This is a genomic window from Streptococcus sp. UBA4344, assembly GCF_002393675.1.
GTDB lineage: Bacteria > Bacillota > Bacilli > Lactobacillales > Streptococcaceae > Streptococcus > Streptococcus vicugnae.
Genome location: NZ_DGTE01000020.1, coordinates 115,343 through 213,631, shown reverse-complemented (window position 1 = coordinate 213,631; position 98,289 = coordinate 115,343). Strand labels below are relative to the sequence as shown.

General features: G+C 35.6%; 92 protein-coding genes, 2 tRNA genes, 2 pseudogenes and 2 other annotated features (1 of these 98 running past the window's edge). Of the genes and pseudogenes, 9 read left to right on the top strand and 87 right to left on the bottom strand.

Features of this window, described 5'->3' with window-relative positions:
* From B4D49_RS04295 to B4D49_RS04110, 38 genes are all read right to left on the bottom strand, one after another.
* On the bottom strand, positions 1-1,592 hold a 1,592-nt coding region (locus B4D49_RS04295), incomplete at its 3' end, for a PTS fructose transporter subunit IIABC (protein WP_286783354.1).
* Positions 1,589-2,500 (bottom strand): 1-phosphofructokinase, encoded by a 912-nt coding sequence (gene pfkB, locus B4D49_RS04290; protein WP_039695104.1) that lies wholly within the window; start codon positions 2,498-2,500, stop codon positions 1,589-1,591. The genes pfkB and B4D49_RS04295, both read right to left, overlap by 4 nt.
* Entirely contained in the window at positions 2,497-3,249 is a 753-nt protein-coding gene (locus B4D49_RS04285) for a DeoR/GlpR family DNA-binding transcription regulator (protein WP_277997071.1), read from the bottom strand. The genes pfkB and B4D49_RS04285 overlap by 4 nt, the downstream gene beginning before the upstream one ends.
* A 165-nt stretch (positions 3,250-3,414) precedes the next feature.
* Positions 3,415-4,416 (bottom strand): NAD(P)/FAD-dependent oxidoreductase, encoded by a 1,002-nt coding sequence (locus B4D49_RS04280; protein WP_286783353.1) that lies wholly within the window; start codon positions 4,414-4,416, stop codon positions 3,415-3,417.
* Positions 4,417-4,929, bottom strand: coding sequence for a GrpB family protein (locus B4D49_RS04275; RefSeq protein ID WP_132869417.1), 513 nt, complete (start codon positions 4,927-4,929; stop codon positions 4,417-4,419).
* Positions 4,930-4,989: 60 nt separating this feature from the next.
* Positions 4,990-5,718, bottom strand: coding sequence for a tRNA (guanosine(37)-N1)-methyltransferase TrmD (gene trmD, locus B4D49_RS04270; RefSeq protein ID WP_132869419.1), 729 nt, complete (start codon positions 5,716-5,718; stop codon positions 4,990-4,992).
* Positions 5,708-6,226 carry a ribosome maturation factor RimM gene (gene rimM / locus B4D49_RS04265; RefSeq protein ID WP_132869418.1) on the bottom strand — a complete coding sequence of 173 codons (519 nt, stop codon included), beginning with the start codon at positions 6,224-6,226 and terminating at the stop codon, positions 5,708-5,710. The genes trmD and rimM overlap by 11 nt, the downstream gene beginning before the upstream one ends.
* Before the next feature lie 85 nt (positions 6,227-6,311).
* A tRNA-Glu gene (locus B4D49_RS04260) sits at positions 6,312-6,383 on the bottom strand.
* A 26-nt stretch (positions 6,384-6,409) separates the two neighbouring features.
* Positions 6,410-6,481: transfer RNA gene (locus tag B4D49_RS04255), tRNA-Gln, on the bottom strand.
* A gap of 260 nt (positions 6,482-6,741) precedes the next feature.
* A complete protein-coding gene (locus B4D49_RS04250; protein WP_003065320.1) occupies positions 6,742-6,990 on the bottom strand; it encodes a KH domain-containing protein in 249 nt (82 codons plus the stop codon).
* 17 nt (positions 6,991-7,007) lie between these two features.
* Positions 7,008-7,280 carry a 30S ribosomal protein S16 gene (gene rpsP, locus B4D49_RS04245; RefSeq protein WP_199542315.1) on the bottom strand — a complete coding sequence of 91 codons (273 nt, stop codon included), beginning with the start codon at positions 7,278-7,280 and terminating at the stop codon, positions 7,008-7,010.
* A 136-nt stretch (positions 7,281-7,416) separates the two neighbouring features.
* A complete protein-coding gene (locus B4D49_RS04240) occupies positions 7,417-8,166 on the bottom strand; it encodes a class I SAM-dependent methyltransferase (protein WP_286783352.1) in 750 nt (249 codons plus the stop codon).
* A 145-nt stretch (positions 8,167-8,311) separates the two neighbouring features.
* Entirely contained in the window at positions 8,312-9,436 is a 1,125-nt protein-coding gene (locus B4D49_RS04235; protein WP_286783351.1) for a tyrosine-type recombinase/integrase, read from the bottom strand.
* Between the two features lie 775 nt (positions 9,437-10,211).
* Complete coding sequence (locus B4D49_RS04230) at positions 10,212-10,901, bottom strand: cell surface protein (RefSeq protein WP_249927665.1); 690 nt, start codon at positions 10,899-10,901, stop codon at positions 10,212-10,214.
* A gap of 6 nt (positions 10,902-10,907) precedes the next feature.
* A complete protein-coding gene (locus B4D49_RS04225) occupies positions 10,908-11,075 on the bottom strand; it encodes a hypothetical protein (protein ID WP_246454250.1) in 168 nt (55 codons plus the stop codon).
* A gap of 18 nt (positions 11,076-11,093) precedes the next feature.
* Complete coding sequence (locus B4D49_RS04220) at positions 11,094-11,648, bottom strand: hypothetical protein (RefSeq protein ID WP_286783350.1); 555 nt, start codon at positions 11,646-11,648, stop codon at positions 11,094-11,096.
* A gap of 48 nt (positions 11,649-11,696) precedes the next feature.
* On the bottom strand, positions 11,697-12,122 hold the full coding sequence (locus B4D49_RS04215) for a CHAP domain-containing protein (protein ID WP_349678997.1): 426 nt from the start codon (positions 12,120-12,122) through the stop codon (positions 11,697-11,699).
* 417 nt (positions 12,123-12,539) lie between these two features.
* Positions 12,540-12,938, bottom strand: coding sequence for a hypothetical protein (locus tag B4D49_RS04210; protein WP_286783349.1), 399 nt, complete (start codon positions 12,936-12,938; stop codon positions 12,540-12,542).
* 187 nt (positions 12,939-13,125) lie between these two features.
* On the bottom strand, positions 13,126-13,785 hold the full coding sequence (locus B4D49_RS04205) for an MIP/aquaporin family protein (protein ID WP_199542324.1): 660 nt from the start codon (positions 13,783-13,785) through the stop codon (positions 13,126-13,128).
* A gap of 364 nt (positions 13,786-14,149) precedes the next feature.
* Positions 14,150-14,740 carry a TVP38/TMEM64 family protein gene (locus tag B4D49_RS04200; RefSeq protein WP_286783348.1) on the bottom strand — a complete coding sequence of 197 codons (591 nt, stop codon included), beginning with the start codon at positions 14,738-14,740 and terminating at the stop codon, positions 14,150-14,152.
* A gap of 86 nt (positions 14,741-14,826) precedes the next feature.
* The gene (locus B4D49_RS04195; RefSeq protein WP_286783357.1) at positions 14,827-16,056 is read right to left on the bottom strand and encodes an ABC transporter permease; all 1,230 of its coding nucleotides are present in this window, start codon (positions 16,054-16,056) and stop codon (positions 14,827-14,829) included.
* Positions 16,057-16,068: 12 nt separating this feature from the next.
* Positions 16,069-16,779, bottom strand: coding sequence for an ABC transporter ATP-binding protein (locus B4D49_RS04190; RefSeq protein ID WP_286783346.1), 711 nt, complete (start codon positions 16,777-16,779; stop codon positions 16,069-16,071).
* Between the two features lie 14 nt (positions 16,780-16,793).
* Positions 16,794-18,008: an efflux RND transporter periplasmic adaptor subunit gene (locus B4D49_RS04185; protein WP_286783344.1), complete on the bottom strand. Its 1,215-nt coding sequence runs from the start codon at positions 18,006-18,008 to the stop codon at positions 16,794-16,796.
* Positions 18,009-18,213: 205 nt separating this feature from the next.
* Positions 18,214-21,393 (bottom strand): carbamoyl-phosphate synthase large subunit, encoded by a 3,180-nt coding sequence (carB, locus tag B4D49_RS04180; protein WP_286783342.1) that lies wholly within the window; start codon positions 21,391-21,393, stop codon positions 18,214-18,216.
* A gap of 107 nt (positions 21,394-21,500) precedes the next feature.
* Positions 21,501-22,589, bottom strand: coding sequence for a carbamoyl phosphate synthase small subunit (locus B4D49_RS04175; RefSeq protein WP_286783340.1), 1,089 nt, complete (start codon positions 22,587-22,589; stop codon positions 21,501-21,503).
* Between the two features lie 72 nt (positions 22,590-22,661).
* Complete coding sequence (locus B4D49_RS04170; protein WP_199542335.1) at positions 22,662-23,588, bottom strand: aspartate carbamoyltransferase catalytic subunit; 927 nt, start codon at positions 23,586-23,588, stop codon at positions 22,662-22,664.
* 3 nt (positions 23,589-23,591) lie between these two features.
* Positions 23,592-24,824: a solute carrier family 23 protein gene (locus B4D49_RS04165; protein ID WP_199543585.1), complete on the bottom strand. Its 1,233-nt coding sequence runs from the start codon at positions 24,822-24,824 to the stop codon at positions 23,592-23,594.
* Positions 24,825-24,885: 61 nt separating this feature from the next.
* Positions 24,886-25,407, bottom strand: coding sequence for a bifunctional pyr operon transcriptional regulator/uracil phosphoribosyltransferase PyrR (pyrR, locus tag B4D49_RS04160; RefSeq protein ID WP_039696718.1), 522 nt, complete (start codon positions 25,405-25,407; stop codon positions 24,886-24,888).
* Between the two features lie 283 nt (positions 25,408-25,690).
* Positions 25,691-26,587: an RluA family pseudouridine synthase gene (locus tag B4D49_RS04155; protein ID WP_132869766.1), complete on the bottom strand. Its 897-nt coding sequence runs from the start codon at positions 26,585-26,587 to the stop codon at positions 25,691-25,693.
* A complete protein-coding gene (lspA, locus tag B4D49_RS04150) occupies positions 26,571-27,044 on the bottom strand; it encodes a signal peptidase II (RefSeq protein WP_132869765.1) in 474 nt (157 codons plus the stop codon). Before lspA ends, B4D49_RS04155 begins: the two co-directional genes overlap by 17 nt.
* On the bottom strand, positions 27,041-27,958 hold the full coding sequence (locus B4D49_RS04145) for a LysR family transcriptional regulator (protein ID WP_286783336.1): 918 nt from the start codon (positions 27,956-27,958) through the stop codon (positions 27,041-27,043). The genes lspA and B4D49_RS04145 overlap by 4 nt, the downstream gene beginning before the upstream one ends.
* Positions 27,959-28,106: 148 nt before the next feature.
* Complete coding sequence (gene rpmA / locus B4D49_RS04140) at positions 28,107-28,400, bottom strand: 50S ribosomal protein L27 (RefSeq protein ID WP_004232221.1); 294 nt, start codon at positions 28,398-28,400, stop codon at positions 28,107-28,109.
* Between the two features lie 21 nt (positions 28,401-28,421).
* On the bottom strand, positions 28,422-28,757 hold the full coding sequence (locus B4D49_RS04135; RefSeq protein ID WP_132869772.1) for a ribosomal-processing cysteine protease Prp: 336 nt from the start codon (positions 28,755-28,757) through the stop codon (positions 28,422-28,424).
* Positions 28,758-28,769: 12 nt separating this feature from the next.
* Positions 28,770-29,084, bottom strand: coding sequence for a 50S ribosomal protein L21 (gene rplU, locus B4D49_RS04130; RefSeq protein WP_004232223.1), 315 nt, complete (start codon positions 29,082-29,084; stop codon positions 28,770-28,772).
* Positions 29,085-29,119: 35 nt separating this feature from the next.
* Positions 29,120-29,195 (bottom strand) — a sequence feature (ribosomal protein L21 leader region).
* 71 nt (positions 29,196-29,266) lie between these two features.
* On the bottom strand, positions 29,267-29,824 hold the full coding sequence (locus tag B4D49_RS04125) for a GNAT family N-acetyltransferase (protein ID WP_132869771.1): 558 nt from the start codon (positions 29,822-29,824) through the stop codon (positions 29,267-29,269).
* A complete protein-coding gene (locus B4D49_RS04120) occupies positions 29,815-31,020 on the bottom strand; it encodes a CapA family protein (protein ID WP_132869770.1) in 1,206 nt (401 codons plus the stop codon). The genes B4D49_RS04125 and B4D49_RS04120 overlap by 10 nt, the downstream gene beginning before the upstream one ends.
* A 225-nt stretch (positions 31,021-31,245) precedes the next feature.
* Positions 31,246-32,460 (bottom strand): tRNA uracil 4-sulfurtransferase ThiI, encoded by a 1,215-nt coding sequence (gene thiI, locus B4D49_RS04115; RefSeq protein WP_132869052.1) that lies wholly within the window; start codon positions 32,458-32,460, stop codon positions 31,246-31,248.
* A 41-nt stretch (positions 32,461-32,501) separates the two neighbouring features.
* Complete coding sequence (locus B4D49_RS04110) at positions 32,502-33,647, bottom strand: cysteine desulfurase family protein (RefSeq protein WP_132869053.1); 1,146 nt, start codon at positions 33,645-33,647, stop codon at positions 32,502-32,504.
* Positions 33,648-33,843: 196 nt separating this feature from the next.
* On the opposite strand from B4D49_RS04110, the gene B4D49_RS04105 reads away from it, so the two are divergent.
* Positions 33,844-34,296, top strand: a complete 453-nt coding sequence (locus tag B4D49_RS04105) for a DUF6556 family protein (protein WP_286783331.1) — start codon at positions 33,844-33,846, stop codon at positions 34,294-34,296.
* Between the two features lie 66 nt (positions 34,297-34,362).
* The gene (locus B4D49_RS04100; protein WP_286783329.1) at positions 34,363-35,610 is read left to right on the top strand and encodes a bifunctional folylpolyglutamate synthase/dihydrofolate synthase; all 1,248 of its coding nucleotides are present in this window, start codon (positions 34,363-34,365) and stop codon (positions 35,608-35,610) included.
* A 30-nt stretch (positions 35,611-35,640) separates the two neighbouring features.
* Here B4D49_RS04100 and B4D49_RS04095 read toward each other — a convergent pair whose 3' ends face one another.
* The 8 genes from B4D49_RS04095 to B4D49_RS04060 form a co-directional block, all read right to left on the bottom strand.
* A complete protein-coding gene (locus B4D49_RS04095) occupies positions 35,641-36,558 on the bottom strand; it encodes an L-lactate dehydrogenase (protein WP_074481606.1) in 918 nt (305 codons plus the stop codon).
* Between the two features lie 92 nt (positions 36,559-36,650).
* A complete protein-coding gene (locus B4D49_RS04090) occupies positions 36,651-36,989 on the bottom strand; it encodes a YlbF/YmcA family competence regulator (protein WP_020916975.1) in 339 nt (112 codons plus the stop codon).
* An 11-nt stretch (positions 36,990-37,000) separates the two neighbouring features.
* Positions 37,001-38,107, bottom strand: coding sequence for a prephenate dehydrogenase (locus B4D49_RS04085; protein ID WP_286783325.1), 1,107 nt, complete (start codon positions 38,105-38,107; stop codon positions 37,001-37,003).
* A gap of 81 nt (positions 38,108-38,188) precedes the next feature.
* Positions 38,189-39,355, bottom strand: a complete 1,167-nt coding sequence (gene aroC / locus B4D49_RS04080; RefSeq protein WP_074481604.1) for a chorismate synthase — start codon at positions 39,353-39,355, stop codon at positions 38,189-38,191.
* 1 nt (position 39,356) lies between these two features.
* The gene (gene aroB / locus B4D49_RS04075) at positions 39,357-40,424 is read right to left on the bottom strand and encodes a 3-dehydroquinate synthase (RefSeq protein ID WP_286783323.1); all 1,068 of its coding nucleotides are present in this window, start codon (positions 40,422-40,424) and stop codon (positions 39,357-39,359) included.
* A gap of 19 nt (positions 40,425-40,443) precedes the next feature.
* Positions 40,444-41,313, bottom strand: a complete 870-nt coding sequence (locus B4D49_RS04070; RefSeq protein WP_132869058.1) for a shikimate dehydrogenase — start codon at positions 41,311-41,313, stop codon at positions 40,444-40,446.
* Positions 41,303-41,980, bottom strand: a complete 678-nt coding sequence (gene aroD, locus B4D49_RS04065; protein WP_199542342.1) for a type I 3-dehydroquinate dehydratase — start codon at positions 41,978-41,980, stop codon at positions 41,303-41,305. The genes B4D49_RS04070 and aroD overlap by 11 nt, the downstream gene beginning before the upstream one ends.
* Positions 41,977-43,140, bottom strand: a complete 1,164-nt coding sequence (locus B4D49_RS04060) for a class I SAM-dependent rRNA methyltransferase (protein ID WP_286783321.1) — start codon at positions 43,138-43,140, stop codon at positions 41,977-41,979. Before B4D49_RS04060 ends, aroD begins: the two co-directional genes overlap by 4 nt.
* Positions 43,141-43,459: 319 nt before the next feature.
* On the opposite strand from B4D49_RS04060, the gene B4D49_RS04055 reads away from it, so the two are divergent.
* Positions 43,460-45,589 carry an LTA synthase family protein gene (locus B4D49_RS04055; RefSeq protein WP_286783320.1) on the top strand — a complete coding sequence of 710 codons (2,130 nt, stop codon included), beginning with the start codon at positions 43,460-43,462 and terminating at the stop codon, positions 45,587-45,589.
* Positions 45,590-45,745: 156 nt separating this feature from the next.
* Here B4D49_RS04055 and rplT read toward each other — a convergent pair whose 3' ends face one another.
* From rplT to B4D49_RS04030, 5 genes are all read right to left on the bottom strand, one after another.
* Positions 45,746-46,105 (bottom strand): 50S ribosomal protein L20, encoded by a 360-nt coding sequence (rplT, locus tag B4D49_RS04050; protein ID WP_000124839.1) that lies wholly within the window; start codon positions 46,103-46,105, stop codon positions 45,746-45,748.
* A gap of 51 nt (positions 46,106-46,156) precedes the next feature.
* Entirely contained in the window at positions 46,157-46,357 is a 201-nt protein-coding gene (gene rpmI / locus B4D49_RS04045) for a 50S ribosomal protein L35 (RefSeq protein ID WP_003065422.1), read from the bottom strand.
* Positions 46,358-46,395: 38 nt separating this feature from the next.
* Positions 46,396-46,926: a translation initiation factor IF-3 gene (gene infC / locus B4D49_RS04040; protein WP_003065423.1), complete on the bottom strand. Its 531-nt coding sequence runs from the start codon at positions 46,924-46,926 to the stop codon at positions 46,396-46,398.
* Positions 46,927-46,939: 13 nt separating this feature from the next.
* Positions 46,940-47,067, bottom strand: a sequence feature (ribosomal protein L20 leader region).
* A gap of 23 nt (positions 47,068-47,090) precedes the next feature.
* Positions 47,091-47,771, bottom strand: coding sequence for a (d)CMP kinase (gene cmk / locus B4D49_RS04035; RefSeq protein WP_074481598.1), 681 nt, complete (start codon positions 47,769-47,771; stop codon positions 47,091-47,093).
* 14 nt (positions 47,772-47,785) lie between these two features.
* Positions 47,786-48,268, bottom strand: a complete 483-nt coding sequence (locus B4D49_RS04030) for an SAG1386/EF1546 family surface-associated protein (RefSeq protein ID WP_132869640.1) — start codon at positions 48,266-48,268, stop codon at positions 47,786-47,788.
* A 44-nt stretch (positions 48,269-48,312) separates the two neighbouring features.
* On the opposite strand from B4D49_RS04030, the gene B4D49_RS04025 reads away from it, so the two are divergent.
* Positions 48,313-48,507, top strand: coding sequence for a ferredoxin (locus tag B4D49_RS04025; protein ID WP_132869639.1), 195 nt, complete (start codon positions 48,313-48,315; stop codon positions 48,505-48,507).
* Here B4D49_RS04025 and B4D49_RS04020 read toward each other — a convergent pair.
* The 26 genes and pseudogenes from B4D49_RS04020 to dnaG all read right to left on the bottom strand — a co-directional run bounded on the left by B4D49_RS04020 (position 48,497) and on the right by dnaG (position 79,999).
* Positions 48,497-48,988, bottom strand: a complete 492-nt coding sequence (locus tag B4D49_RS04020) for an EbsA family protein (RefSeq protein WP_199542354.1) — start codon at positions 48,986-48,988, stop codon at positions 48,497-48,499. The genes B4D49_RS04025 and B4D49_RS04020 overlap by 11 nt on opposite strands.
* 52 nt (positions 48,989-49,040) lie before the next feature.
* Positions 49,041-50,258: a peptidase T gene (pepT, locus tag B4D49_RS04015; protein WP_132869468.1), complete on the bottom strand. Its 1,218-nt coding sequence runs from the start codon at positions 50,256-50,258 to the stop codon at positions 49,041-49,043.
* Positions 50,259-50,363: 105 nt separating this feature from the next.
* Positions 50,364-50,939 carry a DUF6287 domain-containing protein gene (locus B4D49_RS04010; RefSeq protein WP_165941986.1) on the bottom strand — a complete coding sequence of 192 codons (576 nt, stop codon included), beginning with the start codon at positions 50,937-50,939 and terminating at the stop codon, positions 50,364-50,366.
* A 16-nt stretch (positions 50,940-50,955) separates the two neighbouring features.
* On the bottom strand, positions 50,956-54,135 hold the full coding sequence (locus B4D49_RS04005) for a GBS Bsp-like repeat-containing protein (protein WP_286783244.1): 3,180 nt from the start codon (positions 54,133-54,135) through the stop codon (positions 50,956-50,958).
* Between the two features lie 229 nt (positions 54,136-54,364).
* Positions 54,365-54,822: pseudogene (gene tnpA / locus B4D49_RS04000) on the bottom strand (IS200/IS605 family transposase).
* Between the two features lie 189 nt (positions 54,823-55,011).
* On the bottom strand, positions 55,012-56,352 hold the full coding sequence (locus B4D49_RS03995) for a GBS Bsp-like repeat-containing protein (RefSeq protein ID WP_199542357.1): 1,341 nt from the start codon (positions 56,350-56,352) through the stop codon (positions 55,012-55,014).
* Between the two features lie 73 nt (positions 56,353-56,425).
* Complete coding sequence (locus B4D49_RS03990; RefSeq protein WP_199542359.1) at positions 56,426-57,352, bottom strand: glycosyltransferase family 2 protein; 927 nt, start codon at positions 57,350-57,352, stop codon at positions 56,426-56,428.
* A 122-nt stretch (positions 57,353-57,474) separates the two neighbouring features.
* Positions 57,475-58,737 carry a glycosyltransferase family 4 protein gene (locus B4D49_RS03985; RefSeq protein WP_286783243.1) on the bottom strand — a complete coding sequence of 421 codons (1,263 nt, stop codon included), beginning with the start codon at positions 58,735-58,737 and terminating at the stop codon, positions 57,475-57,477.
* 2 nt (positions 58,738-58,739) lie between these two features.
* Positions 58,740-60,776 (bottom strand): rhamnan synthesis F family protein, encoded by a 2,037-nt coding sequence (locus B4D49_RS03980; protein ID WP_286783242.1) that lies wholly within the window; start codon positions 60,774-60,776, stop codon positions 58,740-58,742.
* Between the two features lie 121 nt (positions 60,777-60,897).
* Positions 60,898-63,351, bottom strand: coding sequence for an LTA synthase family protein (locus B4D49_RS03975; RefSeq protein ID WP_286783240.1), 2,454 nt, complete (start codon positions 63,349-63,351; stop codon positions 60,898-60,900).
* Positions 63,352-63,369: 18 nt separating this feature from the next.
* Complete coding sequence (locus B4D49_RS03970) at positions 63,370-64,347, bottom strand: glycosyltransferase family 2 protein (protein WP_199542363.1); 978 nt, start codon at positions 64,345-64,347, stop codon at positions 63,370-63,372.
* A 14-nt stretch (positions 64,348-64,361) separates the two neighbouring features.
* Positions 64,362-65,324: a glycosyltransferase gene (locus B4D49_RS03965; RefSeq protein WP_286783238.1), complete on the bottom strand. Its 963-nt coding sequence runs from the start codon at positions 65,322-65,324 to the stop codon at positions 64,362-64,364.
* 12 nt (positions 65,325-65,336) lie between these two features.
* Positions 65,337-66,653: a DUF2142 domain-containing protein gene (locus tag B4D49_RS03960; RefSeq protein WP_286783237.1), complete on the bottom strand. Its 1,317-nt coding sequence runs from the start codon at positions 66,651-66,653 to the stop codon at positions 65,337-65,339.
* The gene (locus B4D49_RS03955) at positions 66,650-67,918 is read right to left on the bottom strand and encodes a lipopolysaccharide biosynthesis protein (protein ID WP_286783235.1); all 1,269 of its coding nucleotides are present in this window, start codon (positions 67,916-67,918) and stop codon (positions 66,650-66,652) included. The genes B4D49_RS03960 and B4D49_RS03955 overlap by 4 nt, the downstream gene beginning before the upstream one ends.
* The gene (locus tag B4D49_RS03950; RefSeq protein ID WP_004232324.1) at positions 67,911-68,246 is read right to left on the bottom strand and encodes a DUF2304 domain-containing protein; all 336 of its coding nucleotides are present in this window, start codon (positions 68,244-68,246) and stop codon (positions 67,911-67,913) included. Before B4D49_RS03950 ends, B4D49_RS03955 begins: the two co-directional genes overlap by 8 nt.
* 1 nt (position 68,247) lies before the next feature.
* Positions 68,248-68,943: a glycosyltransferase family 2 protein gene (locus B4D49_RS03945; protein WP_199542370.1), complete on the bottom strand. Its 696-nt coding sequence runs from the start codon at positions 68,941-68,943 to the stop codon at positions 68,248-68,250.
* Between the two features lie 11 nt (positions 68,944-68,954).
* On the bottom strand, positions 68,955-69,749 hold the full coding sequence (locus B4D49_RS03940; protein WP_199542372.1) for a glycosyltransferase family A protein: 795 nt from the start codon (positions 69,747-69,749) through the stop codon (positions 68,955-68,957).
* Positions 69,746-71,443, bottom strand: coding sequence for a rhamnan synthesis F family protein (locus B4D49_RS03935; protein WP_286783231.1), 1,698 nt, complete (start codon positions 71,441-71,443; stop codon positions 69,746-69,748). Before B4D49_RS03935 ends, B4D49_RS03940 begins: the two co-directional genes overlap by 4 nt.
* Positions 71,440-72,456 (bottom strand): glycosyltransferase family 2 protein, encoded by a 1,017-nt coding sequence (locus tag B4D49_RS03930; RefSeq protein ID WP_286783227.1) that lies wholly within the window; start codon positions 72,454-72,456, stop codon positions 71,440-71,442. The genes B4D49_RS03935 and B4D49_RS03930 overlap by 4 nt, the downstream gene beginning before the upstream one ends.
* A 491-nt stretch (positions 72,457-72,947) precedes the next feature.
* Positions 72,948-73,692 (bottom strand): annotated as a pseudogene (locus tag B4D49_RS09630) (ABC transporter ATP-binding protein); the annotation flags it as partial.
* A complete protein-coding gene (locus B4D49_RS03920; protein WP_074626566.1) occupies positions 73,692-74,498 on the bottom strand; it encodes an ABC transporter permease in 807 nt (268 codons plus the stop codon). The pseudogene B4D49_RS09630 and the gene B4D49_RS03920, both read right to left, overlap by 1 nt.
* Positions 74,495-75,430 carry a glycosyltransferase family 2 protein gene (locus B4D49_RS03915; RefSeq protein WP_286783223.1) on the bottom strand — a complete coding sequence of 312 codons (936 nt, stop codon included), beginning with the start codon at positions 75,428-75,430 and terminating at the stop codon, positions 74,495-74,497. Before B4D49_RS03915 ends, B4D49_RS03920 begins: the two co-directional genes overlap by 4 nt.
* Positions 75,420-76,574, bottom strand: a complete 1,155-nt coding sequence (cps2T, locus tag B4D49_RS03910) for a beta 1-4 rhamnosyltransferase Cps2T (protein WP_286783222.1) — start codon at positions 76,572-76,574, stop codon at positions 75,420-75,422. Before cps2T ends, B4D49_RS03915 begins: the two co-directional genes overlap by 11 nt.
* Before the next feature lie 141 nt (positions 76,575-76,715).
* A complete protein-coding gene (locus B4D49_RS03905) occupies positions 76,716-77,051 on the bottom strand; it encodes a metal-sulfur cluster assembly factor (protein WP_132869512.1) in 336 nt (111 codons plus the stop codon).
* Between the two features lie 21 nt (positions 77,052-77,072).
* Entirely contained in the window at positions 77,073-78,182 is a 1,110-nt protein-coding gene (gene rpoD / locus B4D49_RS03900) for an RNA polymerase sigma factor RpoD (protein ID WP_024343868.1), read from the bottom strand.
* 8 nt (positions 78,183-78,190) lie between these two features.
* Positions 78,191-79,999: a DNA primase gene (dnaG, locus tag B4D49_RS03895; protein WP_286783356.1), complete on the bottom strand. Its 1,809-nt coding sequence runs from the start codon at positions 79,997-79,999 to the stop codon at positions 78,191-78,193.
* A 118-nt stretch (positions 80,000-80,117) separates the two neighbouring features.
* Here dnaG and mscL point away from each other — a divergent pair, with 118 nt between their 5' ends.
* Entirely contained in the window at positions 80,118-80,498 is a 381-nt protein-coding gene (mscL, locus tag B4D49_RS03890) for a large conductance mechanosensitive channel protein MscL (RefSeq protein WP_132870019.1), read from the top strand.
* Between the two features lie 65 nt (positions 80,499-80,563).
* Here mscL and rpsU read toward each other — a convergent pair whose 3' ends face one another.
* From rpsU to B4D49_RS03850, 8 genes are all read right to left on the bottom strand, one after another.
* Positions 80,564-80,740, bottom strand: coding sequence for a 30S ribosomal protein S21 (rpsU, locus tag B4D49_RS03885; RefSeq protein ID WP_000048058.1), 177 nt, complete (start codon positions 80,738-80,740; stop codon positions 80,564-80,566).
* Between the two features lie 175 nt (positions 80,741-80,915).
* A complete protein-coding gene (locus B4D49_RS03880) occupies positions 80,916-81,731 on the bottom strand; it encodes a transporter substrate-binding domain-containing protein (protein WP_286783218.1) in 816 nt (271 codons plus the stop codon).
* Positions 81,732-81,832: 101 nt separating this feature from the next.
* Entirely contained in the window at positions 81,833-82,945 is a 1,113-nt protein-coding gene (locus B4D49_RS03875; RefSeq protein ID WP_286783217.1) for an aminotransferase, read from the bottom strand.
* A gap of 84 nt (positions 82,946-83,029) precedes the next feature.
* The gene (locus B4D49_RS03870; protein WP_286783216.1) at positions 83,030-83,839 is read right to left on the bottom strand and encodes a transporter substrate-binding domain-containing protein; all 810 of its coding nucleotides are present in this window, start codon (positions 83,837-83,839) and stop codon (positions 83,030-83,032) included.
* Between the two features lie 11 nt (positions 83,840-83,850).
* The gene (locus tag B4D49_RS03865; RefSeq protein WP_277997070.1) at positions 83,851-84,669 is read right to left on the bottom strand and encodes an ABC transporter substrate-binding protein; all 819 of its coding nucleotides are present in this window, start codon (positions 84,667-84,669) and stop codon (positions 83,851-83,853) included.
* A gap of 160 nt (positions 84,670-84,829) precedes the next feature.
* Positions 84,830-87,094, bottom strand: a complete 2,265-nt coding sequence (glgP, locus tag B4D49_RS03860; protein WP_286783215.1) for a glycogen/starch/alpha-glucan family phosphorylase — start codon at positions 87,092-87,094, stop codon at positions 84,830-84,832.
* Positions 87,095-87,114: 20 nt separating this feature from the next.
* Positions 87,115-88,617 (bottom strand): 4-alpha-glucanotransferase, encoded by a 1,503-nt coding sequence (gene malQ / locus B4D49_RS03855; RefSeq protein WP_286783214.1) that lies wholly within the window; start codon positions 88,615-88,617, stop codon positions 87,115-87,117.
* A 163-nt stretch (positions 88,618-88,780) separates the two neighbouring features.
* Entirely contained in the window at positions 88,781-89,809 is a 1,029-nt protein-coding gene (locus B4D49_RS03850) for a LacI family DNA-binding transcriptional regulator (protein ID WP_286783213.1), read from the bottom strand.
* Between the two features lie 342 nt (positions 89,810-90,151).
* Here B4D49_RS03850 and B4D49_RS03845 point away from each other — a divergent pair, with 342 nt between their 5' ends.
* From B4D49_RS03845 to B4D49_RS03835, 3 genes are all read left to right on the top strand, one after another.
* Positions 90,152-91,411 carry an extracellular solute-binding protein gene (locus tag B4D49_RS03845; protein ID WP_286783212.1) on the top strand — a complete coding sequence of 420 codons (1,260 nt, stop codon included), beginning with the start codon at positions 90,152-90,154 and terminating at the stop codon, positions 91,409-91,411.
* 129 nt (positions 91,412-91,540) lie between these two features.
* Positions 91,541-92,908 carry a carbohydrate ABC transporter permease gene (locus B4D49_RS03840; RefSeq protein WP_157629157.1) on the top strand — a complete coding sequence of 456 codons (1,368 nt, stop codon included), beginning with the start codon at positions 91,541-91,543 and terminating at the stop codon, positions 92,906-92,908.
* A complete protein-coding gene (locus B4D49_RS03835) occupies positions 92,908-93,744 on the top strand; it encodes a sugar ABC transporter permease (RefSeq protein ID WP_132869275.1) in 837 nt (278 codons plus the stop codon). Before B4D49_RS03840 ends, B4D49_RS03835 begins: the two co-directional genes overlap by 1 nt.
* A 121-nt stretch (positions 93,745-93,865) precedes the next feature.
* Here B4D49_RS03835 and B4D49_RS03830 read toward each other — a convergent pair whose 3' ends face one another.
* A complete protein-coding gene (locus B4D49_RS03830; RefSeq protein ID WP_132869274.1) occupies positions 93,866-94,330 on the bottom strand; it encodes an 8-oxo-dGTP diphosphatase in 465 nt (154 codons plus the stop codon).
* 19 nt (positions 94,331-94,349) lie between these two features.
* Positions 94,350-96,341 (bottom strand): excinuclease ABC subunit UvrB, encoded by a 1,992-nt coding sequence (uvrB, locus tag B4D49_RS03825; RefSeq protein WP_199542397.1) that lies wholly within the window; start codon positions 96,339-96,341, stop codon positions 94,350-94,352.
* 189 nt (positions 96,342-96,530) lie between these two features.
* Between uvrB and B4D49_RS03820 the strand changes: the two genes are divergently transcribed.
* Positions 96,531-98,289 carry the 5' portion of an ABC transporter substrate-binding protein/permease gene (locus B4D49_RS03820; RefSeq protein WP_286783211.1) on the top strand. 446 nt of this gene lie beyond the right edge of the window, so 1,759 of the gene's 2,205 nt are visible here — the first part of the coding sequence; the start codon lies at positions 96,531-96,533; the stop codon falls past the right edge of the window.

Here is a 98,289-nt window from a genome sequence, read left to right as displayed (position 1 = left end):
GGAGGAACCATACCACCAGCCATAACTGATGCCATAGCAACTGAACCACCTGTTGCTACTGATGCAGCAAGTGTACCTGTACCAAAGACATACGCAGCTTTGTTAAATGGTCCACCCATATCGATAGCCATCATACCACCAAGAATAGCTCCAAGAAGAACTGCTGATGCACCTTGAAGACCTCCAAGGAAGTTATTCAAACCAGTGTTAATTGCTGCCATTGGAATATTGACAAACAACATTGCAAAACCAGTCAAGAATACACCAAGTAATGGGTAAAGCAAGATTGATTTAATTCCTTCAAGTGAACGTGGTAAACCAGAGCAAGCTTTTTTAACAAGGTTAACCAACCAACCAGCAAGGAAACCACCTACAAGAGCACCAAGGAAACCTGAAGGTGTTCCTTCTAGATTACCCCAAGCAAATCCTCCTGAAGCAATAGCACCAGCTACGAAACCAGCTACAAGACCTGGTTTTTCAGCAATTGAGTAAGCAATGTAACCAGCCAAGATTGGAAGCATGAAACCAAAAGCAGCATTACCAATTGTCTTGAAGTAAGCAGCTGCTTGGTGGTAAGTACCCAAGTTAGATAATTGATCTTTTGGCACACCCAAGATGTTATCAATCAAGAAAGCAAGAGCAATCATGATACCACCACCGATAACGAATGGCAACATTTGAGAAACACCACTCATCAAGTGTTTATAGAAAGCAGCACCAAGGCTAAGTTTTTCACCTGATTCTTTTGATTCAACCGCTGATTCTGCAGAAGCTTTGTAAGTTTCTGCTTTACCATCAAGGATGATGTTAATCAATTCTTCAGTTTTCTTGATACCGTCAGCAACTGGACGTGATACCAATTGCTTGCCATCAAAACGAGCCATTTCTACAGCTTTATCTGCAGCTACAATAACACCTTTGGCACGTGCAATTTCGTCTGCTGTCAATCGGTTACCAACACCAGATGCACCATTTGTTTCAACACGAACAGTGACACCCATTTCATCACCTTGTTTGATAAGAGCTTCTTCTGCCATGTAAGTGTGAGCAATACCAGTTGTACATGCTGTCACAGCAACAATAAGCGGTCTGTCATCAGAAACAGGAGCTGTTTTTGCGACTTCTTGAGCTTTATTATCTTCTTCAGCTGCGTTGAAAGTTGCAATGACTTCATCAGCTGTAGTCACTTGACGCAATTTATCAGCAAAACCATCTTTCAAAAGGTATTTTGACAATTCAGCAAGAGCAGCCAAGTGAGTATCGTTTGCTCCGTCTGGTGCTGCAATCATGAAGAAAAGGTAAGTTGGTTGACCATCCAAAGCTTCATAATCAACACCCGCTTGAGATTTTGCAAAAAGAACTGTAGCTTCTTTAACAGCAGCATTTTTGCTGTGAGGCATTGCAATACCATCACCTAGACCAGTTGATGTTTGAGCTTCACGATTCATGATACCTTGTTTGAAAGTATCAAAATCAGTTACAACTCCGTGTTCAACAAGGCTTGTAATCATTTCATCGATAACAGCTTCTTTTGAAGTTGCTTTCAAATCAAGAATCATGACATCTTTTCTGAGCAAGTCTTGAATTTTCATAGTTTTTCTACCTCTACTTTTTGATATGTTTCTTTAATAAATTCAGCTGTCGCTAAATCATCTGAGAACGTAGTTGCTGTTCCACATGCGACACCCCATTTAAGAGCTTCGATTGGATCGCCAGATTTGACATATTCACCAGTAAATCCAGCTACCATTGAGTCTCCAGCACCTACAGAGTTTTTAACAGTACCTTTGATAGGTTTTGCAAAGTAAGCCGCTTCTGGTGTAACTAATAATGCACCATCACCAGCCATTGAAATAATAACGTTTTTAGCACCTTTAGCGAGAATTTCACGGGCGTATTTTTCAATATCAGCAAGACCGTTTAATTCAACACCAAAAATATCAGCTAATTCATGATTATTTGGTTTCACCAAAAGTGGTTGATAGTTTAAGGCATCTAAAAGTGTTTGTCCTTCAAAATCACAAACAACTTCTGCACCGGCTTTTTTAGCAATCGGAATCAATGTGTTATAGACTTGGTTTCCAAGGCTACTTGGAGCTGAACCTGCAAAAACAACAGTATCTTCACTTGAAAGACCAGCAAGAATAGCTTCCAATTCTTCAAGTTTTTCTGTTGAGATGTGTGGACCTGCACCGTTGATTTCTGTTTCTTCACCCGCTTTAACTTTGACATTAATACGTGTGTCCTCAGAAACTTCAACAAATTTTGTTGCAATGCCTTCATCTACCAAGCCATCTTTCACAAAACGCCCTGTAAATCCACCGATAAATCCTGTGGCTGTATTTTCAATATCAAGACGTTTTAAAATACGGCTAACATTAATCCCTTTACCACCAGCGAATTTATCATCGCTAGTCATACGGTTAACACTTCCAAGTGCTAAACTATCCAAGCGAACAATAAAATCGATAGATGGATTAAGAGTTACTGTGTAAATCATACTTCAATTACCCTCGTATTTTCTTTTATTTTTTTCATCAGTGCTCTGCTAGATTGATTGGTAATAATTGTAGCATTCTCAACCTTATCGACCTTGGCAAAGGATACACGACCAATCTTCGATGAATCTGTAACGATGTATGTCTTTCTGGCATTTTCAATGACAGTCTTTTTGATAACAGCTTCTTCCATGTCAGGCGTTGTTAAGAATTCTTCATCAATCCCATTAATGCCCAAAAACGCTTTATCAAAGTTTAACTGTTTAATCTGCTCATAAGCCACAGCTCCAATACTGGCATCGGTTGATTTTTTTACATGACCACCAATAATAATGGTCTTAATATTTTTATCAACCAGTTTGGCTGCATGGTGAATTGAATTGGTTACAACAGTCAAATTGTCTTGATTCAAATAACCTAGCAACAATTCATTTGTTGTACCCGCATCTACAAAAATAACATCATCATTTGAAATCAAGGACGCTGCTTTTTCCGCAACTAGCATTTTTTCTTGAATGTTTTTGATAGATTTTTGTTGATTGGTAAATTCCTCTTGGAGAGAGTGCGGAAGTTCTGCTCCACCGTGTACTCGATGAAGTTTACGCTCACTTTCAAGTTCGTCTAAATCCCTGCGAACAGTGGATTCAGAGGTATCTAGTAAGCTAACTAAATCATCTAGCCGAACATATTTATCATGGGAAAGTTTCTCCATGATTAACTGCTTTCGTTTAGATTTTAGAATCCTCGCCACCTCCTTTTGAAATCGTTTACAGATAGAATTATACTATATTCCCAGTCAATGTCAAGCACTTTCTATCAAATTCTATCATTTTTCATTCTAACCGTCAATTTCCTGAAAATATTCTTGATAGTTACAAAAAAGCTCTGTAAGACAATTTCTTACAGAGCTTTTTTCTTATTCGTTAATCAAGGATGTTGAGTGAACCACACGATTATCACGATCAGGGAAAATGTAGTTGATAGCTTGATTAATGGCAGTTGGTGCTTCACCAAAACCAGTTGCAATCAAATCAACTTTACCTTCATAGTCAGCCGCATCACCAATAGCATAAACACCTGCTTGACTTGTTTCAAACAATGGTGAAACAGCAATACTTGAACGTTTGTAATCAACGTTCCAGTTTTTAAGATTTTTATTTGAAGTTGAGAAGCCAAAACTAACAATCAAAGCATCCAATGGCAATTCAATAGTTTCATCAGATTTCACTTTTTGAACAGTCAGACTCTTAACAAATTGTCCATCACCAGAAAGTTCAAGTGGCACATAAGGTGTTAAGATGTTAACATTTGACTCTTTCAAAACTTCAACGCTGTGTTCATGAGCACGGAAAGCATCACGACGGTGTACAATTGTAACACTTTTAGCTAAACCATCTAAATGATTAGCCCAGTCTACAGCAGAATCGCCACCACCACAGATAACCACATCCTTGCCAGCAAATTGGTCAAGCTTGTGAACATTATAGAAGAGATTATTATCAGCATAAGCTTCTTCACCTTCTAAACCAAGTGTACGTGGGGCGAAAGCTCCATTACCACATGCAATCACGATTGCACGTGAAAAATGTTGTCCTTTAGTTGTTTCAATAGTGAAAATATCACCATCTTTTTCAAAAGTTTTAACTTCTTCCTTAAGGCAAATAGACGTAGTATCTTTAAAACGATCTAATTGCTTGATAAGATTTTCAGTCAAATCAGCTGCCGTGATTCCCGGGAAACCAGCAACGTCATAAATCATTTTTTCCGGATAAAGAACCGCGGGTTGACCACCGAGTTCAGATAAACTTTCAATAATTTTCACTGAAACTCCACGTAAACCAGCATAAAATGCCGCAAACAACCCAACAGGTCCACCACCAATGATGGTAATATCATAGATTTCGCGATTTTCTGACATTTATTTTTCCAACTCCTTGTATATTTCTTCAATAATTGATGATTTATAGGCAATGTAGCTGTCAATATCTTTAGGAAATAGCTTTGCTGCTTTTTCTTTAACGTTACCATAAGCTAAAACAGCTTCAGGATGACTTCGCAAATAATCACGAAAAGCCAGATGACGCTTTAACTCAGGTGAATCTTCCGGACAAACATAGAGATGATGAACTTGAAGATGCTCTTTACCTGAATAAGCAAAAGCTTCCCTGCCTTCAATCCCTAGATTTCCTTCATGAATGTAGCCAATCGCTGCTAAAGCCTTGATAACCTCAGATAAATCCGTATCACAAGCAATCACCAAGTCAATATCAATAATTGGCTTAGCAGAAAGTTCTGGAACCGAGGTGCTACCTACGTGTTCTATTCTAAGAATTAAATTTCCAAGAGCTTCTTGCAACTCTTTTGCAATCTTCTCAAAATCATCTTTCCAACTCTCTTGATAGGAAAGAACAAGAACTTCCTTCGTTCGCATAAAACCTCCATAAAAATAAAGAGACATACAGCCTGCATGTCCTCTATTATATCACATATTCTATTCTTTCGCGTCTTTCTCTTTGAGAATCTTACAGAAAATAGCCTCTTCCTCTTTAGTGAAAGCATAATTTTCTAGTAAATCTGGTCGACGTTCCAAAGTCTTACGAAGACTTTGTTCAATACGCCATTTGCGAATATTTTCATGGTGGCCACTCATCAAGACATCTGGAACTTTCATTCCACGGAAATCATAAGGGCGTGTGTATTGAGGAAATTCTAGTAAACCTGATGAGAAAGAATCATCTTGGTGACTCGCTTCTTTTCCAAGAACCTTGGGAATCAAGCGAACAGTTGCATCGACAATCGTCATCGCTGCTAATTCTCCACCGGTCAATACAAAATCACCCAACGAAATTTCATCAGTCACCAAAGTCTTAATACGTTCATCATAACCTTCATAGTGACCACAGATAAAAATCAACTCTTCTTCTTGCGCCAATTCTTCAGCGTAGCTTTGATCAAAAGTACGTCCAGCTGGATCTAACAGAATAACGCGAGGTTTTTTGGCATCAATTTTATCAATTGTGTCAAAAATTGGCTGAGCACGAAGCAACATTCCTTGGCCACCACCATAAGGTTCATCATCAACATGACGAGCTTTTTCAGCATTATCACGGAAATTATGATAATTAATGTCAAGTAGACCTTTTTCTTTAGCTTTACCAACAATAGAATATTGCAGTGGTGCAAACATTTCTGGAAAGAGGGTTAAGATATCAATCTTCATCATCAAGTCCTTCCAACACATCTACATCAACACGGTTACCTGCAACATCAACGTTTAAAACAACTGGTGGAATGTATGGCAATAGCAAATCGCGTTTGCCGTTACGTTTAACCACCCATACGTCATTGGCACCAGGTTGTAAAATTTCTTTAACTTGCCCAATCAAGACATCATTTTCATAGACATCAAGTCCAATAATTTCATGATAATAAAACTCACCATCTTCGAGATCTGACAAGTTTTCCTCAGCAACTTTCAAGGTACAGCCTTTATATTTTTCAATATCATTAATATGATACATGCCTTTAAACTTGATAATATCGAAATTCTTTTGTTTACGATGGCTAGCAATTTCAACATCAAGCAAAAGACGGTCTTTATCATCAAAAACAGATAATTTTGAACCTTTTTTAAAACGTTCTTCAGTAAAATCAGTCACTGACAATACTCGCATTTCCCCTTGAAGGCCTTGAGTATTAACAATCTTTCCAACATTATAGTATTTCATTTTAACTCCACATAACTTAGTCTTTATCATTTTACCATAAAAATGGTAAAGAAAAAACCAGCTGCCTCTCTGCAACTGGTCAAGATAGTCCGTACGGGATTCGAACCCGTGTTACCGCCGTGAAAAGGCGGTGTCTTAACCCCTTGACCAACGGACCATATTAACAAAAACCTCTGCGGTTTACTGGGGTAGCTGGATTCGAACCAACGCATGAGGGAGTCAAAGTCCCTTGCCTTACCGCTTGGCTATACCCCATAAACAACATAGACTATTCTATCGCAATTTCAATTGCTTGTCAAGAGCTTTTTAAAAACTTTTTAAATTTTTTGAAGCTCACATAGTCATTGGCTGAAGTCAGAGCTTTTAAACATTCCCTAAATCAGCACAAAAAATATTCTATCATAAACACTATAGTTTGAAAAGCCCTTTTTTCGAATTTTTTTCAAAAAATTTTTCATTTTTGATAAAAAACTAAAATCCACTTATTTTAAAAAAAGAAAAAGAGTAGCTAGTTGCTACTCTTCTCCTTTTTCGTCAATAACGAGTCTTACTTTTTTACCTTGCGTTGGTACCGAATAGACAATCGATCTTATCGCTGTAATGGTACGACCTTTTTTACCGATAACACGACCGATGTCCTGTGCATCCAAATCAAGATGATATTCTAAAAACTCAGGTGTATCTTCAATTTTAATGGTAAGATTATCTGGTTGTGAAATCAAAGGTTTCACAATAGCGATAATAAGATTTTCAATGGTATCCATAGGCTTAGTCTACTCTATTATTTTGAGAATTTTGAATCGTGGAATTTTTTCATAACGCCTTCTTTTGAAAGGATGTTACGAACTGTATCTGAAGGTTGTGCACCTTTTGACAACCAGTCAAGAACACGATCTTCTTTCAATGTTACTTGGTTTTCTTCGATAAGTGGGTTGTAAGTACCAACTGTTTCGATGAAACGACCATCACGTGGAGCACGTGAATCAGCTACGTTGATACGGTAGAAAGGTTTTTTCTTAGAACCCATACGAGTTAAACGGATTTTTACTGCCATTAGTATAAAGTCTCTTTTCTATATTTTTTGTTTAGGTTAATAGCTCTGCTACTAACTCACTTAACTTATTATATCATAAAAAGATAAGGTGTCAAGAAAAAAACTTGACACCTTTTAAAATTTTTTTAATTACTATTTAAATCTCAATTACACCATAATGGAACTTCTGATTCGGTCGTACAAATTGCTTAAAGCCATATTTTTCAAAGACTTCATCTCTAAAGTGTGCTTTAATAATAATTTTCTTTCTTCCCACGCGCATAGCCTCTTTTAGAAATTCATTCGAAAAGCCTTTCTCATTAGCGTATTGACGTAGCCCATCTAAATTTTTAGATTCTGTGATTCTTTCCGAAAACATTGGATCACAATAAATCACATCAAAAGAATTATCTGGCATCTTTTTAAGATAGGCTAAGTTTTCAGAACACACTGTCTGAATTGAGCGCATAGCTTGATTTAAAGCATCATAGTCAGATTGATAACTTTTTAACCCTTCTGAAACAATGAAATGAATCAAAGGATTACTCTCTACTGCTGTTACATCGTGACCAGCGTATGCCATAACAATACTATCACTAGCTAAGCCCATTGTAGTATCAAGAATTTGTAAAGATTCTTTTCCCAGCAAATCAATTAAAGCATCATGCGAGCTCTTAATACGTAACATTGCAGTATCTGGATGAAATACAAGCTCACTTCCATCTTGATTAACCAAGCAAAGCTTAGTTTCATAAACCAGAAGCACTCCCTCTCTTCCCTTTAAAAGTTTTGTTACAGATTGTTTTTGTCGCCTAATGACTGGTAAAGAAAGCTTTTCACCAATAGCTTGGGCTTTTTTTAACAAGTCGTTATTTTCTCTTAAACTCGTTGTAATTGCAATTGTCATACTCATATTATAGCACCTAACACAGTTTCACAAAAACACTTACTGCTAAATACTACTATTTTCTGCTATTTCACAATTTATCATCAACAACTAACTACCACTTATTTATACTTATTTATTTAATTTTTGGTTAGTTTTTGGTTATTCATATTACCACAGTTTCAAACTTTTCAAAGCTATTTTGCTTCATTTTTTCTGTCACATGAGTATAAATTTGAATTGTTGTCTTTTCATCACTATGTCCAACACGTTCCATAATTTCTCGAATATGAAAACCTAATTCCGCCAACAAGCTAACATGAGAATGCCTAAAAACATGACTAGTTAGTTTAAAATTATCTGACTTACCAATTTCTTGATTATCAAAGTAGCGTTGAATATATAAATTAAATGTATCCAAAAGGAAAAAATCTCCTTGACCATCTGTAAAAACCAAATTTTTGTCGCTTTCTATAAAAGTTAATCGTTTTAACTCACACAATAACTCTACTACCCTACTATTAAAATACACTTTTCGATATGAATGAATTGTCTTAGGTGTTGTAATCTTATAATCTGATTTCTTATTTCCCTTCTGAACGGTGTGTTTTACTGTCAATAGTCTATCCTCAATATTAATATCAGACCACATTAACGACTGAGCTTCACCTATACGCAACCCTGTTAAATACAAGAATTCAAACGATATATTAAATATTGGATTTGTTCCATATTCATCAAGAACATCTAAATAAAGTCGAATCTGATGTCTTGATAAATAATGTTCTCTCTTTAACTCTACTTCTTCCTGTGTGACTTTATGCTTTGGTAAAACAACTCTATCCATTGAATTATCTTCAAGATAACCAACAGTTTTAGCATATCTAAAAAAGGAAAATAAGTAAACCCTAACTAAATTCCGATAGCCATATGACCAATCTTTAGCTAATAAATATGTTTGCAATGCAGATGATTTAACTTTTGTTGTTTTTTTATTGCCAAAAACTTTTATAAAAACGTTCATTATCTGCGTTTGAGTTCTTAGTGTACTAGGCTTTATATCACGAATGACTAACCATTGCGCAAACACTTCTTCTACAGTTTCAGCTTGTAATAAATGAACACTATTTTTCTCATTAATTTTATCTTCTAAAATCCGTTTTGCTTCTGCCTGCACAGTCCTTGTCTTTGACTTTAAAGTAACAGAAACTTGTAACCACCGCTCCTCTTTTATATTCCAATTTTTTTGATAATAGCGATATTTACCATTATCCAATTCTTTATAAAACATATGGCCTCCTATCTTAACAATAGCAAGCATATCTTTAATCAATGCTTACATTATATCATTTAACTCTTCGTTCTTCACACCAACGTAAATATAGGTAAAAACCTCTAACATTAATCATTGTCATCCGAGTTGATGGACGTAATATCACATGTTTAAACTGTTCATTATCAGCAATATTTAAAATATACTTGTTCAATGTTCCAACCTTAAAATAAGGAAAGTACTTTTAATTAACTCCTGCTTATTCACCATAGCATCAGGAAAGTTATTAATATTTTTTTCCATATTTTTTACCTCGTTTCTAAACAAAAAAACAAGTACTAATAGTTATACTTGTTTTAAACACTATAATTTGTCATATAGACAATAAAAACCATTACAACAGATCTAGCCAGTTAACTCAAAAAAATTAACATAAAAAAATGCGCTATTTTCATAGCGCAAAGCAATTAATGGAAGAATAAAAATTAAAAAGAGATTATTATGTCACTTCTAATAATTTTTACTCCACAACTAAAGATGGTTAGTGTGTATTTTGATACAAATCAAAACACAAAAAAAGATTTTTGCCACCTCCAAAGTTATTGTTTTGATATTTAATTAAAAGAATCATTCTTAAAAAATATTGGGGAAGAATAACTTTGGATTAATTAAAGTTTACCACAAATATCTTTCTTAAACACACCTTAAATCAATTTAAATATTGTCACATAGACAACATAATTCATTGCAACATAAATAATAAAAGTCATGATTTTTAATCATGGCTCAATTTTTAGTTATCTTTTACTTTTGATAACAACTCTTTCAGTTTATCTTTAAAACCAACACCTACACCAAAAATAAGAATCAGAATTCCTACAAAAGCTGAAATACTTTCTTTTTGACCTGTTTCAAGGAGAGTAACCATTTCACCATCACTTGTTGTTACCGAAAATGTACCATCTTCATTTTCAACAGCACCCAACTCAGTTAAAGCCACTTTTGAACCATCTGACAACATCGCAACACCAGATTGAATATCAAGCAATTGTTGACCGCTTGCAAGAGTCACAGGATTATCTGTAGTAACATCACGAATAACTTGTCCTGTTACTTGACTTGTTGTTCCGACCTGACTTGCACCAGCCTCTTTTGCTGTTTGAGCTGAGATATTTGGATTATCTGTTGCTTGTGTTTTATCTGGTGTTAGTGTTGATTGCCCACCATCTGTTGTTGGTACAGTTACTGTACCATCTTCATTTTGCTTAATTTCAGTTGTTTTATCACCTTCTTGAACAACATCTGTTTTATTATCTTCAGATGAACCTGATTGTGTTTCTGTATTTGTTGTTTCACCAACTTTATCCTCACCTACTGTTGGTACAGTTTGCTCATTTGAACTGTCACTTGGTGTAGTAGGAACATCAATAACAGTTGATGAACCATCATCAATCGTACCACTTACATCATCACCTGCTGTCACTTCTGTTTAACTTCCTGTTGATGAACCAGATCCAGACATTGATGGTGTCACCACAACTTCTATTGAATCATCTAATGTTCCACTAACATCATCTGTATCCGCAAACGCTACATTAGACATTGTCAATGCCAAACCACATACTGTTAACGCTGATAAAATTTTTGCTTTTTTCATTTTTATCTCTCCTAACATTTAATATTGAATACCTGTTGGAATACCATGCAGACTTGCTAATTCCAACTGTTGAGTTCCTGTTACATAATTTCCAGCAATCGAAAGATTATCTGACCCCTCTTTAATTAATTCAACTGTAAATTGATAAACATTTTCGTTATCACTTTCATAAACTTTAACCGTTGATAAATCTAATTGATAACCAGCTTCAAGCATTGTTACCATTGTTTGTCCCATTGACAGATTTGTTATCGATAATTTATATTGATAACTCATTTGCACGTCAGAATGTTGATTAACTGAATTTAAATAATCAAAAGCAACTACCAATGACTCTTTAACTTGTTGACTTTCTCCATCAGACAGTGGCTTATCTGCTCTTTCAAGAGTATTTGTCGCTTCTTCATTAGCTGACAGATAACTTTCTTCACTAACAGAAGACTGCTTATAATGCTTCAACTGACTAATAACCCTTTTTTCAGCCTGTTGTTTTTGACGTGAACAAGACTTAAAAACCGTAAAAGCAATTCCAGCTAAAAATATCAATAAAACAATAATGACTTTTTTCTTCATTTTTTAAACTCCTATATGAATAGCTTAGAGACTTTAGTTTGACTATTTTTATCCTACTGATGAAGCACTACTTACAATTTTATAGCCTGATTTTGACAAATCATAAAACATCCAACCATTAGCATATTGACTTTTAGGAACATAGTGATAATTCCACGTATACTGTCCAAAACCACCGTTTTCACCTGATAAATTAGCATAATTTTGTTCAACAACCAAAATATCTCCATTTTCAGACACATGACTAACTACGCCCGTATATCCAACATCATTTCCCGCAGAAGCTGGTGTTTGACTAAAAACTGCACCTGCTGTTGGTGACGTTGTTGGTTTATCTAAAAATTTATTAGCCCAATTTTTAGCAATATCTTGCCAATTTCCTAAAGTCATAGTAGCATGAGAACCATTCTTCTCCCACAAAGCATACATGAGACTTGTGGACAAATCTGTACATTGTCCACCTGAATAAGCAATAGCATTCCAGCCAGAACTACTTCGATATTTTAATCCTACACTTTCAGGATTAAGCGCATAAGGTTTTAAATCAGCTGGTAAATCATCTTTCTTCCAAGCATTATGAGCACTATAAGAAACACTACCACCATCTTTAGACCAAGAACCAGTTCCACCACCAGATGATGAGCAACCTTCAAAGCTAACCGTTGATACCTTAAAGTTTGAATCCGAATTGGTTTTATCAGGTTTGACACCAAAAGCTTGACTAAATTTTATTTCATCGTAATGAAACTCGACAGAAAAAGGCTTAATATTTATTAAGCCTTTTTTCTGTATATTGTGGTTGATGTAAACTAGTATATAGTTCCCAAAATTAAAATATAACAGAACCGAAGAATACTAAAAATAAAATGACTAGAATTTTATCTAGTCATTTTATTTATATTTGCCTACTGCTTTATAACCGTTTTTCTTTAAGGCTTCTTTACAAGCCTTTGAATCCTTTTTGTAATATGAAACCTCTGCTGAACTACCATACATAGAATCTTCAGTTAATGTTAAAACACCATCTTCACATGTATAAGGTACCACATAATTTCTACCATTTGCATTAACTACTAATTGTTGCTTATCCTTGTATATCTCAGCAATGGCATAATCAGTTCCATCAACGTCAATTGAGCCACTATTATCATTTGTTATTGTGACCCTTAATTCATTAAAATATTCATTAATCAAGTAATACTCACCACTCATATCATTTTTTGATGAACAGGCAACTAATAGAAATGCTGAAAAAAATAATAGCAATAAACCTAAAACTTTCTTTTTCATAATCTTCACCTCGTATCTTTAAATACACCATTACTATAACACAAATTCAACTGATAAAACCCTTTAAAAATCAAAAATATATTGACAATCAGTAAATAACAAAAATACACCTCAAAACTGAAGTGTATTAATTCTATAACTAAGGTAACTATAAATCTTATCAATTTTTCAGTAGGTACTAAATACTTTATTCTTCTGTATCAAGTAAAGTTTTAGCAACAAGTGCTGCTAAAACACCACCTACGATTGGTGCTAAAATAAAAATCCAAACTTGACTCAAAGCTTCACCACCAACCAAAAGTGCTGGTGCTAAACTACGTGCTGGATTAGCAGACATTCCTGTTACTGGAATACCAACAAAATGAATCAATGTCAATGTTAAACCAATAACTAATCCTGCTAAATTCGAATTTCCTTTTTTATCAGAAGTCACTGTCAAAATAACCAAAATAAAAATAAATGTTAAAATTACTTCAACTAGGAATCCTGTAAAAAGACTGTATCCATCAGCAACTACATTTTGTCCTAGTGCTGAATTATTACCAGTAATAGTCAACAATGCTAAGCTACCAAATAGCGCTCCGACAACTTGTCCTAAAATATAAATACCAAGATTTTTACCATCAATGCGCTTATTCAAATACATTGCAATAGAAACTGCAGGATTCAAATGAGCACCAGAAACTGTACCTATACTGTAAGCTGAAGCTACGATTGTTAAACCAAACGCCAAAGCGATAGCTGAAAATCCAACAACACTATCTGCTCCACCACCTAAGACAGCTGCTCCTGTCCCCAGAAAAACAAGTACAAACGTACCAATCAATTCTGCAAAGAATTTCTTCATAATCTTTACCTCTTATCTATAAAATTATAATTAACTATAACATAAATTCATTCAATAAAACCGCCTACTTTTCAACAATATCTTGACAATGCGTAAACCTCAGACTAAATCTAAACAACTTATAAACTTCAACCCTAAAAACATTGGTTAAATCCAATAAAAAATTTTTTTAATACTTAATTTAGACATACAATAAAATGCACTAGTAAAACTAATGCACTTTATTCTATACCTAATTGATTAAAAATATGTTGCTTGGTTAATTTTGTGTTAGTTTGCTTACTACAACAATAAAAAGTAGCTCAAAACTCTTTTAAATTAAACTTTTGTATTTTCACACCACAATACTCATATTATAGCAAAATCACAAGAAACTTCGGATAAAACGACCACCGTAAATCCAGAAATAGCTAAAAGCAACAATCGAAATTGGTTTACAAATCAAAATAATATAAAGAAATCGTTTGAAAGACATCTTCGATAAACCAGTAATCATAACTAAAATATCAGCTGGTGAAATCGGAGAGGCCATATTCAACGCAAAAACTGTTTCGTATGTTGACGAGGCCAGCTTTTGCTCATATTTTGAATAAGTATCTTCATCAATAAAGAGCATGATGAATGGTTTTCCGTAGCGACGTGTTAATAAGAATAGAATAATACTCCCAATGACTATTCCAACATAATTTAAAATGAATCCTAAAATGGGACCAAATGCCATGAACCCTACAACAGTGGTCACTCCCCCAGGAATAATCGGAATAACAACTTGAATAATTTGTAGAAGAAGAAAAGCGAAACTTCCAATGATTAAATGACCTTTTAGAGCTCTTGTCAGAGCGTCCGGATCATTTAAAATATCCAAATTTTTAAACAGATAGACTAGAAATAGAACCGTTAAAACAATTGAAAAAATTCCTAAAAATTTAATCAGTTTTTTTAAAGTACCATACATCGTATCACCCTTTATTGTTATTTATCACTTTAACTCCATTATACAAGTGTCACTCCCATTAAACAAGAATTCTTATAACTTTCTCACTACTCATAACGAAGCGCTTCAATTGGATCCAATTTACTTGCTTTATTAGCTGGTAAAAGACCAAAGACAATACCAATCAAGGCTGAGAAAATCAGACTTCCTAAAGCGATATTTAATGAAATTGATGGTTTCATGTTTGGAATGCTGCTACCCAATAATCCTGTTAAACCTACTGCCAGAGCAAGCCCAATCAAGCCACCCAAAATTGTTAGAACCATTGATTCAATCAAGAATTGTGTTAAAATCTTTTGACGTGTCGCTCCAAGAGCTTTTCGTAAACCAATTTCTCGAGTACGCTCTGTAACAGATACCAACATGATATTCATCACACCAATACCACCAACAAGAAGTGAAATACCCGCAATAGCTCCAATAACTGTTGTCATCATGCTGTAGGCAGATTTGATTTGAGAAACCACTTTTGACATGTCATAGATTGTAAAGCGACCAGTTTTCACAGCAGATAGACGTGTTATCATGCTGGCAGCCTCTTTCCCAACTTTAGTTGATTTTTTCACATTGCTTACATGAACAAATGCTGCTTGCACCTCATCTACATTAAATTCAGCTGCCAATTGAGTATTAGTCATCACGGCATTACCACCAGATTGCATGCCATACTGTTCAGAACCAGCATTTGGATCTTTATACACTCCGACTACCAAATATGTTTTTGAGCCAATAGAAACGTGCTGATTTAGAGCATTTTCATTGCTACCAAATAATTTAACAGCAAGTTTTGTATCTAACATGACAATTCGAGAAAAGCTTGAATAGTCATTCGTTTCAAAACTTCGCCCAGCAAGAACTTTGTACTTTTTAACACTGAAATAAGTTCTGTTAACCCCTGTTATATTAACATTTTTTGACTTTTTCTGATTTCCTTCAACTGTTGAAGTTGTTGAATTTGTTAAATAGTAATTCTTAACTCCAGGAAGATCACTTTTAATTTTTTGAAGCCATTCTTCCTTAATTGCAGGTCCTTTATCAGCCGTTGTTGGGTCTTCATCATCAAAAATATCAACATCATCAGATTTCTTAGTTGTATAGTAAATTTGAACGTCTTTACTATCTGATGCAAACATATTAGTGATTTGGTTAGTCATCCCTTGACCTAATGCCATAATAACGACAACTGATGCCACACCAATAATAATTCCTAAGGTTGTCAAGAAAGAACGCATTTTGTGCCCCATGATTGATCCAAGGGCGAATTTCCAGTTTTCCATCATATTCCTTCCTTAGTCAATTCTGACACTTGCTGTTGTATCACGTGTGATTTCACCGTCACGAATGACAATTTTTCGTGTAGCGAAATCAGCAATTTCAGGCTCGTGAGTAACCATAACGATTGTTTTACCTTCACGGTTAAGTTCAGTCAATAACTGCATGATTTGATCACTTGTTTTTGTGTCAAGGGCACCGGTTGGTTCATCCGCAAGAATAATAGACGGATCATTCACCAAAGCACGCGCTATTGCAACACGCTGTTTTTGTCCACCTGATAGCTCTGATGGCAAGTGCTTCATTCGTTCACTTAACTCAACTTTTTCTAAGAATTGCTTTGCTAATTGACGACGTTTTGAGGAGCTTACTCCGGCATAAACTAGAGGAAGTTCAACATTTTGCAAAGCTGTCATTTTTGAAAGGAGGAAAAATTGTTGGAAAACAAAGCCGATTTCTTCATTTCTGACTTTAGCTAATTCTTTTTCTTTTAAGTCTTCAACTTGTGTTCCATTTAAACTATAATCGCCCGAAGTTGGTCTATCAAGCAGGCCAATGATATTCATAAGAGTTGATTTACCTGAACCAGAAGGTCCCATAATTGCTACGAATTCTCCCTCATAAACAGTTAAATCAATTCCCTTTAAAATGTTCAATTCCTGATCACCATTACGGTAGGATTTTATAATATTATTTAATTGGATTAACGGTCTTTTTTCATCTCTCACTACTCACTCACCTCTTAATCTTTTTTTGCAGCGGCATCATCAGTAGTGACGTTATCTAACTTTTCACCATCCTTCAATGTTTTGGCAGGATTTGAAATAACAGTTTGTCCGACTTCCAACCCACTCAAAATTTCTTGTTGCGAAGCATCAGCATTACCAACAGCTACTTCAACTTTGCTAACTTTCTTAGATTTCTTGTCGTAAGTCCAGACAAATTTCTTATCACCTTCCGAAACAACTGCGTTGACTGGAACTAATTTATTTTTATTTTCGTTAACAACTTCCACAGAAACCGTAAATCCTTGCTGTAGATTTGAAGTGTCCCCTGTCAAATCAATCTTGTAATCATAAGAAGCGGCGTTATTTGATGAGCTACTTGAATCAGATGCAGCGGCATCAGCTGTTTGATTTGGATAGTTTGAAATGTATGAAATCGTACCAGTCCATTCTTTATCAGGATAAACTTTTGATTTAATTTTGACGTTTTGACCAGTTTTAATATTTGCCAAGTCATATTCTGTCAAAGTTCCTTTGATTTGAAGTTGACCTTCTGTAGCAACGTGAACAAGTGTTTGACTATTTTTAGATGATGGATCAATATCGTTGTTAACTTCAACAACAGTACCAGAAACATCACTTGTAATAATCGTTTCATTTAATGCTTGTTGTGCCTTATTAACTTCCCCTTGAGCATCAGCGTAAGAATCATTCAAATCTTGTAGCTGTTGGTTATAACTAGCATTTTGCTCTGGACTTGGTTGCGTCGTAACAGTTTTTTCTTCCCCAGTTTCTTCATCAGTAGTTGTTGAGGTAGCTGGCAAATTACCATATTTCTTCAGATAATCAATTTGACGGCCAACCTTATTAAGATTACGAACAGCTGAGTCATATGCTGTTTGAGCAGCCGTCGTATCGTATTGTACTAACTGCTGACCAGCTGTAATTTGATCACCTACAGCAACTGTTGGTTTTGCTGAAGTCCCCTTGCTGCTATCAAAGTATACATACTGTTCTTGAAATGCTGTTACTTTTCCTGTCAACAAAGTAGATGATGAAATAGTACCTTCTGTTACATTAACCGCATCATAAGATACATCAGCTTTTGAAGCAGATGATTTTGAATTTTGTAATAGCGTTAATCCACCACCAGCAATAACAAAAAACGCAGCAGCAGCGCCAATCATAATCTTAGTCTTTTTTGACATGCTTGATTTACTTCTTCTAGACATAATTATCCTCATTTTCTTTTTGTATAGTTGTATCACTCAGATAGAACAATTATACATTTTTGATTTTTTACTGTCAAGAACAAACCTAAGTTTATCTTTATCACCCATTATAGAAGGTTTTTCAGGTTTTAACCTTACAAGTTTGTAAGCAAAAAAGTCTGAAGCATTTTTGCTTCAGACCTTCTGCTGTATATTAAGAATTAAACTAGATGGCTTGTGTTGTAAATCCACGACTTTCAAGTACGCGAATCATCGCATCAACAGTATCAAGTGCCGTAAAGAGTGGAACGCCATGCTCAATAGCAGAGCTACGAATAATCGCTCCATCTTCATCAAGTGTACGTTTTGTACCGACAGTATTTACAATAGCTTGTACTTTTCCTGTACGAACAAGTGCTGGAATATCATTATCGTCATCAACACCAAGTTTATCGACAATAGTAGAATCCAAACCATGTTTTGCAAAGTAAGCTGCTGTACCATGAGTCGCAAAGATACTATAACCAATATTTGCAAAGCGTTTAGCTAAACCGAGTGCTTCTTCTTTAGTATCATCAGATACTGTGAAGACAACATTACCAAATGATGGCAAATGGAAGTATGAGGCTTCAAAGGCTTTGTAAAGAGCTTTTTCAAGCGTTAAATCAGATCCCATAACTTCACCAGTTGATTTCATTTCAGGTCCAAGTAAGCTATCAACCTTAGCAAGTTTTGTGAATGAGAAGACCGGAGCTTTTACATGCACATGATCTGATTCTGGGTATAGACCGTCTTGATAACCAAGGTCAGCAAGACTTTGACCAAGAATCAATTTTGTAGCAACTTGTGCCATTGGAATATTAGTTACTTTGGATAAGAATGGAACAGTACGACTTGCACGAGGGTTAACTTCGATAACATAAACTGTTTCATCTTTGATAACAAACTGAATATTCATCATACCATAGCAGTTCAAACCAATCGCCAAACGTTTTGTGTAATCTGCAATTGTTTCTTGTACTTTCTTAGAAAGTGTTTGTGGTGGGTAAACCGCCATTGAGTCACCTGAGTGAACACCTGCACGTTCAATGTGTTCCATGATACCTGGGATAAGCACATCTTTACCATCAGAAATAGCATCAACTTCACATTCTCGACCAACGATGTATGAGTCAACAAGAACTGGATGATCTGGGCTAGCTTTTACAGCAGTACGCATGTAAGAACGAAGATCTTCTTCATTTTCTACGATTTCCATCGCACGTCCACCTAATACGTATGATGGACGAACAAGAACTGGGAAGCCAATCTTACGCGCAGCTTCAACCGCTTCTTCTTCATTTGTTGCAGTTTGTCCTGGTGGTTGAGGAATATCCAATTCTTTCAAGGCTTGTTCAAAGAGGTCACGGTCTTCGGCACGATCAAGATCAGCAACCTGTGTACCAAGAATTTTGACACCAGCCTTAGAAAGTGGCTCTGCTAAATTAATAGCTGTTTGACCACCAAATTGTACGATAACACCTTTTGGCTGCTCAAGCTCGATAACATTCATAACATCTTCAAATGTTAATGGCTCGAAGTAAAGTTTATCAGAAATTGAGAAGTCAGTTGATACTGTTTCAGGATTTGAGTTCATGATAATAGCTTCATATCCTGCAGCTTGGATAGCTTTAACAGAGTGAACAGTCGCATAGTCAAACTCAACCCCTTGGCCAATACGGATTGGTCCTGAACCAAGTACAATAATTGATTCTTTATCTGACTTGATTGATTCATTTTCCCATTCATATGTTGAATAGAAATATGGTGTAGCTGATTCAAATTCAGCCGCACAAGTATCAACCATTTTATAAACTGGAATAATCTTGTTTTCTGTACGAATAGCTCGTACTTCAGCAGCAGTCATGTTCCATAGTTCAGCAATCTTAAGGTCAGCAAAACCATTACGTTTAGCTTCTTTAAGAACTTCAACATCTCCAATATGACTTGCTAACTCTTGCTCAAGTTCAAAAATGTGAAGTAATTTATCAAGGAAGAAGAGATCAATTTTTGTCAATTTAGACAACTCTTCAATCGTATATCCGCGACGGATAGCTTCAGACAGATAGAATAAGCGATCGTCTTGCGCACGTACAATCTTGTTCACCAATTCATCATCTGTAACTTTAGCCAAATCTGGCATTTCGTTATGATGAACACCAATTTCAAGTGATCGACAAGCCTTCAAGAGTGATTCTTCAATGTTACGACCGATTGCCATAACTTCACCTGTCGCTTTCATTTGAGTTCCCAAGCGACGTTCACCATTTTCAAATTTATCAAATGGGAAGCGAGGGATTTTAGCAACCACGTAGTCAAGAGCTGGTTCAAACATAGCATATGTTGTTCCAGTTACTGGGTTGACCATTTCATCAAGTGTCAAACCAACGGCAATTTTAGCAGCCAATTTAGCGATTGGGTAACCTGTTGCTTTTGAGGCAAGAGCTGATGAACGTGATACACGTGGGTTAACTTCGATAACGTAGTATTTGAAACTATTTGGATCAAGTGCTAGCTGAACGTTACAGCCACCTTCAATTTTAAGGGCACGAATGATACTTAGACTAGCGTCACGCAACATTTGGTTTTCAATATCTGAAAGAGTTTGTGTTGGCGCAAAAACGATTGAGTCACCAGTGTGAATACCAACTGGGTCAAAGTTTTCCATGTTACAAACAACAAGTGCGTTATCTGCAGCATCACGCATCACTTCATATTCAATTTCTTTAAAACCAGCAATTGAGCGTTCAATCAAACATTGTGTTACGGGTGATAATTTCAAACCATTTTCAGCGATTTCGCGAAGTTCTTCTTCATTATCACACATACCGCCACCAGTACCTCCAAGGGTGAAGGCGGGACGAACGATAACTGGATAACCAATTGATTCTGCAAATGCAACAGCTTCATCAACAGTATTGACAATTTCAGATTCTGGAATTGGTTGATTGAGTTCTTCCATCAACTGTTTGAAGAGATCACGATCTTCTGCGCGGTCAATAGCTGATAATTTTGTTCCTAACAACTCAACACCGAGTTCATCAAGGATACCAGATTTTGACAATTCCATTGCCATGTTAAGACCAGTTTGTCCTCCCAATGTTGGAAGAAGGGCATCTGGACGTTCTTTGCGAAGAATACGAGTAACAAACTCAGTTGTCAAAGGTTCAATGTAAACCTTATCTGCAATCTCTTTATCAGTCATGATTGTTGCAGGGTTTGAGTTAACAAGAACAACGCTATACCCTTCTTCTTTGAGGGCTAAACAAGCCTGTGTTCCGGCATAGTCAAATTCTGCTGCCTGACCGATAATAATCGGACCAGAACCAATCACCATAATTTTTTTAATATCTGTACGTTTTGGCATTATTTTCTCCTATTTGTCAACTCTCTGATTGACTTTAAATATGTTAATGACCTTGCTGTCAGTCATTTTGCAATTTACCGACAAGATTTTGATGTCGAATGACTTTTTTAACGATTAGCTTTTTCAGCTTGGAAAGCATCAATCAATTCGATGAAGTCATCGAAAAGATAGCTTGCATCATGTGGTCCAGGCGCAGCGTCTGGGTGAAATTGAACTGAGAAAGCTGGGAAATCACGGTGACGAACACCTTCAACAGATTTATCATTAATTTCTTCATGAGTTACCATAAGGCAATCAGGAAGTGTGTCGCGATCAACTGCATAACCGTGGTTTTGACTTGTAAAATCAATACGTCCAGTTGCAATTTCTCGAACAGCATGGTTAAATCCACGGTGACCAAATTTCATCTTGTATGTCTTAGCTCCATTAGCTAAGCTGAACAATTGATGTCCCATACAAATACCAAAGATTGGAATTTTACCTTGAACACCACGAATCATATCAAGCACACCAGGAACATCTTCTGGGTTACCAGGACCATTTGATAGCATCACTCCATCAGGATTAAGATGAAGAATTTCTTCAGCTGAAATATTGTAAGGGACAACTGTCACATTACATTTACGTTTTGAAAATTCTCGTAGAATGGAATGTTTAAGTCCAAAGTCCACCAAAACAATATTTTTACCAACACCTGGTGCTGGGTAAGCTGTTTTTGTTGAAACTTGTTCAATATTATTTGTTGGCAACACTGTAGCTCGCAATTGATCTTGTAAATGCTCAATTGTATCTCCAGCATTTGCTAGAGTTGCTTTCATTGTACCGTGTTGACGAATAATTTTTGTAAGGGCACGGGTATCAATTCCTGAAATACCTGGGATGTTTTTTGCTTTCAAAAACTCATCTAAGGTCATTTGGTTACGCCAGTTATTTGCTCGACGAGCATTTTCAGAAACTACGACACCTTTACAAGTTGGTGTAATTGATTCGTAGTCATCTCGATTAATACCATAATTACCAACTAGTGGGTAAGTAAACGTCAAGATTTGACCATTGTAAGATTGGTCAGTGATTGATTCTTGGTAACCAGTCATACCTGTGTTGAACACAATCTCACCAGTCACATCGAGGTCAGCTCCAAATGCCTTCCCTTCAAAAATTGTTCCATCTTCTAAAATTAAAAGTCTTTTTGCCATTTTTATTCCTCTCGTTTGCTCTCACGGGAGCACTTTAACGTTTATTAGCAGACACTTCAAAATAATAAATTATCAAGCCTTACCATTAAGTACGGCTTCTAGAATTGCCATTCGTACAAAAACACCGTTTTGCATTTGTGTAGCAATTCTTGATTTTGGCGCTTCTACCAAGCGATCAGCAATTTCAACATCTCGATTAACAGGTGCTGGGTGCATGATGATGGCAGAAGACTTCATTTTATCATATCGATCATATGTTAGACCGTATGCTCTGTGATAAGTTTCTTTTGAAAAACCACGTTCACTATCATGGCGTTCATGTTGAACACGCAACATCATCATGACATCAACTTTGTCAACAATTTCATCGATTGCAACGTATTTTCCATAAACATCAAATTCACTTGAATACCATTGCTCTGGACCTGCAAAATACAACTCTGCCCCTAAACGTTTTAGGATTTGCATGTTTGATTTTGCAACACGTGAATGCGTAATATCACCAACGATAGCCACTTTTAGATTTTCAAAACTACCAAACTCTTCATAAATTGTCATCAAATCAAGTAAACACTGACTTGGGTGCTGACCAGAACCATCACCACCATTGACGATTGCTGTTTGAATTGTTCGACTATCAATCAATTCCTTGTAGTAATCTTCCATTGAATGTCGAATCACACAAATATCAATGCCAAGTGAACTCATTGTGAGAATCGTATCATACAAAGTTTCACCTTTGTTAACTGAACTTGTTTTAGCATCAAATTCGATAACATCCAAACCAAGTTTTCTTTCAGCCACTTCGAATGATTTATGTGTACGCGTTGATGGTTCAAAGAAAAGATTTGCCGCAAAATATTGTCTGTCCAAACTAAAGTCGACTTCATCATTCTTAAACGCAATACCACGTTTAATTAAGCCAAGCACTTCTTCATTTGATAATGTTTCCATTGTTACCAAATGCTTTAGTGAAACAACACCATCTGTAATTGCCATTTTTTAGTCCTTTTCTGGAAGAATTTGATACAAGATAATACCTAGAAGTGTTGAGAAAGCAACACCTGTAATTTGTAAACCAGCAACTTGCAATGTCAAACCACCGATACCAGATACTAGGATAACACTTGCAATCAAAAGATTTTTCTTATTATCAAAATCAATTTTGTTTTCAACTAAAATTTTAAGACCACTTGATGCAATAACACCAAAGAGGGCAATTGAAATACCACCAATTACTGGTGTTGGAATAGATGAAAGAAGAGCTGATATTTTTCCAATAAAGCTCATCACTACAGCAATAACAGCTGCTCCAGCAATAACATATACTGAGTAGATTTTATTAAGTGCCATAACACCAATGTTTTCACCATATGATGTTACCGGTGGAGCACCGAAGAAACCAGCGATAATTTGTGCCAAACCATCACCTGTAAGCGTACGGTCAAGACCTGGATCTTTAAAGAAGTCACGTCCTGTCAAACTGTTAAGAACCATTACGTGACCAAAGTGTTCAGTCATTGTTACAAAAGCGATTGGAGCCATTGTCAAAATTGCACTTGGATAAAGTTTGAAGTGATAATCCACAAAAAGAATATCAAAACTTGGAACTTGGAACCAAGCTGATTTTGCCACACCTGACAAATCAACAATGCTTTGACCTGTCACAGCACCAACTACAAAGGCAAAAATGTAACCAACAATCAAACCAAGTAAAATTGGAATAACACCGATAATCTTTTTACCGTACATGTTAAAGAGAATAACCGCAAGAAGAGTTACCATCCCAACTAAAAGGTAAGTAAAATTGTAGTCGCCGTTTTTAAGCATCACATCATTAACAGCCGTTGTTGCAAGGCTAAGTCCGATAACGATGATGATTGGACCAACCACAATTGGTGGAAGTACTTTATCAATCCATGCATTTCCGGCAAATTTTACAATCAAGGCAACGATTAAGTAAACCAAACCACCCGCGATAGCCCCCTGTGCTACCGCAGCAATTCCATCTGTTTTCATTAACATTTGCATTGTCGCAATGTAAGCAAAACTTGAACCCATGTAAGCTGGAATTTTATATTTGGTTACTGTCAAATGCGCTAAAGTACCTAAACCACTTGAAAATAGGGCAATTGCAGGATCAATTCCAACCAAGATTGGAACCAAAACTGTTGAACCGAACATTGCAAACAAATGTTGGAATGATAGTCCAAACAGCATTCCTGGTTTTGGCATATCATGCACATCATATCTTACGTTTTCCACTTTTTATCATCCTCCTCAATTCTAATACTGCTTAGCTTGGATCTACAATGCTAACGCGATCTTTACCATCTACTTCGATCACTTCAACAATGATTTCCTCGATAGCACTTGTTGGGATGTTTTTACCAACATAATCAGCACGAATTGGGAGTTCACGGTGTCCACGGTCAACAAGAACAGCAAGGCTAACACGAGCTGGACGACCAAGACTTACTAAGTTATCAATAGCCGCACGAATTGTACGTCCTGTATAAAGAACATCATCAACCAAAATGACATCTTTACCAGTAATATCTACTGGCATATCTGTTGTATCTTCTTCAACTTTCATATCATCACGGAAAGGTTTTGTATCAAGTTCCCCAAGAGGAATATCAATGCCTTCCAATTGTTTCAAGCGATCTTGAATACGGCGAGCAATGAAGACACCGCGTGTCTTAATTCCTGCTAGGACAATATTGTCAAGATTTTTATTTCGTTCAATAATCTCATAAGTGATACGTGTAATCGCACGTTTCATTGTTACGTCATCAACAATTTCTTTTGTTTTCATAAACAAACCTCTCTTAATATACAAAAAATCTCCTCGTTACCAAGGAGATTCCACAAAATATAGGTACAACTATGCTAGTTGCACGCTTCTTTTACCGTTCTCTCCTTGCCTGCCTCACGGGACAGTATTAAAGGATAATATTTACTCTTATATAATACCAAATCGTTCATCATTTGACAAGGAAATTATGATTTTCGACAAAAAATATCTACCACTTTTTTGCAAAACGAATAAAAAAGTAGAACTCCTAAAAAGTTTTGTTCTACTTCTTTGCGATTATTAATTATGCTTTTCCGATTCTTAGCTTTTCAAGTGTTTCTTTAAAAATTTCTGGAACTTCAGCTGTAAAGGTCATTGTTTCACCAGTTTTAGGGTGTGTAAAACCTAGTGTTTGAGCATGCAAGAATTGACCATTCCCTTTTAAAGTTTTACGTGGTCCGTATAATGGATCTCCAGCTACAGGATGGCCAATGTAAGCCATGTGTACACGGATTTGGTGAGTACGTCCTGTTTCCAAAGTCAATTCAACTAAAGTATAACTTCCAAAACGTTCCAATACTTTGAAATGCGTTACTGCAGGTTTCCCTTTAGCCGTAACAGCTTGTTTTTTACGATCTTTATCAGAACGACCAATTGGCGCTTCAATGACACCACGATCATTCGGGATGTTACCATGAACAATTGCTACATATTTACGAAGTGATTTTTTTTCCTTCAATTCCGCAGCAAGTGCATTGTGAGCGGCATCATTCTTAGCAATCATCAAAAGACCTGAAGTATCTTTATCAATACGGTGAACGATACCTGGTCGAATCACACCATTAATTGAAGATAAATCCTTGATATGATACATCAAAGCATTAACTAAAGTTCCTGAAGTGTGCCCAATAGATGGGTGAACCACCATACCTTGTGGCTTGTTAACTACTGCAACATCTTCATCCTCATAGACAATATCTAATGGAATATCTTCAGCAGTATACTCTAGAACTTCTTCTTTTGGCACTTCATAAGTGATAACATCACCAACTTTAACAGCGTATTTTGCCTTAACAGCTTTGCCATTTACCAAAACAGTACCTTTTTTAATTTCATCATTTGCTTGGCTACGTGACAATTCTGTCAAATCAGCTAACGCTTTATCCAAACGCGCGCCAGCTTCTTTAATGATTAATTCCATTTTCCTCCTCTTTCCATAGGGCAATAAACAAAATCACTACCCCAACTGTTAAATACGAATCTGCTACATTAAAAATAGCAAAATTCATAAAATCCAAATGAACCATATCAACAACGTAACCAAGTCGCAAACGGTCAATAAAATTACCGATTCCACCAGAAATAATCAATAAAAGGCCAAGTAAAAACCAAAAATTGCCATTGATATTTTTAATAAAATAATAACAAGCTGCACCTACAACAGCAAGCGTGATTACAGTAAAGAACCACTGCTGATTTTGTAAGATTGAAAAAGCTGCTCCATAATTACGCAAATAGGTTAGGCTAAAAATCCCAGGTAGACACTTGCGAATGGTATTTAAAGGAATATGATTGACAATCCATAACTTACTTAGTTGATCAATAAGAATCAAAATCAAAGCAGCTATTGGAAAATAAAGTTTTCTATAGTTTTTCATTTGGTCACCTTTGGACTGAATTTTTCAAAATAATCTTTCATGACAGCGATGAATTTTAAAGCACAGACTGATAAATTTTTATCACGGCGTTTGATATAAACCATTTTGTTATCTAACTTATCCTCAAGCGGAATAACCGTAATGCCATTCACACTGCGACTATCAAGGAAACCAGAACCTGTTGCGTAGGCATCCGTACGTTCCAAAATACCATTTAACGTTGCACGGTCCGTCACATTAAAGACATGTGGACTGTCACTGGTATCTACAAAGTTTTCTGAGTAATATAGGTATTCATCCTTTTCTTGAGTAAAGCGAACAGTTGGGAAATTTTTCAAATCATCCATCTCTAAATTTTCTTTTTGAGTAAGCGGGTGATTCTTAGCAAGGTAAATATGAGTTTTAAAAGGAATTAATTCTACAAATTCCAACCCAAGTTTTTCCATACGCTGTAAAAGGCCCTTACGATTTTGATTATTTAAATAAATAATCCCAATTTCACTATCCCCTTGAGCAACCTCATCAAAAATTTGAATCGTTGTGGATTCAAAAATCCGAAAATCTTTATGCTCTGGATGAGCTTTTGAAAAAGCAGTTATCAACGGTGGCAAAAAATCATAGTGTTGACTAGCAATTGAAAACTCATCAGAGTCAGAAGCTGATTGAGAAAATTGCTTCTCAAACGAATCAAAACTCTTAACAACTTCCAATGCTTTTTCATAAAATGTCATCCCATGACTAGTTAAAACAGCACCTGTTGTTGTACGTGTGAAAATTTGAAAGCCTAATTCACCTTCAAGGTCCTTAATAGCTACTGACAAACTCGGCTGACTGACAAAAAGCTTCGAAGCTGCTTCACGAAAGGTCCCACTGTTTGCAATAGCTACAACATATCGTAATTGTTGTATATTCATTGTCAATCATTCTTTCTAAAAAATCAATCACCTTTATTATAGCAAATTATAACTAATGGCGCTATATCAAGTAAAGCAAGACAATTACCATAAATCTCACTTTTGCGGTAAATCAAAAAAAGCCTGCGAAAGCAGACTTTCTGTTAAATTATTTTGCGATTGGATAAACTGATACTTGACGTTTATCGCGACCTTTACGTTCGAAACGAACAACACCTTCAACTTTAGCGAAAAGTGTATCGTCACCACCGCGACCTACGTTCACACCTGGGTAGATGTGAGTACCGCGTTGACGGTAAAGGATTGATCCACCTGAAACAGTTTGACCGTCAGCTGCTTTAGCACCAAGACGTTTTGCTTCAGAATCACGACCATTTGATGTAGAACCTCCACCTTTTTTGTGGGCGAAAAGTTGCAAGTTAGCAAGATTCATTTTTAACATATGTAGTGTCCTCTTTTCAAATTAGTTTGCAATGACCTTAACTGACACAAACTCTTTCGAATTTTCAGCCAAGTTTGTCATTCCTAAAAGAAAGCTTTCAAATAAAAGTTGAACTTTCTCATCTGTCTTTTTAGTTATATGAGAGATATCAATCTTCATATAACCACCATCAATCTCATTGATAGCTAAATCAACGTCACAATCTGTCAAAACTTCTAACGAATTAACTAGGTTAATTGATAGGGTTGAAACAGCTGCACATACGATATCAAAGCCATATTCACCACTGCCGGCATGACCAGTCAGTTCAACACTTTCTAAGTTGCCTTTATGACGAATAAAAGTTGCTTGAATCATGAGAATGCTAAATTAAGCGTTGATAGCGTTGATAACAACTTTAGTGTAAGGTTGACGGTGACCTTGTTTACGGTGTGAACCTTTTTTAGGTTTGTATTTGAAAGTAACAACTTTCTTTTGTTTTCCTTGTTTTTCAACAGTACCAACAACAGAAGCTCCTTCAACAACTGGTGTACCAACAACAGTTTTTTCACCACCAACAAGAACAACTTCGTTAAATGTTACTTCTGAACCAGCTTCAACATCAAGTTTTTCAACATAGATAGCTTGACCTACTTCAACTTTAACTTGTTTTCCACCAGTTTTGATGATTGCATATGTGCTCATCGTGCACCTCCTATAAAATTTTGTTGCGGATTTTTCCGCTTGTGAAGACTCGCCTAAATCGTGAACCTCTAGAGTTGCTTAATAACGATTTTCGTGCGGTTGCACAGGATGTGCATTTAGTCAACGTTCATATTTTAACACGTTAAAAGGATTAAAGCAAGAAATATGCTGGCTTTTTTTGTTTATATTGCGTTTTCATTGATTTTTTGATCAAAAGAGACTGGAATTAAACCGAGTACTGCTTTTTCTGTCAACTTTTCAACCAAATGAATATCAATATCACTCTTGGTTGCCATCATTTGATAAACTTCTGCTCCTTCATGATAATAGTAGTCAGTAATTGAAAAGCCATTTCTTTCATAAAAGTTGACACGTTTCAGACGTTGCTCATAATTATCTGCTTTCTCATCTAAAGGTTCCATAGCTAGAATTATTGGTCTTTTATTAGCTAGATGTTTGATATCTTGTAAAATAGCAGAGCCATAACCGCGAGAACGGATTTGCGTGTTAACAGCTAGAAAGAAGAGGTAAACAACCTCTTCATTTTGCAACAGGTAAGCCAAGCCAACAAAGGTATCACCGTCGTAATAAGCATAAAAATCAGCTAAACTTCTACATGTATTTAAAAATAGCGGAAAATAAGGTAGGCGCTCCACAGCCGGAAACGCTGTAAAATATAAGTTTTTGACATCACGATAGTTCTTAGAAAAGAACTTGACCTTTTGTCGTTTTAATTCCATTGTAAATTCACCAATTCATTCATTTCTTGATAGGCAGTATCAACTTTTTCTTGCATATTAGCATCAAGTTTATCACGATACTTACCACCCTTGATAAAATCTTCTAAAATAAGCGTGCGATAATCTGAAAGCACAAAACCTTCTGATCCTATCACGCCCTTGCTCCAAACCCAAACCATTGTCGGGTGAGCTTTGACAGTTTTGATTTTGGTTTTTTGATTTTTCTTTTCAAATGTCACATCCATCAACAGACCACGTTCTGTCCAAATGTCATCTACTGTTTCTAACCGTTGATTCGAAATAAAGTTCCCCATTGAGTAGATAATGAATTTCTTTTCACCGTCCTTTTCAACGGTCTCAGAAGACTCAACAACATGTGGGTGTCCACCAAAAATAACATCTGCTCCCCACTCGATCATCTTATGGTAAAGCGTAACTTGTTCTTGAGTGGGTTCACGTTGATACTCCACACCCATTTGTGGCATGACAATCGTTACATCTGCTTTCTTTTCAGCTTCCTGAATTTCTGCTTTCATCTTATCTTCATCCAAATCAGACATATGTTTTTCATAGTCTTCAGATGACAGATTTGCTTCTAAACCATTATAAGCATAAGAATAACCTAAAATAGCGATTTTGATACCATTAACATTTTTAATTAAAATATCTTCTTTGTCACGGTCTTTCTTATAAACACCGATACTTGGCATGCCCAACTTATCAAATGTTTTTACCGTATTAATGGCACCAGAAAGACCTGAATCTAGGATATGATTGTGAGCCAAATCAACCACATCATATCCTGTGTCTTTCATAGCGTCCGCAATTTCACTGGGTGCATTAAACAACGGATAGCCAGCTAAAGGATAATCTGGGCTGATTGTTCCCTCGTAATCACCAATAGCTAAATCAGCACTTGAAATCCAGTCTTTGGCATATTCAAAGAAAGGCTTGAAATCATAAGTCCCATCAGCCTGTTCAGCACTACCGTAAAGACCATTATGAATAAGAATATCGCCATTAGCCATGACACGCGCCGTTTTCACCCGGCTTGGATGAGCTTTTGACTGGTGAGTCTTATCACTTGGGGAATGCTTTTCAAAAGCTAAACCATAAAAAGCTGCTCCCAATAAGCTAAGCAAAATAAATGCCAAGCAAGCAAAAGTTGTCTTTTTATAAATTATCCTATCTAACATCCTTAATCACACCTCCATGTGGTTATTATACCATTTTATGATTAGGCTTTCAGGATTTCACTGGCACTGAAAAAGTTGTTAAATAAGTAAGGTATTCAAGCTTAAAGATTAAAAAGCGAATCGTTAATTTAATAAATCTTCGAAGCTCAAGCTACTGTGTTTTATAAAACTACACTTTCACAAACAAAGAGACTAAGATTTTATGTCTCAGCCTCTTTTTATCAATTATAGTAAGTCATCAATCAAGTCATCAACTTCATCATGTTCTGCTTGTGGTGTAATTGTTGTCACCTTAATTCCAGCAACCGCACGTTCAACAAGTCCTTCAACATCCATACGTTTTTCATATTGTTCAACATTCTTGATTTTTGGATTAGTTTTTGGACGATCTGGTGCAAAAATCGTACAGCAATCTTCGAATGGTTGAATAGAAATGTCAAACGTATCGATTTTTTGTGCAATATCAATGATTTCTAATTTATCCATTGTTACAACTGGACGAATAATTGGTGTTGCAGTTACGGCATTAATGGCGCGCATACTTTCAAGCGTTTGACTAGCCACTTGTCCAAGACTTTCACCGTTAATGATAACCAAACCATTACGCTCTTCACGAATGCGGTCTGTAATGCGCATCATGAAACGACGTGTCAAAGTCATCAAGTAAGCTTCAGGAGCTTTTTCTTTGATTTCTTCTTGAATTTCAGTAAATGGAACTTCAATGAAATCAATGTTACCACCAAATTTTGTCAATTTACGTGTCAAATCTTGAGCTTTTTTAAGAGCACCTGGACTTGTGTATGGAGGGCTAGCAAAGTGAACAGCTTCGATATCAACACCACGTTTAAGGGCAAGGTAACCAGCAACTGGTGAATCAATACCACCAGACAGCATCAACATCCCACGGCCAGCTGTTCCAACAGGAAGACCACCAGCACCTTTAATATTTTCATATGAAAGATAAGCTGCTTCTTCACGAATCTCAACTTTTAGGTTGACATCTGGACCTTTCATTTGAGCTTGAATATCCGGTAAAACTTCAAATACTGCTGAACCAAGGAATTGGTTCAATTCGCGGCTGTCCATTTCAAAATTGTGGTCACTACGTTTACTTGTGATTTTAAAAGTTAATCCTTCATGATAAACGTCTTTCATGACATCTTGAACAGCTTTTTTGATAGTTTCAAGATTCTTTTCAACTTTGTAAGAAGGTGAGAATGCTTGAATACCAAAGATTTGTTTTAATGATTCAGCAACTGGGACATAATCTGTTCCATTCAAAAAAATGTGAGCGCGGTCACGATCAGCCACAACACGCACATCAGGATAAATAGAAAGAACGTGTTTCATGTTACGTTTCAATTTGTTGATGAAACGCATGCGGTTCTTTCCTTTAGTTGATAATTCGCCGTAGCGAACCATAATTTCTGAGTATTGCATAATTTATTAAAGAGAAGACTCTCTTTATCCTTTCTTATTGATTATCTTACTTTTTTTGTCTTTTCGTAAACTTGTTTGAAAATTGTTAAGAATTGTTCCACTTGTCCCATATCATTGTCGTCATCAAGACTAATGCGAACAGCTGATTGAGCCAATTTTGTTGGAACTCCCATAGCAATCAAAGTACCTGCTGGTTTTCCAGCTTTTGATGAACAAGCTGAAGTTGTTGAAATATAAATTTCATGCTCTTCAAAGGCATGAACCACAACTTCTCCACGAACACCTTTAATGCCAAATGTTAAAATGTTTGGTGCAAATGTATCATCCTTACCAGAGAAAATGAGGATATCCTCGTGTTTAGCAAGTTCATCATAGATGATTTCTTTCATTTTAGCAATTTTTGGAAGTGCATAGGCCTCTTTGTCTGTAACCAAACGAAGAGCTTTAGCTGTCGCTGCAATACCAGCAACATTTTCAGTAGTTGAACGAAGATCGCCTTCTTGACCACCACCAGCTAGCAAAGGGTTGAGTTTTTTACCTTCTTTTTTATAAATAAAACCTACACCACGCACACTGTGGAATTTGTGCCCAGAAAAGCTTGCAAAATCAACACGATCTGTTAGATAATCAGCAGCTGGAATTTTCCCAATTGCTTGGACAGCATCCACGTGGAATGAAATTCCTGGTTTATCAGCCAATAGTTCTGAGATAGCTTTGATTGGTTGGATAGAACCGATTTCGTTATTAACAGCCATAATTGATACAAGAGTTGTATCTGGACGTAAAAGCTCTGCTAATTTTTCAACATCAACAAACCCTTTTTCATTAACAGGTGCATAAGATACTTCAAAACCGTGTTCGCTTAGCCATTTTGCAGACTCTTTAACAGCAGGGTGTTCGATATCAGAGACAATAATGTGTTTTCCATAACGCTCTTTTTCAAAAGCAACACCTTTAAGAACCCAGTTGTCACCTTCTGTACCGCCAGAAGTGAAAATAATCTCTGTGCTCTTAACCCCAAGTAGATCAGCAATTTGTTTACGACTGGCTTCTAAGATACGACTAGCTTTTGTTCCTAGATTGTGTAGACTTGAGGGATTTCCGTAAATTTTACTTGCCACTTCCTGATAAGTTCTTAGCACTTCAGGATAGGGAATTGTTGTGGCAGAGTTATCAAAGTAAATCATTTTTTCTTCCTTCACAAAAAAATCAATACTACCATTATAGCACAGTCTCTTATAAGTGTGAAAGCTTTAATCCTAAGTTTTTTAAGGCTATTTTTAAGAAAATGCTTTAAAATATTTTCTGAAAGAGCCCCATCTCATACTGGACTTTTAAAATGAAAAAACTATAATAGAATCATACGCGAAAAAGGAGTTAAAAATGTCTCAACATTATTCAAGACGTCAAAAAAAATCACAAAAAGATAAGGAACAAGCCCCATCAAAGCATATTAAAAAAGGCTTCTCCGCTTTTCAAAAAACAATTGCACTTATTGGTTCTATCCTTAGTATTATCGTAGCCAGCATTACAATCACTAACGCTGTGAAGGGATCTTCAAATCAGAAACCAACTGAAAAGTCAACTACAACTGTTGTTATTAAAGAAGGCAACAAGGGTAACAATAGTAAAACTGATACATCAGCATCAACCACTTACTCAAGTTCAGCTTCAGACAATACAACTTATAACGACGATGCTGACACAACCTACGATTCAAGTTCAGAAACACCAACCTATAGTTCAAGTGTTGACACAACTCAAGACAACACTCAAACAAGTTCTCAAGCAACATCTGATAATACAGCAGGAAGTGCTACTGAAACAAATCAATAATATCAAAGAGGAATGGGCTAATAAGAATTCCTTATCAGCCCACCTCTTTTTTACTAGGAAAATCAAATGACGACTTATATTGAAACACTAAATTGGATTCACTCTCATAAAGCTAACGGACGCAGACCAAGTTTAGAGCGTATGCGATACCTTCTGGATTTACTCAATAACCCACAGGATAAATTTCCAGCAATCCACGTTGTCGGAACAAATGGAAAGGGTTCAACAACAAGTTTTCTACAACATATTTTAACAAAGTCAGGTTACAAGACAGGAACGTTCACTTCTCCTTTTATCACGCGCTTTAACGAGCGAATCGCTATCAATAGCAAGGAAATTTCTGACCAGGATTTGGTAAAAACTGCGCAAGCTATTAAGCCTATTGTCGAAAACTATGATTTTCAAAATAAAGTCGGTAAAGTGACAGAATTTGAACTTGTTACTGTGCTCATGTTCTACTATTTTGCTAAAATCAATCCAATCGACATAGCTGTCATAGAAGCAGGCATCGGCGGAACTTACGACTCAACTAATGTCTTTACAGCTAAAGCCGTTATTTGTCCGTCAATCAGCATTGACCACCAAGATACCCTTGGAGATACTTTGACAGAAATTGCTAGTCACAAAGCTGGCGTTCTAAAAACTCATGTTCCTTTTATCTTTGGTAAAATGGCACCAGATGTTCAACAAGTTTTTTATCAAAAAGCCAAAAACTTGAATTGTCCGACCTTTGAGATTAATAAAGATTTTTCAATCAGTGAAAACGACAGAGCTTTTTCTTTCACCTACCAAGATAGAACTATATCAGACATCACTTTGTCAATGCTTGGACACCACCAAAGAGCTAATGCTTCATTAGCAGCCATGGCGGCTACCATCCTTAAACCTGATTTTGCTAACATTACCGAAAAAAGTATTAAAGATGGTTTACAATCAACAATGTGGGCTGGACGTTGCGAACTTATCAGAGATAACCTCATGCTAGACGGTGCCCACAATGAAGATTCCATCGCTAAATTAGCCGATGTTCTAAAAAAAGAGTTTTCAAATAAAACCATCCATATCCTTTTTGCAGGACTAGGACGTAAACCACTCAATCAAATGCTTGAGGAATTGTCAGTTTACGACTTATCTGTTACAAGTTTTGACTTCTATCAGGCACAAGCTTTATCGGATTATCCTGAACAATACACCAAAGTGGCTAATTACAAAGATTGGCTTACACAAGCTAAACTGAAATCCGATGACTTATTTGTTGTCACGGGTTCGCTTTACTTCATTTCTGAGGTTCGAAATTACTTGCTTAATCAATAATCCCACCTGATTTTCAGATGGGATTTTTCTTTATTTTAGACTTTCAGCAAATTTACGTTTGATAAAGTTAGCTGAATTTTCAAGCTTGGCTTCTTCTTCTGCAGGTAATGTCAATTTAATTTGTTCAATAATACCTTCTCGTCCAACAATAGCTGGATAGCTAAGGTAAGTATCTAATGGTTCATAGTAATTTGAAACAGGAAGTTCTTCATGACTATCTGAAACAACGGCAAGTGCTAAACGAATCGCTGCGCTTGCAATACCATAACTAGTGTATTTCTTACCATAAAAGACAGTATGACCACCAATCATAGCCTCATGAGCAATTTCGTCAAGTGTTTCATCGTCAGTAAATTTTGAAATAGGTTGACCTTTAACACGAACTTGACTCCAAGCTGTAAATTGTGAATTACCATGTTCACCCAAATTGTAACCATAAACACTACGAGCATCAACACCAAATCGTTCTGAAACAGCACGTTTCATACGAGCCGTATCAAGTAGGGTACCAGTTCCAATAACACGTTCTTTTGGAAGTCCAGAGTAGTGTTGATAAAGGCTAGTAATCACATCAACTGGATTTGAAATAGCAATAATAATGCCTTTAAAACCAACTTCTTTCAATTTTTTAGCAACACCAGGCACTTCTTTTGCAGTAAATGGCAACTCAGCAAAACGGTCTGCATTGGGATTATCTTGGAGTTTAATATTCCCTAAAGCAGAAATCACCACATCAGCATCTGCTAAAGCTTGATAATCATTAATTACAATATTAGCATGTTGATTCAAATTTGCTGCTGCATCACGAAAATCGACGGCATCAGCTGTCACTTTCTTTTCATCTATATCAATTAGTACATAATCATCAAATGCTCCCTGAGCAATCAGCCCATGAGCAACTGTTGAGCCGACATGACCCATTCCAATAATTCCGACCTTACGTGACATAAAACAACCTCCTTATAAAGTTATCAATCATTATAGACCTTTCATCCTGAAAATACGAAAAGAACCTAACAAGAAATGTTAGGTTACAATAGTTATTTCAAAAGATCTTGTAGTGGTCCAAAAATGATTTTTTCAAGATCTGCTACATACACTGATAATGATTGTTGCGCACCAAGATAGGCTTTCAAAACTGGATTTGCTTCAATTTTAGCCCCTAGTTCTTGCATTTTAGTTTGTTCATCACCTGTAGGCATTTGGCCAGATTGCAATTTTGCATAAAGCCCTTGTTGGAATTCAGTAAATTCTTTAAACAAGGCTTTGGCTTCTTCATCAGCATCAATGGCTGCGCGGCACTCTTGTGCTTTTTTGTATTCTGGAAGAACACGGATTTCGCGTTCCAATTCGTTTGCTAAATCATAAATATTTGCCATAATATATCTCCTTAATTAATATGAACTTTATAATCAGTATTTTCACTAATAACCTTTTTAGCATGCTCTAAATCTTTAGCATTCTTAAACGAAATCTGTAAGATACCATTGATATCTTCACGATTTTCCTCGTTAACGTGAATGTTAACCAAAGACGTTCCACGAAGTAATTCCAAGATTCTTAAGATAACATCTTCTTCGTCAGGAACATCCACAAAAAGATCAAAGGCGCTTTCTACACCACCACGTTTATGAATTTGCATTTCCTTACGTGTCTCTTTAGCATGGTTGAAGTAATTCCAAATGGCATCACCATCACTCTTAGAAATAAGTTCTTTAACCGCATCAAGTCTCTCTTTAAAATCATCAATGCGGCCTATAACTGCTTCTTTATTTGTCAAAAGAATGCTGGTCCACATTCCTGGCTCACTTTCGGCAATACGTGTCATATCTCGAAAAGCACCAGCTGCAAAATGATTAGCCATTTCGTGTTCAGTCGCATAATCACCCGCTTGTTCCATCAAACTTGCAGCAAGAATGTGAGGAAAATGCGAGATTTGACTGGTCACACGATCATGCTCAGCTGCATCGATTTCCACATAACGTGCGTGCAAGCCAGACAAAATTCCTTTAAGTTCATCGATTGTTCTATCAAGCGTTAAAGAAGATGGTGTAAAAATATAATAAGCATTCTCAAACAGATTAACATCGGCAGCAATAGCACCTGATTTGTGTGAACCTGCCATTGGATGTGAGCCAACAAAACGAACCTTTTTACCAGCTAAGTACTTTTCACCTGCTTCAACGATTTCACCTTTGGTTGAACCAGCATCAGTTATGATGACATTATCTTTCAAATCCATTTCAGAAAGGATCTTAATAAATTCAATCGTTTGTTTAATTGGAACCGCCAAGATAATCACATCAGCCAATGGAGCAAATTCTTTAAAATCTGCTGTCGCTTGATCGACAATACCACGTTCAAGAGCAACATTACGCGATTTGTCAGAACGGTTGTATCCTAGGATTTTATAATCAGGATGGTCTCGTTTAATCCCTAAAGCAAGGGAGCCACCAATTAAACCTAAACCTGCTACGTAAATCACTTTATTTTCCATAGTTTCTCCATTTCCGGATTACAATTCCTTATAGAAAGAAGCTGAGCACCCTAGTCTCAGCTTCAGTCAACTGTTTATGCATTAAAAATGTTTGACATAATCACGATGACGAGCGACAGCTTCTTTTAATTCTTCGAGATTGTCAGAAGAGAATTTTTCAAGAATCTCATCAGCCACAACTGTTGCTACAACAGCTTCCATAACAACACCAGCTGCAGGAAGAGCCGTTGGATCTGAACGTTCAACAGTTGCTTTGTATGGTTCATGTGTTTCAATATCAACTGACATCAAAGGTTTATAAAGCGTTGGAATAGGCTTCATGACACCACGAACAACGATTGGTTGTCCATTCGTCATTCCACCTTCAAAACCGCCAAGATTATTAGTGCGACGAGTGTAACCTTCTTCTTCGTTCCAAAGGATTTCATCCATTACTTGGCTTCCTTTAAGGTAACCATCTTTGAAACCTAAACCAAACTCTACACCTTTAAAGGCATTGATAGAAACAACCGCACCAGCAATCTTAGCATCAAGTTTTTTATCCCATTGAACGTAAGAACCAAGTCCAACAGGAACGCCACCAACAACTGTTTCAACCACACCACCAATGGTATCCCCATCTTTCTTGATTTGGTCGATATAATCTTTGATTTCTTGCTCACGTTCTTGGTTAACAATTGAAACTTCAGATTGACTTGCTAATTCTTTAATTTGTGAAACCGTAAGGCCTTCTGGAACATCGATTTCTTTGCCACCAAATACCACCACGTGGTTAGCAATTTCGATATCAAGTTCAGCCAAAATACGTTTAGCAACTGCACCAACTGCCACACGCATTGTTGTTTCACGTGCAGACGAACGCTCTAAAGAATTACGCAAATCTTCAAATCGATATTTCATACCACCAACAAGGTCCGCATGACCTGGTCGTGGATGAGTAATTTTACGTTTTGTTTTTAAGGCATCATCAATATCTTCAACAGCCATAATATCTAACCATTTTTGATGGTCTTTATTAATAACGTTGAGGGTAATTGGAGCACCAGTCGTCTTACCGTGACGTACACCAGATGTGATTTCAACTTTATCTGACTCAATTTTCATACGTCCGCCGCGGCCATAGCCGCCTTGGCGACGTTTTAAATCAACATTAATGTCGTCAGCAGTTAAAGGAAGTCCTGCAGGAACTCCTTCAATAATTGCAGTTAAACGCGGTCCGTGAGATTCACCAGCTGTCAAATATCTCATATTACTTCTCCAAATACTCTTTCATCTCTTCAAGGGGGATCTGATTAATCGCTGCACTACCAAGCTCTGGTACGATGACGGTCTTAATCATTTTACCGCGAGCTTTCTTATCATGTACTAAAGCACCATAAAGCTCATCAACATTCCAAGGGTGATAGTCTGTTGGCAAACCAAATTTTTGGCACATATCAAAAATGTCTTTAGTAATGCCTTTAGGCATTAAACCTTTCGCTTCGGCAACACGAGAAATTTGTACCATACCAATCGCTACAGCTTCACCATGCATCACTTTACCATAACCTGCTGTTGCTTCCACAGCATGTCCAATGGTGTGACCAAAATTAAGATAAAGTCGAACGCCATTATCAAGTTCATCTTCCACAACGACTTTACGTTTTACATTACATGAACGGTAGATAATGCTCTCAGCATGATTTAAAATGCTTTCTGGTGAACCATCCATAGCAGATAGTTCATCCCACAATTCAACATCATCGATCAAACCATATTTGATCACTTCTCCCATCCCTTCAATGAGCTCACGTTTTCCAAGAGTTTGAAGAGTTTCAGGATCAATTAAAACACCATCCGGTTGCGTAAAAGTACCAACCATATTTTTGGCAAATGGCGTATTGACACCAGTTTTACCACCAATTGATGAATCGACTTGAGCAGTCAAACTTGTTGGAATTTGTAAAAAATGAATGCCACGCATATAAGTAGACGCTACAAAACCAGCTAAATCTCCAACGACACCACCACCAAGTGCAACAATACCATCGCTACGTGTCATGCCGTTTTTAACCAAGAATTCATACGCTTTATTAACTGTTTGAAGATTTTTTGAAGCTTCACCTTCTAGAAAATCCAAAACAATCACTTCAAACCCAGCATTCTCAATGCTAAGTTTAACTTTTTCGGCATACAAACTTCCAACATGGTTATCTGTAATAAGGGCGATTTTTTGAGGTTGCCATAATGACTTTACCCAATCACCGGCTTTAGCTAAGACACCTTTTTCAATCACAATATCATAAGGTGTTTGAGGGAGATTAACATTCAATTTCATTAGCGTCACCTATATTATCCTATTTTGTATTGTACTTTTCTTCTAAAGCTGACCAAATTTCAGCTGTTGGCATAGTCTCACCAGTCCAGATTTCAAATGCTTCTGCAGCTTGGAACAATAACATTCCCAAGCCATTAAGCGCTTTGAGACCTTTGATTCGTGCTAATTTCAAGAATGGTGTTTCAAATGGTTGATAAATCGTATCAGCTACCAACAACCCTTCAGGAAATTCAAAATCTTCTGTGATAATCATTGATTTTCCATCCATTCCAACACTTGTCGCATTGACAAAAAGTTGTGATTCCAAAACCTTTTCTTGAATTGTTTTCAAATCTTCGACTGGATAAACTGTGATAGATACACCAGTTTTATCAGATAGTTCTTTAGCTTTATCTCGAGTCACATCCAAGAACTGTGTCTGATTGAAAATGTTAATATGACCAGCACCATTTAGTGCTGCTTGTGCAATAAGAGCCGTTGCAGCTCCTCCGCCACCAAGAATCGTCATTGTTTTGCCTTTGACATCAAAATCAGCAAAAGTAGACAGACTTCTAAAGAAGCCAATACCATCTGTATTATGGCCAACCAATTTGCCGTCACGATTAATAACAGTATTAACCGCACCAATCAGAGCTGCTGAATCAGTCAATTCATCCATATAAGGCATGACTTTTTGTTTGTATGGCATTGAGATATTAACACCAAACATGTCATAACGTTTAACATTTTCCAAAGTAACCGCTAGATCTTCCTCAGGAATATCCCAGGCAACATAAACACCATTAACACCAGTTTTGTCAAAAGCGTAATTATGAATGAATGGTGAAATAGAGTGTTTAATTGGCGTTGCCACAACAGCGGCTAAGCGAGTGTATCCATCAATCTGCATCAAGTACCTCCCTAATACGTTTCATATCGGCAAGAGCAACCTGTCCAGGTGCACTTGTTTGGTCTAGGCTTGCAAAAGACCATGATGATCCAAAAACGTCAACAGCAAAACGCGAAACGCGTCCTAGTTTCCCCATTGACATAGTGGCATACTCTTGTTCAGGATTTAACGTTTTAAATCCGCGAGTATAGTTCATCAAGTCAATAACATCTTGTTCACTTTGAGGCATAACAGCAACTTTTACCACACGAGGGGCTAAAGACGTTAGCTCAGAAAATGATTCCATCAAGTTTTCAGGAGTCTCTTCAAAATTATGATAAGACAAAACTAGATTTGGAAACTCTAACATTTGTTGAAAGGCTTCTTTATGTGAAAAATATTCAAAGTCAATATAATCTGGGTGGTAAATAGCATTGATATTTTTCAAAAGTTCAACATATTCATCGTCAGATAGGCTCAGATTACCACCTTCTCTATCTGTACGAATGGTAAAAATAATTTCTCTACCGGAAAATTTTTCAAAAATAGCTGGCGCAACAGTCATAATATCTTCTTTGGCTAGGTAATCAGCTCGCCATTCGATAATATCGACATCTTCAAACCTCGAGATGTCAATCGACTGCGCCTCTTCTAAATCTTTCGGCATAATAGGTACTACTATCTTCATTTCTCAACCTTTATTGTAAATACTTTCAAATAATTACTGCTCATATCTGCTTTGTTAACCGTGAAATCACTTGGCAATTGTTGCAAGCGAATATACTCATGCTTAGCAGAAGCAAATCCTTTTTCCAATTGTTTCTTAAACTGTGCCACAGTCAAATTAGCTGCATTTGTAGAAGCAATGATTGTGCCATCATCTGATAGAACTTCCAATGCTTGGCTAATTAAACGGTGATAGTCTTTAGCAACAGAAAATGTTTGTTTTTTATTACGAGCAAAACTTGGTGGATCGATAACAATCAAATCAAAAGTCAAGTTTTTACGCTTAGCGTATTTGAAATATTCAAAAACATCCATGACCACAAAATGATGATTAGTCAAATCTAGGCCATTAGCTTCAAAATGCACTTGAGACAATTCACGAGAACGTTTCGCTAAGTCTACAGAAGTTGTTTCAGTAGCACCACCCATAGCAGCTGCAACTGAAAAAGCTGCTGTATATGAAAACATGTTCAGAACACGTCTTCCCAGACCTAGTTCATTAATTAAAGCATCACGGACTTCATGTTGATCTAAAAAGATACCTGTCATCAGACCATCATTCATGAAAACACTGTATTTGACACCATTTTCCAAAATTGTAAAGGTTTCAGGTGCTTCTTGACCATAAATGTGAGCTGACTCATAATCAAGTCCTTTAAAGCGAATTTTTTCATATCCGCCTTTTACCGTAGGATAAACTTTTTGAAAGGCTTCGACAATGATATCACGATACTGATAAACAAAAGTGTTATACCAAGAAAATACAACAAAATCAGCATAACGATCTATCGTCACACCACCGAAATTATCGCCATCTTGATTAAATAATCGGTAAGCCGTTGTTAAATCAGAATTCTCAAAATGTTGTCGCTTTTGCTTAGCCTTGCTAAACAAGCTAACAAAATAAGACTCTGTCAAATCAATCTTTCCTGTTCCTAAGAACCAACCAATTCCTTTATTCTGACGAGAAAGATAAGCCGTTCCTAAAAACTGACGTGAATGATTATAGAGTGCAACTAATTGATTATCTAAACCAAGTTGATGAAAATCTTTTCCATCCAAAAGTTGAATACCACGCTTAATTTTCTTTTCAACGAAAGAATCCACGTATAGTTTGTTCATGAAGCCTATTATATCAAAAATTCTGAATTTTTCCCACTAAATTTTATATTTCTTACCTATTTTACAGTGCAGTAAACCATATCTAGCATGGAAAAAACGAACAAAAGAAGAAACCGATTCAGCCTTGACTACTATTAAGTAAAAATTTCCACCTTTCTTTTCACCAGAATATCAAAAAATCAGACAATACTATTACCTTAGGTTGGCCAAATCCCTTAAAAACAAGGTACAGTTCCTTGTACTAAAAATCTTGTCTTTGTGTTATAATTGAAACTGAGATTTTATCTTTAGGAAAAAAAGAATAAAGGAAGTTCCTACAGTGAAAAAAATGAAACAAATTATCTCTCACGTGGTTAATACACGTTTGGGATTTATTTTGACACTTTTGGCCTTTTATTGGCTTAAAACTATGTGGGCTTATCACGTTGACTTTAGTCTTGGACTAGAGAATCCGTACCAACTTTTATTATCAATTATCAATCCTATTCCTATCGGATTGCTTCTACTCGGGTTAAGCCTCTATATTAAGAGAACACGTGTTTTTTATATCGTTAGTTGGATTATTTACACAATATTAAATATTCTTCTTATTTCTAACTCGATTTATTTCCGTGAGTTTTCGGATTTCATTACTGTAAGTGCTATGCTGGCAAGTAGTAAAGTTTCTGCTGGTCTTGGTGACTCAGCCCTTAACTTACTGCGTGTTTGGGATATTATTTACATTATTGATTATATCGTTCTACTTGCACTATTTGCTACTAAGAAAATAAAAGTTGATAATCGTCCATTTAACAAACGCGCTAGCTTTGCTATTACAGCCTTATCAACTCTTTTATTTTCAGTTAACCTTTTCATGGCTGAAATTGATCGACCAGAGTTATTAACACGTGGCTTTTCAAACGTTTACGTTGTTAGAGCTCTCGGCTTACCATCATTCACAGCCTATAGCGCTAACCAAACCTACCAAACAGAGAAGGTTCGTAGTGAAGCTACAGCTTCAGACTTAAAAGAAGCAAAACAATACGTTTCTGAGCATTATGCAGCCCCTAACTCAAAATATTATGGTATCGCCAAAGGAAAAAACGTCATCGTCATCCACTTAGAAAGTTTCCAACAATTTCTGATTGACTACCATTTGCAAGTTGATGGAAAATCATATGAGGTCACACCTTTCCTTAATTCACTTTACCATTCAAATTCTACTCTTGCATTTTCAAACTTCTTCCACCAAGTTAAAGCTGGTAAAACTTCTGATGCTGAGACCTTAATGGAAACATCACTATTTGGACTTAGCAGTGGTTCTTACTTAGTTAACTACGGTGGTACAAATACAGCTTACGCTGCTCCATCAATTCTCGGACAAACCGGTGACTATACAAGTGCTGTGTTCCATGGTAACGTTGGTACCTTCTGGAATCGTAATAACGCTTATAAACAATGGGGCTACAATTATTTCTTCGATTCATCTTATTTTACAAAACAGAATAGTGAAAATTCTTTCCAATACGGATTAAATGATAAATACATGTTTGCAGACTCAATTAAATATCTTGAGCACATGCAACAACCATTCTACACAAAATTCATTACTGTAAGTAACCACTACCCATACACTAGTTTAGCTGGGAATTCTGATGAAGAAGGTTTCCCTCTTGCTAAAACAGATGATGAAACTATCAATGGTTACTTCGCTACTGCAAACTACTTAGATTCTGCCATCAAAGCTTTCTTTGATTACTTAAAAGAATCTGGATTATATGACAACTCTATTATCGTACTTTATGGTGACCACTATGGTATTTCAAATTCACGAAATACAGACTTGGCACCACTTCTTGGAAAAGACTCTGAAACTTGGACAGGTTATGACAACGCCATGTTACAACGTGTTCCATATATGATTCATATCCCTGGATATACTGAAGGCCACATCAGCAACACCTTTGGTGGTGAAGTTGATGCATTACCTACACTTCTACACCTACTCGGAATTGATACAAGTAACTTTGTTCAATTAGGTCAAGATTTATTATCTAGTGACAACAAACAAATCGTTGCTTTTAGAACTTCAGGTGATTATGTTACTCCAACATATACAAGTTACAGTGGTCGCTTATACTATACTGACTCTGGTCAAGAGATTACAAATCCTGACGAGAGCACTCAGGAAGCAACTAAATCCATTCGTGATGCAGTTGCAAAACAACTCTCCGTTAGCGATGAAGTGCAAACAGGTGACCTTCTCCGCTTTGATAACAATGGTTTAAAAGAAGTTGACAACTCATCTATTTCTTATACCGATTCTCTGAAATCACTTAAATCAATTGAGAAAAAACGTGGAGATCAATCAACAAGCTTGTACAGTGAAAATGGAAATCAATCAACTGTCGATCTCTTCAAAGCACCAAGTTATATGCAACTTCACGAAAGTTCTACCAGTGCTGAATAATACAAAAGACTTGCCTATAGGCAAGTCTTTTTTTATCCCCACAAGCAAAATAATCATGGCCTACTAGTGCATATACTTACTGTCAGTAACTAATTATTCTAACCTGACAAATCTAGCAAAAAAAGACTAACCAAAGGTTAGTCTTTTGATTAATTCTTATTTACCAAGTTTAGCTTTAGCTGCATCTGCAAGAGCTGTGAAAGCTGCTGCATCGTTAACTGCTAAATCAGCAAGCATTTTACGGTTAACTTCGATTTCAGCCAATTTCAAACCGTGCATCAATTGTGAGTATGACAAACCATTCATACGAGCTGCCGCATTGATACGTGTGATCCAAAGTTTACGGAAGTCACGTTTTTTCTGACGACGGTCACGGTATGCATAGTAGTAAGAGTTCATTACTTGTTCTTTTGCAGTACGGAACAAGATATGTTTTGCACCATAGTAACCTTTAGCAAGTTTCAATACACGTTTACGACGTTTACGAGATACAACGCCACCTTTAACACGAGCCATTTATATTCTCCTCCAAATAATTCTTAATAATATCGAGTAATTGCTTTTGTCTTATTTAAGACCTGAAAGCATTGCTTTAATACGTTTGAAATCTCCTGAGTGCACCATAGCTGCTTTACGAAGATGACGACGTTGTTTTTTAGTTTTACCGTGGAAACGGTGTGAAGTAAATGCGCGGAAGCGTTTCAATCCACCAGAACCTGTACGTTTGAAACGTTTAGCTGATGCGCGGTGAGTTTTTTGTTTTGGCATTTTAGAATTCTCCTCTTAAAATAGTTTAAAATTGACAATTATTTTTTGTCTGGAATTGGAGCAAGTTGCATGAACATTTGACGTCCATCCATCTTAGCTCTTTGCTCAATAATAGCAATATCTTGCGTTCTTTCTGCAAATTCAGCCAATACCTTTGCTCCAATTTCTTTGTGAGTAATCATACGACCTCTAAAGCGAATTGAGACTTTCACTTTGTTTCCTTTTTCAAGGAATTTACGGCCGTTACGAAGTTTAGTCTCGAAGTCACCTTTATCGATAACTGGGCTAAGACGAACTTCTTTAACAGTCACAACGCTTTGTTTTTTGCGTTGTTCCTTACGTTTCTTTTGATACTCAAATTTGAACTTTCCGTAGTCCATAATTTTAGCAACAGGTGGCGTAGCTTGTGGTTGAATTAGAACCAAGTCAACATTAGCATCGTCAGCAATAGCCTGAGCTTCTGATAATGGTTTAATTCCTAATTGTTCACCATCAAGACCAACGAGACGAACTTCGCGAACGCGGATTTCATCGTTAATGAATAGATCTTTCTTAGCTATGATTTTCACCTCTTTATTTTTTTAGAGAAAAACGAAACGGACTTGATAACTCAAGCCCGCACACACGTAATATTCCTATTGGAATCTTTGACATGTTGGGCCAGACAACCGTAGTCGCAAGGCGAGAAGTTCTCACTTCTGCTTTTCTCATTGATTATATTCTATCATAGAGACTAATCCATGTCAATGATTTTTTCCGCTTTTTCTTGAATAAATTTCACAACACCGTTAATATCAACACCTGTTGTATCAAATGTGATTGCATCTTCAGCAGCTTTTAATGGTGAAACTTTTCGATGACTATCTTTGTAGTCACGTTCTGCAATTTCACGTTTAAGTGTTTCAAAGTCTGTTTCAATTCCTTTTTCTTTATTTTCTTTGAAACGACGTTCTGCACGTTCTTCAACAGAAGCAATCAAGAAGATTTTTAGTTCTGCATCTGGTAAAACAACTGTACCAATATCGCGACCATCCATGATGATTGCACCATTTTCAGCAATGCGACGTTGTTGTCTTACAAGTTCTTCACGAACTTCTGGAATAGCAGCTACCCATGAGACGTTATTTGTCACATCGTTTTGGCGAATGGCAAGGGTAACATCTTTATCGCCAACAAATACTGTTTGACTACCATCTTCAGCGCGACCAAATGACACTGGATTATTAGCCAAAGCTTTTAAAATACCTTCTACATCTTTTTCTGTTAATTTATTTTGTAACGCTAAATACGTTGCTGAACGGTACATTGCTCCAGTATCAAGATAAGTATAGCCAAGATTTTTAGCAATAATCTTGGCTACTGTACTCTTACCACTTGAAGCAGGACCATCAATCGCAATTCTAATTGATTTCATGATTCCTTTTCTTCCTAATTAATGTGTACTTCATCTCCAGGATTTGCATACCAGTATCCTGAAGTCATGTGGTCAGGATTAAGTTCATAGAGTTTGTCAACTGAAATTCCTGCACGTGCAGCAATTGATGCCGCACCTTCACCAGACATAACTGTAATGGTATCCCCATTACCTTCACTTGATGATTCAGTTGTGTCACTTGAATTAGCATCTGTAGACGAAGCTTCCGTTGATTCTTGTGAGCTTTCTGAACTTGTCGCTTCAGATGAAGAGACAACACTAGATGAAGCGCCATAAAAATTGGATGTTTCTGACGCTTTATCACCACCACGATTTGAAGTGTAAAAAACAACAAACAAAATCGCAACAACAATAACAAAGAAAACACTCAATAAAGCTGTCAACAAAGGTGTACTGATAACTGAACCTTTTGTTTTACGGCTAATTCTGATTTCGTTGTCATCGACTACTTTTTCTTCCCATGGTTGTTTTGCCATAATGTCCCCTTGTTAAATATATCAATTCATATTACAATAATAACATGAAAGTATCAATAATTCCTGAAAAATGTATTGCCTGTGGCCTCTGCCAAACATATTCTAATCGTTTTGATTACCATGACGATGGCATTGTAAAATTTGCTGATTCTGATTTACTAGAACAAGCAATTCCAGACTCAGACAAAGACACACTTCTCGCTGTCAAATCTTGTCCAACCAAAGCTCTTACAATTTAGTAGGAGCTTTTTTGTTAGACTTATAAGCTTCAAAATAATCAAGTTTAATAAAATTATCCGTCAATTCAACCGTACCACGAAAATCTGGATGAACTGCCAAAGCATCTAAGAAATACTTCTTAGGCCATTTTCGCATTGAAAAAATTCTATCTTTCTGATTTTTGACTTTTAAAATCAAACCTGACTTATTCACTTCAACACACTCAATTTGTGCAATTGCAAGTCTTGATCTCTTAAATGGATTTAACGAAACAATTCGAAGTTTTCCATCTTCTTCAATCACAAAATAACGATGGAATCCCAATCCAACTAAAATGATAAAAATAGCGAATAACACAAAAAATTGACTTGGTATCTTTGTCCGCTCAAATAATAATGATAAACCGATAAACATCGGAACCATTGCAATCGACCAATAAATAACTGACCAAGATAATTCTGGTTGCCAATGGTATCGAATCTTTCCAAAGATTTTAATCATTACGGTCCTCCATTTAGCTAATTCTAACAAATAGCGCTTAGATAAAGCTTAATTATTTTTGAACGATTCCAATAATAACATCAACTGCTTTTTCCATTGTTTGAAGGCTGACAAACTCAAAGCGTCCATGCATATTTTCTCCACCAGCAAATAAGTTTGGTGTCGGAATACCCATAAATGAAATCTTAGAACCATCAGTTCCACCGCGAATTGGTTCAATAACAGGCGCGATGTCTAAATCTTCCATTACTTCTTTAGCTAACTCTACAGGAGTCATATCTTTTTCAATGACTTTTTTCATGTTGTAATACTGATCACTGAGCGTAACAAGAACACAGTCTTTGCCAAGTTCAGCATTCATTTTATCGGCAATTTCTTGAACTAATTTTTTACGATTTTCAAATGATTCATCTTCGAAATCACGAATAATATATGAACTGTGTGCTTTTTCAACACTACCTTCCATGCCATGCAAGTGGTAGAAACCTTCGTAACCTTCAGTATTTTCTGGACGATCAGCTTCTGGTAATCGATTATGGAAATCAATTGCTAATTGTAAAGCATTAATCATTTGATTTTTAGCTGTACCTGGGTGAACATTACGTCCCATGAAATCAATCTCTAAACTTGCAGCGCTGAATGTTTCATATTGAAGTTCACCAAGCGGACCACCATCAACAGTGTAGGCAAAATCAACATTGAAATCATCAACATCAAATTTATTAGCTCCGACACCAATTTCTTCATCTGGTCCAAATCCTACTCGAATTTCACCGTGTTTGATTTCAGGATGAGCCACCAAATACTCAATGGCTGTCATAATTTCAGCAATACCTGATTTATCATCTGAACCAAGAAGAGTTGTTCCGTCAGTTGTTACCAAGGTTTGACCTAAGTAATTATTCAAATTTGGAAATTCTTCTGGTGAAAGAGCATAACCAGATTCACCTAATTCAATAGAACCTCCAGCATAATTGTCGATAATTTGTGGATTGATTCCTTCTGCATTAAAATCGGCTGTATCCATGTGAGCAATAAATCCGATTTTACGTGTTTTTGTTGAATCGTTAGCTGGTAGTGTACCAACAAGATAACCATTTGTTAAGTAATGAACATCTTGCAATCCTACAGACTCCATCTCAGGTTTCAAAATGTTCAAAGCGAAATCGACTTGAGTTTGAGTCGATGGTGTTGTAGTGCTATCTGGATTACTACGTGTATTAACTTTAACGTAGGTTAAAAAACGATTTAATAAGTTTTCGTAAGACATCATTCACCTCTATTTTTCTCGTTAACTATTATATCACATAATCGGTTACAAAAAAACAACCACATGGGTTGTTTTTTAAGTAAGCTTCACTCAAAAATAGTAGAGTTATTTTGAAACATGATAGTAGGCCTTGTTAGCCAAATCACCTGAATTGATATCAGCTGATGAAATCACGCGATCTTTTGAGACGTCTGTGTTATCAGCTTGTCCATTTAGATAATCTGATGAAAATGAGGTCCCTGCAGGAACAATATACAAAGTAACATTTGATCTTGTACCTGTCTGAACATCTAATAACAGAATACCGTTTTGATCGATATCTAACATGTTAGGTGTCATGCCTTCTGTCGCAAGTCCAGTATCATTAAATGTCAAAATATCACCTGATGCATTTTGCCAATTTCCAGCCATAGTAGAATAATTTGCTTTTAAAATAGCACCTGTGTAAATTGGTTCAATGTCTTGTTCGGCTTGTGAAGATGAAGCTTCTGTTGAAGATGATTGACTTTCTGAAGAAACCGATGACGAAGTAATACTTGTACTTGAACTAGAAGTTGTGACTTTGGCACTTGTTTTAGTTGCTGAACTTTGTTTTGTATGATTTTCCGAGTGATTTGTACAAGCTGTCACCATACAAAGTGACAAGACTAAAGTCAGAACAAGTTTTAATCGCTTTTTCATCGTTATTCTCCCCCTTTTACAAAGTAAATCGACCAGTGTAATCAATACTTTCATCTAGCGCATGAGATAATTTTGGTGAAACACTTGTGTATTGCCATGCAGCTGTATTTGAATAGTAAGATAAAGACTTAGCTGATTCTTGATCCAAATAGGTATAAGCATACAAATAATGCGCTACCCAGAGATTTGACAAACCAAATTTAGCTGTGTTTAATTTTCCACCTTTAGTGTCCAACCAGCTTGCCATTGTGTAATAAACATTATTACTATAGCCAAGTCGATTCATCTCATCTTTCCATGCTTGTGTATTACCATTAAGGTCACCATTTAGCATTGCACGCTCTTCCATATCATTAACCATTGTTGTTGATCCTGAAAGTCCCATTGATTTAGCAACACTGACAAAGTACTGTGCTTCTGCTCTTGCTTCTACAGCTGTCTCATAATGAGAATAATGGTAGGCAGATACTTTTAAGCCAGCGGCTTGAGCATTGGCAATCTGTGCTCGAGCGTATGGATTCGTGTATGATGTTCCTTCAGTTAATTTAACAACAACCCCAGTAATTCCTTGACTCTTCAATGATTGATATTCACTAACTGAAATTACACCATTGTGGCTACTAATATCAATGAAATATGATGGGGCGTGAACCGGCTTGTCAGCGTTCAATGCATAAGTTCCGAGATTGAATCCTGAAGTTGTGCTATCAGTGAAATCAACATAAACATGAACCGTATAGTCACCCTTGATATAACCATGATTTTTCTCATTAACCATCACAGTAACCACACCATCATAAACATCAGAAGTTGTATACCAGTGAAGATTAGATTGATTACTTTCAGACCATGCTGCAACAGTAACGGATTTGATTTTTTTAGTATTTTCAGACTCAGCTACACGAACTTTTAAAGTACCACCATTTGCATCATGATTTTGAACCGTTACAGATGGGGCAACAACATAGTTTTCAGTTGCTAAATCAACACCATTTGTTGCTGTTAATCCTTCAAGAGAATGACTAACTTGACTTTGACCATAAACATGAATATTATAATGTCCTGATTCAAAATTGTGTTGTTTTGGTGAAAATGTTAATACATATGTGCCATCTGCTTGTTTAGTAGCCTGATACCATTTAATATCATCTTGACCATTCTTCTCTGTCCAAATTGGAAGCGTAATACCAGTAATATAAACAGGAACATTTGAAACAGTTACTTTAACCTTAGCATCACTTTCTTTAGTAATCGTTGCTTTAACTTCCGGTTTTGGAACGTTGATTGATGTCGCGCTGATGCATGTCATCTTGCCATTAATTACAGCATAAGTATGGATGAGATATGTACCATAATCACCTGTATAAGCTGCAGTCAATTGGCCATTAGCTGGCACTTGATACCACTTAAGATCATCTTGATCATTTTTAGCTGACCAAACGGCATGTGACACCTGTAAATCTGTGCTAATATCACTTGGCATAGTAATTACAATACCATTTTGAGTGAGTTTTGCTTCGACATGGACATCGCCAAATTGATAACCTGCTTCAAAACGTGTTCCAAGAAGACCAACTAAACTATTTGTGACACGACTATTACCATACACATGAACATTGTATGTACCTGATTCAAAGTTATGTGTAGCTTCGCTAAAGATAACATAATAAGAACCATCTGCTGCTTTAGTAGCTTTATACCATTGAATATCATCCTGACCGTTAGCTTCTGTCCAAGTTGGAACTTGAATACTATCAATATAGACAGGCACATCAGTAATGGTTACTTTATAAGTTGTGGCGCTCTCTTTTGTAATTTTTGCTTTAGCACTTGGTTTTGGAACATCAATAGATGTCGCACTCAAGCAAACCATTTGACCCTTGATGACTGCATAGGTATGAATCAAATAAGTACCATAATCACCTATATACTTAGCTGTTAATTGGCCATTAGCTGGGACTTTATACCAAATAAGATCATCTTGATCATTTTTAGCTGACCAAACGGCATGATAAACTGTCAAATCAGAGCTGACATCACTTGGCATAGTGATTGCTATACCATTTTGAGTGATTTTTGCTCCAACATGAACATCGCCAAACTGATAATCACCTTGGAAGCTTGTTCCTGTTAAGCCTGTTAGAGAGTTGGTTACAGCACTTGTTCCATAGACATGAACATTGTACTGACCACTTTCCATATTATGTTCAGCGATACTGAATGTTTTGCTAAATGTACCATCTGCACTTTGACTTGTGCTATACCATTTGATGTCGTCTTGACCATCCTTTTCAGTCCAAGTTGGTAGTTGAATACTTGTGATATAAGCTGGAATGTCACTAACAGTCACTTTATAAGTTGTTTCATCAACTTTTGTAATTGTCACTTTAGCACTTGGTTTTGGAACATCAATAGAACGACCGTTTAAACCAGTCATTTGACCATTAAGATTTTGGTAAGTGTGAATATAGTATCTTCCATAAGACCCAGTATACTTAGCCACAACATGACCATTGCTATCAGCTGTGTACCAAATTAAATCATCTTGGCCATTAGTATCAGACCAAACTGCAAACATAATTTTAGCACCAGCTGGAATAGCTTTGTTATACTGAATATCAAACCCTTTGTTTGTTAGGCTAGCGCTAGTTACTTCTTTAACTGCTACTTTTGATGCAGCCAATTGATTAATTACTTTTTGGCTAACAGCTTGAACATTCGATGTTGAAACCTTAGAATCATTGATAATTGATGATGACAAACTGTTTTCAGATGATACTTCATCTAAATGATTATTTTCAGTCGTTTCAATACTATCATCAAGAGAGTTTTCAACATTCTCTTTCTGCTCTTCAGAAATTGAAGGATCAATCAGACTTGTATTGTCACTGTCAATCTTGTTAATTTCTTGACTATCAACAATTGCTGAACCTTGGTTGTTAACATCGGCTAATTCTTGAGGTTTGTTTTGAACATCAGATGATGGTAATGAGTTAGATGTTTCATTATCAACAGAATTAACAGTATCGTTATTCAACTGTGTTGATTCCGATTGTTCTACCGATGGTTGAACATTCTCAGTTACTGTCGCTGTCGGGCTTACTGTATTTTCATCAGCAAAAACTTGCCCCGAACTTAAAAAAGCTCCTATAATAATCGGAGATATTAGGCAGCTTCGAAGAATATTCTTTTTCAAATCAATCCCCCTCTTTCTATCTTTACTCAAAGATATTGTAACATGATTTTGAAAGCCCTTCAAGCACTCATACTTTCATCAAAATCATAACCACCCGTCAAACGGGTGGTTTGTACAAGGGCTATAAGCCCATAACACCAGCCAGCGCCTAAAGACGCTGGCTTTCACTTTGTTCAAGCCTATTGCTCTTGACTCGTCACAAGTCTCTCAAAGAGACGTTCGTAATCACTTACTTATCCCTAAAGAGATCTTCATATTCTTTAACACTCAACTTATATTGCACTATATCATGTTTTTCTTGTTCTTGAATATATTTTTTTATCGTCGCTTCGTTAAGTCCAACTGTACTTACGTAATATCCCTCTGCCCAAAAATGTCTATTGCCAAATTTATATTTTAAATTTGCGTGCTTATCAAACATCATTAATGAGCTTTTTCCCTTTAAATAACCCATAAATTGAGATACACTTATTTTGGGGGAATACTTACAAGCATATGAACATGGTCTGGCATTAAGTAACCTTCTATTATTTTTACTCCCTTATATTCACATAAACGCCTGAAGATTTCTCCTAAACTACTTCTGTATTGATTATAAATAACTTTTCGTCTATACTTAGGAATGAAGACGATGTGATACTTACACATCCACTTTGTGTGTGATAAACTGTATGATTTATTAGACATACTTTTTATACTCCTTTCGCTAAGCAATAAGCTTGAACAACTTTATTGTACTGCGAAAGGAGTTATTTTATATAACTATTGTTACCCACCCGCATAGCAGGTGGTTGTTTTGTCTCACACCTTACGGAGTGAGACTGACTAAAGTCATATAATAAAAAAGGTGACATTTTAATGACACCTTTTTATGAATTAATCTGGATAAATGTAAGAAACATCACCACCCCAGAATGAATCAAGTGGGTTGAACCAGCCGCGGAAATTACCGATGTACTGTTTTCCAGCATAATTTGCTTCTTTAACTTGAATACGTGTGTTACTTGATACAGCAGTTACATAAGCTACATGACCATAGCCACCACCATCATGTGGCCAAACAACAATTGAACCAACTCTTGGTGTTGTTCCTACTCTAAATCCTTTTGCACGCGCATTAACTGCCCATCCACCAGCGTTTCCAAGCCGATTAGGAATCCAAGGCGCCAAAGATTTTACACCCCATGTACATTGACCAACTGGATAAGTGTTTGTTTCATTAATGTAAGTTGTAATGCGTGGAGTTGAGGTAGTGGTTGGTTTAGGAACATTAACTGCATTAAAGCCTGATGTTACCCTTAACCCTTCAAAATTATTACTAATAGCATTTTGTCCATAAATATGAACACTATAGTCACCAGATGCATAACCGTGATTCCCTAAATTGATTTGTGCTTTATAAATTCCATCTCCTATTTTTGTTGTCGTGTACCATTTGATATCATCTTGTCCATTTGCATTAGACCAAACTGGAACAGTAATTGAAGTAATATATTCTGGTACATCAGTTACTAATACATCATAAGTTGTGTCATTAACTTTATTAATCTGGTAAGAAACCTCTTGCTTATCAATTGTAATATCTTGACAACTTATCCCTGACATCTTTCCATCTTGTGATACATACGTATGAATATTGTATTTACCGTATCCACTATGATTTTTTAAATCAGCAATTGTTGTTCCTGTACCATTATCAGCATACCATTTAAGATCATCTTGATCATTTTCTTCTGACCAAACAGCATAATAAAGCGTTCCATTGGTTGGAGCATAAATATCCGTAGACATTCGAATACCACCATCTTTGAGACTGAGTGTCGGCGCTTTTGGACTGATTCGTGTATTTTCCATGACAACTCCAGATCTGCTACCATCAGTATAAGTAGTATAAACATGAGTATTATAATTTCCTGCATGATTACCATGATTAGCTAAATTAAACTGAACTTTAGCTTGACCATTCGAAACATTTGAACTTGAATACCATTTAAGATCATCTTGACCATCTTCTTCTGACCAAATAGCAACATCAATACTTTTAATCGCTTTTCCATTAGTAGATTGCTGTGCAGTTACCTCAAAAGTCTTACTTGCTATATCAAATGGTGTTTTAGTTACTAGGGCATCTGACTGTTGATCTGCCATAACCGAATTAGTAAGAAATGCCATGCTAAGCACAGCTGTCGACAATAAAGCTGATTTGATTTTATTCAAAAAGCTGTTCTCCTTTTAATATAATGTTTTACACTATATTAATTCGGAAAAACAGCTAGAAAATAATATAAATTTATCCTTTTTCTTTCACAATATAAACTGGGCGCTTCTTGGTTTCTAGGAAAATTTTAGAAATATACTTTCCAATAATTCCCAAAGCAAGCAACTGAATACCACCAATAAATAGGATGATACAAACTAAGCTCGCCCAACCCGAAACACTACCTCCTATGGTAAGTTTACGGATAATGATAAACAAGATTCCTAAAATCGATACAATAAACGAAATCGCTCCAGCCCAAAGAGATAAATCAAGTGGTGCTTCTGAAAAATTAATGAAACCTTCCATAGAATATTTTAATAAACTCCAAAAACTCCAAGAGGTTTCACCTGCAACACGTTCACGATTTTCGTAAGCGATGTATGTAACATCAAACCCAACCCAAGAAAAAATCCCTTTAGAAAAGCGGTTAACTTCGCCAAGTTCTAAGATGCTGTCTACAACTTGTCTTGTCATTAAACGAAAATCACGCGCACCATCAACCATTTCTGTATCAGAGACAGCATTAATAATTTTGTAAAACATTTTTGAAAAGAATGATCGGATAACGGGCTCACCTTTTCGATCGGCACGACGTGTCCCAACAACATCGTATCCCTCTTTGATTTTTTCATACATATCAATCAAAAGTTCAGGTGGGTCCTGCAAATCAGCATCCATAACAGTAATAAAATCACCATCTGCTGCTTCAAGACCGGCTAACAAGCCAGCCTCTTTACCAAAATTACGTGAAAATGACAAATAATGAACATTCGTAAAGCGTTTTGCAACATCCCGAAGAACTTTTAAAGTTTCATCCTTTGAACCATCATTGACAAAAATATAATCAAAAATCAATTGGTCCTTCATTTTTGCTTCAATTTTTTGAGTTTCCTCTAAAAATGGATAAATTGTTTCTTGTTCATTGTAGCAAGGAACAACAATAGATAGTTTTTTCATTGGACTCTCCTCAACATGAAATAACACGTCTATAAGTATAGCATAGTCTAAAATAATTTTCATAAAAAACTATGAAAATAAAAAAAGAGAAGGTCTCCCTTCTCTAAAATAAAGATTAAGCGTCACTGCTTTTTCAGTTTTTGTCTTACTAGATAAAGAGTATGACTAATTTTACGAGCTCCTCTTTCAAGTTTGGTTGGTTCTGCATTCACAGTAATCAAATCAGAAATGTGACGCAATGGTGTCTCAAGTGTTGCTGAATCTTGATTTTTAATTTTTTCAATAATCTCTCTGTAGGTTATTTCAACACTATAAAGTTGTTTGGCTTTTGCTTTATCTTGACTAGCTTGTCCATAAATAGTTTCCTGATTATCCAACATTGATTTAATCATATCAGTCAATTCATCAACATTCCCCAAATGGTACATTGATCCAATTTTAAAAATATCATAAGCTGTCTTATGTCCCAAATTATCTGATAAAATTACTGGTAATCCCTTCAGTATTGCCTCAACATAAACTAGGCCAAATGTTTCTTGAGCAGATGTGAAAACACAAATATCTTTATCTGTCAAATATTCCCATGGATTCGATTTGAAACCTAAAAACGAAATGTTTTTAAGTTGATGCTTATTAATATAGTTTTGGCACTCTTTTTTATAATCATCATCCCATGGACCAATAAAAACAAGTTCTAAATCAGAATGTTCTTTTGTTTGCAGACGTTCAAAACTCTTAATGAGTTCAAGTTGATTCTTACGTTCATTAATTCGACCAACTGAAACTATCCTAACCTTATCTCCCTTAGCCAATTCCATGTCTGGAATTTGAGTATAAGGAACAAAACATCCAATCTTTCTATTTTGGAACAATTGTTGAAGACTATTATTTAAATTTCCTGATACACTAAAAATCTCTGTAGAATACTCTGAAATAAAATCACATTTATCAAGATAATAAGAAAATTCTTTTTCAGGGAATTCATGAATCAACCAGTAATGTGGAATACCTGCAAGTTTTGCTGCCACCGCTCCTTGAAAGACATTAACAGTATTTGAAACAACTAAATCAATGGAGTATTCTTCAATGATTTCACCAATTTCTTTAATATTTCGACGATAAGATTCTACACGATGTGCTTTAGAACCTGGTTTTCCACCAGGTGCATCCTCCCACCACCACTTGGCAGCAGGAAGGTATATCATCTTAATTCCAACTTCATCATAATGTTTTCGATGTTCGTCTTGCTGCGGTTCTGGAATTTCCTGACAGACACTATAAATATTATATCCTTGAGATACCAAGTATTTCATTAGATAAAAAATAGATATTTCTGCACCATTATCAAATGTTGTTGTTGGTGTAACAAATAAAATATTTTTCATGTTTAACCTTTTATTTCTAAAAAATTCATTTTAATCGCTTTAGTAGTAGCGCGTGACATAATTGTTCGATAAGCATTTTCAGCTATTTGACTACGATAAGCTTTATTAATAATTAAAGCCTCTAATTTTTCTTCCCATTCAGTATCTGAAGCCAAAATACCGTCAATACCATCTTCGATCATATCCTCAAATGAACCTATCCTACTAGCAACGGTTGGCACCTTAACAGCTGCTGCTTCTAACCACTTAATTTCTGATTTTGCTTCATTAAAGGTTGAGTGAACCAGAGGAGCTAAGTTGATATCAATAGCAGAAATCAATCGCGGTAGCTCTTTCCAATCAACATAGGGATGGGTTACAATTTGCTCACCAAAACAAGCAATGTCTTCAGGAATATCCAAATGACCAGCTAAATGTAATTCTAAATACGGGTATTTCTTCAATAACAAAATAATAGCTGGCTTAATCATTTCAAAATTTTCATTATGGGTTATTGAACCAGAAAAATATGCCATCTTAACTTTATTGTCATCAGATTCTTTGTGTGGTGTCTGTGAACTAATAGCAACCAATTCTTCTGATAAGACATTACGATTTATAATCACAGTCTTTTTATAGTTTTTCAACTCTTTTGCCAACTGATTTGTCGAAGTAATGACCGCATCACATTTTTCAAGCATTCTGCCATAACCTCGAACACTCTCATCATAATTATTTTTATCTACTGCTGACAACCCCTGCGTATAAGCAAGTTGATCAGTGTATTTTGTACCAAAAACTAAATCATCAATGTCGTAGAAAACCGGAACACCTGTTTTATTTGCTAACTGACAAACTTGGTTTAAAATAGGAAGATCTGGTGCACGATAAATAATAATATGACTAGCACCTTTACAATCTAACAACTGTAGTTTTGACATGTCAACAACCTTCACATTATATCCTAATTGCTCAAGTTGCTCTGCTTTGTTTAATACACGATATCGAGTACATTGCGGAATAATATTCTCAACACCATCAATGATTAAAACATACTTTTGTTGTGCCTTTTTCTTAAAATCATCAATAATAGTCATGATGATTTCAACTGGATAATTTGTTTTTTCTTCAATGTATGAGAAAAGTTCAGGAATTTCGCTATGACGTTCCAATCCTTGCCAAATAAATTGATCATCATCGTAATTTGAGAATGCTGAATATTTTATTAAAGGAGATCCCTGTTTTAGAACTCGTAATGGATGTATGTACATCGCACTATCAGTTGTATCCCTAATCAAAGCATCATAACGAAAACCTAAATTAGCAAAATATTTTGTAAAATATGTTTCGTGTCTTCCAATCGCTTTTTGACGTGAATCTGTATCACTAAGTTTTTCCCAATAACGATAGAATGACTTTTGATGTAATAGACTACGTTCAATCACAACAAAATACGTTTGAATATGCTCCGGAATATAACCAAAAGGATTTACTCCTGTGAAGTCTGGTTGAACTTCTCCCAACGAAACACCCCAAAAATCCAATGATTTTGAATTAACTGTTGAAAAAACTTCTTCTAAATCTCGAAAAGGACCAATGTTAGTATCATTAACTAACAATAATTGATCATATTCCTTCAATTTTTCAGAGCCTAAATTTAGAATTCCTGCTCTAAAAGCCGCTACATCGTAACCCTTATTTTCTCTTAAAGTAACTTTACCGATTTTTTCTAAGCGTTCAATGTCTGACTGTGATAACTCACCATTAACAACAATGTAAATATCATCAACAATTTTAGCTAAGGCCTCTAAGAAAATAACTTTATACTCTTGAAGTGTTTCTTTTCCTTCAAAAATATTATAAATCAAAACACGTTTTACACGTGGAAGATAGTCATTATCTCGAAAATAATCTCGAAAAGCACGAAGAATAATACATCTTATTTTAAAGAAAGCCTTCTTCCCAAAAAGAGCAACTTTTTTTAAAAGTTGTTTCATTTTATACAGTAGTGCTTTTAATTTTACAAAAAAATGTTTGTTACCAATAATCCTCATTTTCATTTCCAATCTTTTTTCTATTATATATTCTACACTAAAGCTTGCTTTTTTTCACTAGTAAATCTATTTTGAAGAATAATATTACAATATAAAAAGAGAGCTTTATTGCTCTCTCGATATTTTACTATTGAAAATCAAAGAAATCAGAATGCTTCAAAATATACCCTTTTCCTTCAGACAAATCATACTGAATTAATTTGAGATCTTTAGCAATTTCTTTACCATCACCATCAAGTTTATCTTTATCAACACTAGCTTTATTTAAAACTTCCGTTAACAATGCATAATAAGGCGATACACGCGAATTTGTATGGGCTAATAATTCAGCTGGAAAATCACTAGAATTAACTAATGGATAATCATCTTTAACAGTACCATGATTTGACCAAATAAAATAATCAGTCAAATACTGCAATTCAGGATTATCCTTAAAGATTGATTTTGGATAAATACCTGGTAAATGATCTCCATAGAATACAACCGTAATTTTCTTATCAATTCCTTCTAATTGCTGTAAAAACTCCGCAGTGCTGCTATCAGTATAACTCAAAAGTCTCGCATAGTTCGTTAAGCTTTCATTTTGGTCACTTGTCAAACCTTCTCCACTTGCCGTAATATCAGTCAAATCAGTTGGAAACCATGGTCCATGGTTTTGCATGGTCATCACAGAAAAGAATTGGTTTTGATTAGTATCAATCTTAGAGAGAATATTATCATAGGTTGACGTATCACTTGGGTAAGCTCCCAAAATATTAACCTCTTCTGCAGTATCATCTGACCCTGATGTAGCAACAAATTTATCAAATTTTAATTTCGTATACACTGAATTACGTGCATAGTGAGTAGCATCAGATAAATGAATGGCAATCCTATTTTCTGGCTCAAAGGCATTACTAATTGATGGAATATAATTCATCTTCGGAATTACCTCAGTATACAGAACTGAAATCATATCATTGTAGTTATACATTGGTAAACCTGTTAAGGTCTGGAATTCCATATTAGCTGTTCCACCACCATAACCATCGGATTTCATTAAGCCCGATGTTGTTCCGGCTTGAATCTGTTGAATTTGCGGTATTACTGGAGCCGATAAAGTTACCCCAGGAACACGAGCAGGATCAGCTAAACTTTCACTTAGAATGAAGATCACTGTTTGATCAGAAATATTTTCTGTCCTTATGGCATTTATTTCACCAGCAAGATTTGTATATTTCTTATAAACTTTGTCAATTTCCTTTTGACTATAATTAGCTGGTTTTTCAATATCAGTAATTGTTATCTGTTTTAGCCATACAAAGCTCAAAGATTGAAATCTTGTATTAGCATTAATTCCTTGCCAATTGACATTATAAAGGTTATAAACAGAAGATAAAACTGGAATATGTTCAGGAATTCTTCCATCCTCTTGATTCTTAAATATCGATAATGTTCCTGAAAAAGCAACAACAATTGTAACGGCAACTGCTAATCGTTGTTTCCAATTTTTAAATATTTGCCCGGGCAAACACTTTTTCCTAACATAATACAAAATAACAATTGTCCAAAGTATCCCTACTATGCTTAATAAAAGAGCATTTTCACTAACATATTCTTTAAAAAATCCGATATCATTTAACCAAGTAAAATCTGCAATCAAAAATGGCTCATTACGTAAAGTAAATTTTTCAGCATTAATATAGCTGATTAAGACTCCTAAAACAATGTTAAAAACTGTAGCTGGTAAATAGCGATTAATAGTAATATAAATCACCATGAAACAAGCAAAGATAATTAAAATTTGAAATATCGTTGCTCCTGAGGCGATATAATACCCATAAGATTCACCTTTTTCAGTCACTCCCGCTTGAATTGTAAAATTAAAAATAAAAGCCAACAACAAACTTGTCGCAACCGATAAAGAAGGGGTTGGCTTATTCTTAAAAAGGTGACTTATTCCTTTAGCTGATGCATAAGTGATTAAACTAAAGAAAACATACATGCCAAGAGAATAATGCAGTAATTGTCCTGCATAAGCTGTCTTTTTAATATCTTCAACAAGAAAAAGTGTATTGGAAAGGAAACTATTTATTAATTGGTTGCTTGTAACAATAAACATTGTTGCAATTTGACTCATTACTAAAATGTCATAGCGTTTCTTTTTCAGAGAAAAAGCATTAATAAACTCATTAGAAAAATAGCTTGAGAAGCGATTAAAGACCAGAGCTAATAACAGTAAACATGCTAAAGGAATTAAAAAGTTAAAATCCCAAAAATGTTGAAATTTTGTCCAGTCAAATTTTTCATTATTAAGATTTAAAGTAACTTTTACAAAATAAGCACCTATTACAAAAAGAAAGTAAATAAGTGGAAGATATAATAACCACCATTTATTATCCATTCTTTTTCGAATTTGGAGGGCATATAAGACGATAAAAACACCTAACAAAATCCAAATAAGCGGTGTAATAGTTCGATGATTTTCTAAGCCAATTACTATAATAAGATGTAAGTAGGTAATGAGAAAGGTTACAAAATAGGAAAGTAAAACACCTTTATTCTTCTTACAAAAATTACCTATTGATTTTAAAAATATCATTATACCTTTTGAAAATCCTTAACCTTTAAACTTTTTGTACAGACCAAGTAACTTATTAAACAAGGCAGCTGCCTTTTCTACTCCTATCCCTTTTGCCACCAAGCCAGTATATTTAAAACTTTTGTTTTCAATCTGCCTTGAATATTGTAACAAATATTCATAATTTTTTAAATAGTTTTTAATATCAAAGCTGTTTTTATATAAATGAACAAACGGCAAAATTGAAATATATGAAATTGCAAAATAGACTTTTAATGCTTCCTGTTTTTCAAATGGAAGTTTTTCGATATTATCAAGGCCAATTGAAATACTCTTTAAAATATCGAGAACATTTTTTTCTTTAACAACATTGGTGATACTTCCTGCTCGATTTTGACGATACATGTATTGTGCATTGTCAAAAACTGCATAACTTGTCATTAGCTTCAAAAGATTTGCACACCAAAGACAATCTTCTGAAAGGAAACCGACTTGAAAATCTAGAGAACCGTCTACAAATAAAGTTCTCTTTACACATTTATTCCATGCAGGTGCGGTTATCAATTCACGTTTAACTAAGTCTGTACAATCTTTCTTTATATTTCCCGATAATCCTTTATTACTGATTGTCTTCTTAACAATTTTATCGGTATAATGGTATGAGTAAGAATAGATAATAACATCAACAGAATTTTCATTAAGTCTATTGTTGATGTCGTTTAAAAAAGACTGACTTGACCAAAAATCATCTCCATCTAGAAAGATTATATAATCACCATTTGCTGCTTCAATTCCGCTATTTCGTGCAGCAGATAATCCACCATTTTTTTGATGAATAACTTTAACTTTTTCGGATTTTTGGGCAAGGCTATCAATGATTTGAGGTGTTTCATCAGTTGCTCCATCATCAACAACAATAACTTCAAAGTTATCATAATCTTGATTTAGAACACTTTCCACACACTCTTCGATATATTGTGCCACATTATATGCCGGTACAATAATTGAAAATTTCATTTTATCTCCTCTAATCATTTTTTACTTTTACAATAAACTGACGCAAACAGTGGTAACAAATAACATTTATCTAAAAGACTAAAAACTAACACTGCACAACGATTTGAAAATTTTTCGCCCTTCAAGCGACGTGATAACGGTGATATTTTTCTAGAAATATTTTGCTCACGTAAAAATGCTTTAATTTTCCTATTATAAGATAGGAATTGCTGTTTACTAGATGAACGTCCTGAAAATAAAAGATACCAAATATAATATCTATAAATAAAATATGACAAATAATCATCTGGCTCTGGATTATTTTCTAAAATTTTCTCTAGTAAGATACGGATATCTAAGCGATCATCTAAGCCACGTTGAGAGGTATTAGATACACTATCATCATTAAACATCCATTTATAGCCAGAATAGGAAATAATATTAATATTTTTGGTTTTAGCTAAAAACTGTAGGTTAAAGGCAACATCTTCTCCTATTCCATAATCAAAGAATTCAATGCTATTATTCAATAAAACTTGTCTTCGATAAAGCTTCGCCCAAGGGGCCATCACTATGTATTTTGCCCACTCAGTTTGACTTAAGCTTTCTTTAAACAAAACTTTTCCTGAATAAGTCATACGAGTATAGCCTGAAAAAACAGCATCAGCATTTGATTGAGAAATTGCTGTATACAGTTTTTCCAAATAATCTGTTTCTACTAAGTCATCATTATCAACAAAGGCGACAAAGTCGCCTTTTGCTTTTTGAATTCCTAGATTTCGTGTTTTTGAGACACCTTCATTTTCTTTATTAACAAAAACGATATTGCTATACTGCTTCGCATAACGCTCACAAATTTCAGCAGACATATCTTTTGAACCATCATTTAAAAGAATGATTTCATAGAAATCACTCTCTAATGTTTGATGTAAAAGTGAATCAAGACAGTCTGATAAATGTTCTTGAGCATTGTAAACCGGAACAATAACACTAATCATCCAATTGTACTCCTATACCCAATAATATGCCCATAAGACAGCAAATGACACTGCAACATTGATTAGAATGATAATTGTTGATAGTTTAATAATTGATTTTTGACTAAATTCAAATCTTAGTTTTGACTGGCAAAGACTAAACAAAGGTGCCAAATAAATCAAGAAAGGCGTGAAATATCGACCTTGTTCTCCATGAGCAATTCTATTCGCACCAACATTGTCAGGATTTGAACGTAAAGTCCATGCAAAATACATTCCTACGACAATAACTAGTACTTGAAGTGGAAAAATCAAAGCTGATGAAATTCCTTCCATTTTAGTGACAGGAAGATATTCACTCAAATAAATTAAAATCAATACAACAATATCAATAAAGACTAGCCATAACGGTAATTGAGTCGTTAACCAGCCAAATTCTCCGAAAATACCAATAGTTAACAAACCATTTAAATTAACGTTTTCTTGTTGTAAGAAGAAAGTATTAAACATTACCCAAATAAAGTGTTGAGTTCCACCCCAGCCTTTTAAGAAGAAATAAAACGCAACAATTCCTAAGCAAACCGCACCTGTAACAAAATACCATCTATATTTCTTGAAGAAATTATAAGCTGGATTTAACACTTTTAAAAATCCTTCAAACTCAAAATCTATCATTACTAAGAACGGTAATAAAAGCAGGTTATTTGTTTTCGTTGAATAAAGGAATAAAGTTAATAAGATAAGCTGAAGAAACTTTTTATTAGTAAATGTTCTTTCTTTGATAAGATTAACAAAGAAAACAAAGAAACATGCAATCGAGACGTAATTTAAAACATCATAAGATAGAGAAGCTGCTTGCTGTAACATCATTGGTAATAACGAAATAAACATCAAAGCTAATTTACCGTATTTTGCTGCTTTGATAACAAAATACATCCCGATGATATAAACAAGAGCATTAACAATTCGTCCTACTAACATAATGACGCCATATGAAGGATAGATCGCACGTCCAATCAACATTCCAATTGCTTGAGGAAGATGAGCCAGACTTTTAATTGAAACACTCAATTTAAAAGGAGCTGAAGAAAAATCTTGTTCCTTAGTAAAAAAACGATTTAGTTTTTCCTTATTGAGTACAGCAGGAGCTTCTGGCGAACTATTAGTGATTACTTCTCCTTGATGATGTGCAAGCCATTGAAGCGAATCTTCCTTTGCAGCATCATGTGTAATATTCCAAGCTAAAATTGCATGTGTTGTTTCATCTGGAACTTGCGTCACAGGAACCAAAAACATAAACAGTGCAACACAGGGAACTGCTAAGAATAAAAATAATTTTTCTATTTTCATTTTTTCTCCTTATATGAATCTTTAGCGCTAAAATAGATAATTAGGGATACTAGTAACCACGTTAACATTGATAATGTAAATGAAATTGATGCACCATAAATGCCATAATGCTCAACCAAAGGATTGGCTGAAAAATAGGATACACAAAATCCGCTGGCAAATGAAATCACCAAAAGTTTTTGCTTACGCAAAACTGTCAAAATATTATCACAAACTGTCGCAAAAGTACTTGCTATTCCTCCAGTCATTAAAATAATAAAGGCAATCAAATACCTATTCAAATTAGTCGAATAAACAATATTTAAAATTGGAACCCCAATAACAGACACAACTGCTAAAATTAAGAATGAAATAACGACTAATAATTGCAATAATTTTCGACGGTAATGAACAAAAGACTCATACTCCTTTTTCTCAAGAAAAATAGCCATTTGCGTCATCATTGGTCTAAAGAAAATCATTGTCAAATTCATGGCAAAAACCGGCATAAAGAGAATATTAAAGTCCGTTTGAACACCAACTTCAAGTAAGCCTTGCTCAAATAAATTGTCTAATGCATATTTTGGCTGATTATAAATGGAAACCAACATAAAAGCATTAATAAATAGTGGACTACTTTCTACTAAAAGACCTCTGATTTGTTTAAATGAAAAATGAAATGCTTTAATTTTACTGAAATATCGACTTAACCAAAAATCAAAACCAAAAACAAAAGCAAATGATAACACATTCATGATAATCAATGATAATAACAACTCATGTGTAATAATCAATGTAATTGTAAAACCTACAAAGATAAATCCATTTCTAAAAAAAAGAGATTTTCCCGCAATATCAAGGCGTTCGTGCTGTTGAAACATTCCCTGAAAAACATCAGATAAGGCATCACTACAGCGATAAAAACAAATCAGTAAAACACATAAAGATTTGTAAGCGTCATAGCCATGCATAAGAACATAACCAAGGGCTACAAGCAACATAATAAAGATAGTTAACACACGTGCATAGAAATAATTATTAAAAGAATACTTCTCTTTAATATCTGTTGCTTGAAAGTCACGAACTTGAAAAGTAGCTACTGTAATCAATAGATTTCCAACAGCATAAGCAATACTAAAAACATCGGCATTATAGCTATCCAATAAACGAGCTACAGATAACAGCAAAAGCGTTGACATAGCTGCTGAAGCTAAACTTCCCAAAATATTCCAAGCAAGGACTTCTTTTTGAGAGGCTTTCTGCCCAATTTTCAATAATTTAATCATCCTTCTTCTCACTTAATGCAATTTGTTGTGCCAAGCTTTTAATTTTTGAGCTTTGAATAGAAACAATGCGAGTTAGTGAGAAAAGAATCCACAAACTTAAGCAAAACCCAACAAAGAAAACCAGATTCATTGGGGAATAAATACCTAATAAATTAGCCAATACAACCAATAAATTTGGGAACCAAACAGCAATCAATAAAATAACGCTTAGAATATACCATGATAACGAATAACGAATAGATAGTTTATCCTTCTTAATCAAATGGAATGAGTAAGCAACAAAAAGTACAATAACAATTGAGATAAAAAGGCTCGCTGTTTGTGTCATCTTATTTCCCCCTTAATTTTACAAATAAAATAGCCAATGTCACTTTAATCATATAATAAACGGATTTTGTTGCAGAAATTGACGAAACACCACCTTGTCTCTCGTTCATAACAACCGGAATTTCCTTAACAGAATAACCTTTATTAAGTAAAGAAACAATTGTTTCTGGTTCTGGATAGTCATCTGGATAATCACTCGCAAACAGTTCAATAATATTGCGATCTATCATTCGCAATCCTGAAGTTGCGTCTGTGATTTTCTTACCTGTAAGCAAATGAATCAAGCCCATAAAATAGCGAATCCCCAAACGACGCATAAACGATGATTGAAAGCCTTCTTTTTCTAGAAAACGTGAACCAATTACCATGTTAACATCACTTTCTATCAACTCATCAGCCATTTTGGATAAGAAAGCAGGATTATGTTGACCATCACCGTCCACTTGAACAGCTAAATCATAACCATGTTTTTTAGCATATAAATAACCCGTTTGCACTGCACCACCAATTCCAAGGTTAATTGGAAGTGACACGACATTGAAATTATTTTTTTGACAAATTTCAAGTGTGTTATCTGTTGAACAGTCATTAATAATGACATAGTCAAAATCTGGTGCATCTTTTTTAATTGCAGCAACCGTACCTTCAATATTGCTGCTCTCATTATATGCAGGGATAATAATTAATTTTTTTAACACGCGGCTGCCTCCTATTGATTTGAATTCTGACTTTTTTGATAAAACTTAATCAGTAAGTTAGCGATAGCTTTTGGCCAAAGCAGCTGATACATTTGTAAATCTTCGTTTGTTCGTGTATTATTTGAAATCGTTGCCGTTGTTTCAGATTCCTCATGAATACGGTGAAACATCAAAGATTCCTTAATGTAAGAAAAACGCCCTTTGTATTTTTCAGAAATTGTGTACCATGCATACCAATCCAAACTTGTCTTCATCTCCTCATCAAATTGGAAGTCCGACAAACGTTTCATATTATATGAAACACTTGGACAACAAATAGGATTTCCAAATGATAGGACACGATTACGCCACCATTTTGAACTAGGTAGCACTGATAGAACATTAAGCATCAAACGTTTGATTTTTAAGTTCTGATTACTTGCAATATCCTTAGCTCCTTCTGCCATCATTTTTAATTCATGATAGTCTGTATAAACAATCGTTGAGTTTGGGTACTTTTCGAATGATTCCAATACCTTCTGTGTGAAAGTTTCATCATACAAATCGTCCTGGTGAACAATTGTCACATATTCTGTTTTACAATGTGAAAGTGCCTGATTCCAATCAGCTCCTATTGATTTTCGTTCACCAACATATAATGGAAGATGGTATTTTTCAGCCAATGATTTAATAAAATTATTTGGTGTTGATGTGTAAATGTAAACATCAGATGATACTGTTTGCTTTTCTACAGAAAGAATACATTCTTCCAAATATGAACTCTCACCATATGCGCAAATTGCAATGGTATGTTTTTTTTCACTCATTTATTCTGTTTTTCCTTAACTAATTTGATTAAATTTAGACGTTTTAAAAAATAAGTCAAAGTCAATAGCGTAGCCTTTTTAAAGAAACGCAAGACTAATTTAGCACTGATCGGATAATTAATACTACTTGGTACCTCAAGTTCTGATGCAAAGAGCATATCATTTGCTTTTTTTGCATCAATCAAAGCAGGTAAACTTGCTTTATTTGGTAGCAAAACAAAATCATAGCGCTCTTTCCAATTAAAAATTGGAAGAATTTTTTCAAAATCTGAAAGCGTTAGATTGCCTTTGTTATTCCATATTTTTTGCAATCCATCTACCCTAATCCAATAAGCCGACCAAGCTTTTTCTATCATAGGATTTTTTATTTCTGCTTCAGAAATATTTAATCTTTCAAAAACTTCTTTATCAATGGCCAATTGACTATCTTTATACCTTTCATATAAAAGCATGTCTGGAATGGCTAAACCGACTTTTTTATCATCAAGAAATATTTTCTTAATAGTATCCTCTAATGAAAACATTATCTCAAGTAGTTCCCTTAAACTATAGGAGTCAACCAATTGATTTAAAAAGAAATCCGAAACATGAATATAGGCTAAGCAATTACCATCGAACACCTTAGAAGAATCACTAATAAATTTTTGCCATTCATTAACACTTTCAACATGTGCGTAAGCATAACTAGTAATATCTTCTCGCTGGAACTGTTCTTTTACCTCTTCTAAGGTTTTATCTGATTCAGCACTAACTAAAGTTATAATATTTTTACGGCTCTTCAAAAAACTAGTCAAAATTTCTACACCATTTCGTGTTGAAAAATGCAGGTGCAAAATTGTCTTTGAAGGTTGCTTTAGCGTGTTATCAGATTGATTCAAATTTTTATAAGGTAATAAGAAAGATGTAGTCGGCGGCAATATACTAGAAAGATGATTAATGATTAAATCACCTGGATACTCACTCTTCTCCTCGATTGCATTTAAGACAAACGGTGCCAAGTGTGCCACATGACTAAAAGACTTAATTTTTACAAATGGAATACCTGCCTGCAATATCAAATCTGGTCGAAAAATTGAAACATTTCCAAGTTCCGGTTTACTTGACAAGTCAAGCATAGAACTACAACTGTAACCCGCTTTAACTAATTGTTCAGTCAATTCTGATTCATAAGAATCGATAACTTGTTGAACATTCTTATAGCTTTTAACATTTGACCAAAAATCAATAAATGCTTCACTCTCTACAACCTGCTTTTTAAAAGAGAGAAAATATGATTGCAGATGCTCTGCTACATAACTTCCTCCTTTTATTTTACAAGCAGCATGGTTAGTTAGTCCCCAAAAATCAACACTAGCATCTGATTCAAATTTTTCAAAAATCTCTTGCATATCCCACAAAGGACCAAAACAAGTATCATTCATCAAAGTTAAAGAATCAAATGACTTGACATAATCAAAAGAAGATAAAATTGCTTCCTTCCATGCTGCAAAATCATAGCCTTCATTTTGACGTTGAATCACATCATCAATTAGTTGATTTTCTTGCAATTTCTCAATAGCAGTCTTACTCAAATAACTATTAGAAATAAAACATATTGATGAAAATAAAGGCCTCAACTGTTCAAGTTGATAAAGAACATGAGGGCTCAGTTCATTAAATTTATTATAATGAACATAAAGTAGCATTCGATTCATCGATTTCTCCTGAATAAATTGATTATCTTCGTCGGAATTACCCAGCGTTTTGAATGGATAACCTTGTTATACTCGTTCAGCCAATGATTTTTTTCAGCAATTTGGCTTTCTAATTTTTCTTCAGTTGATTTTAATTTTGCCCTTTCTTCAAGTAATTCATCTAATATTACTTGAGCATTATTTAATTGTGTTGTTAATTCTTGCTGACGACGTGCAATAATTTTTTCACGCTCAGTATTTTCAGAGAATAAGTATCGTGTTAATACCTTAAAATCAATTCTTGAATAGTACTTTTCAAGATACTCTTCTTGTGTCTCCTGTAATTTTTCAAAACGCTCTGATAGCTTTTCAACAGATGTAGGATGTGAGTCCGAACCTTCGTGAAGGCGATAAACAGTAGTCGCTTCTGGTAAAAATGTTAACTCTGTTCTTGTAAACATCTCCAGTTGGAGACTAAAAGTATCATCAACTGCGTCAGGAGAAATAGCATTATTTACTTCCAACATCAAGTTGCGATCTACTAACCAAGTCGATGACATTGTCATTCCTCGAAATGCAAGCATCTCCTCGAAACTTGACATTTTTCGAATAATACCATTCTCAATGGCTTTTTTCTGACGTAATTCACCACTCTCAGAGATAATGTTAAAATCAGAGCAAGACCATTTTGATGCTGTTGATCGTTCTAAGATATCAACCTGCTTTTGAAGTTTGTAAGCATCAATCCAGTAATCGTCACCATCACATCGAGCAATGTAATCACCTTGAGCTAACTGACAAATATCAAGCCATGTTTTTGTGATACCTAGATTTTCTTGATGAAAAACAGCCTTAATCTTATCAGGGTATTGATTCGCATAGCGTTCAATAATCTGAGGAGAATGATCGCTGGAAGCATCGTCAACTAAAATGATTTCATAATCAAAATCACACTTCTGATTTAAGAAACTCCGAATAGCCTCTTCTATCCATGCCTCCTTATTATAATTTGTACAAATAATAGATACTTTCATTCCTTACCTCATTACTGAACCATTATTTTAAAAATCCCATTGACCATTACGTTGAATCAAACCAGTTGCCGAATCAACTTCAGATTCATTATTATAATCAAGGTCATCACGTGTTAATAATATAATTGGTGATTTTTCAGCTGGGACAAATCCAATCATTTGCCCATCTTTATCTCGGATTGTCACTTCCAATTTCAATTTCAAATCATTAACATTTGGAATATGACATGTATATTTAACCGTTTTTTTACCTGAACCTTGTGTCATATGCTCTTTTGAATTATCATTATAAATCCAAATATTGCGATCAATATCTGTAAATGATAACGCCACATAAGTGTCCATATCTTGAAGCATATTGTAGTTAACTTCAAAAGAAATTTCATCTTTTGGTGTTAGGCGTTTTTCAGACAACAATTTAATAGAAATATCAGAGATTTTTTCATCCCCTTCGACTTCACGTTCTTCTTGAACATTGTCATCATATTCTTTTTCAGTATTATCGTAACTATACTGGTTAGCAACATCATAAGGGTTACCGTATGCCTTAACCAAACCATTTTCAATTAGAACTGCACGGTTACAATATTTCTTAACTGCTCCCATATCATGAGTAACTAGAATAGTTGTCTTACCACTTTCTTTACGTTCTAGGAAGTAATCGTTACATTTACGTTGGAAAGCTTCGTCACCTACGGCAAGAACCTCGTCAAGGATAAGAACATCACCTTGTGCCTTAATTGCAACTGAGAAGGCTAAACGAACTTGCATGCCACTTGAATAGTTTTTTAGTTTTTGGTTCATGAAATCTTCAAGTTCTGCAAACTCAACGATGTCATCGTACATAGCATCAATCTCTTCAGTAGTAAATCCAAGCATGGCACCATTCATATAGACATTTTCACGTCCAGTCAGTTCAGGGTTAAAACCAACACCGAGTTCAATAAATGAAACCATTTTACCATTCACTGTAACAGAACCTTTTTCAGGAACGTAGATTTGAGAAATGATTTTTAAAAGTGTTGATTTTCCTGAACCATTACGACCAACGATTCCGAAAAAATCACCTTTGTGAACATCGAATGAAATATCTTTCAAGACATGTTGTTCTCGATACCCTTTTACCCCTTTAAATCTATTAACAAGGGCTGTTCGTAAACTATGTGTTGCTTCCGTTGGTAATTTAAAATATTTACTAACATGATCAACTTTTACTGCAATTTCTTTATCTGACATTATAGAATCTCCGCAAATTTCTTAGCATGCTTATGGAAAATATAATAACCAATTGCAAATACCACAAATGGAATTAGGTATGGCACAAGTGCAATGATATTATTATTAATCAATTCCCATCCACGCATATTTCCTGAATAAACGATAAAATGACGCATATCTTGAATAATTTGAGCAATCGGATTTAGCATCATAATCTTACCAATAGTAAAGTGTTTACGCTGCAAAATAAATGTCAATGAATAGATAATAGGTGTACCATACATACCTGCTTGAAGAATTACTTCCCAAATTGGTCCTAAATCACGATATTTAACAAATAAAGTTGACAATATAAATGCAACACCAGCAGCTAAAGCAAACAATTCAATAAACAATGGAATAATAACTAAGAATCCAAAATTTGGATGAATACCATTTAACAAAGCGAAAACAAAAACGACCACCATATTAATGGCATAGTTGATTGCTGCTCCAACAACTGAAGAAATGACAATAATTTCTTTTGAAAAGTTTAATTTACGCAGTAAATCCCCACGCGCAACAATTGAAAGCATTCCCATGTTAGTTGCTTCAGCAAAGAAGTTCCATGTCACCATACCAATTAACAAACCGATAGCATAGTGAGGAGTACCATCATCAAAACGCAAGAAACGGACAAATACTAAATACATAATTGTAAAAAGCATCAATGGTTTTAAAATTGACCACAAATGTCCAATTAAACTACCTTGATAGCGCAGTTTAAAGTCTGTTTTTACCATTTCTTTTAATAAGATTTTATTTTCTTTACTAAAGAACTTCATTTATTTCTCCTATAACCAAATTTGGTAATAATTAATGTTCTAAACACAAATGTATGAAAAGTACGGTTTTTTCGTAACCCATATTTATTCAAAGTTTTAATCCTTTGAATAAAAGATTTATCCATAATGGTTACGAAATTTTCAACCAAGTCTCTTTTTTCAGGGGTCAATGCTAAATCTAATAAAAAACGTGCTTGAGTTTGACTAGCATTAATCAACCACCAATATTTTTCGACTAGTTTATGCGGCTTAATCCAATTTTTCATGCGTTTAGTCCATGTACGCGCCCCCAACACATTAGTATCGTGTTGGCGATACAATTCAGTTGGGTAATCAACATAAGCAAGATTACCTAAAGCACTAGCAAGCAAAGCAAGATACCAATCGTGCATCAACAAATCTTCTGTTGATGTCCACAATTCAGCCAATGTATGATTTATCATTGCTGTACCACCAGTTACTGTGTTTTCAGTCAATTCTTGAACCAACTCAGTATTGGCATGATCAGACTGTGTTTTAATCATACTTTCATGTAAAACATTTAAATCTCGATCAACAATTTTCAAATCTGTATAAACCAATAAAGGTTTCTGACTATCATACTTTTGTGCTTCTTCTAAAGTAACTGCCAATTTATCTTCTAACCAAATATCATCTTGATCAGAAAAGAAATAGTAATCAGCTTTGCTATGTTTTAAAAGGGTATAAAAGTTTTTAATAACGCCAAAATTTTTACGATTGTCAGCATTAATAAAAACAATACGTGAGTCAAGCTGCGCATAGTGCTTAATAATTTCGGGTGTCGTATCACTAGAGCCATCATCACGAATATATAAATTCCAGTCTTTGACTGTTTGATTTTGAATACTTTCAATCTGTTCAGCCAAAAATTGTTCACCATTGTAGGTGGACATGAGAATATTAATTTTCATTTAAAAACAGTTCCTCATACTCTCCTACGATTTTTTCCCATGTGTAATTTTGCTTAACAATAGCACGCGCACGATTGCCATATCCTGTAAAATCATAATGTCCATCAGCATCATTAATCAAACATGAGAGATTACCTGATGTTTTATTCCAATAAAAAGCGCTGTGTCCAGCTACAGACTTATTGAAGGAAACATCAAGGACAAGATTTAATTTAGTATGACCTAAAGCTTCTAACAAGCCTGGATTTGTTCCGCCAACCTCATGACCATGGATATAGGCAAAGGCATTCTCACGAATATAATTGAGTAAATCACGATCATAAACAGTGCCAACAAACTTAACTCTGTGGTCGCGTTCAAAATTTGTTAAGTGCTTCAATTTTTCAAAATAGCTACTATTTTTATGGTTAGAAATAATAATCAAATCACGTCTAGTGTTCGATTTCATAAACTCACGAATAGCTGTTTCATAATTATTTTCTGGCACAAAACGACCAACAATTAGATAGTAGCCATTTTCTTTGGTTTGCCAGTTATCAAAACACTTTCTTACCTTATAATCATCTGCTGTTAAAGTTGATTTTTTCAAATCCGTTCCATAAGCAATGAAACGTGTCTTAGCCCCCGGATAAGACTCCTTAATATAAGTCTCGATACCGATATTATCTGAAATCACTAAATCAGCAGTCTTAGCCATAGCTTTTTCAGCATATTTTAAATAAGCTTGAACTGGTTTCGACCATTTTGAGCGTTTCCACTCAAGACCATCTGGATTCACATAAACTTTCCCACCTAGAGCATGAATTTTCTTTGCAAAAGGTGCAATAAATGCCCCAATTGTGTTACCCAAAATATAAAAAATAGGGTGTTCAATACCAGATCTTTTTACCATTTGAAGCCCATAAGTAATTGCCATCATATCATAAGCAATCACTCGTGCTGGACCAATTTTAGGTGCCTTGATGGTAAAACAATCTGCGCCCTCATATTTAAAATGCGTATGATGTTTATCATCACTTAAACAAGCGACGTGATAAACAATATCTGAGCTCTGCTTATTTTTTACCAACTCCTCAACAAAAGTCTCAAAGCCACCATACTTTGCAGGCAAACCTCGACTTCCGATGATGAATACATGTTGCATGGCACACTTCTCCATTCTAAAATACAATCAAAAATATTATACCATATTTTACATAAGCTGGCGATGGAAAAACGAAAGTAGCTAGAGCATACGGCTATCAAAGAATCAAAAAAACACCAGCATTTCTGCTGGTGTTCAATATTATCTAATTCCCAAAGCAATGCGGGCATAACGACTCATTTTATCAACTGTCCAAGCTGGGTACCAAACCAATTTAACTTCGGTATTAGTAACCTCAGGAATCTCACGCATTGCATCGTGAATCTGATCGGTAAGAAGATCCGCTAGTGGGCATCCCATTGTTGTTAGGGTCATATCAATTTCTGTATGTCCATTTTGCTCAAATCGGATTTCATAAACAAGCCCCAAATTAACAATATCAATCCCTAGTTCAGGGTCGATAACTGTTTCCAAAGTTTCAAGAATACGATCTTTAATCTTTGCGACATCTTCTTCTGTATATTTTTGTTCAGACATAAGCGAACCTCTTGACTATTTTTAATCTTCGATAAAATCACGGAGCTGTTTGCTACGGCTCGGATGGCGAAGTTTGCGAAGTGCTTTAGCTTCAATCTGACGAATACGTTCACGCGTCACATTGAAGACTTTACCAACATCTTCCAATGTACGCATTTTACCATCATCGAGACCAAAACGCAAGCGCAAGACGTTCTCTTCACGGTCAGTCAATGTGTCTAAAACCTCATCAAGTTGCTCACGAAGAACAACACGAGTTGTATAGTCTACTGGATTTTCAATAACTTCATCTTCAATGAAATCTCCAAGATGGCTATCATCTTCTTCACCGATAGGTGTTTCCAAAGAAACAGGTTCTTGAGCAATCTTCAAGATTTCACGAACTTTGTCAGGAGTCATATCCATACGTTCTGCAATTTGTTCTGGTGTTGGATCTTGTCCAAGTTCTTGAAGAAGGTTACGTTGTTCACGAACAAGTTTGTTAATTGTTTCAACCATGTGTACTGGGATACGGATTGTACGAGCTTGGTCAGCAATCGCACGTGTGATTGCTTGACGAATCCACCATGTAGCATAAGTTGAGAATTTGAAACCTTTTGAGTAGTCAAATTTATCAACAGCTTTCATCAATCCCATATTTCCTTCTTGGATAAGATCGAGGAATTGCATACCACGCCCAACATAACGTTTAGCAATAGAAACAACCAAACGCAAGTTAGCTTCTGCCAAACGTTGTTTAGCTTGAAGATCACCTGCTGCTACTGCAACAGCTAATTCTTTTTCTTCTTCACTTGACAACAAAGGCACAACCCCAATTTCTTTAAGGTACATACGAACTGGGTCATTAACCTTAGCAGAATTACTTCCAAGCAATTCTTCATCAGTCAATTCCTCTGGTTTTGGTTCTTCAACAACATATTTTGTTGATGGATTACCTTCTTTATCAGTAATTGAAATACCACCGTCTGTCAAACGTTCCAAAAGATCATCGATTTGATCAGCATCCAATGAAAATGGAATAACCAATTTTTCTGTCACTTCATCATCGACAGCTGTTCCGTTCTTTTTATGGTTACGAATAAATTCTGCAACTTGAACATTAAAAGTAGTAATTTCTTTTTCTTTTGCCATATTTTCCTCTATTCCATATTTCTTTTTTGGGCAATGAGATTTTCCAAAACCGCTAAAGCTGCGTCAACATCCCCAAGATTGCTAGATTCACGAATTAATTTACTTTGTTTTTGCAAATCCCTCTCTTGAAGCAAGTGGTTACGTTTCTGAATAATTTCTTCAACCTCGTTAGGCCCAACATCATCTGGTAGATTTTCCTCTAATACTTGATAATACATCTGCCGCGTTCGATCATCCAACTGCGCTAAATCATATGAAGAAACCTCCCCCTGCTGCATTAATAAATCATAGAGTGTCTGCAACTCACGGGTATCAAAAGTAAATTCTTCTCGATTTCTAAATTCATTAAGAAGATAATCATGCGTCAATAACCTTTGCATCAACTGACTTTCTGCTTTAATAATCGCAGAGATATTCTTTGATATCGGTAATTCAACAACCGTCACTCTTTGTTTGGCTGCTTCTGATTGAAGAACTGAGCGATTTTGAAGTCGCTCGCTATTTACCGATTGCTCAACTTGATAATAATCAAAGTCAGGCAATAAATCAGCCACCATATTAATATACGAATTTTGTGCCGTAATCGATGGTGATTGAGCAATGATTTTTGAAATCTTCTCTACATAAGCAATTTCAGCCTGAAGATTATCACTGTTTTCCGGTTTTAAGTACTGAATAAAGAATTCTGTACTACTAATCCGACTATTTTCAAGCAAGTTTGCTAAAGCTTGTGGAGAATTCTTTTGAATGAATTCATCCGGGTCCATCTGATCTGGAACTCGCACAATTTCAACATTAAAATCTTTTAAAAGTTCCAAAGACTTAGCAATCGCATTTTGTCCTGCATTATCACCATCATATGTCAAAATAACTTTTTTAGCATAACGCCTTAAATGCCTTACATGCTCTGGGGTCAAAGCCGTCCCCATCGAAGCAACAGCATTTTCAATACCAGCTCGATAAGCCGCAATGACATCCATAAAACCTTCCATTAAATAGACTTCATGTTTTTTCGACATTACAGGTCTCGCCTTATCTAGATGATACAACTCATAAGACTTATTAAATAAAGCGGTTGACCTAGTATTCTTATACTTAGCCTGCTTATTCTCTAAATCTTCTTTGGTCCAAATACGACCTGAAAAAGCAACAACTTGACCACTATCATCCGTCAGAGGAAACATGATTCGATTTTGAAAAGCATCATAAACGCGATTCGTGCGCTCAGACAAATTAAAAAGACCTGAAGCCATCAAAGCATTCTCTTCGTATCGTTTTGCAAGAGATTGATAAAGAAAATCAGGCTCATTTGGCGACAATCCAATGTTAAAATAATCAATCAATTCATCTGTTAAGCCACGTTGTGCTAGATAAGCTTTTGCTTCTTGACCTTCCTTCGTCGTTTTCAAAACAGCATTGTAGAACTTAGCCGCATCCTTGTGAATATCAATCAAAACTTGATTAGGATTTTGTGGCTTTGCTTGCGCCTGCTGCGTCTCAATCGGTAAAGAAATGCCCGCACGTTCAGCAACAAGATGAACACTTTCTAAAAAACTAATCTGACGATATTCTTCTAAAAACTTAAAAACATCTCCAGATTTTCCGCAACCAAAACAATGGAAAAATTGTTTGTCTTCTATAACATTAAAAGACGGTGTTTTTTCCTTATGAAATGGACAAAGTCCAACATAGTTGCGACCTGCACGTGTAAGATTGACCACTTCGCCAATAACATCAACAATATTAACGCTATTTTTTATCTCGGTAATTAACTCTTTGTCAATCGCCAAAAGACCACCTCCACGCACTATTCCCATTTTAGTTTTGTATTTCATTATAACATTTTGAATGTGATTTGTAAATTCTCAAAAATCGGACTTTATGAAAGATTTTTGGTATAATGGTACTAACAAAAATATATTGGAGGTTTTTCGAATGATTAAAGAACTTAAAGAATTTTTGTTCAAAGCAAACGTTCTTGATCTTGCTGTCGCAGTTGTTATGGGGGCTGCATTTAACGCTATCATTACTTCTCTTGTCGAAGATGTTATCACACCACTCTTCCTCAATCCTGCTCTGAAAGCTGCCGGTGTGGCTAAAATTGCTGACCTTTCTTGGAATGGTGTTGCTTACGGTAGTTTCTTAAGCGCCGTTATTAACTTCCTTATCGTTGGTACAACACTGTTTTTCGTAGTTAAAGCTGCAAATGCTGCCACTGCCCTTAGCAAAAAAGGTAAGGACGAGGAAGAGACTGAAGCTGCTCCAACTCAAGAAGAACTTCTTACAGAAATTCGTGACTTATTGAAAGAAAAATAATCTTTATAAGTCCTCAAAGCATAAAAAGAGACGCTTAGCGCCTCTTTTTTGTATCTAATGTTTAATTAGAATTTTTTACGTTTGCGAGCTGCTTCTGATTTGCGTTTACGTTTTACAGAAGGTTTTTCGTAGAATTCACGTTTACGTGATTCTTGAAGAGTCCCAGCTTTAGTCACAGAACGTTTGAAACGACGAAGTGCATCGTCAAGTGATTCGTTTTTACGTACTACTGTTTTTGACATGTGTTTCACCTCCTCAAGACATTGTAACATTTACACGTTCCTTACCATGATACATGAATTATATCAAAAAGTCAATCTAAAAACATGCATTATGTGACATTTTTTGTGATTTCTCTTATCACCCCAAAAAGCATTCTTGAAATAGAAAAAGAGCTGAAATACAAGCTCTTTTTTATTAGTTATCAATTTCATTTCCTGTCAATTGTGCAGCATCTGAAATGTATTGTTTGTATTTATCGTCTTTTGCTAATTTCTTAATAACTTTGTTAACTGTTTTAACCATTTCACCGCTACCCTTTGGCATAGCTACAGCTTTAGCGTCACCATCACCAGTTTTCAAAGCAAAGCTTGCTAGCGCTAAATCGGAATTCTGTGAAAGATATCCTTCGGCTACCGGTTTTTCAAGATCAACTGCTTGAACTTGACCAGATTTCAATTCATTAATCGCTTCTCCCATTGCTGTTAGAGAAATGATTTTTGAATCTTTCAATTGATCTTTAGCCAACCCCTCTTCGATAGTTCCTTTTTGGACTGCTACTTTGACGCCCGATAAACTGTCTACAGAATTATATTTATTAAGATCGCTCGCTTTAACCAGAACAGCATTTTCAGTTTCATAATATGGTTCTGAAAAATCATAAGCGTTTTTACGTTCTTTAGTTGCCGACAAGCCTGAAATCGCCATATCTGCTTTTCCAGTTTGAAGACTTGAAAGGACATTATCAAAACTCATTGAAGACAACTCAAGTTTTACACCTAGTTCATCAGCAATAGCTTTCGCTAATTCAACATCAGCTCCAACAATAGTATCCTTACCATCAACCAAAGCTTTAAATTCAAATGGTGCATAGTCAGGACTCATAGCCACGACTAATTTACCTTTTTTAACTACTTTTTCTTGTAAATTTTCATTTGATGAAGATCCACAAGCTGCCAACGTAAAAACAGAGACAAGCGCGAGTATCCCTAGAACAAGCTTTTTAATTTTCATATTTATTCTCTCTTCTCTTAAACTTATCTATATTTTATCTATCTTTTTGCAATTAGTCAACGATTTTTGAATAAAAATTCATTTTAATCATTAAACTATTTTTAATAGTTTTTCAAACAAGACGATAGCAAACTTAAGCCTTTTTTCAAAGTTTCTTGCTTGCAGGAATAACCCAATCTAACAAAACCTTCCTTGTCAAAACGATTTCCAGGAACCAAAAGAACACCGTATTCTTTCAACAAAGTCAGGCAAAAGTCTTCGATAGGAATACCAACATTTAATTTCACAAAGGACGTTGGTACTTCTGCTGGTTTTATGTAGGAAGCTTTTTCTTCCTTGCTAATCCACTGGTCAAGAATAGCTAAATTTTCTCTGATAATCTGACGATTACGCTCTAAAATCACATGCTTATGTTTTAAAGCTAAGCTAGCCACCATATCATCAAACACACCCGCACAAATCATTGTGTAATCTCGATAATCACGTAAGATATCTGCAACTTCATCACAAGCAGCAACCCAACCAACACGAATACCAGGTAATGAAAATGTCTTTGAAAGACTATTAACCGAAATCCCTCTGTCATACAAATCAATAATAGATGAAACTTTTTGATTTGTAAAAGGGCGGTAGACTTCGTCAGACAAAATATAAGCATCACAAGATTTAGCAATTTCAACCAATTCACGTAGGTAATTATCGTCCATGACTGCACCAGTTGGATTGTTAGCATTATTAATACAAATCATTTTAGTATTTGGACGAATCATTTGACGTAGCTCAAATAAATCTGGAAGCCAGCCATTTTCTTCCTTAACTTGCCATAAATCAACTTCTGCTCCTAAAGACTTTGGAATATCATAAAGTTGCTGATAAGTTGGATAGATAGAAATAACATGATCACCTGGTTCAATCAGTCCGTACAGCACCAACATATTAGCTCCGGTGGCACCGTTTGTCTGAAGAATTTGACTTTCTGTCACAAAATTATACAAACTACTGACTGCTTTTTTAAATTCTGGAGAGCCTTCAATCCAACCATAGTTTAATTTTTTTGACAGTAATTCTTGATAAAATTTCTCTTTTGATTCACCTGTTAGATCAAACAACTCTTGTAAAGTCAAAGCTTCAATAGACACACCAGCAATATCATATTTAGCTTCTCTCTCATGGACGTTAAGCCATTCTTCAACTCCAAATCGTGGTAATTTCATCGCATACCCCTTCTGACTTTCTAAGATTATTTTACCATTCACAAGGAAAAACCGAGAGCAATTACCCTCAGTTTCCTTCCATTTTTATTCTGACGTTGAACTAGTCTGCGTATAAGTCGATGCTTTTTCAATCCAAGCATCAAATTCGCCTGTTTTCTTAGCCTTTTTAATGACTTTATTGACAGAAGAAATTAGCTTTTTATCACTTCCTTTAGCAAAAGCTACAGCGTATGCATCAGTATCTGTTGATTTTAAAGACATATCTGCAATGGTTAAATCAGGATTTTGTGAAATATATCCTTCTGCAATAGCTTTTTCTAACACAACCGCTTGAAGTTGATTACTTTTTAGTTCATTAATCATCTCTCCATTTGAAGTAAGAGAAACAAGTCTTGAATCGGGTAATTGATCTTTAGCAATATTTTCTTGAATAGAACCTTTTTGGGCACCAACTGATTTTCCTGCCAAACTTTCTAAAGTTGGATAAGTTGCGACATCTGCTTTTTTCACAATCACAACATTTTCAGCTTCATAATAGGCATCTGAAAAATCATAAGCCTTTTTACGTTCATCAGTCACTGAAATTCCCGCAATAGCAATATCAGCTTTTCCAGAAGTCACCGAAGCAAGGACATTATTAAAGGACATGACTGAAAAATCTGCTTTGACATTTAACTCTTTGGCGATGGCCTTTGCAAGCTCAATATCAGCTCCAACCAAAGTATCTTTGCCATCAATCAATGTTTTAAATTCAAATGGTGCAAATTCTGACTCAGTTGCAATAACTATTTTACCTTTATTTTGAATACTTTTTTGACTTGTTCCCGAAGATGAACAAGCGGTCATGCTTCCTACTGCTAAAAGTAGAAATAAACCTCCTAAAAACTTCTTCATACCATCTCTCCTTAATTGTTTGATTCACTTGTTGACAAGTTATAAGCGTCTTGAACAAATTGATCAATTTTACCTGAATTTTTCAACTCTTTGATAACTTTATTAACTTCTTTCGTCAATTTGTCATCTCCTTTAGGGAGAGCAACAGCATAGGCATCAGCATCGTCGTTTTTCAATTTGATGTTTGAAATTGTTAAGTCATCATTATTTGCTGCATATCCTTCTGCAATTGGTTTTTCTAAAACAACAGCTTGGATTTGACCATTTTTCAACTCATTGATCATTTCACCATTTTGCGTCAAGGCAACAACTTTTGATCCCTTCAATTGTTCAGAGGCAACAGTTTCTTGGATAGAACCTTTTTGTGTTCCAACTGACAAACCATCTAGTGAACTTGTTTTTGTATATTTATCAAGGTCAGTTTTCTTAATCAAGACAACATTTTCTGATTCATAGTAAGGTTCTGAGAAATTATAAGCTTTCTTACGTTCAGGTGTTGCAGAAATACCTGAAATAGCTACATCTGCTTTTCCAGATTGAAGACTTGCCAAAACATTATTAAATGACATTGATGAAAATTTTACTTTAACGCCAAGTTCTTCACCAATCGCTTTAGCAATCTCTACATCAGCACCAACAATTGTATCTTTACCGTCAACCAAAGTTTTAAATTCAAATGGCGCGAATTCAGGATTCATGGCAACAACAAGTGTTCCTTTGTCCTTAACATCAGAAACTGATGTATCTTTTTGATTATTTGATCCGCATGCTGTTAACAAAAAGGCTGAGGCAACAAGGGCTAACCCACCAAACATTTTACTTACTTTCATAGTCATTTTCTCTTTTCTTTTTTGATATGTATACATTTTATGTAATATTTATACATTTGTCAACCCTAAATTTATAAAAATTCAATATTTTTTGTATTTTTCTGTATATACATAAAAAGGCGAGGTTGTTAAACCAACCTCACCCATTTTAAACTATACTTTATTTGCTGTGCCAGATTTCATCATTGTATTGTTCGATAGTACGGTCAGATGAGAAGAATCCTGCTTTAGCAATATTCTTGATAACTTTTGTCATCCAAGATTTTTGATCTTCGTAATCAGCAAGCATTTGTTCTTTAACAGCAATGTATTCTTTAAGGTCAATCAATGTCATGAACCAGTCTTTGTTAATCAATTCATTATAGAGACGTTCAAGACGTTCAACATTACCATGTTTAACCAATTCATCACTAACAATAAAGTCTACTGCTTCTTTGATGACAGGATCATTTTCATAGTAATCAGTTGCTACGTAACCTTGAGTTGCATAAAGATCAATGATTGTATCTGAATCTTTACCGAATGTATAAATATTATCCATACCAGCAAGTTCAGCGATTTCAACGTTGGCACCATCCATTGTACCAAGCGTCAAAGCACCATTAAGCATGAATTTCATGTTACCAGTACCTGAAGCTTCTTTAGAAGCAAGAGAGATTTGTTCTGAAATATCTGTCGCAGGAATCAAGTGTTCAGCTACAGTAACATTGTAGTTTTCAACTAAGTGAACATTTAGGTATTTGTTTACTTCTGGGTCGTTGTTAATCAATTCAGACAAGCAAAGAATCAAGTGAATAACATCTTGTGCAATGATGTATGCTGGTGCTGCTTTACCACCAAAGATAACAGTAATTTTACGTTCGGGTAGGTTACCACGTTTGATTTCAAGGTATTTATGAATGACATAAAGTGCATTCATTTGTTGACGTTTGTACTCATGGAAGCGCTTGATTTGTGTATCAATAATTGAGTTTTCATCAAGGTCAATACCTTTATTATCTTTAAGGTAACGTTTAAGTGCAAGTTTATTATTGTGTTTGATTTCAGCTAATTTAGTATGAACAGCTTCGTCATCAGCAAATGCTAACAATTTTTCAAGTTTAGTTGCATCAGTAAGGTATTCATCACCAATAAGTTCTTTAAGGTAATCTGCTAAATCTTGGTTAGCAAATTCAAGCCAACGACGGAAAGTGATACCATTTGTTTTGTTATTGAATTTTTCAGGGTAAATGTCATAGAATGGTTTCAATTCACTATTTTTAAGGATTTCAGTGTGAAGAGCAGCTACACCATTTACTGAAGTTGAGAAGTGAATATCCATGTGAGCCATGTGAACACGACCTGATTCATCAATGATTTGAACAGCTGGGTCTGAATATTGACTAGCAACAAGTTTGTTTAATTTTTCAATGATTGTTACCAAGTGAGGGACAACTTCATTGAGGTAATCAAGAGGCCATTTTTCAAGCGCTTCAGCCAAGATTGTGTGATTAGTGTAACCAACCATGCTTTTCACGATTGAAACAGCTTCTTCAAATTCAATACCATGTTTTTCAGTCAAAAGACGAATCAACTCAGGAATAACCATTGATGGGTGAGTATCATTGATTTGAACATAAGCGTAGTCAGCTAAATCGTGAAGATTTGAACCACGTTCAAGAGCTTCATCAATCAATAGCTGTGCTGCATTTGACACCATGAAATATTGTTGGTAAATACGAAGCAATTCACCATTACGATCTGAATCATCTGGATAAAGGAAAAGTGTCAAGTTTTTCTTGATTTCTGTTTTATCAAATGAAATACCATCGTGAATCAATCCATAGTCAAGGCCATCAATATCAAACAAGTTCAAGTAGTTTTTAGTATCACGTTTGTAACCCAAAACATCGATGCGGTCTAGACGAGATTTAAGCGTAAAATCTTTAAATGGCACATCATAACTGATGTCAGTTGGAACAAGCCATGAATCTTTTTCAATCCAGTAGTTTGCTTCTGCTTCTTGTTGATTGTCCACAAAAACTTGTTTGAATAGACCACAGTGATAGTTAAGACCAACACCTTCGCCGTTGATGCCAAGAGTTGACATTGAATCGATGAAACATGATGCCAAACGTCCAAGACCACCATTACCAAGTGAAGGTTCAAGTTCAACATCTTCTACTTCTGCGATTGATTTCCCAGCTGCAGCAAGTTCAGCTTTAACATCTTTATAGATGCCAAGGTTAATCAAGTTATTTGATAGTAATTTACCGATAAGGAATTCAGCTGAAATGTAGTAAACTTTACGTTTTGCAGTGTTTTTTGGCTTTTCAGCAGCTAATTCTTTAACGTAGTGTAAAAGTGCTACATAGATGTCTTCGTTACTCAATTCAGCAAGTTTTTGACCTTTTGATGCTAAGTAATCTGTAAATTTAGTTGTCATTGTAATATCCTTTTTCTTTTTTATTTAAATGTATTTTTGCGGCTGTAAAGGGCAGTAATGTCTTTCAAGAAAGCTTTGCGTTCATCTGTCAAATCTTCTTTTAACATACGCCATTGCCAGTTGCCACCAACAGTATTTGGAATGTTCATGCGAGACTCAGCTGGTTTGTCTAGAATGTCTTGCATAGTCGCAATTGCAATATCACTAACCGTTGCAAACAAGGTACGAAGCATTGTTTGTGTGATTGGTTCGCCTTCATGACGATGCGTATAAGCATCAACAAATGCCTTTTGTTCATCTGTTAAGTTGTCATACCAACCATTAACGACTTCATTATCATGTGTACCATTGTAGGCAATACTATTTTTGTTACAGTTATGAGGAGCATCGATGCTCTTTCCTTCTGTATCATAGAAGCCAAATTCAAGAATTTTCATACCTGGGAAAGCTGTATCTGTTAGCAACTGCTCAGCTTTAGCATCAATATAACCAAGATTTTCAGCGATGATTGGCAGTTCACCTAGTTCGTCACGAACCACATCAAACAAAGCACGTCCAGGACCAGGTTGCCAGCTACCATCATTAGCTGTTTCGTAATCACCTCGAATTTCCCAATAATCTGAGAATCCTTTAAAATGGTCGATACGAAGAAGATCATACAATTTAATACCTTCATTAATACGGTAAACCCACCAAGCATAATTTGTTTTCTTATGATTTTCCCAATCATAAATTGGGTTACCCCAGAGTTGACCATCATCACTAAATGAATCAGCAGGGACACCAGCAATGCAAAGTGGATTCTTTTCAGCATCTACTTTGAACAGTTCTGGCATTGTCCAAACTTCAACACTATCAGCTGAGACGTAGATTGGCATGTCACCAATGATTTTAATACCATTTTTATTAGCGTAAGCTTTAAGTTCAGCCCATTGTTGGTAAAAGAAATATTGTGTAACTTTATGATAAGTAATCGCATCTTTTAGTTTTTCGCGATAAGCATCAAGAGCTGTCTCTTCACGGCGAACAACTGCTTTATCATCCCATTCTTGCAAAGCTTTATTTCCAAAGAACTCTTTGATTGCCATGAATTCTGCGTAATCTTTTACCCAACTTGCTTCTTTTTCAAACTCAGCTAAAGCTTTTTGGTTATCAGAATTTTGCATAAATTCTGCAACTGCTTTATCTAAAATCGGACGACGAGCTTCAAAAATGCGAGCGTAATCAACATTTTCTAAATCATCTCCAAAGTTGACTGTTTCATAATCTTCTTTTGCTAAAAAGCCTTGTTTGGCAAGTAATTCTAAGTCAATTAAATGTGTGTTCCCAGCTGTTGCTGAGAATGATTGATAAGGGGAGTCACCATAACTAGTCGTTGTTAATGGTAGGATTTGCCAATATGTTTGGTCTGTTTCAACTAAGAAATCAACGAAGTCATAAGCTTCTTGACCAAATGTTCCCACCCCTTGTTTGCCGGGTAATGATGTGATATGCATCAGTACACCACTTGCACGTTTTTCCATATGTTTTCTCCTTTATCAACGATCTTTACATTGCAAATTATAACGCAAGCGTTTGCGTAAGTCAATCATTTTTTGTAAAAAATATAAAAAAACACCCTAACCGCTAAAACTAATAGCAATTAAGGCGTCTTTTCTTTGATAAAAGCTCCACTAGTGAAGTGATTTATTCGTCTTCAACATGTAATTGACGAACACTTTCACGTTCTCTCAATGTAAATGGAACAATGACTTTTTCAGTAATAGCTGTTTCAGGTGATTTAATCAATTCGACTAATCTTCTGAAACTTGTTCGGCCCAGATTAGCAACATTAATATCAAAAGTTGTCATATATGGGTGAATCAATGTTGAGTAAGCAGAGTTATTGAAGGTGATAATAGAAATATCATCTGGCACCTTCAACTGATAATATGATAAGAATTGTGCCAAGCGAACTGAAATCGTATCAGCAATGACAATCAGGGCAGTTGCTTTACTTGACTCAATTTTCTCAATTAGTTCTTCCAATATCATTGGATCTCTTCGATCAAACAGAAGAGCTTTTTCACTTGTGAGTCCGAGTTTCTCCATACCACGAAGGAAACCAAAATAGCGTTCTGATGATACTTCAGATTTTAAATCATCAGTAATGAATAAAATCTCACGGTGACCTTTTTGATAAAGGTATTCTACCGCTTTTTTACCCATTAGTTGGTTATCATTATCTATATAAGTAATATCATTTTCGAAACCTTCGGGAGCGCCGACAATCACAAATGGTACATTATTGTCCATCAAATATTTACGGACAGGATCTTCTGGATCAGAGTATAAGATAATAAATCCATCTACACGTTTCTGACGATACATTAATTTTACTTGTTCTTCTAATTCATCAACTGTCATACCGGTTGCAATAGAAACTGTAAAATCATTTAATTTCGCTTCGCTAGTTATAGTAGAAAGAATTTGCATAAAGAATGGTTCGTTTAAACGATCTGGTGTGATTAAAGGTGGAAAAATCAAACCAACATTATATGTTAGCCCACTGGCTAACATTTGGGCAGCAACATTAGGAACATATCCTAACTCTGCCATCGCTTTCCGAACTTTATCTTTTGTTTTCTGAGAAATGGATTTATTATCCTTCAAAACACGGCTGACCGTCGAAGGATTAACACCAGCTTTAGCCGCTACATCTTTAATTGTAACCATCTAAGTCTCCTTTGCAACTAACATTTTATAATAGATTTACTGCACTGACAAGGTTTTAGAGGTAAAAACTCTTATTTTTATCCCCTATTATACATAAATAAGAATTTTCCGCAATTGTTTGCTTTATTTTGTCAATTTTTTAGAGACATACTCTCTTTTTGGCTTATTTTATAGTAAAAACTGACCAACTTATACTAGATTGATGCTCTTTTTATTAGTCTATTTATTTAAGAGTTCAAGTTTTTTTAATTTTTTTACTAAAAACTCTTGACAATAACTGCAAACGGTTGCATAATATAAGTGTAAATAATATTACTAATCTTTCTCTAGGAGGGGAAACTCATGAAGAAGAACACATGGAAAAAAATGGTCCTTGCTGGTGCAGGTTTAACACTTGCTGGAAGCGTTTTAGTTGCTTGTTCGAATAACTCATCAACAAAATCATCTTCTGCTTCTGACAGCAAGACAATCAAACTTTGGGTACCAACAGGTGCTAAAAAATCTTATACAGACGTTGTTAAGAAATTCGAAAAAGAATCTGGCTACTCTGTAAAAATGGTAGAATCTAACGATTCAAAAGCACAAGAAAACGTTAAGAAAGATCCGCAAAAAGCTGCTGATGTCTTCTCACTTCCACATGACCAACTTGGTCAATTAGTTGAATCAGGTGTTATTCAAGAAGTTCCTGAAGATTATGCAAAAGAAATTGCTGCTAACGATACTGATCAAGCAGTTGCTGGTGCAAAATACAATGGTAAAACTTATGCTTTCCCATTTGGTATCGAATCACAAGTTCTCTTCTATAACAAATCAAAACTTTCAAGTGACGATGTTGCTAGCTACGAAACAATCACAAGCAAAGCTTCATTTGGTGCAACATTTAAAGCTATGAATGCTTATGCAACTGCTCCACTCTTCATGTCAGTTGGTGACACACTATTTGGTGAAAATGGTGAAACAGTTGACGGTACTAACTGGAGTAACGATGCTGGTGTATCAGTTCTTCAATGGATTGCTGATCAAAAATCAAACAAAGGTTTCGTTAACTTGACTGCTGAAAATGCAATGTCTAAATTCGGTGACGGAAGCGTTGCTTCACTTGAATCAGGCCCTTGGGATCTTAAAGCTGCACAAGACGCTGTTGGTAAAGATAATCTTGGTATTGCTGTTTATCCAAAAATCTCAATTGGTGGTAACGAGGTTCAACAAAAAGCTTTCCTTGGTGTGAAACTCTTTGCTGTTAACCAAGCTCCTGCAGGTTCAGATACAAAACGTATCGCTGCTTCATACAAACTTGCTTCTATGCTTACTAGCGCAGAAAGCCAAGAAAACCAATTCACTTACGAAGGTCGTAACATTATTCCTGCTAACAAAGAAGTTCAATCATCAGATAAAGTTCAATCAGATGAATTGGCTCAAGCAGTTATCAAGATGGCTTCATCATCAGACTACACAGTTGTAACACCTAAACTTAGTCAAATGACTACATTCTGGACTGAAAGCGCTGCACTTCTCAGCGATGTCTACAATGGTAAAATTCAAAGTGGTGACTACCTCGCTAAATTGCAACAATTTGACAAAGATTTAGCTAATGCTAAGTAAGATGTTCTGAAGTGGGGAGTTACATCCCCACTTTATTTTTAGGGAAACTCTTGTCGGAGTTATTGCTAAGAACTTTAAGATTAAATTTTTAGCAGTGACTTCCAACAAGATTAATAAAAGGAGTTTTGTATGACTAATTCACACTATTTTGACAGTGTATCAGTTACTGAGGCTTTTAAAAAAGGAAAATTTGATACCAAACTATCATTTCTGATTATGGGATTCTCAAATTTTTACCATAAACAGATTATTAAAGGTTGCTTGTTTTTACTATCAGAGATTCTTTTCTTAATCACTTTCTTCTCTCAGATTATTCCAAACTTACAAGGATTAATCACTCTGGGAACACACCAACAAGGTCTTGTTGAACAAACCGTCAACGGGATTAAGATGAAAGTTGCTGTTGATGGCGATAACTCAATGTTAATGCTTATCTTCGGTCTTGCTTCTCTTATCTTCTGCCTTGTTTTTGCTTACATTTATTGGTGTAACCTTAAGAGCGCTAGAAATCTTTACGTCATCGATAAAGAAGGTTTGAAAGTTCCTACCTTTAAAGAAGACTTTGAAACATTGGCAAACGGTCGTTTCCACATGACTTTGATGGCAGTCCCAATGATTGGGGTTCTTCTCTTCACTATCTTGCCATTAATTTATATGATTTGTTTGGCCTTCACAAGTTATGACCATAATCATTTACCACCGAAAAGTTTGTTTGACTGGGTTGGTTTTGCTAACTTCGGTAACATCTTTAATGGTCGTATGGCAGGAACATTCTTCCCAGTCTTGTCTTGGACATTAATTTGGGCAGTCTTTGCCACTGTTACTAACTTCTTCTTTGGTATTGTTCTTGCATTAATCATTAATACTAAAGGATTGAAATTGAAAAAAATGTGGCGTACTATCTTCGTTATCACAATTGCTGTGCCACAATTCATTTCACTTCTTATCATGAGAAACTTGCTTAGTGATGCTGGTCCAGTTAATGCATTCCTTGAAAAAATTGGACTTATCTCAGCAGCAAACCCATTGCCATTCCTTTCTGATCCACTTTGGGCTAAATTCTCAATCATTATCGTTAACATGTGGGTAGGTATTCCTGTCACAATGCTTGTTGCTTCAGGTATTATCATGAACCTACCACAAGAACAAATTGAAGCCGCTGAAATCGATGGTGCCAATAAATTCCAAATCTTTAAATCAATCACATTCCCTCAAATCTTACTTGTGATGATGCCAAACTTGATTCAACAATTTATCGGTAACATCAACAACTTCAACGTTATCTACCTTCTTACTGGTGGTGGTCCTACTAACTCTAACTTCTACCAAGCTGGTAGCACAGACTTGCTTGTTACTTGGCTCTACAACTTAACAGTTACTGCAGCTGACTACAACCTTGCTTCTGTTATCGGTATTCTTATCTTTGTTCTTTCTGCTGTATTTAGTCTCTTGGCTTACACAAGAACAAGTTCTTACAAGGAAGGGGTTGCTAAATAATGAAAAACAAAAAACGTTTAACACTGACATTTGTCTATATTCTATTGATTGTTTTATCAATCATCTGGCTCTTTCCAATTGTTTGGGTTGTTCTTACTAGCTTCCGTGGCGAAGGAACAGCATACGTTAACTACTTCATTCCAAAAACTTGGACGCTAGATAATTATATTAAACTGTTTACTTCAGATGCCTTCCCATTTGGGCAATGGTTCTTGAATACTTTATTTGTTGCTTCTGCAACATGTGTCATTTCAACATTTATTACTGTTGCCATGGCTTACTCACTCAGCCGTATCAAATTCAAACACCGTAATGGTTTCTTGAAACTAGCTCTTGTGCTTAACATGTTCCCTGGTTTTATGAGTATGATTGCTGTATACTACATCCTCAAAGCTTTCAACCTTGACCAAACATTATTAGCTCTTATCTTAGTTTACTCAGCTGGTGCGGCCCTTGGCTTCTACATTGCTAAAGGATTCTTTGATACGATTCCTTACTCACTTGATGAATCTGCCATGATTGATGGAGCAACTCGCGCTGATATTTTCTTTAAAATCACTCTCCCTCTATCAAAACCAATCATTGTCTACACAGCGCTTATGGCTTTCATCGGTCCTTGGATTGATTTCATCTTTGCCAAAGTTATCCTTGGTGATGCAACCAACAAGTACACTGTTGCCATTGGACTCTTCTCAATGTTGCAACAAGATACTATTAATGACTGGTTCATGTCATTCACTGCTGGTTCAGTTCTTATCGCTGTTCCAATCACATTGCTCTTCATGTTTATGCAAAAATACTACGTCGAAGGCATTACTGGTGGTTCAGTTAAATAAGAAGAAGTTCAATCACTTCTCCCCTTCTATTATTAATTATCAAAAAAAGCTTGGAACATTTGTTCCAAGCTTTTTAAGTACATGAATACCGACTATATAATAGGAAGAAAAGTTTTTATTTTTACCAGAATTCACGTAAGAAATCGTCTTTCAAACGTTCACGATAAAAAAGTTCATTAAGATTTTCTTCCTCAAAAACTCGAAGTAAATTTAACATATCATAAGCCAAATCCAAGTTAGGTAAATCCTTACGTGGCACCCACTTAATCTCTCCCTCATTAGTAGAATGAATGTCACCTTCAAACTCAGACGTTCGGTACAAGAAAACAAGATAGCGTTCATCTTCTTTTGTATACCAATGTTTCATACCGACTAACTGAGGGTTCTTAATGACTAAGCCAGTTTCTTCTTTAACTTCACGGATAACCGACTCAACTAGCCCTTCATGAGCTTCAATATGCCCTCCTGGAAGAGCATATCCTGACCATGAATAACGTTTTGGGTCACGAATTTGCATAACGACATTTCCTTGACCATCTTCAATCAAGCACATATTAGTTAAAATCACACGTTGTGCACGAGACATGATTTATCTTTCTCCTCTCCTAATCCATCGCTTTTAACTCTAGTACCATATCACGCAATTGAGCAGCAAGTTCGAAATCAAGCATTTCAGCAGCTTCATGCATTTGTTTTTCAAGCTTCTTGATTGCTTCTTTACGCTCAGTTTTGTTCATACTGCTGTAGTCTAGTGTATCTTCAGCTACATCAGTATCTGTTGCTTTAGAGATAGCAATCAAATCTCGAATATCTTTCTTAATAGTTTGTGGGACAATACCATGTTCTTCGTTATAGCGCATTTGAATCTCACGACGACGAGCGGTTTCATCCATGGCTTTTTGCATAGATTCGGTAATCTTATCAGCGTACATAATAACATGACCTTCGCTGTTTCGAGCTGCACGTCCAATCGTTTGAATCAAACCTCGTTCATTACGAAGGAAACCTTCTTTATCCGCATCAAGAATAGCAACTAAACTAACTTCTGGTACGTCAATCCCTTCACGCAGCAAATTAATCCCAATCAGAACATCGAAAACACCCAGACGCAAATCGCGAATAATTTCCGTACGCTCTAAAGTTTTAATATCTGAGTGCATGTACTTAACTTTGACACCCATTTCTTTGAGGTAATCGGTCAAGTCTTCTGCCATCTTCTTGGTAAGCGTTGTAATAAAGGTACGTTCACCTTTTTCGACACGAGCATTGATTTCACCAAGCAAATCATCCATTTGTCCCATGGTTGGACGGACTTCAACTTCCGGATCAAGAAGGCCTGTCGGACGAATGATTTGTTCGACGATTGTGTCTGTTTGCTCAAGTTCATAATCACCTGGTGTCGCTGATACGTAGACAATCTGATGAACATGGCTTTCAAACTCCTCACGACGAAGTGGACGGTTATCAAGAGCACTTGGAAGACGGAAACCATAGTTAACCAACATTTCCTTACGAGAGCGGTCTCCGTTATACATTCCCTTAATTTGCCCCATCGTCATGTGACTTTCATCAACCATAATAAGAAAATCTTCTGGGAAGAAATCAAGAAGTGTGAATGGCGGTTCACCTTCTGAACGTCCATCCATGTGACGTGAGTAATTTTCGACACCGTTTGTGTACCCCATTTCACGGAGCATTTCAACATCATACTCAGTTCTTTGACGAATTCGCTGCGCTTCAATGAGCTTACCTTCAGCCTCGAACTGCTTAACTTGTTCTTCCATTTCTTCCAAAATGTTTTTAATAGCATGTTCCAAATGTTCTTCATTTGTCATAAAGTGAGTGGCAGGGAAAATGGCCAAATGTTCGACTTCGCCAAGAACTTTACCTGTCAAACTTTCAATTTCTCGGATACGATCAATTTCATCACCGAAAAATTCTACTCGAAAGGCATGTTCATCACGGCTCGCTGGGAAGATTTCCACGACATCACCGCGCACACGAAAACGACCACGTTGAAAATCAATATCATTTCGTTCAAATTGAATATCAACAAGGTCATTTAATAATTGGTCACGTGAGATTTCCTGACCTGGACGAAGACTCACAACGCTATCAGCATACTCTTTTGGTGAACCCAAACCATAAATACATGACACAGAAGCTACAACAATAACGTCATTACGCTCTAACAAAGCTGATGTTGCTGAGTGGCGTAGCTTATCAATTTCATCATTGACTGAGCTATCTTTTTCAATATAGGTGTCACTTGATGGCACATAGGCTTCCGGTTGGTAGTAATCATAATATGAAACAAAATATTCAACAGCGTTATCTGGGAAAAATTCTTTAAACTCCCCGTACAACTGACCTGCCAGCGTTTTATTATGGGCGATAACAAGCGTTGGTTTATTAACTCTTGCAATAACCTGACTCATCGTATAGGTCTTACCGGTACCAGTGGCACCAAGGAGAATTTGAGACTTTTCTCCTCCTTCAATATTATCAACTAATGTCTCAATCGCTTGTGGTTGATCACCAGAAGGTTCGTATTTAGAGACTAGTTTAAACTGATTATCTTCTATTCTATCAATCATAATATTCCTCAAAATGTCATTTAATACCTTCATTTTATCATAAATAAGGGTAAAATACTCTCTTTAGATATTGAGAAATCAACCTCCTCACTCTTCATGTTAGGTTTTCTAACATGAGTTGAAATCTAAAGTTGCTTAACTGTCTGAATTTTGATATAATTAATGCAATCTATTCAAAAGGAGACTTACATGAAGCACAAATTGAAAGCTATTATGCTAGCAATGGTTTCTGCAATCTTTGTGTTTGGTGTAGATGCTAAAGCAGATACAATTAGTATCGTATCTGACACAGCATACGCACCATTCGAATTTAAAGATTCAGATCAAACTTATAAAGGTATTGACGTTGACATTATTAATGAAGTCGCAAATCGAGAGGGTTGGGATATCGATATGACATTCCCTGGTTTCGATGCTGCTGTTAATGCTGTTCAAGCTGGTCAAGCCGATGCTCTTATGGCTGGTACAACAGTTACAGAGGCTCGTAAAAAAGTCTTCACATTCTCAGATACTTATTACGATACCGCTGTTGTTGTCTACACTCGTAGCGATGCTAAAGTGTCTAACTATAAACAACTTTCAGGTAAAACTGTTGGTGTTAAAAACGGTACTGCTGCTCAAGCATTCCTAAAGGAAAACCAAAAGAAATACGGTTATAAAATCAAAACATTTGATACTAGTGACTTGATGAACAATAGTCTAGATGCTGGTTCAGTTTACGCTGCTATGGATGACCAACCTGTTGTCCAATACGCAATCAGTCAAGGTAAAAACTATGCTATCAATATCGATGGAGAAAAAGTCGGAAGCTTCGCATTTGCTGTTAAAAAAGGAAGCAAATACGAATACCTTATTGATGAATTTAACCACGCATTTGCCGAAATGAAAAAAGACGGTACTTACGATGCTATCATGGCAAAATGGCTTGGTGATTCTGAAAAATCTGATGACAAATCAAGTGTTGTTACATCAAGCAGCCTAAAATTAACTGGAGACGCTTCTGCAAAAGCAACACCTGTTAAATCAACTTACAAAATCGTCATGGATTCTTCATTTGCCCCATTTGAATACCAAAATGACTCAGGCAAATACGAAGGAATCGACGTTGACTTAATTAAAGCTATCGCAGAACAACAAGGTTTCAACATCGAAATATCAAATCCTGGTTTTGACGCTGCACTTAACGCTGTTCAAGCTGGTCAAGCTGACGGTGTTATGGCAGGTATGTCAATCACTGATGCTCGTAAAGAAATCTTCGATTTCTCAGATCCATATTATACTTCAAACATCTTGCTTGCTGTTAAAAAAGGAAGCTTTGTTAAATCATATGAAGATTTAAACGGCAAAACTGTTGGAGCTAAAAATGGTACATCATCATACACATGGTTGTCTGAACACGCTGCTCAATACGGCTACACACTTCGTGCTTTCGACGAAGCATCAACTATGTATGATAGTTTGAACTCAGGTTCAATTGACGCTCTTATGGATGATGAAGCCGTACTTCGTTACGCTATCAAACAAGGTCGTAACTTTGAAACACCAGTTGATGGCGAAAAATCTGGTGAATACGGATTTGCTGTTAACAAAGGTACTAACCCTGAACTACTTGAAATGTTCAACAATGGTCTTGCAGCACTTGTCAAATCAGGTGAATACGATAAAATCGTAAGCAAATACCTTGGCTCATCAGACGAGAAGAAATCAACTTCATCAAGTGTTGATGAAACAACTATTTGGGGACTTATCAAAAACAACTACTCACAATTGCTTTCAGGTCTTGGAACAACTCTTAGCTTGACATTGATCTCATTTGCAATTGCAATGGTTATTGGTATCATCTTTGGTATGATGGCAGTTGCACCAAATAAGGTTCTTCGTACAATCTCAGCAATCTTTATTGACGTTGTTCGTGGTATTCCATTGATGATTGTGGCAGCCTTCATCT

What these genes read in the sequence shown, in the direction of transcription:
- B4D49_RS03840 (WP_157629157.1), top strand. Translation starts at nt 91,541, where the DNA reads ATGACTAATTCACACTATTTTGACAGTGTATCAGTTACTGAGGCTTTT.
- rimM (WP_132869418.1), bottom strand. Translation starts at nt 6,226, where the DNA reads ATGAAATACTATAATGTTGGAAAGATTGTTAATACTCAAGGCCTTCAA.
- B4D49_RS04195 (WP_286783357.1), bottom strand. Translation starts at nt 16,056, where the DNA reads ATGGAAAACTGGAAATTCGCCCTTGGATCAATCATGGGGCACAAAATG.
- B4D49_RS03905 (WP_132869512.1), bottom strand. Translation starts at nt 77,051, where the DNA reads ATGTCTGAACAAAAATATACAGAAGAAGATGTCGCAAAGATTAAAGAT.
- B4D49_RS03970 (WP_199542363.1), bottom strand. Translation starts at nt 64,347, where the DNA reads ATGAAATTTTCAATTATTGTACCGGCATATAATGTGGCACAATATATC.
- pepT (WP_132869468.1), bottom strand. Translation starts at nt 50,258, where the DNA reads ATGTCTTACGAAAACTTATTAAATCGTTTTTTAACCTACGTTAAAGTT.
- dnaG (WP_286783356.1), bottom strand. Translation starts at nt 79,999, where the DNA reads ATGGGAATAGTGCGTGGAGGTGGTCTTTTGGCGATTGACAAAGAGTTA.
- B4D49_RS04240 (WP_286783352.1), bottom strand. Translation starts at nt 8,166, where the DNA reads ATGACAATTGCAATTACAACGAGTTTAAGAGAAAATAACGACTTGTTA.
- B4D49_RS03930 (WP_286783227.1), bottom strand. Translation starts at nt 72,456, where the DNA reads ATGAAAGTATCTATTATTTGTACAAATTATAATAAGGAGGCATGGATA.
- B4D49_RS04165 (WP_199543585.1), bottom strand. Translation starts at nt 24,824, where the DNA reads ATGCCAAAACCAGGAATGCTGTTTGGACTATCATTCCAACATTTGTTT.
- B4D49_RS04025 (WP_132869639.1), top strand. Translation starts at nt 48,313, where the DNA reads ATGAAAGTATCAATAATTCCTGAAAAATGTATTGCCTGTGGCCTCTGC.
- B4D49_RS04070 (WP_132869058.1), bottom strand. Translation starts at nt 41,313, where the DNA reads ATGCAGATTGATGGATACACTCGCTTAGCCGCTGTTGTGGCAACGCCA.
- B4D49_RS04125 (WP_132869771.1), bottom strand. Translation starts at nt 29,824, where the DNA reads ATGGAATTAAAACGACAAAAGGTCAAGTTCTTTTCTAAGAACTATCGT.
- B4D49_RS04175 (WP_286783340.1), bottom strand. Translation starts at nt 22,589, where the DNA reads ATGGCAAAAAGACTTTTAATTTTAGAAGATGGAACAATTTTTGAAGGG.
- aroC (WP_074481604.1), bottom strand. Translation starts at nt 39,355, where the DNA reads ATGAGATATTTGACAGCTGGTGAATCTCACGGACCGCGTTTAACTGCA.
- B4D49_RS04135 (WP_132869772.1), bottom strand. Translation starts at nt 28,757, where the DNA reads ATGATTCAAGCAACTTTTATTCGTCATAAAGGCAACTTAGAAAGTGTT.
- B4D49_RS03965 (WP_286783238.1), bottom strand. Translation starts at nt 65,324, where the DNA reads ATGATTAGTGTTATTGTTCCGGTTTACAATGCTCAAGAACATTTATCA.
- B4D49_RS04110 (WP_132869053.1), bottom strand. Translation starts at nt 33,647, where the DNA reads ATGATTTACTTTGATAACTCTGCCACAACAATTCCCTATCCTGAAGTG.
- B4D49_RS04280 (WP_286783353.1), bottom strand. Translation starts at nt 4,416, where the DNA reads ATGTCAGAAAATCGCGAAATCTATGATATTACCATCATTGGTGGTGGA.
- B4D49_RS03835 (WP_132869275.1), top strand. Translation starts at nt 92,908, where the DNA reads ATGAAAAACAAAAAACGTTTAACACTGACATTTGTCTATATTCTATTG.
- cmk (WP_074481598.1), bottom strand. Translation starts at nt 47,771, where the DNA reads ATGAAATCAATTAGAATTGCGATTGATGGTCCTGCTTCAAGTGGTAAG.
- B4D49_RS04210 (WP_286783349.1), bottom strand. Translation starts at nt 12,938, where the DNA reads ATGAAAAAGAAAGTTTTAGGTTTATTGCTATTATTTTTTTCAGCATTT.
- B4D49_RS04120 (WP_132869770.1), bottom strand. Translation starts at nt 31,020, where the DNA reads ATGTTAGATAGGATAATTTATAAAAAGACAACTTTTGCTTGCTTGGCA.
- B4D49_RS04200 (WP_286783348.1), bottom strand. Translation starts at nt 14,740, where the DNA reads ATGTATGGTACTTTAAAAAAACTGATTAAATTTTTAGGAATTTTTTCA.
- B4D49_RS03960 (WP_286783237.1), bottom strand. Translation starts at nt 66,653, where the DNA reads ATGAAAATAGAAAAATTATTTTTATTCTTAGCAGTTCCCTGTGTTGCA.
- B4D49_RS04100 (WP_286783329.1), top strand. Translation starts at nt 34,363, where the DNA reads ATGACGACTTATATTGAAACACTAAATTGGATTCACTCTCATAAAGCT.
- B4D49_RS03975 (WP_286783240.1), bottom strand. Translation starts at nt 63,351, where the DNA reads ATGATATTTTTAAAATCAATAGGTAATTTTTGTAAGAAGAATAAAGGT.
- B4D49_RS04030 (WP_132869640.1), bottom strand. Translation starts at nt 48,268, where the DNA reads ATGGCAAAACAACCATGGGAAGAAAAAGTAGTCGATGACAACGAAATC.
- B4D49_RS04155 (WP_132869766.1), bottom strand. Translation starts at nt 26,587, where the DNA reads ATGGAATTAATCATTAAAGAAGCTGGCGCGCGTTTGGATAAAGCGTTA.
- B4D49_RS03845 (WP_286783212.1), top strand. Translation starts at nt 90,152, where the DNA reads ATGAAGAAGAACACATGGAAAAAAATGGTCCTTGCTGGTGCAGGTTTA.
- rplT (WP_000124839.1), bottom strand. Translation starts at nt 46,105, where the DNA reads ATGGCTCGTGTTAAAGGTGGCGTTGTATCTCGTAAACGTCGTAAACGT.
- B4D49_RS04090 (WP_020916975.1), bottom strand. Translation starts at nt 36,989, where the DNA reads ATGGCAAATATTTATGATTTAGCAAACGAATTGGAACGCGAAATCCGT.
- carB (WP_286783342.1), bottom strand. Translation starts at nt 21,393, where the DNA reads ATGCCAAAACGTACAGATATTAAAAAAATTATGGTGATTGGTTCTGGT.
- B4D49_RS03850 (WP_286783213.1), bottom strand. Translation starts at nt 89,809, where the DNA reads ATGGTTACAATTAAAGATGTAGCGGCTAAAGCTGGTGTTAATCCTTCG.
- rpoD (WP_024343868.1), bottom strand. Translation starts at nt 78,182, where the DNA reads ATGGCAAAAGAAAAAGAAATTACTACTTTTAATGTTCAAGTTGCAGAA.
- pyrR (WP_039696718.1), bottom strand. Translation starts at nt 25,407, where the DNA reads ATGAAAACAAAAGAAATTGTTGATGACGTAACAATGAAACGTGCGATT.
- B4D49_RS03985 (WP_286783243.1), bottom strand. Translation starts at nt 58,737, where the DNA reads ATGAAAAATATTTTATTTGTTACACCAACAACAACATTTGATAATGGT.
- B4D49_RS04235 (WP_286783351.1), bottom strand. Translation starts at nt 9,436, where the DNA reads ATGTTTTATAAAGAATTGGATAATGGTAAATATCGCTATTATCAAAAA.
- B4D49_RS03915 (WP_286783223.1), bottom strand. Translation starts at nt 75,430, where the DNA reads ATGAAAATTAATATTCTCATGTCCACCTACAATGGTGAACAATTTTTG.
- aroB (WP_286783323.1), bottom strand. Translation starts at nt 40,424, where the DNA reads ATGAAATTGAATGTTAATCTCCCTCAAACACCTTATGATATTGTGATT.
- B4D49_RS03870 (WP_286783216.1), bottom strand. Translation starts at nt 83,839, where the DNA reads ATGAAGAAGTTTTTAGGAGGTTTATTTCTACTTTTAGCAGTAGGAAGC.
- cps2T (WP_286783222.1), bottom strand. Translation starts at nt 76,574, where the DNA reads ATGCAACATGTATTCATCATCGGAAGTCGAGGTTTGCCTGCAAAGTAT.
- B4D49_RS04275 (WP_132869417.1), bottom strand. Translation starts at nt 4,929, where the DNA reads ATGCGAACGAAGGAAGTTCTTGTTCTTTCCTATCAAGAGAGTTGGAAA.
- B4D49_RS04170 (WP_199542335.1), bottom strand. Translation starts at nt 23,588, where the DNA reads ATGGCAATTACAGATGGTGTTGTTTCACTAAAGCATTTGGTAACAATG.
- uvrB (WP_199542397.1), bottom strand. Translation starts at nt 96,341, where the DNA reads ATGATTGATAGAATAGAAGATAATCAGTTTAAACTAGTCTCTAAATAC.
- B4D49_RS04205 (WP_199542324.1), bottom strand. Translation starts at nt 13,785, where the DNA reads ATGAAGAAATTCTTTGCAGAATTGATTGGTACGTTTGTACTTGTTTTT.
- aroD (WP_199542342.1), bottom strand. Translation starts at nt 41,980, where the DNA reads ATGAAGATAGTAGTACCTATTATGCCGAAAGATTTAGAAGAGGCGCAG.
- rpmA (WP_004232221.1), bottom strand. Translation starts at nt 28,400, where the DNA reads ATGTTAAAAATGAATCTTGCTAACTTGCAACTTTTCGCCCACAAAAAA.
- B4D49_RS03920 (WP_074626566.1), bottom strand. Translation starts at nt 74,498, where the DNA reads ATGAAGTTCTTTAGTAAAGAAAATAAAATCTTATTAAAAGAAATGGTA.
- mscL (WP_132870019.1), top strand. Translation starts at nt 80,118, where the DNA reads ATGATTAAAGAACTTAAAGAATTTTTGTTCAAAGCAAACGTTCTTGAT.
- B4D49_RS04095 (WP_074481606.1), bottom strand. Translation starts at nt 36,558, where the DNA reads ATGTCACGTAAGGTCGGAATTATTGGAATGGGTCATGTCGGCTCAACA.
- rplU (WP_004232223.1), bottom strand. Translation starts at nt 29,084, where the DNA reads ATGAGCACATATGCAATCATCAAAACTGGTGGAAAACAAGTTAAAGTT.
- B4D49_RS03990 (WP_199542359.1), bottom strand. Translation starts at nt 57,352, where the DNA reads ATGAAAAAACTATCTATTGTTGTTCCTTGCTACAATGAACAAGAAACA.
- B4D49_RS04010 (WP_165941986.1), bottom strand. Translation starts at nt 50,939, where the DNA reads ATGAAAAAGCGATTAAAACTTGTTCTGACTTTAGTCTTGTCACTTTGT.
- B4D49_RS04250 (WP_003065320.1), bottom strand. Translation starts at nt 6,990, where the DNA reads ATGGATACCATTGAAAATCTTATTATCGCTATTGTGAAACCTTTGATT.
- B4D49_RS03830 (WP_132869274.1), bottom strand. Translation starts at nt 94,330, where the DNA reads ATGTCTCGTGCACAACGTGTGATTTTAACTAATATGTGCTTGATTGAA.
- glgP (WP_286783215.1), bottom strand. Translation starts at nt 87,094, where the DNA reads ATGACAACTAAATTTACAGATTACTTAGCATCAAAAGGTCAAAAACTT.
- B4D49_RS04085 (WP_286783325.1), bottom strand. Translation starts at nt 38,107, where the DNA reads ATGGAAAATAAAGTGATTTACGTAGCAGGTTTAGGTTTAATTGGTGGC.
- malQ (WP_286783214.1), bottom strand. Translation starts at nt 88,617, where the DNA reads ATGGAAAAACGTGCAAGTGGTGTACTGATGCATATCACATCATTACCC.
- B4D49_RS04020 (WP_199542354.1), bottom strand. Translation starts at nt 48,988, where the DNA reads ATGATTAAAATCTTTGGAAAGATTCGATACCATTGGCAACCAGAATTA.
- B4D49_RS04060 (WP_286783321.1), bottom strand. Translation starts at nt 43,140, where the DNA reads ATGAACAAACTATACGTGGATTCTTTCGTTGAAAAGAAAATTAAGCGT.
- thiI (WP_132869052.1), bottom strand. Translation starts at nt 32,460, where the DNA reads ATGCAATACTCAGAAATTATGGTTCGCTACGGCGAATTATCAACTAAA.
- rpsU (WP_000048058.1), bottom strand. Translation starts at nt 80,740, where the DNA reads ATGTCAAAAACAGTAGTACGTAAAAACGAATCACTTGACGATGCACTT.
- B4D49_RS03875 (WP_286783217.1), bottom strand. Translation starts at nt 82,945, where the DNA reads ATGAAATTACCACGATTTGGAGTTGAAGAATGGCTTAACGTCCATGAG.
- rpsP (WP_199542315.1), bottom strand. Translation starts at nt 7,280, where the DNA reads ATGGCAGTAAAAATCCGTTTAACTCGTATGGGTTCTAAGAAAAAACCT.
- B4D49_RS04185 (WP_286783344.1), bottom strand. Translation starts at nt 18,008, where the DNA reads ATGTCTAGAAGAAGTAAATCAAGCATGTCAAAAAAGACTAAGATTATG.
- B4D49_RS03980 (WP_286783242.1), bottom strand. Translation starts at nt 60,776, where the DNA reads ATGAAAATGAGGATTATTGGTAACAAACATTTTTTTGTAAAATTAAAA.
- B4D49_RS04105 (WP_286783331.1), top strand. Translation starts at nt 33,844, where the DNA reads ATGTCTCAACATTATTCAAGACGTCAAAAAAAATCACAAAAAGATAAG.
- lspA (WP_132869765.1), bottom strand. Translation starts at nt 27,044, where the DNA reads ATGAAAAACTATAGAAAACTTTATTTTCCAATAGCTGCTTTGATTTTG.
- B4D49_RS03935 (WP_286783231.1), bottom strand. Translation starts at nt 71,443, where the DNA reads ATGAATCGAATGCTACTTTATGTTCATTATAATAAATTTAATGAACTG.
- B4D49_RS04145 (WP_286783336.1), bottom strand. Translation starts at nt 27,958, where the DNA reads ATGAATATACAACAATTACGATATGTTGTAGCTATTGCAAACAGTGGG.
- B4D49_RS03940 (WP_199542372.1), bottom strand. Translation starts at nt 69,749, where the DNA reads ATGAGTGAAAAAAAACATACCATTGCAATTTGCGCATATGGTGAGAGT.
- B4D49_RS03865 (WP_277997070.1), bottom strand. Translation starts at nt 84,669, where the DNA reads ATGAAAGTAAGTAAAATGTTTGGTGGGTTAGCCCTTGTTGCCTCAGCC.
- B4D49_RS03880 (WP_286783218.1), bottom strand. Translation starts at nt 81,731, where the DNA reads ATGAAAATTAAAAAGCTTGTTCTAGGGATACTCGCGCTTGTCTCTGTT.
- B4D49_RS03955 (WP_286783235.1), bottom strand. Translation starts at nt 67,918, where the DNA reads ATGATTAAATTATTGAAAATTGGGCAGAAAGCCTCTCAAAAAGAAGTC.
- trmD (WP_132869419.1), bottom strand. Translation starts at nt 5,718, where the DNA reads ATGAAGATTGATATCTTAACCCTCTTTCCAGAAATGTTTGCACCACTG.
- B4D49_RS03950 (WP_004232324.1), bottom strand. Translation starts at nt 68,246, where the DNA reads ATGACACAAACAGCGAGCCTTTTTATCTCAATTGTTATTGTACTTTTT.
- B4D49_RS04220 (WP_286783350.1), bottom strand. Translation starts at nt 11,648, where the DNA reads ATGAAGAAAAAAGTCATTATTGTTTTATTGATATTTTTAGCTGGAATT.
- rpmI (WP_003065422.1), bottom strand. Translation starts at nt 46,357, where the DNA reads ATGCCAAAACAAAAAACTCACCGCGCATCAGCTAAACGTTTCAAACGT.
- B4D49_RS04225 (WP_246454250.1), bottom strand. Translation starts at nt 11,075, where the DNA reads ATGAAAAAAGCAAAAATTTTATCAGCGTTAACAGTATGTGGTTTGGCA.
- pfkB (WP_039695104.1), bottom strand. Translation starts at nt 2,500, where the DNA reads ATGATTTACACAGTAACTCTTAATCCATCTATCGATTTTATTGTTCGC.